This window comes from Bradyrhizobium sp. 930_D9_N1_4 (assembly GCF_052076015.1).
Classification (GTDB): domain Bacteria; phylum Pseudomonadota; class Alphaproteobacteria; order Rhizobiales; family Xanthobacteraceae; genus Bradyrhizobium.
Map to the genome: position 1 here is coordinate 1,051,654 of NZ_CP197236.1, position 115,343 is coordinate 1,166,996.

A 115,343-nucleotide genomic window follows, 5' to 3' on the forward strand; every position below is an offset into this window, starting at 1 on the left:
ACCTCCGCGAGAAGGTCTACAAGGCTTTTACGGCGCGCGGGGACAACGGAAATTCCAACGACAACAACGGCACCATCGTCGATATCCTGAAGCTGCGCGAAGAGAGCGCCAAGCTGCTGGGCTATCCGACCTTCGCCGCCTACCGGCTCGAAGATTCCATGGCCAAAACGCCGGACGCGGTGCGTGGCCTGCTCGAGCGGGTCTGGAAGCCGGCTCGCGCGCGGGCGCTCGCCGATCGCGACGAGATGCAGGCGCTGATCACGGAAGAGGGCGGCAATTTCAAGCTTGCCCCCTGGGACTGGCGTTTCTATGCCGAGAAGCTCCGCCTCCAGCGCGCCAATTTCGACGATTCCGCGATCAAGCCGTATCTCACGCTCGATCACATGATCGCCGCCGCCTTCGACTGCGCCACGCGCCTGTTCGGCATCACCTTCGCCGAGCGCAAGGACGTGCCGGCCTGGCACCCCGACGTCCGGGTCTGGGAGGTGAAGGGGCCGGACGGCAAGCACAAGGCGCTGTTCTACGGCGACTACTATGCCCGGCCGTCGAAGCGCTCCGGCGCCTGGATGACGTCACTGCGCGACCAGCAGAAGCTCGACGGCGAGATCGCGCCGCTCGTCATCAATGTCTGCAACTTTGCCAAGGGCGCCAATGGCGAGCCCTCACTGCTCTCGCCCGACGATGCCCGCACACTGTTCCACGAGTTCGGCCACGGCCTGCACGGCATGCTTTCCAACGTGACCTATCCGTCGCTGTCGGGCACCTCCGTGTTCACCGACTTCGTCGAGCTGCCGTCGCAGCTCTACGAGCACTGGCAGGAGCGGCCCGAGGTGCTGCAGCAGTTCGCCCGCCACTACCAGACCGGCGAGCCGCTGCCTGATGACCTGTTGCAAAGGTTCCTCGCCGCGCGAAAATTCAACCAGGGCTTTGCCACGGTCGAGTTCGTGTCCTCGGCCCTGGTCGATCTCGAATTCCACACCCAGCCGGCTTCGGCCGCGCAGGATGTCCGCGCGTTCGAGAAGAAGGAACTGGAAAAGATCGGCATGCCCGAGGAGATCTCGCTGCGTCACCGGCCCACCCAGTTCGGCCACATTTTCTCCGGCGATCACTATGCCGCGGGCTATTACAGCTACATGTGGTCGGAGGTGATGGACGCCGACGCCTTCGGCGCGTTCGAGGAAGCCGGCGACATCTTCGATCCCGCGGTGGCAAAACGCCTGCACGACGACATCTACTCGTCGGGCGGATCGGTCGATCCGGAGGCCGCCTACGAGGCCTTCCGCGGCCGCCCGCCCGAGCCCGACGCGCTGCTGCGCCGCCGCGGTCTGCTCGATGGCGCCAAGGCGGCCTGATGGGCATGCGCGCCCTGTTCGGACTGCTGCTCGCCGCCGGATTTACGCTTGCGGCGGGCGCGGCGCGTGCGCATCCGCATGTCTGGATCACCGCGACCAGCGAGCTGCTCTATGCGGCGGATGGCACCATCACCGGGGTGCGCCACGCCTGGACCTTCGACGACATGTTCTCGACCTATGCCGTGCAGGGGCTTGAGAGCAAGACCAAGGGCGCCTTTACCCGCGAGGAGCTCGTGCCGCTGGCGCAGACGAATGTCGAATCGCTGAAGGAATACGCCTACTTCACCTTCGCGCGAGCGGACGGCAAGAAGGAGCGTTTTAACGAGCCCGTCGACTACTTCCTCGACTACAAGGATACGGTGCTGACCCTGCACTTCACCTTGCCGTTGAAGACCCCGGTCAAGCCCAGGCAACTGGTGCTCGAAGTGTTCGATCGCTCCTACTTCATCGACTTCCAGATGGCCAAGGACAATCCGGTCAAGCTGGTCGGCGCGCCCGCCGGCTGCCAGATCAAGCTCGATCGGCCGAGCGACGGCTCCGCCACCGCCCAGAAGCTCAATGAGCAGACTTTCCTGAACGGCGAGAATTCGAATTTCGGCATGATGTTCGCCAACAAGATCACGGTGGATTGCCCTTGAAGCCGCAACTCTCTCCTCTCACGCGCGGGCTGCTGGCCTGCGCTGCGGTCGTCCTGGTCATCGGCGCGGTCGACGCCGCGCTTCACGATCTCCTCGCGCAAAACCCGTTCGGCGCCCCGCGCCCCGCGCAGGCGGTTGAGCCCGAGGCCGGCGGGATCATCGGCTGGCTGCTGGCCAAGCAGTCGGAATTCTATCGGCAGATGTCATCGACCATCCGCGCCGCCAAGACCGACGGCTCGGCGGTGTGGACGTTGCTCTTCATCTCGTTTGCCTACGGCATCTTCCACGCCGCGGGGCCCGGCCACGGCAAGGCAGTGATCGCCTCCTATCTCGTCGCCAACCGCGAGACCGCGCGGCGCGGCATCGCGCTGTCGTTCGCCTCGGCGCTGATGCAGTCGCTGGTCGCGATCCTGATCGTCGGCATCTCGGCCTGGGTGCTGAATGCCACGGCGAAGACCATGTGCAAGGCGGAGGGCGCGATCGAGATCGCGAGCTATGGCCTGATCGCGCTGTTCGGCCTGCGGCTGGTCTGGGTCAAGGGCCGCACCTTCATCCGCGCGCTCCAGGCGGCCCAGCCGGTGCCGGCCATCGCGGGCGTGCCGCACGACCATCATGATCATGGCCATCACCATCATCATGATGCGCATGAGCACGACGGTCACGATCATCATCACCACGGTCATGACCACGCGCACGCGCATCATCCCCACGGGCACGATCACGTCCACGACGAGCATTGCGGCCATTCCCACGGTCCCAGCCCGAGCGAGCTCGCCGGCCCCGGCGGCTGGCGGCGCGGGTTCGCTGCGATCCTGACCGTCGGCATCCGCCCCTGCTCGGGCGCGATCCTGGTGCTGGTGTTCGCGCTGGCCCAGGGCCTGTTCTGGGCCGGCATCGCCGCGACCTTCCTGATGGGCCTCGGCACCGCGATCACGGTCGCGGCCATCGCTGTGATCGCCGTCTCCGCCAAGGACGTCGCCGCCCGCCTCAGCGCCGGCCGCGACGGCGGCGGCGCGCTGTTCATGCGCGGCATCGAATTCGGCGCAGCCGCCCTCGTGCTGCTGTTCGGCGCGGGGCTGTTGTTCGGCTACATCGCGGCCGAGCGGACGACGTGTTTTTGAGGGGCATCAGCGCTTCGTGGCGCTGGTTGGGTACGACCGTCGTACATCTTGCTCCGTCATTGCGAGCGTAGCGAAGCAATCCAGAATTTGTCGGCAGCGGCAGCCTGGATTGCTTCGTCGCTTCGCTCCTCGCAATGACGAGACTGAAATATCTTGGTCGGGGGATTCCATGTCGCGCGAAAACTTCTGGTTCTTTCATCCGTTCCGGGTGCGCTATTCCGAGATCGATGGCCAGGGCGTCGTCTTCAACGCGCACTACCTCACCTATTTCGACACGGCCATCACCGAGTATTTCCGCGCGCTGGGCTTTGACCAATATGCGGATGCGCAGGCGAGCGGTATCGACTTCCACGTCGTCAAATCTGTCATCGAGTACAAGGCGCCTGTCAGGTTCGACTGGGAGCTCGACGTCGGCGCGCGCGTGGCGCGGATCGGCAATTCGAGCCTCGTCTTCGAACTCGCCATTTTTCTGAAAGGCGGCACGGATGCGCTGGTGACCGGCGAGATCGTGTGGGTCTACACCAACCAGCAGACCCATCGTCCGGTCACGATCCCGGCATCGATACGGGAACTGATCGCGACGCGGGAGCGTCATCTTCCGGCGTGAGGCCGCCTCACACCGGCAGAAACTGCTTCAGCGCCGGCATGAAGAAGATCCCGAGATTGATCGCGAAGCCGATGCTGAACAGGATCGAGCGCAGCGTCGGGCGGTTGCCGAGATAGGTCAGCACATAGGCGATCCGCACGATCAGGAACAGCACGGCGAGCTCGTCGATCAGCCGCTGCGGCGCATCCCGGAATTCGGCAAGAAGCACGGCGAAGGCGAAGAACGGAAAGGTCTCGATGCCGTTCTGGTGGGCGCCGAGCGCACGTTGTGCGAGAGCGTCCTCGAAAAAGGCGGGGTCGCGCGGCCGGGAATTGTCGAACGTGCGAAACCTGATCCATTTGACCGCGACGATCGTAGATAGATAAAGCAGCAACGCTCCAAATACGCAGCATTCCGCGAGTGTCATCAGCCCCTCCCCGCTTGGGTGCGACCCTAGCGAAATCCGCCTCATCTTGACAAGTTCTGAGCAACGCGCGACCCAACGGTACCATGACGATTGTAGCTCCCATCGCGACCGCGAAGCCAACCGTGCAGTCCAGCCCGAAGCGGGTCGGCGTGCTCCTGGTCAATCTCGGCACGCCCGATACGGCCGACGCGCCCGGCGTGCGGGTCTACCTCAAGGAGTTCCTGTCGGACGCCCGCGTCATCGAGGACCAGGGCCTGATCTGGAAGCTGGTGCTGAACGGGATCATCCTGCGCAGCCGTCCCCGCACCAAGGCGCTCGACTACCGAAAGATCTGGAACACCGAGAAGAACGAGTCGCCGCTGAAGACCATCACGCGATCGCAGAGCGACAAGCTCGCCGCCGCGCTGTCGGACCGCGACCATGTCGTGGTGGACTGGGCGATGCGCTACGGCAATCCCTCGATCAGATCCGGCATCGATGCGCTGATCGCGAAGGGGTGCGACCGCATCCTCACCGTCCCGCTCTATCCGCAATATTCCGCCCCGACCTCGGCGACCGTCTGCGACGAAGTGTTCCGCGTGCTCGCCCGCCTGCGCCACCAGCCGACGCTGCGCGTGACGCCGCCTTATTACGAGGACGAGACCTATATCGAGGCGCTCGCCGTCTCGATCGAGACGCATCTGGCGAGCCTGCCGTTCAAGCCGGAGCTGATCGTCGCCTCTTTCCACGGCATGCCGAAATCCTATGTCGACAAGGGCGATCCCTATCAGGAGCAGTGCGTCGCGACCACCGAGGCGCTCCGCCGCCGGCTCGGCATGGACGACACAAAGCTGCTGCTGACCTTCCAGTCGCGCTTCGGCAATGACGAGTGGCTGCAGCCCTACACCGACAAGACCATGGAGCGGCTGGCGAAGGAGGGCGTGCGCCGCATCGCGGTGGTGACGCCGGGCTTTTCCGCCGACTGCCTAGAGACGCTGGAAGAGATCGCGCAGGAGAATGCCGAGATCTTCAAGCACAATGGCGGCGAGCAGTTTTCCGCGATCCCCTGTCTCAACGACAGCGATCCCGGCATGGACGTGATCCGGACGCTGGTGCTGCGCGAGCTTCAGGGCTGGATTTGATGGCGTCTCCCATGAACCGCCGCGAGATATTGGCGCTTCTTGGGATGATCGCCGCGTGGCCGGCTTCCGCATGGGCGCAGCAGCCGAATGCAACGCGCCGGCTCGGCGTGCTCTCGGTGACGGCGGCTGACGACGAGATCGGGCAGGTTCGCAGCAGAATCCTCGCCGAAGCTCTTGCCGCCCATGGCTGGAAGGAGCACGGCAATCTCAAGGTCGATTGGCGCAGCGGCGCCGGCGATCGCGACCGCATCGCGCGGCTCGCCGACGAGTTGATCGCGCGCAAGCCCGATATCCTGCTCGCGGTCGGTACGCCGTCAGTGGAAGAGCTGCGCCGGCGCACCACGACGATCCCGATCGTATTCGCCGTCGTCACCGATCCCGTCAGCCAGGGCTTTGTCGAAAATCTCGCGCATCCCGGCGGCAACGTCACCGGCTTCACCGATTATGACGGCCCGCTCGCCGGCAAATGGCTGGAGATGCTGACGCAGGTCACGCCGAACGTGTCCCGCGTCGTCGTCGTCTACAATCCCGCCACCGCACCGTTCGCGCCCCTGATGCTGCGCACGGTCGAGGATGCCGCGCGGACGCTTCATGTGACGGTCGAGGCTGCGCCGGTTCATGACACGGCGTCGATTGCCGCGCTGGCGTCGCGGAAAGATTGCGGCCTGCTGATCCTGCCGGACTTCTTCACCATGGCCAATCGCACGCATCTGCTGGCTGCGATCGGCGAAGCGCGCGTGCCGGCGGTGTTCTGGAGCCGCACCTTCGTCGACGAGGGCGGGCTGATGTCCTACAGCACCGACAGCGCCGAGCAGGTCCGTCGCGCCGCCTCCTATATCGATCGCATCCTGAAGGGAGCCCAGGCGGCCGACCTGCCGGTCCAGAACCCCACCAAGTTCGAGCTCACGATCAACCTGAAGACGGCGAGGGCGATCGGGCTGACGATATCGCCCTCGCTGCTTGCGATCGCCAACTCCGTGGTTGAATAATATCGCCGGCGCTACCCTCCTTCTGGAGAAGGTCGCAATGGTCTGACATAATGGTGACGGGGAGTCTGTCGCCATTGGTAATCGCGGCAGGCAGCATCAAGCGGCGGGTTTCTGTCAATGCGTGGATGGGTATTTGTCGTTGTCGCGGCCTGCGCGCTCGCGGGCTGCAACACGACCGGGGACCTTGCGTCGACCATGTATCCGGAAGCGGTGCGGGCCGGCGGTGCCGTCAAGAGCGATACGGCCATCCTGCTTGTCGGCAACGGCGGTAGCGAGACGATCAACTATCTTCAGTTTGTCCACAGCGGCTTTCCCGCAATCAATGCGCGCGGGATCAGCCTCGCTCCGGACGGCTTTGTTGCGATCCCGGTCGCTGTCGGAACGACAGGGCTCGAGCTGCAGAACTATACGACGACGGGCCGTCCGGGCACCTATCTCCCGAACGGCGTGTCGATGGGATTTGTGCCAGTGCATACGCCTAGGATCGATATTCCTTCCCTGGATTGTATTACGTGGCGACCGTCTTCCCGGGACAGCAACGCAATTTCGAGGCGAGGCCGACGGCCGTTCAACTGGCGAAGCTGCGAAAGGAGCGGCCCGAGCTCGCCGGGCTGAAGGCGGTGAATTTTGCATGGTCCAACTAGGACACTGTCGTCGCTAGGTTGCGGCCGTGCCGTTTCAAGGCCATCCCGCAAATACATAATCGTGAGCGTTCCCTCTCCGTGCGTCTTGTGCAGAATCGCACCCGTACCGACGTTGAGTCGTGACCGCTGAACCCTTGAGGTCACGAACCCGACCAATGACAGCGCGGGAAGGGCTTTTTTCCCGGCCTTTTCCCGCCTTGGAGGACATATGAGCGGTTTCGACATTTTCGCGATTGTTCTGGTCTTGCTCGTCATCGTCACGCTGGTCGCCGGCGTGAAGACGGTGCCGCAGGGCTATGACTGGACCATCGAGCGCTTCGGCAAATACACCCAGACGCTGAGCCCCGGGCTCAACCTAATCGTGCCCTATTTCGATCGCGTCGGGCGCAAGATCAACATGATGGAGCAGGTGATCGACATTCCCGAGCAGGAGGTCATCACCAAGGACAACGCCACCGTGACGGTGGATGGCGTCGCCTTCTATCAGGTGTTCGATGCCGCGAAAGCGAGCTACGAGGTCTCCAACCTGACGCAGGCCGTGACCGTTCTGACCATGACCAATATCCGCTCGGTGATGGGCTCGATGGATCTCGACCAGGTGCTGTCGCATCGCGACGAGATCAACGAGCGCCTCTTGCGCGTCGTCGATGCCGCGGTCTCGCCCTGGGGCCTCAAGGTCAATCGCATCGAGATCAAGGACATCGTGCCGCCGGCCGATCTCGTCGAAGCCATGGGCCGGCAGATGAAGGCCGAGCGCGTCAAGCGCGCCGACATTCTCGCCGCCGAGGGCCAGCGCCAGTCGGAAATCCTGCGCGCCGAGGGCGCCAAGCAGGGACAGATCCTGCAGGCCGAAGGCCGCAAGGAAGCCGCGTTCCGCGACGCCGAGGCCCGCGAACGATCCGCGGAGGCCGAGGCCAGGGCGACGCTTGTGGTGTCGGAAGCCATCGCCAAGGGCGACGTTTCCGCGTTGAACTATTTCATCGCCGACAAGTATATCAAGGCGTTCGGGCAGCTGGCCGACTCACCGAACCAGAAGATCATCATGCTTCCGGTCGAAGCGATGAGCATGCTGGGCTCGCTCGCGGGCATCGGCGAGATCGCCAAGGCAACGTTCGGTGAAAGCGCGGCGTCCGCCGCTGCTGCCGCCCGTCGCGGCGGCTCGGTGCCGACGACCGGCAGCACGCCGCCGGCGGTGCCGCCGCGGCAGGGTTAGTATCAGCGCGTGCCCTTCCGATAAGGGCATGCGGCAATTTTTAGAGGTCGTGTCATGACCGACATGTTCGTATCGCTCGGCACCTGGAACTGGCTGATCTTCGGCTTCATCCTGATGGCGCTGGAGGTGCTGGCGCCGGGCATCTTCCTGTTCTGGCTCGGGCTCGCCGCGCTGCTGGTCGGCCTGATCTCGTTCACTGTCGCGATCTCCTGGCAGATCCAGCTGGTGATGTTCGCGGTGTTCGCCGCTGCCGCCGTGCCGGTGTGGCGGCGCCTCGCCCGGCCGAAGCTCGATGCCAGCGCCAGCCCCTTCCTCAACAAGCGCACTGAGGCGCTGCTCGGGCGCGAGTTCACGCTCGAGAAGCCGATCATCGACGGCAGCGGCACCGTCCGCATCGGCGACACGGTGTGGCGCGTCGCGGGGCCGGATACGCCGGCGGGAACAAAGGTGAAGGTGGTGCAGGTCGACGGTGCGAACCTGACGGTGGCGGCGGCGTAGCTGGCGCCTTTGGCCCGCCGTCATTGCGAGCGCAGCGAAGCAATCCAGACTCTTTCCGCGGCGGCAGTCTGGATTGCTTCGCTGCGCTCGCAATGACGAGTTCGTTGAGACGGTGTCGCCACACTCAGGCGCCGCGCTTGCTGCTCCACTTCTCCGCAAACCGGTGCAGCGGCATGACCATCTCGCACAAGTCCCGCCCCAGCGGCGTCAGCCCGTAACCTCCGCCGTCGCCCAACTCGACGAACCCTGCCTCGCGCAACTCCGTCAGCCGTGCTTGTAGCACCGTCGGTGAGGCCTCGTCGCAGGCCGTGCGTAAGGCGCGGGAGGTGAGGGGCGCATCGCGCAATTCCCACAGGATCCTCAGGCTCCAGCGCCGGCCCAGCAGATCGAGCAGTGCCATGATCGGCCGTCCCGTCCGCGATCCCCGGACGTTCGCTGGTGCTGCCTGCCTTGCCATCGCCGCCTCTTGCGTCTTGCTACGGATAATGTAGCATATTGCTACGATTAATGTAGCAATGGAAGTCGCCGATGTCCCAGGCCACACCGCGCATCGCCCCGCTCGAGGCGCCTTATCCCCCGGAGATACAGCAGCAATTTGACCGCATCATGCGCGGCGCGCCGCCATTGGTGCTGTTCCGTGTGATGGCGGGCCACGCCCGCGCCTGGGACAAGTTTCGTGCCGGCGGGCTGCTCGATCCGGGCCCGCTGTCGCTCCGCCAGCGCGAGATCGTCATCGACCGCACCTGTGCGCTGAATGAATGTGAATATGAATGGGGCGTGCATGTCGCGGTCTTTGCCGGGCCGGCAAAACTCACCGAGGACGAAGTGCGCGCCACCGTGCAGGGCGATGCAACATCTACATGCTGGTCGCCAGCCGAGCAGGCGCTGATCGCGGCCGTGGACGCGCTGCACATCCGCGCGACGTTTGACGACGCCGAATTCGCCGCGCTCTCGGCACATTACGATGAAGCGCAGGTCCTGGAGATCATGCTGCTGTGCGGCTTCTATCGTACGGTGTCGTATCTGGCGAACGGGCTGCGGTTGCCGCTGGAGGAGAAGGCAGCGCGGTTTCCGGCGCCGGTCTAACCGCCCGTCATTGCGAGCGCAGCGAAGCAATCCAGAGTCTTTCCGCGGAGGCAGTCTGGATTGCTTCGCTGCGCTCGCAATGACGGCGCTGAGAGCGCGCGCACGCCTTACGCCACGCCCGCCCGCAGCAGATCGTGCAGATGCACGATACCCACCACCTTGTCCGCTTCCGTCACCACCAGCGTCGTGATCTTGCGCGTGTTCAGCACCTCGATCATCTCGGTCGCCATCATCGAGGGTGGCACGGTCTTGGGCTGCCTGGTCATGACGTCGTCGACCGACACCGTCAGCAGATCGGGCCGCTGCATGTGGCGGCGCAGATCGCCGTCGGTGATGATGCCCGCGACCCCGCCGGCATCGTCGACGATGCAGACGCAGCCCAGCCCCTTGGCCGACATCTCCATCACCGCGTCAGACATTTTTGTGCCGAGCGGCTTGAGCGGGATCTCCGCGCCGGTGCGCATGTAGTCGCGGACGAATTTCAGCATCGCGCCCAGCTTGCCGCCGGGGTGGAAATGCGCGAATTCCAGCGCGGTGAAGCCGCGTCCCTCCAGCAGCGCGATCGCGATGGCATCGCCGATCGCGACCTGCATGATCGTCGACGTCGTCGGCGCCAGATTATGCGGGCAAGCCTCGCGCGCCTTCGGCAGTTCGAGCACGATGTCGGCAGCCTGTCCCAGCGAGGACGACGCGTTCGACGTCACCGCGATCATGGGAATCGCAAACCGCGCCGAGTAATTCACCAGCGTCTTCATCTCCGGCTGCTCGCCGGACCAGGACAGCGCCATGATGACGTCGTCGGTGGTGATCATGCCGAGGTCGCCATGGGCGGCTTCCGCGGTGTGGACGAAAAAGGCCGGCGTGCCGGTCGAAGCCAGGGTCGCCGCGATCTTGCGCGCCATGTGGCCGGACTTGCCGAGCCCGGTGACGATGACGCGGCCCTTGGCATTGCGGATCAGGTCGACCGCTTTGGCAAACGTCGCGCCCAGCGGGCCGCGCAGCGCGGCGGCGAGCGCGTTGATGCCGCCGCTCTCCGTCTCCAGCGTGCGGAGCGCGGATTCGATGCTGTCGGAAATGGGGCCGGATGATGGGGTCATCAGCGGTTTCGAGCTCGGCATGGTCTGGTCCAGGGAAGGGTGGGCGATCGCCCGTTGGCGCCTGCTTAGCACGCCCGGGCGGGCGAGGCGACGAGACCCCAAAAGCCCTCAACCGGTCATTAACCATAATTGTTTTAACTCCATTAACGATGGTTCCCGCCGTTCGGCGAGGGTCGTCGTGAAAGTGTTTGATTTCGTTGGAGTTATTCCATCGTGGGGTCGTCTCCAGGCACCAGCCGGAGCAAACGCGCGCATTTCCTGCGTGCCGCTTTGCCATGCTTCGTGCTGACGGCCCTCCAAAGCGCGCCCGCGGCCGCCCAGAGCCTCACACCCAACCTGTTCGATCCCAACCGCGGCGGCTTCGCCTCGCCCGAGACGCTGCCGACGCGCCGCACGGCCGGCGTCCCCCAGGCGCCGTCGGATGCGATCCCGGCGCTGCCAGATCCCGGCGCCGATCCGCGCAAGCGGCAGCAGCAGCAACCTGCGAACGCGCGCCCCGGCCAGAGCCCGCAAAATCAGGTCCCGACCTATGGCCTGCCCGCCGCCAACGGCGCGAGCAGCTCCGGCTACGACTCGCTGAACCGCAAGCGCCAGCAGCCAAAGCTCTATCCGGGGCAGCCGAAGCCGAAGCGTCCCGCCGGTCCCGGCTCGCGGGCACCGACCACAACACCGCCGCCGTCCACGCTCGGCCTGCCAAAGATCGCGCCGCCGCCGTCCGCCTCCGCGAACAAGGCGCCGGTGCCGGCGGCGATGGCGGGCACGGTGCCTGGCCAGCCGCTGCGCCGCCGCCTCAAGGCCGATGACGACGCGTTCGGCGCGGTCGGTGACTACGCCGGCAGTTTCCTGATCAAGGGCGGGCTCGAGCTCTCGACCGGCTACGACACCAACCCTGCGCGCCTCAACAAGCCGGTCGGCTCGCCGGTCTTCGTCGTTGCGCCCGATCTCCTCGTGCAGTCCGACTGGGAACGCCACGCGCTGGTCGCCGATCTGCGCGGCTCGTTCTCGGGCTACACCAACAACATGCCGGCGACGATCGACGGTTTTGCCTCGCCGTCGCCGGTCGAGATCAACCGCCCCGATTTTACCGGCCATGTCGACGGCCGCCTCGACGTCGACCGCGATCTCAAGCTGACCTCGCAGCTCCGCCTGCGGCTCGCCACCGACAATCCCGGCAGTCCGAACGTGCAGACCGGTTTGCAGAAATATCCGGTCTACGCCGCCTACGGCACCACCGTCGGCTTCGACCAGACCTTCAACCGCTTCCAGGTCGCGGCCGGCGCCACCCTCGATCGCACCGCCTACACGGATTCAAAACTCACCGATGGTTCGACCTTCGGCAATGGCGACCGCGACTTCAACCAGTATGGCGGGGTCGGGCGCTTCTCGTACGATCTCAAGCCGGGCCTGAAGCCGTTCGTCGAGATCCAGGGCGACACCCGCATCCACGACCAGGCCGCCGACCGCAACGGCTACTTCCGCGATTCAAACGGCGGCTACGCCAAGATCGGCTCGTCCTTCGAGTTCTCGCGCATCCTCACCGGCGAAATCTCGGTCGGCTATTCCGCGCGCAACTACACCGACCCGCGGCTGAGCCAGCTCGCGGGCTTCCTCACCTCGGGCTCGCTGGTCTGGAATGCGAGCGGCCTCACCACGGTGAAGTTCTTCACCGACACGCAGATCGCCGAGACCACCATTCCCGGCTCGTCCGGCGTGCTGGTGCGCACTTACTCCGCCGAAGTCGACCACGATTTCCGCCGCTGGCTCACGGCCGTCGGCAAGTTCACCTACGGCACGCTCGACTACCAGGGCCAGAACCGCAACGACAAGACCTACTCGTTCGAGAGCAATTTGATCTACAAGCTCAACCGCAACATCTGGGTCAAGGGCACGCTGCGGCACGACATTCTGGATTCGAATGTCGCGGGGTCGAGCTCGCAGGGGACGGTGGTGATGCTGGGGGTGAGGCTGCAGAATTAGGGACTGTAGCTGCGCCTTGATGCGCTGTCCTTGCCACACACTCCGCTGTCATGCCCCGCGAAGGCGGGGCATCCAGTACGCCGCGGCTTCGCGGTCAATAACAACTGTCTCGGAATACTGGATCGCCCGGTCAAGCCGGGCGATGACGCCGTTTCTTGAACTGGCAGCGGAGCTAGCCGCGGCTACCGCGGTAGATCCGTCTTCCCCATCAGGAACGTATCGATCGACCTTGCGCACAGCCGACCCTCGCGGATGGCCCACACCACCAGCGACTGGCCACGGCGCATGTCGCCTGCCGTGAACACGTTCGGGCGCGAGGTCTGGTAGTCCAGCGTGTTGGCCTTGACGTTGCCGCGGGGGTCGAGCTCGACCGAGAGCAGCTTGAGCAGGCCCTCGTGCACGGGGTGCACGAAGCCCATCGCGAGCAGGACGAGCTCGGCGTCGAGCTCGAACTCGCTGCCGGCGATCGGCTTGAACTTGTCGTCGACGCGCACGCAGTGCAGCTTCTTGACCTGGCCGTTCTCGCCCGTGAACTTTTGCGTCAGTACCGCGAATTCGCGGACCGCGCCTTCGGCCTGGCTGGAGGACGTGCGCATCTTCAGCGGCCAGTTCGGCCACGTCAGGCCCTTGTTCTCGTGCTCGGGCGGGGCCGGCATGATCTCGAGCTGGGTCACCGACAGCGCGCCCTGGCGCAGCGAGGTGCCGATGCAATCGCTTCCGGTGTCGCCACCGCCGATGACGACGACATGCTTGCCGCCGGCCAGAATCTCCTGGACGCCGTTGAGCGGCTCGCTGGAGACGCGGCGATTTTGTTGCGGCAGGAAATCCATCGCGTAGTGGATGCCCTGGAGATCGCGGCCGGGGATCGGCAGATCGCGCGGGGCTTCCGCGCCGCCGGTCAGGGCCACCGCATCGTACTCGTTGAGCATCTCGCGCGGATCGACATTGCCGTCGACGCCGACATGGCTGTTGTAGTGGAAGGTGACGCCTTCGCCTTCCATCTGGGTGACGCGGCGGTCGATGACGCCCTTCTCCATCTTGAAATCGGGGATGCCGTAGCGGAGCAGGCCGCCGGCTTTCGCGAATTTCTCGAACAGGTGCACGTCGTGGCCGGCGCGCGCGAGCTGCTGCGCGCAGGCCATGCCGGCCGGACCCGAGCCGACCACTGCGACCTTCTTGCCGGTCTTGACGCTGGCGACCTCAGGCTTCAGCCAGCCATTGTCCCAGGCGCGGTCGACGATCGCGCATTCGATGGTCTTGATGGTGACCGGGTTGTCGTCGATGTTGAGCGTGCAGGAGGCTTCACACGGCGCCGGACAAATGCGGCCCGTGAACTCCGGGAAATTGTTGGTCGAGTGCAGGTTGCGCGAGGCTTCTTCCCAATTGCCCTGATAGACGAGGTCGTTCCAGTCGGGGATCTGGTTGTTGACGGGGCAGCCGGGCGTGCCCGGCGCGACCGAGCCGGTGCCGTGGCAATAGGGAATGCCGCAATTCATGCAGCGCGCGGCCTGGTCGCGCGTTTCCTTCTCGGTCAAGGGAACGACGAACTCGTTGTAATGCTTCACGCGCTCGGCGACCGGGGTGTACTTGCGGTCGTGCCGTTCGATTTCGAGAAAACCCGTGATCTTGCCCATTAAACCCGAAGTCCCTGCCGCTTAAATTCGTCTGTTGTTTCCCCACCGTCATTGCGAGGAGCGAAGCGACGAAGCAATCCAGACTGCCTCAATGGAAAGATGCTGGATTGCTTCGCTGCGCTCGCAATGACGGGCGCTGATACTCTTACGCCCCGATCGCGATTTTCGGCTCGGCGTCCGCGTTGGCCGCCATTTCGCGCAGCGCGCGCCGGTACTCGACCGGCATCACCTTGCGGAATTTGGGCAGCCAGTCCTTCCAGTTGGCGAGGATCTCGGCGGCGCGCCTGGAGCCGGTCGCTTTCGCATGGCGGGTGATCAGGACATGCAGGCGCTCGACGTCGGAGTCGAGCAGGTCCTTGAACACGTCGACCCGGCCGTGTGCTTCGAGGTCGCCGGTGTGGTGATAGGTGCCGGCGTTGATCAGCTCTTCCGACAGCACCGGCTCGAGCTCGACCATCGCCATGTTGCACAATTTGTCGAAGCCGCCGGTCTCGTCGAGCACGTAGGCAATGCCGCCGGACATGCCGGCCGCGAAATTGCGCCCGGTCTTGCCGAGCACGACCACGATGCCGCCGGTCATATATTCGCAGCAATGATCGCCGGCGCCTTCGACGACCGCCACCGCGCCGGAGTTGCGCACGGCGAAACGTTCGCCGGCGACGCCGCGGAAGTAGCACTCGCCCTGGATGGCGCCGTACATCACGGTGTTGCCGACGATGATGCTTTCTTCCGGCACGATGCCGCTGTTGGCCGGCGGCTTGACGATGATCTTGCCGCCCGAGAGGCCCTTGCCGACATAGTCGTTGCCTTCACCCTCGAGCTCGAAGGTGACGCCGTTCGCAAGCCACGCGCCGAAGGCCTGGCCGGCGGTGCCCTTGAGGCTGACGTGGATGGTGTCCTGCGGCAGGCCGGCATGGCCGTAAATCTTGGCGACCGCGCCCGACAGCATCGCGCCGGCGGAGCGGTTGGTGCTGTTGATGGTCGCCTCGATCTTCACCGGCGCGCCGCGGTCGAGCGCGGGCTGCGCCTTCTCGATCAGCGTGCGGTCGAGCACGGCTTCCAGATGATGGTTCTGGCGCTCGGAGTGATAGATCTTCTGGCCCTTCTCTTCCTTCTGCTTGACGAACAGCTTCGAGAAGTCGAGGCCCTTGGCCTTCCAGTGCGCGACCAGCTTGGTCTGGTCGAGCAGCTGAACCTGGCCGACCATCTCGTTGAAGGTGCGGAAGCCGAGCGAGGCCATGATCTCGCGGACTTCCTCGGCGACGAAGAAGAAGTAGTTGATGACGTGCTCGGGCTGGCCGGTGAAGCGCTTGCGCAGCACGGGGTCCTGGGTCGCAACGCCGACCGGGCAGGTGTTGAGATGGCACTTGCGCATCATGATGCAGCCGGCCGCGATCAAGGGAGCTGTGGCGAAGCCGAACTCGTCGGCGCCTAGCAGCGCGCCGATCACGACGTCACGTCCGGTGCGGAAGCCGCCGTCGACCTGGACCACGATGCGGCTGCGCAGCCGCTCGCGCACCAGTGTCTGGTGGGTTTCGGCGAGCCCGATCTCCCATGGCGATCCCGCATGCTTGATCGAGGTCAGCGGCGAAGCGCCGGTGCCGCCCTCGAAGCCCGCGATGGTGACATGGTCGGCGCGCGCCTTGGCAACGCCCGCGGCGACCGTGCCGACGCCGATCTCGGAGACGAGCTTGACCGAGACGTCGCCCGTCGGGTTGACGTTCTTGAGGTCGTAGATGAGCTGCGCCAGATCCTCGATCGAGTAGATGTCGTGGTGCGGCGGCGGCGAGATCAGGCCGACGCCCGGGGTCGAGTGACGCACCTTGGCGATGGTCGCATCGACCTTGTGGCCGGGCAGCTGGCCGCCTTCGCCGGGCTTGGCACCCTGCGCCATCTTGATCTGCATCATGTCGGAGTTGACGAGATATTCCGTGGTGACGCCGAAGCGGCCCGAGGCGACCTGCTTGATCGCGGAGCGCATGCTGTCGCCGTTCGGCAGCGGCTTGAAGCGATCGGCTTCCTCGCCGCCTTCGCCGGTGTTCGACTTGCCGCCGATACGGTTCATGGCGATCGCGAGCGTGGTGTGCGCCTCGCGCGAGATCGAGCCGAACGACATGGCACCCGTGGCGAAGCGCTTGACCAGGTCCTTGGCCGGCTCGACCTGGTCGAGCGGCACGGGCTTGCGCTTCTCTTCGTCGGCGTTCTTGATCCGAAACAGGCCGCGCAGCGTCAGCAGACGCTCCGACTGCTCGTTGAGGATCTTTGCGAAGGCGCGATAGCGATCCAGCGAATTGCCGCGGGCGGCGTGCTGGAGCAGACCGACCGATTCCGCGGTCCATGCATGGTCCTCACCGCGGCTGCGATAGGCATATTCTCCGCCGACGTCGAGCGAGGTCTTGTAGACCAGCGCGTCGCCGAACGCGTCGGCGTGGCGGCGGACGGCCTCTTCCGCGATCTCGGCGAGACCGACGCCCTCGACGCGGGTGTGCGTGCCGGCGAAGAATTTTCCGACGAAGTCCGCCTTGAGGCCGATGGCATCGAAGATCTGGGCGCCGCAATAGGACTGGTAGGTCGAGATGCCCATCTTGGACATGACCTTCAAAAGGCCCTTGCCGATCGACTTGATGTAGCGCTTGACGATCTCGTAATCGTCGAGCGAGCCGGGCAGGCGGTCCTTCATCGCGATGATGGTTTCGAACGCCAGATAAGGATTGATCGCTTCCGCGCCGTAGCCGGCAAGGCAGGCGAAGTGATGCACTTCGCGCGGTTCGCCGGATTCGACGACGAGGCCGACCGAGGTGCGCAGACCCGTGCGGATCAGGTGATGATGCACGGATGCGCAAGCCAGCAGTGACGGGATCGGCACGCGGTCGCTGCCGACCATGCGGTCGGACAGGATGATGATGTTGACGCCCTCGCGCACCGCGCTTTCGGCGCGCGCGCAGAGCTCGTCGAGCACCTGGTCCATACCGGCAGCACCGAGACCGGCGTGGAAGGTGGTGTCCAGCGTGCGCGACTTGAAGTGCGACTCCGCGACTTCCGAGATCGAGCGGATCTTTTCGAGGTCCGCGTCGGTCAGGATCGGCTGGCGCGCTTCGAGACGCTTGGTGGTGGCAAGGCCCTGCAGGTCGAACAGGTTCGGCCGCGGCCCGATGATGGAGACGAGGCTCATCACCAGCTCCTCGCGGATCGGGTCGATCGGCGGGTTGGTGACCTGCGCGAAGTTCTGCTTGAAGTAGGTGAAAAGCGGCTTGGCCTTGTCCGACAGCGCCGAGATCGGCGTGTCGTTGCCCATCGAGCCGGCCGCCTCCTCGCCGATGGACGCCATCGGCGTCATCAGGATGGTGATGTCTTCCTGGCTGTAGCCGAACGCCTGCTGGCGATCCAGAAGCGACAGGTTGGAGCGCACGCCTGTCGTCGGCACCTTCGGCAGCTCTTCCAGCACGATCTGGGTCCGCTCCAGCCACTCCTTGTAGGGATGGCTGCGGGCGAGTTCGGCCTTGATCTCGTCGTCCGGGATCAGGCGGCCCTGCTCGAGGTCGACCAGCAGCATCTTGCCGGGCTGCAAGCGCCACTTGGTGATGATCTGGTCCTCGGGGATCGTCAGCACGCCCATCTCGGACGCCATCACGATGCGGTCGTCCTTGGTCACGAGATAGCGCGCCGGCCGCAGGCCGTTGCGGTCGAGCGTGGCGCCGATCTGGCGGCCGTCGGTGAAGGCGATCGCGGCCGGGCCGTCCCACGGCTCCATCAGGGCGGCGTGATATTCGTAGAAGGCGCGGCGCTTCTCATCCATCAACGGATTGCCGGCCCACGCCTCCGGAATCATCATCATGACGGCGTGCGGCAGCGAATAGCCGCCCTGCACCAGGAATTCGAGTGCGTTGTCGAAGCAGGCGGTGTCCGACTGGCCTTCGTAGGAGATCGGCCAGAGCCGGTTGATGTCCTTGCCGTAGAGCTCGGAGCTGACCGAGGCCTGGCGCGCCGCCATCCAGTTGGTGTTGCCGCGCAGCGTGTTGATCTCGCCGTTATGCGCGATCATGCGATAGGGATGCGCCAGCGACCATGCCGGGAAGGTGTTGGTCGAGAAACGCTGGTGCACGAGCGCGAGCGCGCTCTCGAAGTCGGCCTCGTGCAGATCGGGATAGTACTTGCCGAGCTGGTCGGCGAGGAACATGCCCTTGTAGATCACGGTGCGGCAGGACATCGAGCAGGGGTAATAGCCCGCAAGGCCGCGATCGCGGCGCTGGTAGATCGCCTGCGAGATCGACTTGCGCAGGATGTAGAGCCGGCGCTCGAAATCGTCCTCGGTCTTGGCGGTGCCGTTGCGGCCGATGAACACCTGCATGCAGGCGGGCTCGGTCGGTTTCACGGTGACGCCGAGCGAGGAATTGTCGGTCGGCACGTCGCGCCAGCCGAGCAGGGTCAGGCCCTCTTCCTTGATCTGGTCGGCGATGATGCTCTTGATGACGTTGCGCCAGGCGGTGTCGCGCGGCATGAACAGCGCGCCGATGGCGTATTCGCCGGGCGCCGGCAGCTCAAACTTGTTCTCCTTGGCCTTGCGGCTGAAGAAGGCGTGCGGGATCTGCACCAGGATGCCGGCGCCGTCACCGGCGCGCGGGTCGGCGCCGACGGCGCCGCGATGCTCGAGGTTGCAGAGGATGTTGAGCGCGTCGGCGACGATCTCGTGGGACTTCTTGCCCTTGATGTTGGCGATGAAGCCGACGCCGCAGGAGTCCTTCTCCAGGCTCGGATCGTAGAGGCCAACGGCCGGCGGGCGCGAATTGTGTTCCTGAATCGGATCAGTCGTTTTCGAGGCGACCGTCGCCGACAGCTCTTCTGCCACGATGTTTCCGCGCTCGAATTGCGACCCGTTCATGTCCTCGTCCTCTCCATGCGGCAAGCTGCCTCACCGCTCTCTTCGGCACACTTTGGGCGTTCCGCGGCACCCGCCTCTGGGTCACCGCTCGTCCGTTGCGAGCCGCATTTTCTTAAATTCAGGCCAAGGCGTTCTTCGTCCCCGAGAACGGCTTTGCCTGTTGCCTTCCTGGCGCTCGAAAGCACCGACTTTCGTTGCAATCCGTATGCCGGAACTGCAACCAAAATTAAGACAGTCTTCCTGTCCTAAACGTCACCTTGCCAAATTTTTGTCTATCACACAAGCGCGTGGAAGTCCCGATTCCCGATATGTCAATCAATCGCTTTCCGAAAGTTGCGCGGCCCCGGTTTTGAAGCAAACGCGCCCTGATCCGGCCCTTCGGACGCCGAAATCCCGAATGAAGCTTCGGATCAACCCTTCGAAGGGCGCGCCACGCCGCAAGAAGCGAAAGAGCGCGAGGCATTCGGGGGCCTGACAGGAGCGTGTCGACCATGAAGTTTTTCACAGGATGTGTGGCTGCGGCCACGCTGGCGCTGACTGTAGGCGCTGCCGAGGCGCAAGTTCCGGCCAGCGGTATCGCTGGCGGGGTCATGGCGGTATCGGATTTCGACGGCCCCTACGCGCCGCCGGACGCCGCGCCGCCGCCACCGCCGCGTTACGGCCAGGGTTACGGCCAAGGCTACGGTTACGGCCAAGGTTACGGCTATGCGGAACGCGAGCCGGCTGCGGTGCTGCTGCCGTCGACCGAGGTTTACGCGGTGTTGCGCGAAAACGGCTTCTCCCCGCTCGGCATCCCCCGCCTGCGCGGCAGTGTCTACACCATCGCGGTGATCGACCGCCGCGGCGACGACGGCCGTCTCGTGATCGATGCCCGCGACGGCAAAATCCTGCGCTTCATGCCGAATGCGGATGCCTACGGCATGGCGCCGGGCTACGAGTCGCCCGCGGTTGCACCTTACCGCCCGCAAAGCGCGCTGCCGCCGCCGACCATGGTCCGCAACGGCCCGCCGCGTCCGCCGGCTCCGATCCCGCATGTCGCCAGCCGGACCGTACCGCTGCCCAGGGCTGCGCCGCAGCGCGCCGAGACGCCGGTCGCAGCAGTGAAGCCGGCCGAGCCTGCGCAGGCGCAAGCACCGCAGGCTCCTGCGCAGCAGACCGCTGCCGTGCAGGCCAAGCCTGCCGAGACTGCCGCGCCAACGGTCGGGCAGGCCAAACCGGCTCCGACCATCCTGCCGACGCAGGACATGCCGGCGGCGCAGGGGCTGGACTAGCGCTGCGGGTTAGATGCGAAGGCGCTAGCCACACCCACGCTGTCGTCCCTGCGAACGCAGGGACCCATACCGCGTGATCTATCGGTGGGGATGAGACGAAATCCGAACTCCCAGTCTTCGCCAAACCGCTCCCCGGGGTTATGGGTCCCCGCGTTCGCGGGGACGACAGCGGGGCAAAACAAGAAGGCGCCTGAATCTCAGGCGCCTTCTGCATTTCAGCAATCAAACCTCAGCTGCGCGGATAACCCGCAGCTTCCAGGATCAGATTCGCGACCTCCTTCGGATGCGACACCAGCGAGAGGTGGCCGGCGTCGAGCTCGATCGTGGTCGCGTTCATGCGCTTGGCGAGAAAGCGTTCGAAATCGGGATTGATGGTGCCGTCGTTCTTCGACACCGCGTACCAGCTCGGCTTCGAATGCCAGGCCGCTTCCGTGGTGCGGCCAGCGAAGATCGAGGCCGCCGTCGGCCATTGCACGGCGTAGAGCGCCTTGGCCTGCTCCGGCTTCACGCCATTGGCGAAATACTTCAGGAAGGCGTCTTCCGAGAGCCTGGTGTAGCCGTCGTGCTCGACGATGCCGGCGCGCACCGGGCCGGCCGGAAACTGCTTCGACAGCGCGACGAAATCCTCGTTCGCGTCAGGCGCGCGTGCGGCGACATAGACGAGGCCGGTGACCTTCGGATCGGTGCCGACCTGGCTGATCACGGTGCCGCCCCAGGAATGCGCGACCAGCACGGTCGGTCCGTCCTGCTCGGCCAGCGCGCGTTTGGTCGCATCGACGGAGTCGGCAAGCGACGACAGCGGATTCTGCACGGCCGTCACGTTGAGGCCTGCGGCCTGGAGGATCGGGATCACTTCGGACCAGCTCGAGCCGTCGGCCCAGGCGCCGTGCACCAGCACGACGTTCTTTGCTTTCACCGTCTGCGGTGTCTGCGCGTGGGCGAGACTGAGAGAGGCCGCCAGCAGGCTCGCGGCGACGAAAAGGCTGCGCCAGAAAGTCATGATCGTTCTCCGTCTTGTTGTGTGTTCGATGTCCAAAGGACGGTGCGCGGGGCGGCGTCGTTACGCGTGGTCACTTACCTGTGACGAGCGACCTGGTCGGGCGCGTACGAGACGCGCAGGCGAGCTTACGCAGTATGCGGGGGCAACGTAGAGCTTGAGGCCCCAACCGTATTTCGAGTTCAACCGAAAACCAGCCGATTGCTCACGGGCTTTTCGCGAGCGAACGATTCAAAACGCAAAAAAACGCCCCGGGGCACCGGGGCGTTTTCGCGAACCTGGAAGTGCGTACGTGCTTAGGCGGCGACAGAGCTCTCGATCACCTGCGCCTTCGGGGCGCTGGTGTTGATCGCGATCTGGCGCGGCTTCTTCGCTTCGGGAATCTCGCGGACGAGGTCGACGTGAAGCAGCCCGTTCTCGAGCGAGGCGTTCTTCACCTGCACGAAATCGGCGAGCTGGAAGGCGCGCTCGAAGGCACGCGCGGCGATGCCGCGATAGAGCACTTCGGACTTCGCGTTCTCGTTGGCGACTTTCTCGCCCTTGATCGTCAGCGTGTTTTCCTTCGCGACGATGGAGAGCTCGTCCTTGGCGAAGCCCGAGACCGCAACGGTGATGCGGTAGTCGTTCTCGCCGGTGCGCTCGATGTTGTAGGGGGGATAACCGGGGCTGCCGTCCGAGCTCGTCTGGTCGAGCAGGTTGAAGAGACGGTCGAAGCCGACGGTGGAACGATAGAACGGGGTCAGATCGTAGGTGCGCATGGTCAAGTCCTCCATTGAGCGACTGTTGAGGTAACCCGCCCGCCAATCGGGCCGGGCTTTCGTCTGTGTGCAGCCTCATGTTCCGGTTCCGAAACACTGGTAGCGGCCTGCACCATGGTGATATGGGTTCAAGGGAACGGCGTTCAAGAGGGCGGCAACAGGCGCCTTTTCGGCGCTTTAGCCCCCTGATTTGCAGTCCTTCCCGCCCATGACGCTGGTCTCGATCCCGTCCAATCCCGTTCCCGAAGACGTCGTCAGCGGCACCATCAAGACTCCCGATGGCGCCGAGCTGCGCTTTGCGCGCTGGGCGCCGCCGGCGAACCGCAAGGGCACGGTCTGCGTCTTCACCGGACGCAGCGAGCAGATCGAGAAATACTTCGAGACCGTGCGCGATCTGCGCGACCGCGGCTTTGCGGTGGCGATGATCGACTGGCGCGGGCAGGGCCATTCCTCGCGCCGCCTGCGCGATCCGCGCAAGGGCTATGTGCGCGACTTCGCCGATTTCGAGATCGACGTCGAGACCTTCGTGCAGCAGGTGGTGCTGCCGGATTGTCCGCCGCCGTTCTTCGCGCTCGCGCACTCCATGGGCGGCACGGTGATGCTGCGCCTCGCGCATGCGGGCAAGCGCTGGTTCGACCGCATGGTGCTGTCGGCGCCGATGATCGACCTGCCCGGCCGCACCACCTCGTTCCCGGCCAGGGCGCTTCTGAAGACGATGCGCCTGATGGGGATGGGCGGCCGCTATGTCCCCGGCGGCACCGACCAGATCACCGGCCTCAATCCGTTCATCAACAATCCCCTGACCAGCGATCCCGTGCGCTATGCGCGCAATGCCGCGATCCTGGAGGAGGATCCGACATTGGGGCTCGCGTCACCGACGGTGGCCTGGGCCGACAGCGCCTTCCGCGCCATGAACACCTTCAAGGGGATGCACTATCCCTCCGAAATCCGCCAGCCGATCCTGATGCTGGCGGCCTCCAACGATGCCGTGGTCTCGACCGCGGCGATCGAGGAGTTCGCCTACCATTTGCGCGCCGGCTCGCATCTCGTGATCGCCGGCGCCAAGCACGAGATCCTCCAGGAGCAGGATCGTTACCGCTCCCAGTTCTGGGCGGCGTTCGATGCCTTCGTGCCGGGTACGCCGCTGTTCAAGTGAGGTGCATCCTCCGTCATTGCGAGGAGCTCTTGCGACGAAGCAATCCAGACTGTTTCCGTTGAGAAAGTCTGGATTGCTTCGCTGCGCTCGCAATGACGGCGAGGATGACGGACCTCACAGCGTCTTCAGATACTCGATCAAATCGTAGCGCTCTTGCTCTTTGAGCACGCGGCCGATGGTGCCGTCCTTGCCGGGACCTGGCGTGCCGTCGAGCGAGTGGCCGAGATTGCTGTTGCCATACAGATCGGTGCCATCAGATGATCGCGTCGAGAAGCGCGTCTGTCCGGTCTTGCAGCTCTCGCCGTCGGAGACCGCGAAGCCGACCTGCTTCGGATCGTAGTCGCGACCGCCACCCAGGCAGAACGATTTGGGGCGCTCGGCCGCGGGACTCAGCATCCAGTAGAGCGAGGGTACCGATCCGTTGTGCAGGTAAGGCGCGGTGGCCCAGACGCCGTTGAGCGGGCGTGCGCGGTACCAGGGCCCCGGCTCATTCTTCTCGGCCGGCTGCGGACCGGCGTTAGGGCAGTTCTTGCGCTTGCCCCACCATGCATCCTGAACCTTCGGGTCGATGTTCGCATCGTCCATCGCCTTGCGGCTGACGATGTCGACGAGCACCATCAGCCCGACCGAGTACGGCATGTCGGTCGAGGAGATCTCCGGCAGATTGCAGCCCCACCAGGCATTGAGGTTCTGCGTGGGATCGAGCTTGAGAAAGCCCGGCACCTGAACCGTCCGCGTCGCCAGCACGCCCGCCTGGGCGGGATCGGTCCCCATGCCTTTGACGCTCTTCTGGACCTCGTTCAGGAACTTGTCGTTGCCGATGGTCTCCCAGCGTGGCGATGACCAGATGCTCTGGGCAGGAAATTCGTCGTCGAACTTCTTGTCGTTGACCGGACCGAGATGGCATTCGGCGCAGATCTCCGCATAGAGCTTGCGGCCGCGTTTGACACGCTCGTCATCGATCTTCCACGCGGCATCGCCAAAGATGTCCGACGGCCATTTCGGCGATGTCAGTCCGGACATTTGCTTCTTCGGATGCGGGGGCGACCCCTTGAGGAGATCCTCGATCCAGTTCAGATTCTTGATGTCCATCGACGAGCGGAACAGCGTGTCCTTGGGTGTCGTGTCGGACAAGTTGAGCAGCGCGGTCACGCCCAACGCTTCGCCGGCGTTGCGGATCAGCGGCTGTTCGATCGATGCGTCATACTGCGCGTATTTGAGCCAGGGCACGGTCCAGATCGGCGGGAAGCTGACCGGTGCGTCCTGGGCATGCAGGTTCTTTTCGAAGCCGCTAAGGCCGCTGAGCGTCATGTCCTGGGCGAAGACCTGATTGCCGATACGGTTGAGCGCGTCGAGGCGGCCGTATCCTTCCTCCGTGTTCTCCTGTTTTTCTTCCTGCTTCGTTTTCGGGTTGAGCCTCGTCTTGCCGGCGATGGTTTTCGCGTAGGTCTTTTCCCAGTCGACCAGGAATGTGCTGATCGCATTGAGCTTCTGCTTCAGCGCGTCGCGGTCTGCATCGCTGGCGGAGGGGCCGAGCACGCGGTCGGCGAAGCGCGTGAAGCGACCGGGCACGAGCAGCGTGTAGGCGATCGACAGGCCGGTCGTGACCTCGAGCTTCCTGAGGTCGGTCATCGCGGGGCCGCCGTCGAAGCGGATATCGATGCCCTTGTAATGGATCTGGCCGGTGTGGCAGGCGGCGCATGTCAGGCCGATCCGGTCCTCGCCGATCTGGCCGGTCGCGGGATCGGGGACGCCGGTCATGCGAGCAAAGCCGACGGGCAGGCCGCCGACGTTTTCAGCCTGGGCTCCCCAGTTGACCGGCGGATCCCAAAGCCGCGCCGGTACCGGCTTGGTCTTGTCGTAGACATTGGCGTAGCCGAACTGGCGCAGCGTGGTGTCGTCGGTGTTGATGGTCTGCGGGCTGGGGATGAAGCCGAACCGCTGGAGATGGTCGCTGTCATGCAGCATTCCGGGCTTTGCGAAGAAATGAAGCCGCGGCTGCTCGAGCGCCATGAACCAGCGATAGGGCACCGGGAAGGTCGCTGTGCCCTGGCTGGCGTGATGAAACCAGTGCCGGTCCTCGAGCGCCCAGTTCTGTTCGAGCCAGTATGCCGCCCGGGGTTCGACGAGCTTCGGCAATGGCGGCGCCACCAGGTCGCCGAGGATGCCGGGCAGCATCGGCTGGAATTGATCGGGAAAGCGCAGTGCCACGATGCCAAAGACGAGAAGCGCGGCGGCAAGTCCGCCGACCGCACGCAATAGCAGCGAAGGCGGGGTGACCGGCTGGGCGACGACCCGCTGGGTGATCCGATCAGGAAATTTGCGCTCGTTGAACAATGTCCTCACCTCGGCCACGCTGAGATAGCGGTCGTCGCCCTGACCCTTGCCCATGATCTTGAGCAGGACCGGCCATTCGAACTTCATCAGGATCCGGTAGTACCAGCGCGCCTGATTGCCGGCGCGCTTGAGATTGTCCTTCATGAAGGTCTGGATCTGCGAGGCGTTGAGCCCAACCTCGCTGCCGCCATCGGGATCGGCATATGTGTTGCCGAAACTGGCGAGCCGCGCGATCTCGTCCTCGTTGACCTTGCCGTCGACACCGAGGATGCGGGAGCCGGCACCGAGCTTGTCGAGCGGGCCGCCACGCAGCCTGTTGAGCTGCGCGCCCCAGAAGATGCTTTGCAGGATGTGACAGGCGCCATTGGCGATCAGCGCGACACCGCGGACCTGGATGCGGGCCGAGGTCTTCTTCAGCCCCGTTTCGCCGCTCGCATTCGCGATCGTTTGCGACAATGTGCGCAGCGGCACGGTGCCGCCGTCGACGAAACCTTCACCGACGAGGCCACGCAGGAAGGGGCAGGGATTGTCCGGCGAGACCTGGATCGAGGGATCGAACGGGGGCTTCGAAGCGGGGTCATTCATGGCCCAAATCCTGAAAACAGCGAATCGCGAAATGAAGGCGCCGATCAAGCGCGAAAAAGTCCTAACAAACCGGCATCAGGCTATACTACTTCAGCGTGTAGCGAAGTGTGGCGGAATTCACTGTCGTGTCAATAAGAGCCGGCGTGAGGGTGTCAAAGGACCGTTGAGAGGCCGTCGCCCGGCCGTCAGGATTCGGCGGCGCGTTTGACGTCGCTCTGGACCAGGGTCAGCTTGCCGAGCGGCACGCCCGCATTCAGCAGCCCTTCGCGATAATGGGCGAGGTCCTCGGGCCGCTTCCAGTGGAAATTGCGCAAGTGACGATCGACATTCAGGGCCGGGTAGTTGCCCATCAGCACGCGTGCGGCCTCCGCAGCCTCATCGTGCCGGCCCAATTGCGCCAGCGCGGCGGTGCGGATCGCCAGCGCCTGCATGTGGTTCGGGTTGACGTAGAGCTGCTCGCGGGCCCAGGACAGGGTCGCGTCGTATTGTCCCAGCAGATAATGGCTGAAGGCGTTCAGCGCGGCCCATTGGTAGCGGGGGTCGCTGTTGTCGCGTTGCGCGGCCATCGAGAACAGCTCGATCGCCTCGCGGTGCTCGCCGATGACGAAATGGCAGATGCCGAGCACGCCGCGCGCGCCGTTGTCGTAGGGGTTGAGCGCGACCGCGCGCTTGGCGGCGTCCATCGCGGCCTCGTATTGCCCTTCCAGCGCATGGGCCCAGGACAGGATCGAGAACGCAAAGGATGAGCGCGGGTCGAGCCGCACGCTGGTCTCGGCGAGACCCATCGCTTCGGCCCACATCTCGCGGGTGCCCTTGACCCAGCCGAACTGGATGCTCTGGATCTGGATCGTGGCGAGATAGGCGTGCGCGATCGACAGTTTGGGATCGAGCCCGATAGCCTCCCGGAACAGGTCGACGGCGGTGGCGAGGTCTTCCTTGGTCTGCCGGTAGTAGTGCGACAGCCCCTTGAGGAAGCGGTCCCAGGCGGTCACGTCGGTGGAGAGCCGCGCCGGCGCCGAGGCTTCGGCACGGACGATCTCGGTGGCGATGGCGGCGGACAGATTGGTGGTGATCTCGTCCTGCATGGCGAACAAATCGCCGATGTCGCGGTCGTAGCGGCCGGTCCAGAGCTGCTCGCCGGTCTCCGGCGCGATCAGCTCGGCGGTGACGCGGATTTTTGCGCCGGCACGCCGCACCGAGCCCTGGATCAGATAGCTGGCGTCGATCTCGCGCGCGATCAGGCGCGTGCTGGTGTTCTTGCCCTTGAAGGCGAAGGTCGAGTTGCGGCTCAGCACGCGATAGAAGGATTGCAGCGCCAGCGCGTGGATCAGATCCTCGGTGAGGCCGTCGGAAAAATATTCGTCCTGCGCGTCGCTGAGATTGGCGAACGGCAATACGCCGACGATCGCGGTGCGGTATTGTTGCGAGAGGGCGGAGGCCTCTCTCAGCTCGGGCGCGAGCGCCGGCGCGCCCTCGGGCGTCCAGGTCCAGATCCCGATCGGGTCCTTGATGTTCTTGAAGCGGTGGTTGCCGCCATCGACCAGCCCTACGGTCAGGTGCTTGCTCGCTTCGCGATAGGCCTTGGCCGAGATGGCGAAGCCGCCGGGGCTCGCGACGGATTCGAGGCGGACGGCAATGTTGACATCGTCACCGAAAACCTCGTCCTCGTCGGCGATGACGTCGCCCATGTGGATGCCGAGCCGGAACTGCATGGCGCGCTCGGTCGGCAGATGGTGATTGCGCTCCGCCATCAGCGTCTGCATCGCCATCGCAGCCTCGGTGGCGCCGACGATGGAAGGGAACTCCAGCAGGAAGCCGTCGCCGGTGTTTTTGACGACGCGGCCGCCGTGGTTGAGGATGATCGGATGGATCGCGCTGCGATGGGCCTTGAAGGCGGCATGGGTGCCGGCCTCGTCGCTGCCCATCATGCGCGAATAGCCGGCGACATCGGCGCAGACGATGGCGGCCAGACGTCTTTCCATAGTCCGAAGCTCCAAGAGACCTTCCAAGAGACTTTACGAGAGACTTGGAAGGGATCGATGACCGGCCACGGCATGGCGGCCGCCTCGAATCCCGCATTTCAAGAACCCTGCCTTTATAGAGCAGATGCGGCCGAGCGATAGTATGATCCGCATTGCAAATTCGAGGTAAATCCCACGCAATTGCGGCGGTGGACGGGGGCGAGCGAACCGACTAAGCCCTCCGCCTTGAAGACGGGAAGCGGAGCGCGGAGCACTTCACACATGCTGGGCATTCACGAAATCTGGCTCTTCATCCTCTCGGGTGTCTTGCTCAACATCACGCCGGGGCCCGACTCGGTCTATGTGATCGGCCGCAGCATGCAGATGGGCTGGCGGGGCGGCGCCGCGGCGGCGCTTGGCATCAGTTGCGGCTGCTTTTTCCACGTCGCGGGCGCTGCGATCGGCCTTTCGGCCCTGCTGATGGCCTCGTCGACCGCGTTCTCGATCCTGAAGCTGGTCGGCGCGGCCTATCTGGTTTTCACCGGACTTCAGATGCTGTGGTCACGTCCCGTGCTGGCCTCGCGCATCGACGAGCCGGTGCGGAGCTCGCTGCGGCGGGTCTTTCTCCAGGGCGTCTTCACCAACGCGCTCAATCCCAAGGTCGCGCTGTTCTTCCTGGCCTTCCTGCCGCAATTCGTCGCAGCCGATTCCGCGCACAAGCCGCTCGCGTTCCTGACGCTCGGCCTGATCTTCATCTTTACCGGGACATTGTGGTGCCTGGTGCTGGCGGCGTTCGCGGCAAAGGCCGCGCATCGCCTGCGCAAGTCCGAGGGCGCGATCGCCTGGGTCAACCGCGCGCTCGGTGGCCTCTTCATCTATCTCGGCATCCGCGTCGCCATGCTGGAGACGCGGTAGCTCATTCGAACGGATGAGAAGGCAACTGCGTAGGGTGGGCAAAGGCGCAAAGCGCCGTGCCCACCATTCAGGAGTGGTGGGCACGCTGCGCTTTGCCCACCCTACGATCTGCCTTTACGCGAACTCCTTCACCAGCGCGCTGCCGGCGAGATAGACGCCCAGCAAGATCATCGCGATCAGGAACCAGCGGCGGAACGCTTCCGCCGGCATCCGCGCCCGCACCGACTGGCCGATGAACATGCCGGCAAAGGCCATGGCCATGCCCACGGCGCCCGGCACGACATTGGCCGGCGTCATCAATCCGCTCACGGTGAGGTTGAAGGCGAGCGCCAGCGTTGCGGTGGTGAAGAACACGCCGAGCGCCTGCACCAGCTCGTCCTTTTCCATGCCGATCGCCTGCATGAACGGCATCGAAGGGATGACCTGCACGCCGGTCGAGGCCGAGATCACGCCGGTGATCACGCCGACCACGCCGCCGACCCATTTCTCATTCGCAGGCGCGACGTGGAACTTGAACTTGCTGAGCCCGATGATCGCGTAGATCACCAGAAGGACGCCGAGCACGATCGTGCCGTAGCGCGCATGCGGGCCGGTCAGCGCGCCGGCATTGAGCCAGCAGCCGATCACGGTGCCGATCATCAGCGGCCACAGCCGTCTCAGGATGTCGCGCAGATATGGGCCGGCGAAGGTCTGCCAGATGTTGGTGACGATGGCAGGTACGATCACGATCGCGATCGCGCGGCTCGGCGTCATGCTCACGGCGAGCAGGCCCATGGACACGGTCGGCAGGCCGAGTCCGACCACGCCCTTGACGAATCCAGCGACCAGGAAGACGGCGGCGATGAGGAAGAGAAGCGGGTCGATCATGAGCGGCACATTGACCGAAGCTGCGCGCGGGCACAATCTGGAGGTTACGGAGATAGCCTTCGTCCAGTACGAAAGCTGAGGAGACCTGCCATGCGTTTCGACCTCGTTGATCTCCAGCTTTTCATCGCGGTGGCCGACCAGCGCAGTATCACCCGCGGTGCGGAGCGGTCACATCTCGCGCTGGCTTCGGCCAGCGCGCGCATCAAAGGGCTCGAGGATGCGCTCGGCGTCGCCCTGCTCAAGCGCGGACGGCGCGGCGTCGAGTTGACCGCGGCCGGCGAGAGCCTGCTCGATCATGCCAGGGTCGTCATGCACCAGATCGACGCCATGCGCGGCGATCTCGCCGGCTTTGCCAGCGGCGTGCGCGCCAGCGTGCATTTTCTCGTCAACACCTCGGGGCTGTCGGAGCATCTGCCGAAGGCTTTGGCCGGATTTCTGCACGAGCACCGGGACGTCGCCGTCGACATCGAGGAGCGCGAGAGCACCGATATCGCGGCTGCGATCACCGCCGGTGCCGCTGATCTCGGCTTCGCCGCCGAGCACGCGCTGCCCGACCACATCGAGCGCTTCGTCTTCAGTGAGGATCATCTGACATTGGTGACGTCGAAGCGGGGCCCGTTCGCGGGCCGCCGCCAGATCGATTTTCAGGAGACGGGAGCCTGCGATTTCGTCGGGCTGACCAGCGCCACCGCGCTCCAGATGCACATTTCGAAACACGCCGCCCGGCTCGGCATCCGCCCGCACTACCGCGCGCGGATGCGCGATTTCGACGCGATCTGCCAGATGGTCGCCGCCGACGTCGGCATCGCCCTGGTGCCGATATCAGCCGCCCGCCGCTGCGCCAAGCTGATGCCGCTCGCCATGGTTCGCCTGCGCGACGCCTGGGCCAACCGGAAGCTCGTGATCTGCGCGCGGAGTTTCAAGGCACTGCCGCGGCCGGCCAAGATGCTGGTGGAGCATTTGCGGGCCGAGGCTGTGTGAGGGGGAATCCACAAATTCGCCATGCCCGGGCTCGTCCCGGGCATCCACGTTCTTTGTGCCGAATGGGAAGGACGTGGATGGCCGGGACAAGCCCGGCCATGACGGTGTGGCTTACTTCGCCGTCTCGATCCCGGCGTCCTTGATCACCTTCGCCCACTTCTTCGTCTCATCCGCGATGAAGCTGCGAAAATGCTCGGGCTCATCGCCAATCAGCGTCGCGCCTTGCTGGGCGAGCTTCTCCTTCACGCCGGGATCCGCCATCGCCTTCGTTGCCAGGTCATGCAGCGCGGTGACGATCTCCTTCGGGGTGCCCTTCGGCGCCACCATGCCGTACCAGTTCTCGACGCGCAGATCGGGAAAACCCGCTTCCGAAAGCGTCGGCACGTCGGGCGCGGTCGGGGTACGCTCGGCGGAGCCTATCGCGATCGGCCGCAGCGCGCCGGCCTTGACCTGCGGCAGCAGCACGGGGAGATCGAGGAACGTCATCTGCACCTGCTGCCCCAGCAGATCGTTCACCGCGGGCGCGGCGCCGCGATAGGGCACGTGCACGATATCGATCTTGGCGGTCAGCTTGAACAGCTCGCCGGCGAGATGCGGCAGGCTGCCGGGGCCGGAGGAGGCGAAGTTGAGCTTTCCCGGCTGTGCTTTCGCCAGCGCGATCAGCTCACTGACGTTCTTGGCCTCTACGTTGGTGGCGACGACGAGCATTTCCGGCACGGTCGCAACCAGCGTCACCGGCGTGAGGTCGCTCGAGGTGTCGTAGGCGACCCGCTCCATGCTCGGGCTGATCGCGAGCGCGCCGGCTGAGGAGATCGCGATGGTGTAGCCGTCGGGCGGGGCTTTCGAGACCGCGTCGGTGCCGAGCACGCCGCCCTGGCCGCCGCGATTGTCGATCAGCACCGGCTGTCCTGACAGCTCCGACATGCGCTGTCCGATCACCCGGGCGATGATGTCGTTGGGGCCGCCGGCCGGAAACGGCACGATCAGCTTGATCGGCTTGGCCGGATAATTCTGGGCGGAGGCGAGGGTGGGAAACAGAAGCAGGCTTGCGAGGAGGAGCGAGCGGCGGGTTTTCATGCAGGCTCCTTGAAGCATGATCCGGAAAAGTGTGCAGCGGTTTTCCGGCAAGATCATGCGCAAACGAAAAACAGGCTATGCGTTGAGCAGTTTCAGTGCTTCTTCGTGAACCCGGGCGTCGCCGGCGGCAACGATGCGTCCGCCGCCCTGCGCCGGCTTGCCTTCCCAGGTGGTGACGACGCCGCCGGCGCCGGTCACGATCGGGATCAGGGCCGCGATATCGTAAGGCTTCAGCTCGGTCTCGACCACGAGATCGACGTGACCTGCCGCCAGCATGCAATAGGAGTAGCAGTCGCCGCCATAGCGCGACAGGCGCGCGCCCTTCTCGATCCGGCCGAAGATGGCGCGGTCGCGCTCGTTCATCAGCAGCGGGCTGGTCGTGTAGGTCGTCGCCTCCGCCAGCGAGGCGCAGCGGCGGACCTGGAGCCGGCGCTCGCCGGAGGGGCCTTTATAGTTGGCCGAGCCGTTGTCGCCGGAAAAGCGCTCGCCGATGAAGGGCTGGTGCATCATGCCGTACACCGGCGTGCCCTTGTGCAGCAGCGCGATCAGCGTGCCCCAGATCGGAAACCCGCCGATGAAGGATTTGGTGCCGTCGATGGGGTCGAGCACCCAGACGTAGTCGGAGTCCTCGCGCTCATTGCCGAATTCCTCGCCGACGATGCCGTGCTGGGGGAAGCTGGCCTTGATCAGGCGCCGCATCACCGCCTCGGCGGCGCGATCGGCCTCCGTCACGGGGTCGAAATCCTTGGTCTTGCTCTTGTCGTCGATCGACAGCGAGGTGCGGAAGAACGGCAGGATGGTTTCGCCGGACGCGGTGGCGAGCCGTCCGATGAAGGCGGAGAAGTCGATCACCGTCACGGCGTGGTCCTCAAAGCGAAAGTGGAAGCTTGCTCCTGCCTAACCCAATTCGCCGCGCGCGTGCAGCGCCGTCTTGATTTTGCACCCTGGTATTTTGAATGCCGAAGCGGATCTGCCCCGCCGTGGTCACGGGCTGGCCAAATATCGATCATAGAGTTGAAAACTTAGTTCCGAACATGCCTTGTTCGTATGCAAATGACTATCAACCCATTGAATTTCCTTATCAAAGAAACTGAATCTGGGTTTCGCTATAAGCAAATGAGCCATGTCCGTTTTGCATGGGAAACGGCTCAAAAGCTCTTGCACTTTGTGCGTCGCGGCCGCATATTGTTGCGGTGCGGTAGCGCTTCTCGCGTTACTGCTGCCCTCCTTGGGCGTTTCCTCCCTAGACTTGGGCCGCTTCTTCATCAGAAGCGGCCCTTTTTTCTGTCAGCCTCGATCTTCGCTCTGACGCGCGCAGCAACGCGAAGCGAAAACGCGTGCGCGCAAAACGCTCACGACGCGATCGCAGGAAAGAAAAGCTGAAAAGCTTTCGTCTATTCCGCCGCCGCCTGGAACGGGCCGAGATCGCCGAACGGGATGGTAGTCGCCAGCACGTCGGCGAGGACGCCGAAATCGCTCGCCACTTGCGCAAAGCGCGGACTGCGCTCACGCCGCCGCTCGTCCATGTAGATCGCGCGGTTGAGCTCGAGCTGCACGGCGTGCAGCCCGCTTGCCGGATTGCCGTAATGCTCGGTGATGAAGCCGCCGGCATAGGGCTTGTTGCGGCCGATCGAATAGCCGAGCCCCGTCATGGTCTCCTCGACCCTGTCGGGGAGCAGCGGCGTGCAGCTCGTGCCGTAACGGTCGCCGATCACGATGTCGGGCCGGCGCGGCTCGTCGCGCGAGACGCCGACCGAGGGCATCGAGTGGCAGTCGACCAGCACCACGGTGCCGAACATCTGGTGCACCTTGTTGATCAGCCGGCGCAGCGCGCGATGATACGGCTTGTAGAGCGTCTCGATCCGCGCCAGCGCGTCGTCGACCAGGATGCGGTCGCGATAGATTTCCTGACCGTCGCCGACGACGCGCGGAATGGTGCCGAGGCCGCCCGCCACCCGCATCGAGCGGGTGTTGGCAAAGCTCGGCAGGCGCCCGGTGAACATGCGCGGGTCGAGCTCATAGGGCTCGCGATTGACGTCGACATAGGAGCGGGGAAAGTTGACCCGCACGGTCGGAAAGCCGCGGTCGCTGAGATGGCCGGTCAGCTCGTCCATGAAGGAATCTTCCGACCGCCGCAGCTGCGGCAGGTCGATCCTGGAGGCGCTGAGGAATTCGTCCGGGTAGGTCGAGCCGGAATGGGGCGAGTTGAAGATGACGGGCGCGCGCCATTGCGCGGGCTCCACGATCTCGAAGGCTGGCGACGCATCGCCGTCAAACCGGGTCATCTTCTCAGGCTTCGTCCCTTAATTCTCAGGCTTCGTCCCGTCACGCCGCAAGATCGGGCGCTGATTCGGCCGGTCGAGCGGCTCTTATGTGTCGTCATTGTCCGGAATCGCAACCATTCTGCCAAGCGAAAAGATGTGATCGGCGCTGGAACATGTCTTAACCCTGCGGGCAGGGAGGCGGGGACGCGCCGATGCGGCTCGATTGATTCGTGCGGCATTCCGGTTCACAAGGGACCGGCAGCGCGAGCCGGCCTGGGGTTAAGATTTTCACCCCAAATTTACCCTCTGTCAGGCTTAGTGACCTCTGCTGATATCCTCTGGGGATCGACGTTTCCTGTCATGCCAAAAATCCTGCTCGCCGAAGACGACAACGACATGCGCCGTTTCCTGGTCAAGGCGCTGGAAAACGCCGGTTTTCAGGTCTCGTCCCATGACAACGGCATGGCCGCCTATCAGCGGCTCCGCGAAGAGCCGTTCGAGATGCTGCTGACCGACATCGTGATGCCGGAGATGGACGGCATCGAGCTCGCCCGCCGGGCCTCGGAACTCGACCCCGACATCAAGATCATGTTCATCACCGGCTTCGCCGCGGTCGCCCTGAATTCGGATTCGGACGCCCCCAAGAACGCCAAGGTGCTGTCCAAACCCGTGCATCTGCGCGAATTGGTCAGCGAAGTGAACAAGATGCTGGCGGCCTAAATCGGCCGCCTTCCGTCCTTGCACCGGCTCCCCTGAGCCGTTATAGGGACCCGACCCGGACGCAAGTGGACTTTTAGGGCGCGTAGCTCAGCGGGAGAGCACTACCTTGACATGGTAGGGGTCACAGGTTCGATCCCTGTCGCGCCCACCATCCTTCGCTCGCTATAAGAAGAGGGGAGGATGGTGCGTTTGCGAGAGGATCTCAATCTCGCAGAACTGGCTGCATAACCTCCCCAACCATACTCCAAGACGCCCTAAGAAATTCAGGGTTGCTCCGGCGGCTCAGAATCGGCGCTGAAGGATTGTCTGAACAGCATTGTGACCTTGTCAGGTTCAATCTTCAGGATGACCGCGACGGAATTCGGAATGCTCGTCGAGCCTGTTATTCTCCAGACACGTGCGAAGCTCCGGAGAACGGTGCCTGCTGAAACCTCATTCTCGAATTCCACGAAGATCGCGAGCGCTTGGCAATAAGCGTCTTCAGCTTCGGCGAAACGCGCCCTCGTCTCGGCCAGCCTACCGAGCTGATGATAAGTATCGCCGAGTTCATACCGCTCGGAAAGCGCCACGTAGGTCTCCAGCGCCTTGTTATAAGCGCTCTCGGCTTCCTCAAGGCGGCCTCGATCCTGCGCGACCACGCCTAATTGATGATAGGTAGCGGCAGCACTGTGGTAATCCTTGTATTCAAGTGAAACCGCGAGCGCCTTCCTATAGGCATCTTCCGCTTTCGAGTAATGGCGTTGACGGTGTGCGACCGCGCCCAGTTGGTGATAGACGAGCGAAAGGCGATATCGATTGGCAAATTCGAGCACGATCGCGAGAGCCTTATTATACCATTCCTCGGCCTCCATGAGGCGGTCCTGTATCAAAGCCAAGCTGCCAAGCTCACTGTATGTGATGACAATTTCCTTCCGGTCGTTAAATTCGAGTCTGATTTCTAGCGCTTTCCTAAATGCGTCTTCCGCATCCGTAAAATTGTGTCGGTCCACCGCCACGCTGCCAAGCATATGATATGTGCTGGCTGTGCCGCTGTGATCGCGAAATTCGATCTGGATCTCTAGTGCCCTCTCGAAGAAGTCCTTGGCCTCAGTAAGACGACGCTGACGGAGCGCCACTGAACCTAGTTGATGAAATATGGCAGCACGACCTTGGCCGACTAGTTGTGGTTCGAAGTCTTTGACTCCATCAAGGATAGCAAGTGCCCTTTCGTAGCTTGTGCGCGCTCGGTCGAATTCACGTAACTCCAGTTGACGTGTCGCGATGCTCTCGATGACGCCGGCAAATTGAATCGCGCTTCGACCGGTGATGGCTTCACTTGGCAGCAGTTCAAGCTTGGCAAGCACCAGTTCAGCCAACTCGCGGCCGCGGGTGTGATCCTGCAAATAGTCCAGATGATTGGAAAGCGCCGTGTAGGGCGTAACGATCGACGCATGTTGGTCCAATGCGTAGCGAAGGGCGATCCCAAGATTCGCATACTCCTGTTCGACGAGTATTGGTGCTAGCCGATACTCTTCGGGTGTCTTGGACACTTGGAGGTCGCACAATACGTTACCGAAGCCATTATAATGCTTGCGGAAGGCTCGTTCGATCGCGTGACGCCGCTCTGTCTGATCTGCCGCGTCGAGACGGCCGGTCAGAAACCAGCTCAACGCTGGCTGCGGATGTAGCAAGAAGGAAGCCCTCGGATTGCGCTGAAGCAGACCAAGACTGAGGGCACGCTCCAGCACCTCGCGCAGCCGCTTTAGAGGCAGTTCGGCCAGAGCTGGCTCTTCAGCAAGCTGATGCTGATAGCCGTCGAGAAAGGCTGTATTGATGACCCCTGTAAACGGCGCAAAGCACGCGAGTAGCGCCTGATCGCCGGGATCGAGATGCCCGTGACTGTAATCAATGCATGCCATCAGGCTCTGCGTTCGGGCCACGATCGGATCAGCGCCGGGAGCCACGTCGATTTTGGCAAGGCCGCTCCGCAGCTCTTCGAGCACCTCAGCCGACGTCTTGGTTGCCAGATGCGGCAGCACGACCTGCAAGGCCAATGGATAACCGGCGAGCAGTGTCATCAATTCCTTGAATGCATTCTCTGCGCGCCTTGGCTGTGCCCCGGCACGCTGCAAAACTGCATCTGCAAGGTCGGATGCGGCTTCGGGATCGAGTCCCTCCAGCTGATAGACATTCTTGGCAAAAGTATCCTTTGCGAGCCACGCTTCCTCCCCGCGCGAGCCCAGCAGAACCAGGGTCTGGCCACCGGCAAGTGTCGCTAGAAAACCGCGGAGTTCGTCGCGCTCCTTCTCAGTCAGGCTGTGAGGAATCGCCAGCGGCGCGGCCATCACGCTTTCGAGATTGTCCAGGATCAGGAGGTGGCGCTTCCCGCGGAACGCTGCAGCAACGGCTTGCTGCTGCGCGGCCTCGCTCATGTTGTCGTATATGCGTGCAATATCCGCCGGCAGCACCTTTGGTGCCGCCTCACGCATGATTTGCGCCCGGGTCCATGCCTTCTCGTCCCACCCAAAATAGAACGTGCGCTCGATCAGTCCCGTCAGCTCCCACCAGTGCGCGAGATGCTTGAACAGCGTGCTCTTGCCGCTGCCGCCCATGCCCTGCACCAGCAGCAAATTGCGCCGGGTCAGGAGCGCGGTCTCGATCCGCAGCACGTCGAGATCGCGGCCGAAGAAGCCGTATTCGGTGACGGGCTCGGGCGAGCGCTCCGCTGCTTCCGTGTACCAGCGGCCGGCTTCCTCGGCCGTGAACTCCCGGAACGCCAGCTTCGGTTCGCGGTTCTGGTAGGTGACCGGCAGCAGCCAGTCCTCCAGCTCGATCGTTTCGTTGTAGGCGGCCTGCCGCCGCTTCTCCGCCGCCAGGATTCGCCGCCCGGCGAGCACCGCCGATCCGAGCGGCCGCCCCGCAAACAGATCGCCGTAGAGCTTTGGAATGAGTTTTTCGGCCGCGCTGACTGTAACCGACCAGGCCATGCCGAGCGCGCTTTGCACGCCGGCTTCGAGCAATCGCGCCGCAAGGCTGCTTTCCTCTGCGCCCACCTGCCGGCCGGATTGGCAGGCGTTCAGGATCGCAATCGGAATCTTGTGCTTGAGCAGCAGCCCGGCCAACTCCTCGGCCTCGCCGAGGCCGGTGGGGTCGTCCTTCTCGGGCTGGAAGCACAGGAAGGCCTTGCTGCCTTCATAGGGCGCGATCTCCTCACGCCCCCAGCGCCCGCGCAAGGTCAGGCTGTCGGTCGGCGCCGGCGCTTGCTGCTGCTCGACAAACTCGTCGTAGGTCAGCAGCCCGCCATGCAGGTCGAAATGGACGGCATGGTAATACCCGGCGCCCCGGTCCTGCGTGGTCGCCTCCAGCCGTTCCACCAGCGCCTGCCATGTCCCCGGACGAACGAAATCGACGTCGACCCGCAACTGAGCCTGCCGGAGCGTGCCGACCAAGGGCCGGGTGATGGTGCGATAGCCGACGTCGCGCGCTTCGCCGGGACGTGCGGTGAGTACCAGGAGATTGAGCGTCGGCGAATTCGCCGGCACCGCCTCAAGCGGCGGAGGCGCGGCGGTCCGGCGGCGCATGATCGGCACGTCGAGCGCAAACGGCCGCGGCAGCTTCGGGTCCTTGACCGCCTCCCAGTGCAGTCCCTGAAACGTCGGCGAGCCGATGACCGCGATCGCGAGCTTGTCCGGATAGGCGCGCTTCTTCAGGTCACCATAGGCTTCGCGCGCATCGGGGCTGCCGAACAACTGCCCGAACAGCGCCTCGCCATAGGCAGTGATGCTTTCACCCGCCTGCCGCGCCCGCACTTGGTCGGCAAAGGGAAACCGCAGATATTCCTCGAAATACCAGTCGAGCTCTTCTCGCTGGTCGTTGTCGAACGGCGAGGTGACGGTGACCTGATAGTCGTATCCGTCGATCCGCAGCACGGCGCCGTCTTGTCGCCCGGCATCCTCGCGGATCTCAATCACTTCCATAAAAATCCCCAGGCGCTCAAAATTCCAAAGGTCGTGCAATATCTCCAGATCAATTACAAATAGATAGTAGTACTGATACACCGCACTCGTCCAGAGAGTGCGGTGTATCGTCCGTCACACTGTCGTGGACCCCGCTCAACTCAGCGGCAGCAGATGGTCCGGGATCGGCACCGGTGCGGCCGGCACGAGCGATGCGACCGAGACGTGCGGCCAGGTCAGGGTGGCGAAATCCAGCATGACTTTCTGCGAGTACTGGATCTGCGTCGTCGCCACCCTGACATGACCGCCCTTGAAGCCCTTGCCGGGCACGAACGGGATCGCGGCGACGAAGCTCGGAACCAGCGGCACCTTGCTCTTCTGGCGCGGTTGCAGGATCACCGGCGGCGATCCCGGCGGCAGCGCCGGCACGTCGATGTCGTAGACCACTGTCTCGATCCAGAATACCGCGTCCATCTGGAAGGCGTTGGCGTTGGCGCTGCCGCCGCCCGGCGGCGGATTGGGCTGCCCCTCGAGGAAGGCGATGTTCGCGGTGCCGCCCGCAAAATTCGGCGCAGTGGGATGAGGTCCGGGCGAGGCAATCGCCGGCAAAGGTCCGCCTGAGAGCGGCGTGCCGGGCTTCGTCGAGGTCTCGATGACGATGGTCTGGGTGATGGTCTGATGCGCGATCTGATTGCGCAGCACCGTGTTGGGATCAGTGATCATGGCCTGGGTCAGCTTGCCGGAGGCCATCAGCGCGGTCAGATCCTGCGGCAGTCTTCGCGTCGTCTTGTTGGCTGCGGTCTGGTTCTGGAATGTGATCTTGGCGCCCGGATTGCCGCCGAGGAACGGCGTGATGTCGATCGCCGCGATGGTCGGCTTGCCGGCGACGGGCGGCAGCGCGGTGCCTTGCGCGGTGATCGTCGTGCCGTGCGGGATCGAGGCCATGCGCGCAACGGTGAACGGCTCGTTCGGAATGTTGGTGGCGGGCACCGCCACCCAGATGCCGGGTTCGAAGTGAATGCCGACGGGCGTCCCGGTGGTGACGTCGTTGATGGTCTGGAGATACGGCACGCCGTTCAGGAACGCGTCCGCCTGCGTTCCCGTGCCGCGATTGGGAATCGAGCCGAGATTGTTCGAGAAGGACAGCGTCTCGTCGGTGAGATTCAGCTCCAGCACGTTGTCGGCCGGATCGGTCGTGTTGACCGGCCCCGGCATCGGCGTCGGCGTCGTCGCGCTTTCGGGCCGGAAGATCGTATTGAACCCCTGTCCCGTGAACGTGCCCGTAAAGGCCGACAGCGGACCGAGAATGGGCGGCAAGGTGATCGGCGGTGCGACAGGGTGGGCGGCCGCCGCCGCTGCCGGCTTTGCGACAGCATCGAACACGTTGTCGACCTGGTGGATGGAGAAATTCGCGGTTTTCGTGAAGGCATTGCTGAGTGATTTGGGCTCGTCCATGGTGATCCCTCGTGATGCTGCAACTGTCGATGCCGGCATTTCCCCGGGCCGGCCGTCCGGGCAGATGAGTCCGTTGCTCTCGGGCGTCGCAATCCCGATCGCATCTCGCGATGTGCCCGGTGCCGGGCATGACGATTCGTTCACGCGCGGTGATGCGCGCGTGCTCATTGAGAATGTCGAGCAGCCTTAAATCGTTGGTCGAGCCAAAGGTTGAACGGACCTGCGTGAACTGATCGTGATTTTCAACTTATGGTTCGGACAAGGCGGACGATCGTGAAATGAGCGGGCCTTGCGAACCGGGCGAAGCATTGCCTCCTTCGGCTGCGTGCTCGAAAATGAGATGATCAAAAATGAAGTGTGCGGCGCCGGTCTACCCGGCTTCGGTTATGCTGTATCATCGTACAACCTTAAGATGGTCGCAAATGTGGTCCATGTCACAAGACCACAAGAGTCGCAGCAACGGGACGCGCGCAAGGGCGCGGTGGAATTGTCGCTGGAATGGGATGCGGATGATGCGGGTGAGCTGTCTTGCAGTCTGTCTTGCCGTCCGTCTTGGCTTGGCCATGTCAGCACTGATCGCCTCGCGCGCCGACGCCGCGATCATCGATTGGCAGGCCGAGCTCCAGCGCTGCCGTGCGCTGCGCGAGAGCGTGGCGCCGCTGCTTCAGGCCGGCGAGGGAATCTCCGCCGTCGGCCGCTCCAACAGATCGGTCCGCCGCTGCATCTGGATCCAGCGCATGGCGGTGCGCAGGAAGATCCCCGGCGCGGAGGCGTGGTAATTGGCGGGTCAGCCGCATCGCTGCTCCACACTCCGTCATTGCGAGCCACCCGGTCCCGCCTCCGGCGGGCCGGATGACAGGCTCCGCGAAGCAATCCAGAATCTTTCCGCGGTGACAGTCTGGATTGCTTCGCTGCGCTCGCAATGACGACGCGGAGGTAGCGACCTATTTAGGTCCATCTCCCGCGCAGCAAGTCCTTCAACCCGGTCGGATAGAGGCTCGGTCCGCCCGCGATGTCGAGATCGGCGAGGTCGAACCAGCGCGCCACGATCTCTTCGCCGTTGTTCTCGCGGAAGTCGATGCGGTCCTGGCCGCTGAACGCGCCCTGCGGAAACGCGACCTCCGCGATGAACATCACCTCGTGTCCGGTCGCGCCCTCGTGCACGAAGATGTTCTCCATCACCAGCGGCTCGCCGGTGATGGTGATGTCGATGCCGAGCTCTTCGTTGAATTCGCGCATCAAGGCTTGCCGCCAGTTCTCGCGGAATTCGATCTCGCCGCCGAGCGGACGCACGCCCTTGAGTCGCCCGGCATCGTCGCGGACCTCGGCCGCGAGCAGCCGCCCGTCCCGCCAATGCAGGCCGATCGCGACGACGCGGATATGAGGGTGAGGTCGCCACGTGGTCATGGAGGTCGTTATCGCGCTGGCCGCCGCTGCGCAATGCAGGGCGAGAGCTTCGCAGCCTTGATCCGCGACTCCTCGCCTGCCATTGTCCGGCCGCCCACCACGGCAATGAGAAAAGAAGACAGGTGATCGAGATGAGCAGTGTGAACAAGCCCGGCGGCAACTACCTGCCGGTGATCATCCATGGCGGAATTGCGTATGTCAGCGGCCAGCTGCCGCGTCGTGGCGAAGACCTGCTGTATGCGGGCAAGGTCGGCGCAAATGTCGATGTCGCGGCGGCGCAGGAGGCGGCCAGCCTCTGCGCCGATCTCTGCATCGCGGCCATCAACCACGCAACGGGCGGAGACGACAGGATCGTCCAGGTCCTGCAGCTCGTGGGGTACGTCGCCTCGGCGCCTGGGTTTACCCAGCAGTCGCAAGTCATGAACGGTGCCTCCGACCGGCTGGTCGAACGCCTCGGCGATCGCGGTCGTCACACGCGGACGTCCGTCGGCGTCGCCGAACTGCCGCGGGGCGCTCCGGTCGAGCTGAGCATGATTGCCGCTGTCCGGGTGTAGGTGGCGGCTTTATGTGACGAGATATTTGGCGATCGCGGCCTCATCCCACGCGATGCCGTTGCCGGGCTCATCGCCCGGCAGCGCAAAGCCGTCCTTGATTTTCAGCCGCGTCGAGAGCACGGCGTCGGCCCAGTCGACATATTCCAGCCAGTGCGCGGTCGGTGTCACGCAAAGCAGATGAGCGCTGACCTCCGAGAACAGATGCGTCGACATCTCGATGCCGGCCGCGTGCGCCAGCGCGGCCGCGCGGAGCCAGCCGGTGACGCCGCCGATCCGTTGAACATCAGGCATCACGTAGTCGCAGGACTCGGCCGATAGCGCGGTCTGCATCGAGAAGGCGCTGTCGAAATTCTCGCCGATCTGGACCGGCGTGCGCAGCGCGTCCGCGATGCGGGCGTTGCCGGCATAGTCGTCGTGGCGGATCGGCTCCTCGATCCAGGTCAGGCCCTCGTCGTCGAGCATCTCGCCGCGGCGAATGGCTTCCGTCACCGTCAGCGCCTGGTTGTAGTCGCACATCAAAGTCACATCGTCGCCGACGGCCTTGCGCACCGCGCGCACGACGGCCAGATCCTCCCGCGCATCGGGGCGGCCGACGCGGATCTTCGCGGCGTGGAAGCCCTCGGCCAGCAATCTGTGCGCCTCCTCCACCGCGGCGCCCGCCGGCATGATGCCGAGCCCTTTCGAATTGTACGCCCGCACCGGCTTCGGTGCGCCGCCGAGCAGGCGGGCAAGCGGAAGGCCTTTGCTCTTGGCCAGCGCATCCCAGGCCGCCATGTCGATGCCGGATTGCGCCAGCCGCTGCAGGCCGGCGAGCCCAAGCAGCGTAAAACGCTGGGTCAGCTTGCGCTCGATCTCGAACGGCAGCAGTTCGTCGCTTGTGAGCAGCTCCGACATTTCGGTGACCATCGCAGTCAGCGGCTTCAACGCAGAAGGCGTGATCGAGAACAGATAGGCATGTCCGACCGCGCCCTGGTCGGTCTCGCAGTCGATCAGCACCAGCGGTGCTTTTGCCACCGCCCCGGTCGAGGTTTTCAGCGGCAAATTCATCGGCACGATCACGGGCCGCGCGTTGAAGCGCCTGATGCGGATGGTGTCAGTCATTCGGAGGATCTCCCGGCGGGGTGAATGCAGGTTAATATCGATCTTAAACATTCGTCATGAAACGAAAAGCGGTTTGCCGCGACCACCATTAAAATGGGGTTGCGCGGGTCTGCGTTTATCGGCTCAGTGCCGCCGCTTGCCGCGAATCCCGGGAGTTCGCGACGAGATCGCACACAACGGAGCCACAGAGTGAAACAAGAGATCTCCGAAGAACAGCGCAAGAGCGGCCTCCTGACCGGTGCCGTGATCGCGTTCCTGCTGCTCGCTCTGCCCCTCGCGGTGTGGCTGGACCTGACCGAGCTCAGCAAAACCGCGTTGCGCCGGCAGGCGATTGATCTCAATTCGGTAATCACGAGTGTGCGCAGCTATTACGCCTCCAACGTGGTCGGGCGCATCCTCGCCAACCCTGGTGGCACGACCAGGGTCGTGCACAATTACGAGTCGGTTCCCGGCGCGATCCCGATCCCTGCGACGCTGTCGCTCGAGCTTGGCCGCGTGATCGGCGCGCAGCAGGAGAACATCACCTACCGCTTCGTCTCGGATTTCCCGTTCCAGAACCGCGCCGCACACCAGCTCGACAAGTTCGAGAAGGACGCGCTCGATGCGCTTCGCCGGGATCCCGAGCAGAAGATTCTGGACACCGAGACCTCGCTGTTTTCCGACAAGGTTCGGCTGGTCGCGCCCGTTACGATGGGGCCCGCCTGCGTGAGTTGCCACAACAGCCACCCCGAAAGCCCGAAGAAGGACTGGAAGGTCGGGGATGTCCGCGGCATCCAGGAGGTGATCATCGCCCAGCCGATCGCCGCCAACATCTTCTCCTTCAAGTTTCTCCTGGCCTATTTTCTGATCGCTGCCGGCAGCGGGCTGTCGTTCCTGTCGCTGCAGCGCCGTCAGGCGCGCCGCATCAAGGGCATGAACAAGGAACTCGAATCCGCCAACGACTTCCTGGCTGCACTCTCTATGAAGATCTCGCGCTACATCCCGCCGCAGGTCTACAAGAGCATCTTCTCCGGTCAGAAGGACGTCACCATCCACACCGAGCGCAAGAAGCTCACCATCTTCTTCTCCGACATCCAGAACTTCACCGCGACCGCGGAGCGGCTCCAGCCGGAGCAATTGACCCAGCTCCTCAATGAATATTTCACCGAGATGTCGGCGATCGCGCATGAGTATGGCGGCACCATCGACAAGTTCATCGGCGACGCCATGCTGATCTTCTTCGGCGATCCCGAGACCAAGGGCGACCGCACCGATGCGCAGGCCTGTCTCCAGATGGCCTGGCGGATGCAGCAGCGTCTTGCCGAGCTCAATGCGAAATGGCGGGCCTCCGGCATCGAGCAGCCGTTCCGCTCGCGCATGGGCATCAATTCCGGCTATTGCAATGTCGGCAATTTCGGCAGCAGCGACCGCATGGACTACACCATCATCGGTGCGGAAGCGAACCTCGCCGCGCGCCTGCAATCGATCGCCGAGCCCGGCGGCATCGTGCTGAGCTACGAGACGTTTGCGCTCGTCAGCGATATTGTCCGCGCGCACGCGCTGCCGGCGATCACGATGAAGGGCATCAGCCGCGAAATCATTCCGTATTCGGTCGACGCGCTGAACGACGCGGCGGCCGAGCGAAGCGGCGTCATCACCGAGCGCGCACCGGGGCTGGAGCTCTATCTCGATCCCGCGGTGGTGAAGTCCGGCGATGCGGCAAGGGTGCGCGCGATGCTGGAGAGTGCGTTGGCCTCGTTGAAGCCGGCGTGAGGGGCTTTCTTACCCTCCCCTGGAGGGGGAGGGTCGATCGCGCACAGCGCGAGCGGGGTGGGGTGATCTCTCAATGCGGGCAGTGTCTCAGCGCGGAGGGACTGTCACCCCACCCCGTCTCAGGTCTCGCTTGGCCCAACACAGGAGAGCACCCAGCCAAGGCCCGTAGTGCCTGCTGAAGTCGCCGTTGTGCCGCACGACCTCGATTAGATTTTCACTCCTATCGACCTGGTCAGACACCGCTGACCTCCTGTTCTCGCCGAACGCTTCACTCATTTCTAATGCCGCAAAGCCGAGGTAATACCCGCCACCCCCCACGCACAACCGCTGATTACCATTGTGAATATCTTCCATTCAGGCCGAATTTCGTGGAAAATGGTTTATTGCGGGCAAACCATTTCGAGGCGACGCCAATGCGTAAGCTCTTTGCGACGTTCCTGATCTGCTTAGCTGTGTCAGGCACTGCAGCTGATGCTCAGGCACCGGCGGCTTGGAACTTGGTCAAACAAGCGCCCAGCATTAAAGGAATAATCCGACCATCGGCGGCTTTAGTGCATGAGATCGTTACAGCGAGCAGGTTTTCGACGGCATTGCTGAGCCACCAGCCCCCCGTCACCCAATCCCTCTTGAAAGGAACTGATCCGCGCACGGTATTGCAAATGTTCGCCGCCAATAGCCCTGCCCTCACAGCATCTATAGCCGGACGAGCCGTAGCCCCAGCCCTTCCGACCCTTCCGGCAGCCAGTAAGGAAGCATTGGTCACAGTCTCTCTGCTGGATGGAAAGATCAAAATCGGGAAGCTGGGAAGGATCGGCCCCGTTGAGCTAAAGGTTGGAGAAGTCGAGGTCTACAAACTCGTCGCATATGGCGCCGTTGCTGCTGTCGCTTACTGCAATCTCATCCATTGTCAGGTGCCCACGGATGCAGAACTCAACGTGAAAGAGGTGGAGGCCGGGGACGACGAGCCCACTCCGGCCAAGGCCGAACCGCCCTCCATTTCGACCAGGAAATGAAAGCGCTCCGGCGGCGCCTCGCCAAGGTCCACTTCTTCACCAAAAAAATATTGGGTTGCTCCTATGACCTCTCCAGCCCTCCCCGCAAGCGGGGGAGGGAGTGCACCTCCTCCGTCGATACAGTGCAGCGCCGAGCACCCGCACAAGCCGGTAACGTGCTCGGTGAGTCACCTCACCTTGCCGCCCCCTCCGTGAACGCCGTCTCGATCACATCCCCAAACGGCTGCCACGACCGCCCGTCGAACTGCACCAGCCGCATCTGCCTGATTGGCAGATAGCTGTTCGGCGAGGTATTCATCCTGATATTCGGCAACGCAACGGAGGGCTGATAGCTCTTCATCGACGCCGCCTGCCGCATGATGTTGTCGCGCGAGAAATCGTTGCCGCATTGCTTCAGCACCTGCGTCAGCGCTTCGGCTGCGGCATAGCCGTAGAGAGCGGCGCTGTTGTTGGTGCTTTCGACGTGATGATACTTGTCCATGAAGCCGAACCAGTCCTTCATGGCGGGATCGTCCTTCCATGCGGGATCGCTCGGGTCTTTCAGGAATGCCGCCGAGATCACGCCGGCCGAATTCTCCAGGCCCGCCGGCGCCATCGCATTGGCGATCGAGGCGGAGGCGTCGTTGACGATGAAGACCGGGCGCCATTTCAGCGACGACGCCAGCTTGATCACCTTGGCGGCCGTCGAGGGCACGCCGAGAAACACGAAGATGTCGGCACCAGCGCGCTTGAGGATCGAGACGTGTCCGTCGAGGTGCTCGTCGTTGATGTCGAAGGCGATGTCGACGAGGACCAGACGGTTCATATCGCCGAGGCCTTCCTGGATGCCCTTGTAGAGCATGCGTCCAAACTGGTCGTTCTGCCAGAGCACCACGATCTTCTTCCGGGGGTAATAGGCCTGGATGTAATTGGCGTAGATGCGTCCCTCCGCGCGGTACGACGGCTGCCAGCCCATGGTCCATGGAAACGCCTTGGCCTGGCTCAGCTCCTCGTCGCCGGAGGCGACGAACAGCTGCGGGATTTTCTTCTCGTTCAGATACCAGCGCGTGGCGATATTGCCCGGCGTGCCGAACGAGCCGAACATCAGATGCACGTCGTCCTTCTCGACCAGGTTGCGCGTCAGCTCCAGCGCGGTCGTGGGATCGGAATTGTCGTCGCGCGTGATGAAGCGGATCTTGCGGCCGTTGATGCCGCCGCGCGCGTTGACCATGTCGAAATAAGCGGCCTCCGCCTGGCCGATCGCGCCGAACTCCGACAGCGGTCCCGAATACGGCATGACATTGCCGATGCGGATTTCCTTGTCGCTCGCCGGTTGGTCTGTGCGTTGCTCCGACATCGCCCCCAGCGAGGCGAGCGCGGCGATCAAGACGAACAGCAGTCTGCCGGTGACGCGCATGCTCGATACCTTGTCGTTGGCCCCCAACGAGGTCGGCTCAGTCCGCACCAAGGCGAGTTGATCTAGGTCAAGCGTTTGGCGATCGTGTGGCTGGGCGGAGCTTCTTATTGGCCGGATCGAAACGGCAAGCGTACTGACGTGCCGTGCATCTACCCCCGTCGCCCTCCGAGGGTGGCCGAAGAAGCGGCCACCTCAGGGTGATGGGGATAGATGGCTGTCGCGTCGCCGCAACCCCGCTACGGCAGCCCCCGCGCCTCGAGCTGCTTCGCCAGCAGCAGTGTCGGCTCCGCTAGACTATCGCCGGAACCATCGAGCCCGAATGCCGCCGCGATACCGTCGCGACTGCGCAGCAATGTGGCGCGCGGACAATGGCCGGCGCCGCAGAGGGTCTTCTTCAGGGTCTCGCCCTGTTTCACGATTCCAGCGGAATCGTCCGCGGCCCAGGCCAGCACGATCGGCACGTCGACGTTGAGGATGCCGGGAAAGACCGATCGCTTGTCGTATTGGGTGGCATCGAGGCCGAGATAGGCCTTCTCGTTGTCGCTGGCGTCTTTGCCCGCACGGTAGATTCCCGAGACCAGAATCACGGCGGCGACATCGGCGCGGTCGGTCTGAAGCTCGGGATGCGCCAGCAAGGTGGCGACGTGGAAGGCGCCGGCGCCGTAGCCGACCGCGACGATCTCGCGGGCGTCGCCGTTGAACAGGTCGATATTGCCGTGAACCCAGGACAGCGCCGCCGCCACGTCGGTCGCGCCCATCGGCCAGGTCGCCGAGGGCGCCAGGCGATAGCTGACGCGCACGCCGATCATGCCGTTGCGCGCGGCAAAGCACATCGCCTGGTCCTGGATCTCGCGGGACAGGTCCGGCGCGCCGCGGTCGCCGGTAAAGGTGTCGCCGGCCACGAACAGCAGCACGGGCCGGGGCGTGTCCGCCTTGGTCTCGTTGCTGGTGGCGACGTCGAGCACGTTGGCTTCGCTGTCGCCATAGCGCAGCCCCCGCGCGAACGAGACCTGCTCGCACAGCCGCGCGGTGCCGCCGGCCGTTGTGTCATTGTCGGTGAGGCCCACGCGGACAAGATCGGTCGGCGTCGTCAGCCGCGCCGGCAACAGGCCGTGTGCGGATGCTGCCGTTACGCTCAGAAGGAGGAAAAATGCGAGATAATTCTTCATGTTGGTGCCGGCCCTGCGCCCCCGATATGGGCTCGCGCGTTTGGCCTGTCTTTTCAATTCGCCTTATTAGTTAGGTCGTCTGAGGCGATTTCACGGCACCCGGTTTCTTCCCCCATGCGCGGCTCAATTCCCCGGCTGGAACGTGCAGTCCGCCCCGCTGCCGTCCTTCCGGCGGATCGCATTGGGGTCGATCGTGCAGCTCAGTCTGCTCAGGCTCTCGAAGTTCGATCCCGCCGCGCCGTCAGGTGGAATGCCGGCGAGCGCTTCGGTCGCGAAAATTTCATTGGCCGTCGAGCCGTTCACGGTCCGGGTCTTCGTGCCGAAGGTCACCTCGCAATTGCGCACGGTGATGTCGACATTGCCGGTGCGGCAGACGATGCGATCGGCGGTCACGACGATCGGCCTCTTGTAGGGAATGTTGCTGTTGGCGGCGAACAGCATCGCGACCGCCTTTTTCTCGGCGCCGGACAGGATCGGCGACAGCGGCGCGATCACGCCCGCGAGTGCGATGGCCGTCGAGCCCGAGACCTTTCCGGGCGCGGCGCCGGAGGCACCGGCAATGTTGGCACCGCCGGCAAGAACGAGAGCTGAGACGATGCAGGCCCCAATCCTGGATCGTGACCATGTCGTGAATGTCATTCGCGTCGCTCCTCTCCGATCATGGCTTCGATGCCGCAAGGCGACCCGAGCCTATGACAGAATTGCCGGTCCTGGCAGCGCCATGCGCTTGAGGCTGCCGGCCCATGGCCTTGAAGATCGCAGCCGCCGCCGTCTGGCCGGACTGGAGCGCGCCTTCCATGTAGCCGAAATAGGCGAAACAGGTGTGCTCGCCGGCAAAGAACAGGCGGTCCTCAAACCCCTTGGCCAGCAGCGGCCCGGCGCGGCAGACCTCCCCGGGAGCGGGACAGGAATAGCCGGCGGCGGTCCATTCGTCGCGCGGCCAGGCCATGAACTCGGGCGCGCCGGCCAGATGCGCGACATAACCCTTGTAGACGCTGCCGATCTGCTGCGCATAAAACGCGTCGACCTGCGTCTGGTTGCCGGGCTGATAGTGCTTGAGCGCGTCCGCCGCGACGTCGCCGCCGGCAAACAGGCTGAGCTCGACCGGACGCTCCGGCGGGGCGATCTGGTTGTCGGTGCCTTCCCAGGTGACGCCGAACCGGTTCGAGATGGCCGTCGGGGCGAGGCCCTCGCCGATCCAGAACCGCTTCTTGAGCGGGCTGAGATATTTCACCGCCGTCCCCATCGAGACGTAATAGTCGTGCGGCAAATGGGGTGTGATTGCGATCCTGGCATGGGGCGAGTCCGGCCACAGGCTCGGGGGTATCGCGAGCACGGCATAATCGGCGGTGAAGGGGGAGCGTGTGCCAAATTCGAGGGTCACGCCTTCGTCCTCGATGCGGATGGCGCGTACCGGCGTCGAGAGGTGGGTGTGGGCGCCCTTGTCTCCGATGTCCTTCGCAAGACGAATGGCCAGTTCCTGATTGCCTTCCGAGCAGCGCAGGGTTTCGGTCTGGGTGAAGAAGGCATCGATCTGGTTCTTCATCCGTCCGCCGGCGACGACGGCGAGGTTGGCGAGAAGGCTCTGCTGGGTGGTCGGCTGGCCGGCGTCGTTGGAGAACTGCTCCTCGAGCGCGTGCCTGGTGAGTTCGGAGCAGTCGAGGCTGGCGATCCACTCTGCAATCGTCCTGGCGTCGAGTTTCCTTGCGCCCTTGGCGCGCCAGGGCTTGTACGGGTCGACCCTGCCGGCCCAACGGCTGAACTTGTCGAAGGCGTCGTCCATCTCGCGATAGACCCGCTTCATCTGGCCTTCGGTCAGCTTGCGGCCGTCGAGAAACAGCGGCATGTCGAGCTCGAGCGCGTCGAAATTGGTGTCAGAGGTGATGACGGACAGGCCGAGCTCGAACTGCCTGGCGTATCGCAGCCAGAGCGGATGGTTGTAGCCGATCAGCTCACCGCCGGCCTCGACGATCCCGCTCGGCTTTCGCTTGCTGAAAACCCGGCCGCCGAAGCGGTCGCGCGCCTCGAACAGTGTCACCTCGCAATGCGCGACGAGCTCGGATGCCGCCATCAGGCCGGCGAAGCCGCCGCCGATGATCGCGACCTTCGGGCGCCGCACCGCCAGCGCGCGGAGCGCGGTGGGTGAGCGGACCGAGGGCGGGGCGGGTTGAAGGGCGAGCTTGTCCTTGACCCGGCGCTGGCGTTCCGCCCCCGAAATCCTGGGCCCGTAACGCCGGTGCAGCCGCGCAAACAGCGAACGCATCGCGTGCTTCCCCTGAAAATGTCTTCTGCCTCGCGGCGTCGTGGCCGCCCGGCTCGCAAATGCAGCAATGCCGCCGGAAATCGGCGGATGGTGGGAAGATTAACGTGCAATCTCAGGAGGAGTCGAGGGCAACGCCACGGCCGGCGTGCGGCCGTGTGCGTTGCGAGAGAACTGCGAGAGAGGTAGCGCCGTCCTCAGGCGGCCTTCTTCGTCGTTGTCTTCTTAGTTTTCTTGGCGACCTTCTTGGCCTTTTTCTTCTTCGCGGCCTTCTGCGCGGCGAGATAAGCCTCCACCTTCCTGGAGGAATGGCCGGCGGCGGCCACGGCGGCCTTCAGCCTGGCGGGAGTGATCTTGAATTTCTTCGACCAGTAGCGGACCTCATAGGCCTCGCTGAGCGCAATCCGGCTCTTGTCGGAGGCGCGGTGCTTCTGGAGCTTGATGTACGCCTCGACCTTTTTGGCGGAGTGGCCGACCTTCTTGACGGCGTATTTCAGCTTGGCCGGCGTCACCTTGAACTTCTTCGACCAGTAGGCGACTTCGTATGTCTCGGTGAGGGCGATCAGCGCCCGATCCGCGCTGCCCCGCTTTGCCTTGTTGTCGGCCATGCTGTCCTCCTGCCTGGATTGCGTGCGCCAATCTAGCATGCAACCGGATTCGGAAGGCAAGACGCCGGCCGCGCACGCATTGCGCAAAGCGGCCGTTTTGCACCGGTCGTTCAAGCATTTGCGTGGCGCGACCGCGCCTCAGGCCGGATTGGGCCGCCTACTGTGCATGGAGTTGTTTTCGCAGTTTTTGTTTGCTCGCGTTTCCGTGACGGAACCTTTTGCCGGCCGATGCGACTTATCCATGACACGGGGAAACACGTGCGAGGCAGTCATGGCACACAAGCATACCGCCGATCCCACCGAGATCATGCGGGCGACCGGTCATCCCGAACTTGAATATGCCGCCGGCTGGACCATTGCGGGTCTTGTCACCATCGGCACCATCGTCGCCGCCTGGGTGTTCGCGATCTAGGCCGCAGGGAATTGCAGCTCGAAGGCGACGCCGTCGCCGGTCGGCCTGAGCCTGATCGAGCCGCCATGGCTCGCCATTACCGCGCGCGCGATCGCCAGCCCCATCCCGGTGCCGCCCTGGTCGCGGCGGGTGGTGAAGAAGGCATCGAAGATCCTGTCACGGTTCGGGGCCGAGATCGATTCACCGTCATTGCTCACTGTCAGCAGCAGGGTCGTCCCCTCATCCACCGCCTTCAGCCGGATCGACTTCGCCTTGTGCCGCATCGCGTTGTCGGCGAGGTGCGACAGCACAATCAGCGCCTTTTCGCCGGACATGCCGATCATCCGGTCGAGGCTGCCGCTGGCCTCGATGGAGCTTTGCGGAAACCGGCTCCTGAGGTCGGCGATGACGGGCGCCAGCTCCGTGCGCTCGTTCTGCGGCAGGCTTTCGGCGCGCGCGAGCTCGCGCAGCCGCTGCGCCATCGCTTCCAGTCGCTGGGTGTCGGACAGGATGTTGGCGATGAACGTGTTCTGCTCGGCCGGCGTGAGGCCCTCGGCCTTGCCCTGGAAGGAATCCTGCAACAACTCGGCCGCGCCCTTGATCGAGGTCAGCGGCGATTTCAGCTCGTGGGTGAGGTGGGCCGAGAACGTCGCGATATAGTCGGAGCGCCGCGCCAGTTGCTCCGCCATGCCGAGGAAGCTGTGCGAGAGCTGGGCGAACTCGCGGGTGCCGTAATGCCGCAGCGGCTGAAATGCCTCGCGGTCGCCGCGGCCGATCCGCGCGGCGCGATCGATCAGCTCCCGCATCGGCAGCGTGATGGTGCGCGAGAAGACGAGGCCGATCGCGATCGTGCCAAGGATCACCGCCAGTCCTGCCAGGACGAACTTGGCCCGCTCCTGGTAGAGGTGGTCAAAAATGTTGCTCGGCGTCCGCGTGGTGTAGATCACCCCTGCGACGCGGTTGTTGACGATGACGGGCATCGCCGAGAACACGTGCACGCCGAGGCCGCGGCTGAAGGAATAGATCGGCGGCGGCGGCTTGTCCGGCACGCGGTTGCGCAAGGTGGCGCGGTATTGCCCATGCAGTGCGTCCGCGACCTCCTCGATATGCGCGAGCGATTGCCCGACCTCCTGCCGCCCGGCGATCACCACGCCCTGCGGATCGAGGATGCGAAAGCCCGCCAGCGTCACCTTCTGGGTCTCGCGGATGATCGGCGTCAGCCTTGCGCCGATCTCGACAAAAGCGGGCTGTGGCGGCTGCGACGCGGCGAGCGCATCCGGCCGCCGCCGCAGCAGGTCGTTGGCGGTGAGATCGAGCGCGGGACGGATCGGGGTGACCTGGTCGCCGGGATCGGGCAGCACGTTGGGCGGTACCTCGGCGCCGAGCGTGAGGCCGCTGTCGAGCCTTGAGGTAACCTCCTGCGCATAGATCGTCGCCAGCACGCGGCTCTGCGCGATCAGCTCGGCCTGGGTCTGGCGGATCAGCTGGTTGTCGTAGAGGCGGAAGAAGAACAGGCCGACCAGCGGCAGCACGCCGACGGTCGCGAGCACCGTGAAGATCACCAGCGTGAGTGATGGCCGCCATTTGTCCGGCGCCGCGCTCATGCTTCTCGCTCGCAGCGGCCGAGCTTGAAGCCGACGCCGTGGATGGTCTCGATCACGTTCTCGCAATTCAGCACGGCCAGCTTGGCGCGGATGTTACGGATGTGGCTGTCGATGGTGCGGTCGGAGACCTGGATGTTGAGCTGATACGCCGCCCGCATCAGCTGCTCGCGGTTGAACACCGAGGTTGGCCGGGTCAGGAACGCGCGCAGGATGCCGAACTCGATCGCGGTCAGCTTGAGCTGTGTGCCTGCAAAGGTCGCGACATGCTGCTCGGGATCGATCAGCAGGCCGCCTTGCGACAGCGCGGCGGGACTTGCCTTGGCCTCGCCATGGCGCGGGCTGAGGCGGCGCAGGATGACGTTGACCCGCGCCACCAGCTCGCGCGGGCTGAACGGCTTGGTCACGTAGTCGTCGCCTCCGATCTCGAGGCCGAGGATGCGGTCGATCTCCTCGTCGCGCGCCGATAGGAACAGGATCGGCACGTCAGAGCTCTTGCGGATCTCGCGGCAGACGTCGAGGCCGTCGAACTCGGGCATGCCGATGTCGAGCACGATCAGATCGGGCTTGTCGGCGGCAAAGCGGGCGAGCGCCTCCTTGCCGTCACGGGCGTCGATCACGTCCATGCCGGCCTTCTTCAGCGCGACGCGGACGACCTCGCGGATATGGCTCTCGTCGTCGACGATGAGAATGCGATGCGCCAAGAAATTCTCCGCTTCATCCTGCCGATTGGCTGGGTTGGCTGGTGGATTGCGCGTCGAGCTTCCGTTGCAGTCGCCAGCTTCGAAAGCCCAAGGCTCGCCAAGCCATATCCAGCCGTTGTGTTTCTACAAGCCGATCACGCGCCCCGGCAAGACCAACTATGTATACCATGTCGGGACGAAGCGAGATCAACTGCTCGATCGCCGGCAACGCCTGTGGTCCAAGTTGCGTAAGATAATTGATATCGATCGATAGGCCTTTGCCCGAACCTTCACGGCTGTGGGCGACATTATAGTCGGCAATGAACGCGTCGAAGTTCACGAGCGAGCAGCCATACAGCACGATCGTCAGTGCGATCAGATTGGCGCCGACGAGCCAGCGGTTGGAGCGGTCGAGCGCAATGCGGGCCATGATCAGGATCAGCCCGAGCGCCACCAGCCCCATCCAAATGAAGGCCGCGATCCGCCAATAGGTCAGCATGTAGATGTCGACATAGAGATCGAGGCGGAGGATGGAGGAGGCGACGAGCAGGACATTCTGCCCGACCCAGAGATAGACCAGCGGCCGGATCACGCTGGACTTCTCCGCCGGTCCACCCGGACGCATCGCCACCAGCACGAAGGCGGCGGCGAGCAGCGCGGTCGCGATCAGCGGATAGGCGCCGCGATGGGCGTAGGCGGCATAAGTCATGGTGGTTGGCAGTGCGACGTGGCCCCACAGATAGATGCCGTCGAGAATCGATTGTGCCGCGAACAGCAGATTGAACAGGATCAGTGAGCGCAAGATCGTCGAGGGGCCGAGAAACTCCGCCGAGACCTGGGACGGGAGCGGCGGCGGGGCGGGCACATCGGCGACGGGGGTGATGACAATGGTCTTGCGCCGCCAGCGCACATGGATGAACGGCCAGACCAGCGCTAGCATTGTGGCCCAGAACAGCACACGCGGAATGCTGATATATTCGAACACAAGTTTTGGATTGAGCAGGGAGACCCACTGCTCGATCACCGGATTGGCCGCCGCGAATAGTGCGACGAAGACGGTGCTCAGCACGGCAGGCATCAGCCAGAGCGCGATGCCCCGGGTGAACCCCGACATGTTGAAGACCTGGAGCGCATCGAGGAAGAACCTGAAGGGGCCGAGCAGGAGGAGGTTACGCAGCGCGCGGGCGCGCTCGGCAAGTTCGGTCGTCTCCGGATTGGTCGTGAGCAGGAGTGCAATCGCCAGCGATGCGAGAAGGATCAGAAAGGACAGCGCGTTGAGCTCCTCGACGGCCGGCACGAGACCGGCGCCGAGAATGGACGCGCCGATCATGGTGCGCCGCAGGTCCAGGGTCGCATGATTGAAGAACACCGAGACGCAGGCGATAGCGATCGCGAACAGTGTCAGCGACAGCCCGATCCGCTGGCCGTAGAACAGCCAGTCGGCGAGCGCGGCCAGCACCAGCGCAAGGCCGACCTTGGCCGGAATCGAGGAATGCCTGATCGGATGGATTTCGGCTGCGATCGTCGAAGTCAGGCTCGTCATGTCCTGAAGACCTTTCGTGATGGGTGGCATCACGAAGTCTGAACGGCTCTTGTGCAGAAGCCGGGACCGTCGTCTGCACGGTTTCAGGAGTCTTTTGCAGTTTTCGTGCAGCTACGCTTTTGCCCCTCGCGCAGCTTCAGTCGCGCTGATAGGTGCGATGCGTTCATCATTTTGGGCGTGACGCATCATGCAACTCCTTCATCGCATCGGTCTCATCCTGCTCTGGCTTGCCGCGCCGCTCGTCGCATTCGCGGCCGCGAACAAGAACGATCCCTATCTGCTGGTGCTGCGTGGCACCGGAAACATCGTGCTTGTCGTCGCAAGCATCGTGATCGTCATGGTTCTGCTGCGCCGGGGACGTTGGCGCACGATTGCGGGCAAGCTGCTCGTCGTGCTCTGGTGCCTGCCGCCGGCCCTGATGTCGGCCGCGCATCTGAAGTTCGAGCTGCGCAAGCACGATGTGCTTGCCGCGAGCGCGGCCGAAGCGCGCCAGCTCGGCCCCCACTTCATGGTCGGCTATTCCTCCTTCCCTGAGGTCGCGCGCCTCGCCGAGCAAGGCTTGATCGGTGGCGTCTATGTCACCCGCCACAACATCCGGGGACGGACGGTCGAGACGCTGCGGGGCGAGATCGCGGCGCTTCAGGACAAGCGGCGCGCCGCAGGCTTGCCGCCGCTCGTCGTCGCCGCGGACCAGGAGGGCGGCATCGTCGGGCATCTCGCGCCGCCACTAACCAAAGTGCCGGCGCTCGCGACCCTCACCGGGCTTGCACCCGACGAGCAGCAGGCCAAGGCGGAAGAGTTCGGCCGCATCCATGGCCGCGAGCTTTCAGGGTTGGGCGTCAACCTCAACCTCGCGCCGGTGCTCGATCTCAAGCCGCCGGCGCGGCGCAACCGCCTCGATTTCCACACGCTGATCGGCCAGCGTGCGATCGCGACCGATCCCGCCGTCGTCAGCGCGATCGCGAGCGCTTATGTCCGCGGGCTGGAAGAGTCAGGCGTCGGCGCCACGCTGAAGCATTTCCCCGGCATCGGCCGCGTGCGCACCGACACCCATCATTTCAGCGCCAATCTCGATACGCCGGTCAGGGAGCTGGAGGTGACCGACTGGCTCCCGTTCCGCGAAGTGCTGTCGCATTCGCGCAGTGCCTTGATGGTCGGCCATGTCACGCTGACGGCTGTCGATCCCGATCGCGCCGCGTCGCATTCGAAGCGCGTCGTCGATGGCGTCATCCGCCAGAAGTGGGGTTACCAGGGCATGGTGATGACCGACGATTTCGTGATGGGCGCGATCTACCAGAACGACGTCTGCAGGGCCGTGGTCGAGGCCATCAACGCCGGCGTCGATATGCTGCTGGTCGCCTATGACGGCGCGCAGTTCTACCGCGTCTTCGCCTGCGCGCTGGACGGATCGCGGCAGGGCAAGCTCGACGCCGCGATGCTGCGCGCGAGCGAGGCGCGGCTGGCGCGCGGCTTTCCGACCGCGCAGGCGAGGGCGGCTTCACCTGCGGTTCGTGTCGTCAGGAGGGACTAGCCCTTCGCAAACTGGCGGTAATCAGGCTCGCGGTGAAACCAGAATTCGTAGCCGGTGATGGCCTTCTGCATCGCGACATCGTGGATCGGCTGGTTAAGTGGCACGACGGGAACGTCGCGCATGCACAACGCGATGAAATCCTTCACGCATCTGTCGTACTCGGCCGCATCCGCGGTGAAGCGCGCCTTGTCGATCAGCGCGTCCATCTCCTTGTTCTGGTAGGACGAGATGTTGAAGATCGAATTGTTGCCGTGGAAATTCCAGTAGAAGTAATATTCGGGATAGTCGAGCCAGCCAGAGAAGCGGTTGAGCGCGAGCGGCAGCTCCTTCCTATTCAGCGTCGTGCGCCAATTCGCCCCGGGGATCTTTTCGATCGCCGCCTTGATGCCGATCCTGGCGAGACTTTCCTGAATCAGGATGGCCGTCGGCTCGCCGACGGTGGCGGTGCCGGTGTCGAGTGATAGCGTGGTATCGAGGCCGGATTCGAACCCCGCCTCCTTCATCAACGCCCTGGCCTTGTCGAGATCGGTGACATAGGGAGAGGGCTGCGGCCAGACCGGCTTTGAGACCTCCGCCGCACCGCCGTACATCGGAACGGCGCGCCCGAAGAACGCGTTGCTCTGGATCTGCTCATACGGCATCGCCCAGGCGATCGCCTGTCGCAGTTTCACATTGTCGAACGGCGGCTTTGCCGTGTTCAGCGCGATGGACCAGAGCGCGTTGGGGATCGGCACGCCCGACACCTTGACCTTGCCCTCCCTGATGATCTGTTCGAAATCGCGCGGCGCAAAGCCGCTGGAGATATCCGCATCGCCCCGCTCCAGCATGGCGCGGCGCGTGCCTGCTGAAGGCACATCGCGCGCGATAATGCGCTTCAGTTTGGGCAGCGGCCCGCTCTTCCAGTCATCAAACCGTGCGAAAACGGTTTCGCTGCCCGGCTTCCAGCTCTCGATCCTGTAGGCGCCGCCGCCGGCCTCGTTGGTTCGGAGCCACGCCAGCGCCCACGGGTCTTCCGCCGTCGCGTTCTTTTTCGCGAGCTCGGAGTTGATGATGAAGGGCACGACGACCGCGACATTGAACAGCAGCATCTTGTCCTTGCGGACATAGTCGATGCGGAAAGTGTGGTCGTCGACCACGACGAACTGCTCGGGCTTTTCCAGCGATCCCGCCGACATCTGGAAGGTCGGAAATCCCCCGACCTTCACCGCGCGATCGAATGACCATTTGACGTCCCTGGCGGTCACAGGCGCGCCGTCGTGGAATTTTGCGTCCTTGCGAAGCTTGAAGGTGCAGGACATGCCGTCGGCCGCAACCTCCCAGCTCTCGGCGAGCTCGGGCGCGAGCTTCTCGCGGTCGTAAGAGACCGTGCCGTCCGGCAGGGTCCTGGATGCGTAACTCAAAAGGCGATCGTAACAATTCCAGGACAGCCCGTTCACGGTCTGGTTGGAGCCGACGCCCTGCATGTCGAGCGAGTTCGGGCCCAGCTCCTGCACCACCAACAGCGTCTCGGCGCGCCCTTGCGCGCCGGCGAAACGTGGGGTGAGCGCTGTCGCTGCTGCGCTGCCAAGACCGCCAAGCACGACGCTGCGGCGGCTCACATAGAAGGGAGAAACGCTCATGAAGTGCCTCCTGTCCCGGGATTCATCCGGTACAGGAGGCAAGGTGCATGCCACAGTACAAGTGTTTACGCCGGCGCGCCGTCGGCTATTCGGCCTGCTCCAGCGCCGCAGGCATCTTGGCCACCGACATCAGCGACCGCGCGACCTGATTGAGCAGGAGGTCGGCATTCTCTTCCTCCGCGAGGGATTTGGAGAGCAGGGCGACGACTGCGCTGTGGCGCAGCTGTTGCGCGAGGTTGCGCGCGGTGGTGTAGCCGGACATCTCGTAATGTTCGACGCGTTGAGCCGCGCTGATGAGCGCGAGGTCGGCGGCCGCATCCTCCTTCTTTTCGCCCTCCTTCATGACGTCCTGGCCTTCCTCGATAAGGCCCATCATGCCCTTGCAAGGTTTTGCCCGCGCAGTCTCACCGAGCAGCTCGAAACATTCGTTGAGGCGTTCGATCTGGCTCTCGGTCTCGGCCAGATGCTGCTCGAACAGTTCCCGCAACTGGTCGAAGCGCGCGGCCTGAGCCATTTTCGGAAGAGCCTTGGTCAACTGTTTCTCGGCATGGAGGATGTCGCGCAGCTCATGGTGCAGGAGATCGGTCAGGCCGCTTTGATCGTCAGGCGACGAGCTTTCGGTGACGATGGGCGTGGCCGCGCCGGGATCCGAGGACTGCAGCGCGGGAGAATCCGTGAACACCCAGTCTTCTCCCTCGTTCCACGGGCCGCGGGTGTCGATTTCGCCGTGGTCGCCGCTGCCGGTGGAATCGTTGAAGTACTGGTTCACGAGGCCGGGCGTCGGAGCGAGCCTGCCGATGCTGAAAGCCGGCTTCGAGAGGCTTTCGAGCGCGCGCGCGAAAGCCTTCATATGCGTGATCTCCCGCGTCATCAGGAATTGCAGCGCGTCCTTGCTGCCGGCGTCGTCGCAGAAATTGATCAGCCGTTCGTAGACGATCTTGGCCCGCGCCTCGGCGGCGATGTTGCTGCGGAGATCGACGTCGAGCTCGCCGGTGATCTTGAGATAGTCGGCAGTCCAGGGATTGCCTTGCGAGTTGAACAGATTGACCCCGCCGCCGCCGGCAATCGCGATGAGCGGATCGGCTTCCGCCGCCTGACGGTCGTTCTTCGACGGCGCAAGATGCAACCGCGCGAGGCAGCCGACGACCTCGAGATGGCTGAGCTCTTCGGTGCCGATATCCATCAGCAGATCCTTGCGGTCGGGATCCTCGCAATTCAGCCCCTGAATTGAATATTGCATCGCAGCCGCGAGTTCCCCGTTGGCGCCGCCGAACTGCTCGAGCAGCATATTGCCGAAGCGCGGATCGGGTTCGTCGACGCGCACGGTGAACATCAGTTTCTTGACGTGGTGATACATGAGAGGACTCGCGGTCTGGAAGGATAAGATACGCGACAACGAGGCCTCAGAATGTTCGTTCCTAAGTGATGTCCGGGGTTCAAGCTGTGGTTGCCGCTGGACCGCCGGAGAGCGCGACAGGCCGGTGCGGTGAGCGCTTCAGGGCGTCACCGCTCGGCGATTGACCGCGCGCGGGGCGGTCAGCTCTTTCCACGTCGAGTTCGCGACATGCACCGGCGAGAATGCCGGACGCTCGACGTAGTGACCGTCGCCGGCCTCGGCGCGTAGATCGCCATCCTTCCACAAGATGCGGCCGCGCAACAGCGTCACGGCTGCGCCGCCGGTACAGGCGAAGCCCTCGAACACATTGTAGTCGATCCGGCTCATCTGCCGCTTGGCGCTGATGGTCTTGCTCGCCTTGGGATCCCACACCACGACATCGGCGTCCGAGCCGACGGCGACCGCGCCCTTGCGCGGATAGATGTTGAGGATGCGGGCGATGTTCGCCGAGGTCACTGCGACGAATTCCTCCTTCGTCAGCCGCCCGGTGGCGACGCCCGCGGTCCACAATAGAGCGAGGCGATCTTCGAGGCCGCCGGTGCCGTTCGGGATCTTTCGGAAATCGCCGAGCCCGAACCGCTTCTGCTCCGTGGTGAAGGCGCAATGGTCGGTCGCGACCACCTGGAGCGAGCCGGCTTGCAGGCCGGCCCAGAGACTGTCCTGATGGGATCTGTCACGGAACGGCGGCGACATCACCCGCTGCGCGGAATGATCCCAGTCCTTGTTCTGGTATTCGCTCTGGTCGAGCAGCAGATGCTGGATCAGCGGCTCGCCATAGACGCGCTTTCCCGCTGCGCGCGCCCGCGCGATCGCCTCATGCGCCTCGCGGCAACTGGTGTGCACGATGTAAACCGGCGTGCCCGTCATGTCCGCAATCACGATGGCGCGGTTGGTGGCTTCGCCTTCGACCTCGGGCGGCCGCGAATAGGCGTGACCTTCGGGGCCGGTGACGCCGCGTGCGATCAGCGCTTCCTGCATCAGGGCGACAACGTCGCCATTCTCCGCGTGAACGACAGGCATGGCGCCGAGATGGGCGCAGCGCGCGAAGGAATTATAGAGCTCGTCGTCGTTCACCATCAGCGCGCCCTTGTAGGCCATGAAGTGCTTGAAAGTGTTGATGCCGTAGGTTTTGACCACGGTCTCCATCTCGTCGTGGATCTGCTTCGACCATGACGTCACCGCCATGTGGAAGCCGTAGTCGGCAGCCGCCTTCTCGGATTTGTGCCGCCACTCCTGATAGGCCGCGAGCATCGACTGGCCGGGATCGGGCAGGCAGAAATCCACCACCATTGTGGTGCCGCCGGTCAGCGCCGCCTTGGTTCCCGATTCGAAATCGTCCGCGGTCACGGTGCCCATGAACGGCATGTCGAGATGGGTATGCGGATCGATGCCGCCCGGAATGACATAGGCGCCGCCGGCGTCGAGGATCTCGCTCCCCGTCGGCGCATCGAGCGATGCTCCGATCGCGACGATGGTCTCGCCGTCGATCAGGACGTCCGCGCGGCGCGAATGATCGTGATTGACGAGGGTGCCGCCGCGGATGAGGAGGGACATGGGAGGCTCCGGAGAAAGAAGACCTCACGGAGGCTAAGCGTGCCGCCCGCGATGCGACAGGCGAAATTTTAGTCAGGCGATGCGGCTAGCTCGCGCGCGCGACCAGTCCGTCGATCATTGCGCGCACGAGGTCCGCGATTTCCTTGCGCAGCGCCGGCAGCGGCACGGCGACCAGCTTCTGCTCGAGGCCGAGCGCCACCATGCCATGCACGGCCGAGAACAGGCTGCGCGCGGTGATGCCGAGCTCGTCCGGGCTGCGGTTTGGAAGCAGCGCGGCCAGCGGCTGGTCGATGTGCCGGAACAACTGCAACTGGTCGTCGATCGACCAGTCGGGGAGGGCCTTGTCGGCCTCCACGCGGTGCTCGAACAGCGCGCGCCAGAGCTGAAGGTTTTCCGCGGCGAAATCGCAATAGGCAATCGCAATTCGGACCAACGTGTCTTGCGGCGAAGGTTCACCGAGGCCCTCCGCTGGGCTGAGGGCTTCGTCGAGCCGCCGCAGCGTGCGCGAGCCCACGCGCAGGATCAGCTCGTCCACGTCGGCGACGAGATTGTAGACCGCGCCATTGGCGCAGCGGATCTCGCGGGCGAGATCGCGGGTTTTCAGCCCGGCCAATCCCCGTTCCGCGATCATCCGCTCCGCCGCCGCAATCAGGTCGGATCGCAATTTCTCTCGACGATACAAGGTGTTAGCCATTTTTAACCAAATTCGTGAGCGTCGCTCAAATAATTATTGAACGATGTTCAATATTTCTGCTACTAACCATCTGTGAGCAACGCTCATAACAGGGAGATTCAGATGTTCAAGACCGTCGTGACACTTTTCCGCGGCAGCGTGGCCGCCGCGGGCGAAGAACTGGAAGACCGGACCGCCCTGCTGATCCTCGACCAGCAGATGCGCGATGCGGCCGCCGCCGTCGAGCGCAGCAAGCGGACTCTGGCGCTGGCCATCGCCCAGGACCAGCAGGAAGGCCGCAAGTTAGAGGCGACCGTCGCCCGCATCGCCGATCTCGAGACCCGCGCGGTTGCGGCGCTCGACGGTGGCCGCGAGGATCTCGCCAAGGACGCCGCCGAAGCCATCGCGGGCCTGGAGGCCGATCGCGATGCGGCGATGACGGCACGCGCGCTGTTTGCGACCGAGATCACCAGGCTGAAGCGCCACGTGGCAAATGCGCAGGCCCGCATCACCGAGCTCGATCGCGGCCGCCGTATCGCCCGCGCCTCGGAAGCGGTCCGCTCGCTTCGCCGCAGCGGCATCGAGGCAGCGCGTCCCTACGAATCCACGCTGCCGGAAGCGGAGAGCACCTTGAGGCGCCTGCGCGACCGGCAGCTGGAAGTCCAGGCCGCTGACGACGCACTTGTCGAGCTCGATGCGGCCAGCGGCCCGCTCGCCACCGCCGAGAAACTCGCCGAGCAGGGCTTTGGCCCCCGGCTCAAGACGACTGCGGACGACGTGCTGGCGCGGTTGAAGTCCAGGCGCGGACCTTCGGCCTGATCTCAAACCTCGTCTCTCAAACCCGATCATCATTCGAACAAGCAGGAGACCATCATGAACCAGAACGGCCAGCCCCACAGCAGTGCCTGGGTGACCTTCACTTACGCCTCTTTCGCCGCCTCCGCTTTCCTCATCGCCATCGGCATCTTCTTCCTGCCGATCGACCTCTGGATGAAGGGCTATCTCACGATGGGCATCGTGATGCTGATCCAGACCTGCATCACCCTGACCAAGACGGTGCGCGACAACCACGAGAGCAGCCGGATGGTGAACCGCATCGAGGATGCCAAGGCGGAGCGGCTGCTGATGGAAGTGTCCAAGGCGGCGTGAGAAGGCAGAGCCAATACGCAAGAAAGCGGTGGAGCAATTCGCTCCGCCGCTTCCGCACCGAGGGCGCGGCGGTGTGTTCCACCAAACCTCGTATTGCGCCTGCGAAATGCAACCGAGCCATGACGGATCGCGCGGCTGCGCTCCCTTGCGCGTCGGCGCGGGCAGGGGCACTCTGCGCAAGCGGTGCACGAAGAACGCCGCCAAAAAACAAGATCTCGGCGAGGAAGCTCCATGGCGGCGACGCGGATCGACTGCGACATCCATCCGGCGGTTGGTGGCACGCGCACGACGCTGCTTCCCTATCTCAGCGATCACTGGAAAGAGCAGGTTTTGAGCCGCGCCATCGACGGGCTCGATCTCACCTCCTATCCGCCGAGCATGCCGCTGTCGGGCCGGGCCGACTGGCGGCCGGCCAACGGCGCAAAACCCGGCTCCGATCTTGCGATGGTGCAGAAGGGCGCGTTCGAGCAACTCGGTGCCAGCCACGCGATCCTTAACGTGCTTTACGGCGCGCAGGCCGTGTTCGACGCCTACATGGCGGCCGACTTCTGCAAGGCGATCAACGACTGGATCGCGGCTGAATGGCTGTCGCGTGATCCTCGTCTGCGGGCCTCCATCGTGGTGCCGATGCAGGATCCGGATCTGGCGATCGAGGAGATCGAGCGCCGCGCCGGCGACAATCGCTTCGTGTCGATCCTGGTGCTGGCGCAAGGCGAGACGCTGTTGGGACGGCGGCATTTCTGGCCGGTCTACCGGCTGGCGGAGAAATACAAGCTGCCGCTCGCGATCCATGCCGGCACGCAATATCGGCAGGCGCCGAGTTCGGCCGGCTGGCCGTCGCACCGTTACGAATATTACTTCGTCGAGGCGCAGGCGTTTCAGGCGCAGATATTGAGCCTGATCTACGAGGGCGTGTTCGGCAAGTTTCCGGACCTCAAGGTCGTGCTGATGGAATCGGGCGTGAGCTGGCTGCCGGCCTTCATGTGGCGCGCCAACAAGACCTGGCGCGGCGTGCGCGTCGAGGTGCCCTGGGTCGAACGCGAGCCGGCCGCGATCATCCGCGACAATTTTCGCGTCACCATGCAGCCGTTCGATGCGCCGGGCGATGCCAAAAGCGTCGAGGAGATCATCGACCAGATCGGCTCAGACAAGATGTTCCTGTTCGCGTCCGACTATCCGCATTGGCAGTTCGACGGCGACGATCCGATCCCGCCGCATTTGCCGAAGAGCATCATCGACAAGATGTGCGTCGACAATCCGCTGGAAACGTTTCCGCGGTTGTCGATCAACTAGCGCATGATCCGGAAAAGTGGGCACCGGTTTTCCGATAAGATCATGCGCAAACAAAGAGTCTGGAGGATCGCATGAGTGAAGTCATCGACCGGCCATTTCTTGACGATGAGAAACCCGCAGCGGCCCGGCTGCGCATCGTCGATTGCGACGTGCATCCGAGCCTGCGCTCGACGGACGATCTCAACGAGTTCCTGCCGAAGCGCTGGCAGCAGCATTTGAAGGAGTACGGCAGCCATCTGCGGACGCCCTATCTTTTCACGACACCTTATCCGCGCTCCTCGCCGCTGATCGCGCGGCGCGACGCCTGGCCGCCCACTGGCGGCGTGCCGGGCTCTGATCTCGCCTTCATGCAGAAGCAGCATCTCGATCCGCTCGACGTCGAGTTCGGAATCCTGCAAGTGCTCGATCTCTTCATCTTCTCGCAGCAGAATCTCGACTTCGGCGCAGCGATCCAGCGCGCCATCAACGACTGGCAGCTGGCATTCTGGTCGCATCGCGATCCGCGCCTGAAGGCCTCGATCCTGGTCGGGCAGGACGGCGTTGAACTCGCGATTGCCGAGATCGATCGCTGCGCCAAAATCGGCGAATACATCCAGATCAACGTCTCGCCGCGCGCCAACGAGCCGCTTGGCCGTCGCCGTTACTGGCCGATCTACGAGCGTGCACAAGAGCTGGATTTGCCGCTCGGCATCCATGTCGGCGGCTATGGCGGGCACGCGCCGACCGGCGGCGGCTGGCCGTCTTATTATGTCGAGGAGCACCAGTCGAATGCGCACACCATCGCGGCGCAGCTCGCCAGCCTCGTCATCGAGGGCGTGCCGGAGCGTTTTCCAAAACTGAAGATCGTCTTCATCGAGGGCGGCTTCGGCTGGATCCCGTCGGCGGTGTGGCGCATGGACCAGCATTTCGAGCGCTTCCGCAGCGAGGTGCCGCATCTCAAGCGCAAGCCGTCCGAATACGTTCGCGAGAACTTCTGGTTCACGACGCAGCCGATCGACGAGCCCGACGAGGCGCGGCACCTGCGCTCGCTGATCGAATGGGTCGGCATCGACCGCCTGCTGTTCTCGTCGGACTATCCGCATTGGGACTTCGACGATCCGCGCTTCGCCTTCAAGACGCCGCTGACCGAGGCCGAGCGCAAGAAGATCTTCAGCACCAATGCCCGTGCGGTCTACAAGTTCTGAGCAGAGGCTTTCTGAGGACATATGGCCCGTCACATCGTTGCGTCCACCTCGGAGATCCCGCCCGGCGGCAACAAGGTTGTCGATATCGCCGGCCGTGACATCGTCGTGTTCCATGTCAATGGCGAGTTCTTCGCGCTTCTGAACCGCTGCCCGCACGAAGGCGCGCCGTTGGAGAAGGCCGCCTGCGTGGCGCGGCTGACCTCGCCCGAACCTGGTATTTATGAGCGTTCCCGCGTCGGCGAGATGCTGCGCTGTCCCTGGCATGGCTGGGAATTCGACATGCGCAACGGCCAGTCCTGGTTCGATCCGAAACGGGTCAAGATCCGGTCATATCCGGTCGCGGTCGAGCGCGGCGACGAGCTCCAGAAGGGCCCCTATGTTGCCGAGACGTTTCCGGTGCATGTCGAGGACAGTTACGTGATTGTCGAGGTCTGAGCCGCCGTTTCGGATTGTGATTTTGACGCAGGTGCGATAAGCCTCGCGCGCATTTATGGCGGAGACGAGCCTTGTCCAAACAATCCCTGCGCGAGGAGGCCGAGCGCCTGATCCGCGAATCGATGGAAAAGAAGTCCCTCGTCGTCAAGCAGGGCGATACCCGCATCGAGGCGGTCTGCGGCAAGTGCGGCGCCCCGAACCGGGTGCAGGCCCCGAAGGGCCAGACCCGCGTCAAGTTCGCCTGCAAGAATTGCGGGCACCAGCAAGAGACGCTGTAGGGCGTTTGCGTGAACTTGCAGCGCCGCGCAAACTTCTAACCCCTCATTCTGAGGAGCCCGCCGAAGGCGGGCGTCTCGAAGGATCGAGGCCCCAGTCGGGCCTTCATGGTTCGAGACGCGCGTTCCGCGCTCCTCACCATGAGGGTCTGATACTTAATCCCCCTCCACAAACCTCTTGAACGCATCGGCATGATCCGGATGCCACCGCGACAGCGGCGGGCGGTTCTCGACGATGTCCCCTGCCGCCCACAGCATGCGCTTCTCGTCGAGCGCGCGCGGTACGTCATTGTCCGGACACAGGATATAGAAGTCGCCGGCCTCCAGCCGTGTCAGCATGAAATCGACCGTCTGCTCCGCCGTCCAGGCCCCGGCCGGCTTTTCGGTCCGGCCCTTCGCGGTCAGTCCGGTGAAGACGAAGCCGGGGATCAGCAAGTGCGCGCTGATCTGGCAATCTGTCGTATTGCGCAGCTCGTGCTGGAGCGCTTCCGTAAACGCCTTCACGCCGGCCTTGGAGACATTGTAGGCGGGATCGCCGGGCGGCGTGGTGATGCCCTGCTTCGAGCCGGTGTTGATGATCAGGCCAACTTTGCCGCGTCCGATCATATTGGGCGCGAAGATGCGCGAGCCGTTGATGATGCCCCACATGTTGACGGCGATGATCCGCTGCCAGTTGTCGGGCTCGCCGAACAGCGTGCTACCGGGCTGGATGCCGGCATTATTCATCAGGATGTCGGTGCCGCCAAAGCGCTCGCGCACCGCGCGCTCCAGTTCCGCCACGCTCTCGGCCTTGCTGACATCGACAGCGAAGGTCATCACATGTGTGGCAGATGTCGCGGATGACAGTTTTGTTGCGGCCTCGGCCAGCCGCGCCTGATCCACGTCAGCGATACACACCTTCATGCCTGCGTGCGCGAAGGCCATGGCGGCGGCAAGTCCGATGCCGGATGCGCCACCCGTGATCACGGCAACATTGTCTTTGACGATGGCGGAATGCGGCATGGTCGGTCTCCGGGGAGGGGCTCGGTCGAGCTATAACATGGCACGCGCGCGACCCTGCACAAGTCGGCATGGGAGGTCTTCGTTCCGCGCCGCCTTTACGCCCATCGGCGACCGCTGTATTCTCTCCGACCTAACGATCCCGCCCAGATCGAACCAATCAATCACCTATCAGGGAGTGCAGCCATGGCTGTGTCGCAGGCTATTCCGATCACGCGCCATCCGTTCGCCAACGGGTCCTACAAGCAGATGCTGATCGACGGGAAGTGGGTTGACGCCGCTTCCGGCAAGCGCTTCGAGACCCACAATCCCGCCACCGGCGAATTGCTCGCAACCGTCGCCGAGGGCGACAAGGAAGACATCGACCGTGCGGTTGCCGCCGCCCGCCGCGCCTTCGAAGGCCCCTGGAGCAAGGTCAAGCCGTTCGAGCGGCAGAACCTGCTGCTGAAGCTTGCCGACCTCGTCGAGAAAAATTTCGACGAATTGTCGCAGCTCGACACGCTCGACATGGGCGCGCCGCTGAGCCGCACCCGCGCCTATCGCCTGCGTGCCGTCGGCATGCTGCGCTATTACGCCGGCCAGACCACGGCGATCCATGGCGAGACCATCGAGAACTCGCTGCCTGGCGAGATCTTCTCCTACACGCTGAAGGAGCCGGTCGGCGTCGTCGGCGCCATCATTCCCTGGAACGGTCCGCTGACCGCGACGCTCTGGAAGATCGGTCCTGCGATCGCGACCGGCTGCACCGTCGTGCTCAAGCCAGCGGAAGAGGCGCCGCTGACCTCACTGCGCATCGCAGAACTCGCGATGGAAGCGGGCGTGCCGCCCGGCGTCGTCAATGTCGTGCCCGGCTATGGCGAGACCGCGGGCGCCGCGCTCGCCTCGCATCATGACGTCGACAAGGTCGCCTTCACCGGCTCGCACGTCACGGGACAGTCGATCATCCGCGCGTCGGCCGGCAACCTCAAGCGCGTCTCGCTCGAGCTCGGCGGCAAGTCACCGGACATCGTGTTTGCGGATGCCGATCTCGACGCTGCCGTCCCCGGCGCCGCGATGGCGGTGTTCGCCAATTCCGGCCAGATCTGCAGCGCCGGCACGCGCCTGTTCGTCGAGCAGTCGATCTACGAAGAGTTCGTCGGCCGCGTCGCCGAGTTCGGCAAGAAGCTCCAGGTCGGCAACGGCCTCGATCCCAACACCCAGATCGGCCCGCTCGTGTCCGAGGAACAACTCAAGCGCGTCACCGGCTATCTCGACATCGGCCAGAAGGAAGGCGCGAAGGCGCTCGTCGGCGGCGGTCGCGTCACCGAAGGTGCGCTGTCAAAGGGCTTCTTCGTCTCGCCGACCGTGTTCGCCGGCGTGCAGGACAACATGCGCATCGCGCAGGAGGAGATCTTCGGTCCCGTCATCTCCGCGATCGCGTTCAAGGACATGGACGAGTTGGTCAAGCGCGCCAACAACACCACGTTCGGCCTCGGCTCCGGCCTGTGGACGCGCGACGTCAGCAAGGCGCATGCGGTTGCGAAGCGTCTGCGCGCCGGTTCGGTGTGGGTGAATTGCTACCAGGCGATGGACCCGGCCGTGCCGTTCGGCGGCTACAAGATGAGCGGCTACGGCCGTGAATCCGGCAAGCAGCATGTCGAGGAATATCTCAACGTGAAGGCCGTGTGGATCAAGACGGCCTGACGCGCCATCGCGTCCGGACTTCAGCGATCGATCTTGCATGCGGCGACGACAGCCTGCTTGCAACGACCTGACGTTGTTGCCCGGACGCTACAGGCGGTTTTGAAAGCAATCGTCGCCCGCGATTTCGCAAAGCTCGTTATCCCATTTCGAACGGCGGCCGGTTAGTTCTGGTCAACACAATCTTCGGCTGGGATATCGAAAATGCTTCGCTTCGCTTCGATCATGTTGTTGGCCTTGGGCGTGGTCCTGGGCGTGGCCTCGGCGCAGTCCGCGCTCGCAGCCGATGTGGCCGCACGCGCGCCGCTCTACAAGGCGCCGCAATTGCCGGTGGCTTACGACTGGTCGGGCTTTTACGCCGGCATGAATGTCGGGTACGGCTGGAGCGATGATGCGATCAAGCTCGCGCCGCACGATCCGGTTTTCACCGCGGGCGTGATCGACGTGGCGCTGGCGGGCGGCCTTGTCCCGCCGTCCTTGGCAACAAACCCGCGCGGCGTGCTGGGCGGCGTGCAGGCCGGCTACAATGTGCAGTCCGGCTCCCTGGTGTGGGGCGTCGAAGCCGATATCGCGGCTGCCGGCATCAAGGGCAGCTCGACGGTCACCCGAAGCCTGCCGGTCTTCCCGACCCTCACAACGACGCAGGAGCAGAAGGTCGACTGGTTGGGGACCGTGCGCGGTCGGATCGGTGCCACCGTGACCCCGGACTTGATGCTCTACGCGACCGGCGGTCTTGCCTATGGACATGTCCAAGCGTCGACGTCGATCGTGGATCCCACGCTCGCAGCCGGTGCGCCCTGCCTCAACGTGATCTGTGGCGCCGGGACGTCGGAAAGCTGGCGCGTGGGCTGGGCCGTCGGCGCCGGCGGCGAGTACCGCTTCGCGTCGAACTGGAGCGTCAAGCTCGAATATCTCTATTATGATCTCGGCAGCGAGAAATACACCTTCTTCAATCCGCTATTCCCGTTCACGCCGGGCCCGGCGCGCGGCTTTGACGCAACCGCGGATTTTTCCGGCCACATTGCGCGGGTCGGCCTGAACTACAAGTTCAACTCCGGCTCGGTCGTCGCCAGGTACTGATCGGCGGCTGTCGCCGGACGACAGGCGGATGGCCAACTGCCCGGCGGGGGCATTTCGTCGCGCGGACAATATCACCGCGCCGGTGCCGGGCGTCCGTATTCCTGTGGCCAGCCATCCATCGATGCGGCTTCCGGGTTGAAGCTCTTTCTCATATGATCCCCATCCTCTCATCGATCATTCCGGGGATCACATGAAATTCGAGGCGTTGTTCAAACCGTTGCAGGTCGGTCCGTACAAGCTTGCGCATCGCGTCGCCCTGGCGCCGCTGACGCGCATGCGCGCCGAGCGCGAGAGCTTTTCTCCGCGGCCGCTCAACGCCGAATATTACGGCCAGCGCGCGACAAGGGGCGGCCTGCTGATCGCCGAAGCCTCGCCCGTGGTCTCGCACGGCCGCGGCAATCCGGCGACACCGGGCATTTATTCCGAGGCGCAGATCGCCGGTTGGCGCAAGGTGACGGATGCCGTGCACGCCAAGGGCGGCATCATCTTCCTTCAGCTCTGGCATGTCGGCCGCGTCTCGCATTCGTCCTATCACGGCGGTCAGCCGCCGGTGTCGGCCTCGGCGATCCCCATCAAGGCCGAGGGCATGAAGGCGATGACCGCCGACGGGAAAATCTCGGACTACGAGACGCCGCGCGCGCTGGAGACCGACGAGGTCAAGGGCGTGGTCGAGGCCTTCCGGCAAGGTGCGAAGAACGCGCTCGCCGCGGGCTTCGACGGCGTCGAGATCCACGGCGCCAATGGCTATCTGCTCGAGCAATTCCTGCAATCGCGCAGCAACCAGCGCACCGATCAATATGGCGGCGGAATCGAGAACCGCGCGCGGCTGCTGCTCGAAGTGACGCAGGCCGCGATCGACGTCTGGGGGGCGAACCGCGTCGGCGTCCGGCTGTCGCCGCACGGCATTGCGAACGATTCCGGCGAGCCCGATCCGATGCCGCTCTATACGCACGTCGTGAAGGCCATCGACAAGCTCGGCCTTGCCTATCTGCACTTCATCGAGCCGCGCTCCAGCGGCTCTGGGCGAGCCGAGGTCAACTGGCAGAACGTGCCGTCGGCGATGTTGCTGTTCCGGCCGCTCTACAGCGGCGTGCTGATGACCGCCGGCGGTTTCACCGGCGAGACCGCGAATGCGGCGATCGCGGATGGCCACGCCGACATCATCGCCTTCGGCCGCATCTTCATCTCCAACCCCGATCTGCCCCGGCGGTTGGAGCAGGACTACCCGATCACCCCGTACAACCGCGCCACGTTCTATGGCGGGGAAGAGAAGGGATATACGGATTATCCGGTGTATGACGAACTGACGCCGGCGTAGGCACGTTTCGTAGCCCGGATGGAGCGCAGCGAAATCCGGGTTTCTTGCCCAGCGTCGAGATTCCCGGATTACGCTTCGCTCCATCCGGGCTACGGAGTTATTGTGGGGCTCCGACCGCACCACTAACTCCGTCATTGCGAGCGTAGCGAAGCAATCCAGGCTGTCTCCGCGGAAAGATTCTGGATTGTTTCGCTGCGCTCGCAATGACGACGGGGAAACATCATGGCCAAAGCCGCAGCCGCCGCAGGACTAGCCACCGGCCAGTGCCTCTGCGGCAAAATCACCTTCGAGATCGACATCCCCGCGCGCTGGGCCTGGCACGATCACTCCGCAGCCAGCCGCCGCGCCCATGGCGCGGCCTACGCGACCTATGTCGGCAGCTGGAAGAAGCGCTTTCGCATCACCTCAGGCAAAACCGCGCTCGCCCGCTACGAGGACAAGGCGGCCAGGACCGCGCGCAGCTTCTGCTCGCATTGCGGCACGCCGATCGCCTACGAGCGCCCGCGCGGCCCGCATATGGTCAACATTCCCCGCGCGCTGTTCAAAGAGCGTACCGGCCGCCAGCCGCTCTATCACATCGCCATCGAAGAGCTGCAGGAATGGACCTATACCGGCGAGCCATTGGTGCCGTTGAAGGGATTTCCCGGCGTCGTCTGGCAACGCTCGAAAAATAAGAAACGCGCGGGCGGCGAGGACCCGTTCGAGCTGGGGCGGGAGGAGATGTAGCGCGTCGCGCACCCCGCTCTTGTGCCCCGGACGCGGTGCGGCGCGAAGTGCCGCACCGCTGAGCCGGGGCCCATGCAGCAGCGAGCTCGCCGCGAATCTAGGTCCCGGCTCTGCGCCGCACCGCTGCGCGCTGCGTCGCGTCCGGGACACGAGACCGTCACGCGCAACGCAGCCATGACCGCGCTCCATTGCGCGCATCCCGCAATTTCGGCCATCATACCTCCGTCCTTGCGGCAACGTCCGCTCCCTGGAGGAAACATGAAGAACAAGATCACCGGCCGCTCCGCCTTTCTCGCGCTGCTCAAGGACGAGGGCATCACGCACCTGTTCGGCAACCCCGGCACCACCGAGCTGCCGATCATGCATGCGCTGAAGGACCATCCTGACCTCACCTATGTGATGGCGATGCAGGAGAGCCTGGTGGTCGCGATCGCCGACGGCTACAGCCGCGCTTCCGGGAAGCTCGTTGCCTGCAACGTTCATGTCGCACCCGGCCTCGGCAACGCGATGGGCTCGCTCTACAATGCCCAGTTCACGGGCACGCCGATGATCCTCACTGCGGGCCAGCAGGAGCAGGGCCACGGCCTGATGGAGCCGGTGCTCTACGGTCCCCTGGTGCGTATGGCCGAGCCGCTGGTGAAATGGGCGGTCGAGGTGACGCGGCTGGAGGATCTGCCGCGCATCGTGCGCCGGGCGGCAAAGGTCGCGATGACACCGCCGACCGGGCCGGTGTTCATCTCGCTGCCCGGCGACATCCTCAACAGTGAGGCCGGCATTGACCTTGGCCGCTCTACCCGCATCGACGCGCGCGTAAAACCGTCGGACGAAGCACTGAAGGCGTTTGCCGCGCGCCTGCTCAAGGCCGAGCGTCCCGTCATCGTCACCATGGACGAGGTGGTCAAGAGCGACGCGCTGAAGGAGGCGGCCGAACTCGCTGACCTGCTCGGCGCTGCCGCCTATCAATCCTCGACGCCCTATGGCTCGCACTTCCTCTCGGAGAGCCCGAGCTTCGTCGGCACGCTGGCGCGCGTGCAGAAGGTCGCGCGCGACACGCTGGCGCCTTATGATTTGCTGATCGCACTCGGCGGCGATCCCTTGCGGATGTCGGTCTATAGCGAGGTCGATGCGCTGCCGGACGGTCTCGGTATCGTGCAGGTCGGTCTTGTCGACTGGGAGATCGCCAAGAATTACGGCGCCGAGATCGCGCTGAAAGCGGATCTGAAGGAAACGCTGCGCGCGCTGATCCCGGTGCTGAAGGAGATGGGCGGCGCGACACTCGCGAGCCGCGCAAAGCAGCGTCTCGCAGAGCTTGCGCCGCAGAACTGGACGGCGCGGCGCGCTGCATTGGTCGAGCAGATCGGCAAGAGCGCCGGGCGCAGCCCCATCGATCCGGATTTTCTGGTGCTGCAGATGGTCGAGGCCATGCCCGACAACGCCATCCTCGTCGACGAAGGCCTCACCTCCAGCCGCCAGATCACGGCGTTGCGTCCGCACCGCGACCGCTTCGGCTATCACGGCCTCGCCTCCGGCGGCATCGGCTGGGGCCTGCCGGCGTCAGTCGGCGCCAGCATCGCCAATCCGGATCGGCCTGTCGTCTGCTTCTCCGGCGACGGCAGCGCGATGTATTCGATCCAGTCGCTGTGGACGGCAGCGCATCACAAGCTGCCGCTCAACGTCGTCATCGCCAACAACGGCGGCTACCGCATCATCAAGCAGCGCCTGCTCGCCTTTCATGGCGATGATAATTACGTCGGGATGGATTTCGTCGATCCGCCCGTGGATTTTGCCGGCGTCGCCAAGGCGCTCGGGTGCGAGGCGATCAAGATCAGCGACCCCCGCGAGCTGAAAGCGACGCTGGCCTCGGCGTTCAGCCGGCCGGGGACGAAGTTGATTGAGGTGATGGTGGATGGGAAGGTGTAGCTCCGCCGTCATTGCGAGGAGCGTAGCGACGAAGCAATCCAGACTGCTTCCGCAGAGGGACTCTGGATTGCTTCGCTGCGCTCGCAATGACGAGGAGGACGGCTCTACCCCTTCTTCCCCACCCGATACCCCGCCGCCGGATGCGGTGCGTCGAGCCGCGCGCGTCCGTCGCCGAACAGCTTCTCCCGCAGCGTACCCTCCGCGTATTCCGGCTTGTACCGTCCGCGCCTCGTCAGCTCCGGCACCAGCATGTCGGCGATGTCCTCGAAATCGCCTGGCGAGATCGCGAACGCGACGTTGAGGCCGTCGACGTCGGTCTTCTCGAACCAGTCCTCGATCTTGTCGGCGACGCTTTCTGGCGTACCGACCACGACCGGGCCGGCGCCGCCGATGCCGACATGCTCGATGACGTCGCGCACGGTCCAGACCCGATCGGGATCGCCGCGCGTGACGTTGTCGAGCGCGCTGCGGCCGGCATCGTTCTGGACGTGGCGCACCTGCTGGTCGAGCTCGTAGCCGGAGAAGTCGATGCCGGTCCATCCCGACATCAGCGCCAGCGCGCCCTCGGGGCTGATATGCGACCGGTAGTCGGCATATTTCGCCGCCGCCTCGGCTTCGGTGTTGCCGAGGATGATCGTCATCATGTTGAACATGAGGATCTCCGAGGGATTGCGGCCGATCGCGGCAGCCTCCTGGCGGATCGCGGACACCCGCGGCGCGATGATCTTGGCCGACGGCCCCGACATGAACACGCATTCGGCGTGCTTCGCCGCGAACTGCCGCCCGCGCGGCGAGGTGCCGGCCTGGTACAGCACGGGCGTCCGCTGCGGCGACGGCTCGCTGAGATGGATGGTGTTGTTGATGCGGTAGTTCGCGCTCTCGTGGTTGACACGATGAACCTTGCTGGGATCGGTGAAGATGCCGCGAGTGCGATCGCGCACCACGGCGTCGTCCTCCCAGCTGCCCTCCCAGAGCTTGTACACGACGTCCATATATTCGTCGGCGATGTCGTAGCGGTCGTCGTGTCCGGTCTGCTTGTCCTTGCCGGCGCCGCGCGCGGCGCTGTCGAGATAGCCGGTGACGACGTTCCAGCCGATCCGTCCCTCGGTCAGGTGATCGAGCGTCGACATCCGCCGCGCGAACGGGTAGGGCGGTTCGAACGAGAGGTTGCTGGTGACGCCGAAGCCGAGATGCTTGGTCACGGCCGCCATCGCCGAGAGCAGCAGCAGCGGTTCGTTCGACGGCGTCTGCGCCGCGTTGCGCAAGGCCGCGTCAGGGCTATTGCCATAGACGTCGTAGACGCCGAGCACGTCGGCCAGGAACAGCCCGTCGAAACGGCCGCGTTCCAGCGTTTTGGCGAGATCGATCCAGTAGGGCAGGCGGTTATATTCGGCGGTGCGGTCGCGCGGATGGGTCCACAGTCCCGGTGACTGGTGCGCGACGCAATTCATCGCAAAGGCGTTGAGCCTGATCTGCTTGGCCATGATGGTCCCCCGGCGCCCTGTACCGGGCGCTCTTCGAATGATAGACGTGCGCCCCAACTTGGCGAAGTTCTTGCATATAACGCGACCTTGGCAAGGCCAAAAACAGCGGCGCTCCCGCTCTTGGCAAGCCAATCTCAAGAGAGCAAGAACGAAATCCCAAGAGTATCGAAGTCCCCGCCACTTTCGAAGGGCACCCTGTCTCGGGTAGGCTCCTTCGTCGCAAAGCCACGAAAAGCAAGTCATGACCAGAGCCGACGCCATCGCCCGCGCCCGTGAGGATTTCACATCCGGCGCGTTCCTCGCTGAACTCGACCGCCGCGTGGCTTTCAAGACCGAAAGCCAGAATCCGTCGCGCGGTGCGGAGCTGCGCGGTTATCTGGAACAGGAGATGGTGCCTTCCTTCGCTGCGCTCGACTTTACCAGCCGCATCGTCGAATCCCCGAGCGGCAAGGCGCCGTTCCTGTTTGCCGAGCATCACGAGAGTGCATCAGCGCCGACCGTGTTGATTTATGGCCACGGTGACGTCGTCGACGGCATGGAGGGCGAGTGGCGCGATGGTCGCGATCCCTGGCGCACGACGGCTGCGGGCACACGCCTCTATGGCCGCGGCACCGCCGACAACAAGGGTCAGCACAGCATCAACATGGCCGCGCTGCGCGCGGTGCGCGACGCCCGCGGCGGCAAGCTCGGCTTCAACGCAAAATTCATCGTCGAGATGGGCGAGGAGATCGGCTCGCCCGATCTGGGCAAGGTCTGCGATGCCCATCGCGACGCATTGAAGGCCGATTTGTTCATGGCCTCCGACGGGCCGCGTCTGTCGGCCGACCGTCCGACGCTGTTCCTGGGATGCCGCGGCGGCATCCGCATTCATCTCGATGTCAATCTGCGCGATGGCGGCAACCATTCCGGCAATTGGGGCGGCGTCCTCTCCAACCCCGCGACCATTCTGGTCAACGCGATCTCCACGCTGGTCGACGGCCACGGCCGGCTCCTTCTCGATGCGTTGAAGCCGCCGCGCCTCACCAACCAGATCCGCAGCTATCTCGCCGACGTGCAGGTGGTGCCGACCGAGGACGAGCCACAGCTCGCGGAGAACTGGGGCGAGGAAGGTCTTTCGGCCGCCGAGCGGCTCTATGCCTGGAACACGCTCGAAGTCCTGGCGATGTCCTCGGGCAATATCGAGAAGCCGGCCAACGCCATCCCTGGCAACGCCAATGCGGTGCTGCAACTGCGCTTTGTGGTCGGCACCAAGGTCGATGGTCTTGTCGAGGCCATCCGCGCGCATCTGGTCCAGAAGGGCTTTCCGATGGTTGAGGTCAAGGCCGCGCAGAGCTTTGCCGCGTCGCGCACCGATTTCGACAGCCCCTGGATCAAATGGGCGGCGGATTCGGTGACAGAGACCACTGGCAAGCCGCCGGCGGTGCTGCCGAATTTCGGCGGCTCGCTGCCGAACGACGTGTTTTCCGAGATCCTGGGCCTGCCGACGATCTGGGTCCCGCACTCCTATCCCGGCTGCTCCCAGCATGCGCCCAATGAGCACATCCTGCTGCCATTGACCGAAGAGGCCTTGACGGTGATGGCCGGGCTGTTCTGGGATCTCGGGGAATTGCCCAAGCCGCTGACCTGAGCCCATTAACCTGAGCCGCAAGCCAGCCGAAAGTCACATTCTAATCCGGCCCAATCTGTGCTTGCATCCGGGCCGCATCATCCTGAAAGGGGACCAAAAAAGTGAAACATTTCCGTAGTATCGGCCTCGCGCTTGCCGCGACCTTCGCCGTCAGCCAGGCAGGGGCCCAGGAGCTAACCGGTACGCTGAAGAACATCAAGGACACCGGCGCCATCACGCTCGGCTTCCGTGACTCCTCGATCCCGTTCTCCTATCTCGACGACAACCAGAAGCCCGTCGGATACGCGATGGACATCTGCTACAAGATCGTCGACGCGGTGAAGAAGGAGCTCAAGCTCGACAAGCTCGAGGTCAAGCTCAACCCGGTGACGTCGGCGACGCGCATTCCGCTGATGGCCAACGGCACGATCGATCTCGAATGCGGTTCGACCACCAACAACGCCGACCGGCAGAAGCAGGTCGCCTTCGCGCCCACGCACTTCCTGACCGCCAGCCGCTACGTGTTCAAGAAGTCGAGCGGCCTGAAGTCGATCGACGACCTCAAGGGCAAGACGGTGGTCTCCACCGCCGGCACCACCAACATCAAGCAGCTCACCGAAGCCAACGTCGCGAAAAGCCTCGGCGCCAATATCATTCCGGCCAAGGACCATGCCGAGTCCTTCCTGATGGTCGAAACCGACCGCGCCGTCGCGTTCGTGATGGACGACATTCTGCTGGCGAGCCTCGTCGCCGGCTCGAAGTCGCCGGACGACTACGTCATCTCCAAGGATGCGTTCTCCAAGCCCGAGCCCTACGGCATCATGCTGCGCAAGGACGACGCGCCCTTCAAGAAGGTGGTCGATGCCGCAGTTGGCGCGGTCTACACCTCCGGCGAGGGCCAGAAGATCTATGAGAAGTGGTTCACGCAGAAGATCCCGCCGAAGGGCCTGAACCTCAACACCCCGATCTCGGCCGAGCTGAAGAACCAGTTCGCAAAGCCTTCGGACTCGCCGAACCCGGACGACTACAAGTAAGATATAACCTCGATCTTTCGATCGGAATCATGTCCGGCCACTCTTGACACCAGAGTGGCCGGACATTTGCATAGGCGCCCAAGACCTATTCGAGCCAAATTGAATTGGCGCGTTCGCGCGGGGGACACGTGAACTACCACTGGAACTGGGGAATTTTCTTCGAGCCGAACCCGATGGGAACAGGCACCTATCTCGACATGCTGTTGTCGGGACTGGTGCTGACCCTCAAGACGGGCGCGCTCGCCTGGATCATCGCGCTGATCTTCGGCTCGCTGATCGGCGTCATGAGGACGCTGCCGTCCAGGGGCGCCTACTGGTTCGGCTTCTGCTGGGTCGAGTTCTTCCGCAACATGCCGCTGCTGGTGCAGCTGTTCCTGTGGTTCTTCGTGCTGCCGGAATTACTGCCGAAGGCCGCGGGGCTGTGGCTGAAGCAATTGCCGAACGCGCCGTTCTGGACGGCCGCGATCGGCGTCGGCTTCTTCATGTCGGCGCGCGTCGCGGTGCAATTGCAGGCCGGCATCGGCTCGCTGCCGCGTGGGCAGAAGATGGCGGCGACCGCGCTGGGCCTGACCACCGTGCAGGGCTATCGCTACGTGCTGCTGCCGATGGCGTTCCGCATCATCCTGCCGCCGCTGACGTCGGAGTTCCTCAACACCATCAAGAATACGGCGGTCGCCATCACCATCGGTCTGCTCGAGCTGACAGGACAGGCGCGATCGATGCAGGAATTCTCGTTCCAGGTGTTCGAGGCCTTCACCGCCGCGACCCTTCTCTATCTCCTCGTCAACGCCGTCGTGGTGACTGCGATGCGATTCCTCGAGCGCTGGGTCGCGATCCCCGGCTACATCACGGGGAAATAGCGCGATGTTCGGTAATCTCGATTTCGACGTCATCCGCCGCGCGCTGCCCTATCTTTTCTTTGAGGGCATGACGTTCACACTGACGCTGACGGCGCTCGCGGCATTCGGCGGCCTGGTGTTCGGCACCGCGCTCGCGCTGATGCGGCTCTCCGGCTACAAACTGCTCGGGCGCGTCGCCGGCATTTATGTCGACTTCATGCGCTCGCTGCCGCTGGTGCTGGTCATCTTCTGGTTCTACTTCCTGGTGCCCTATATCGGGCAGTGGGTGACCGGCGCCTCGCGGCCGATCAGCGTCGGCGCCTTCGCCTCCTCGCTCATCACCTTCATCATGTTCGAGGCGGCGTACTTCTCCGAGATCATGCGCGCCGGCATCCAGTCGATCTCGCGTGGCCAGCCGGCCGCGGCCAACGCACTCGGCCTGACCTACGCGCAGACCATGCGATATGTCGTGCTGCCGCAGGCGTTCCGCAACATGTTGCCGGTCCTGATCACGCAGACCATCGTGCTGTTCCAGGACACTTCGCTGGTCTACGTCCTCTCGATCACCGACTTCCTCGGCGCTGCGAGCAAGGTCGCGCAACGCGACGGCCGGCTGGTCGAGATGTATTTGTTTGCGGCCGTCGTCTACTTCACCATTTCCTGCATCGCGTCCTTTGGCGTTCGCCGCCTCCAGGCGCGCATCGCCATCATTCGATAGAGCGTACCGGTCATGATCGAAATCAGCCACGTCAACAAATGGTACAGCCCGACCTTTCAGGTGCTGACCGACTGCACCACCAATGTCACCAAGGGCGAGGTCGTCGTCGTCTGCGGCCCGTCGGGCTCGGGCAAGTCGACACTGATCAAATGCGTCAACGCGCTGGAGCCGTTCCAGGAGGGCGACATCAGCGTCGACGGCACCAAGATCAACGATCCCAAGACCAATCTGCCGAAGCTGCGTTCGCGCGTCGGCATGGTATTCCAGCACTTCGAGCTGTTCCCCCACCTCAAGATCATCGACAATCTCTGCCTCGCCCAGCAGAAGGTGCTCGGCCGTTCCCATGACAAGGCGGTAGCAAAGGGCATGCAGCTGCTGGAGCGCGTCGGCCTGAAGGAGCATGCGCAGAAATTTCCCGCGCAGCTCTCCGGCGGCCAGCAGCAGCGCGTCGCCATCGCGCGTGCGCTCGCCATGGACCCGATCGTGATGCTGTTCGACGAGCCGACCTCGGCGCTCGATCCTGAAATGGTGAGCGAGGTGCTCGACGTCATGGTCGACCTCGCCCGCGAAGGCATGACCATGATGGTCGTGACCCACGAGATGGGTTTTGCCCGCAAGGTCGCCAACCGCGTGATCTTCATGGACCGCGGCGAGATCGTCGAGGACGCGGCCAAGGAAGATTTCTTCGGCAAGCCTCGCAGCGACCGCGCGCAGAAGTTCCTGTCGAAGATTTTGTCGCATTAGCTCGGTCGTCATTCCGGGACGCGCTTCTTGGCGCGGGCCCGGAATCCATAACTACCATCGGGAGTATGAATCCCGGGCTCGCGCTCCGCGCGCCCCGGGATGACGAAGAGCAGGGTTTATCGGGCCCGCCAAATCTCCTATACCGGTGGCTAAATCCCATCCCTCAGGAGACCTGCCTTGGACCCGATCGCCTACGTCAACGGCTCATTCGTCCCTCTCTCGGAAGCCAAAATCTCCGTGCTCGATCGCGGCTTCCTGTTCGCCGACGGCATCTACGAGGTCTCGGCGGTGCTGGGTGGCAAGCTGGTCGACAATGCCTCGCATCTGGCGCGGCTGGAGCGTTCGGTCGGCGAGATCAAGTTGAAATTGCCCGAGACGGTCGAGCGCATCACCGAGCTCCAGAAGGAGCTGATCGCGCGCAACAAGATCGAGAGCGGCCTGGTCTATCTCCAGGTCACGCGCGGCGCCGACAAGGGCCGCGACTTCCCGTTCCCCAAGGGCGACGTCAAATCGAGCCTCGTGATGTTCACCTCCGAGAAGGACATCATCAACACCCCGGTCGCAAAGACCGGCATCAACGTGATCACGGTGCCTGACATCCGCTGGGAGCGCCGCGACATCAAGAGCGTGGCGTTGCTGGCCCAGGTGCTGGCGAAGCAGGCCGCGGCGGAAGCCGGCGCCGGCGAGGCCTGGATGCTGCAAGACGGCTACGTCACCGAAGGCGGCTCGTCCACTGCGTTCATCCTGACCAAGGACGACGTCATCGTCACCCGGCAAAATTCCAACGTGATCCTTCCGGGCTGCACCCGCAAGGCCGTGATCGCGCTTGCGGAGGAACGCCAGCTCCGCGTCGAGGAGCGCTCCTTCACGGTCGCGGAAGCGCTCGCCGCCAAGGAAGCCTTCATCACGTCGGCCTCGTCTTTCGTGCAGCCGGTGGTCGCACTCGACGGCAAGGCGATCGGCGACGGCAAGCCCGGCCCGGTGGCGACGCGGCTTCGCGAGATCTACGTGGAGTTTGCGAAGGCGACGGCGGTTTAGGACGCACCCACCGCTGTCATCGCCCGCGAAGGCGGGCGATCCAGTACGCCGCGGCGATAGTGGTTTCAATCGAGAGGCCACGGAGTACTGGATGCCCCGGTCAAGCCGGGGCATGACAGCTGAAAGTGTCGAGGCGGTTTGGCCTCTATGCGCCAGCGTTTCACGCCGCCGACGCCTTCACCTTCACCGGATGCACCGCGCGGAACGCGATCGCCATCCTGTTCCAGGCATTGATGGTGCCGATCAGCATGGTCAGGTTCACCGTCTCCGCCTCGGAGAACTGCGCGCGGACCTGCTCGTACACTTCGTCTGGCACGTGCGTTTCGGCGATCAGCGTCACCGATTCCGTCCAGGCCAACGCGGCGCGCTCGCGGTCGGTGTAGAGCGGGGATTCGCGCCAGGCATTGAGCAGATAAATGCGCTGCTCGGTCTCGCCGCGCTTACGGGCGTCCTCGGTGTGCATGTTGATGCAGAAGGCGCAGCCGTTGATCTGCGAGGCCCGGATCATGACGAGCTCGATCAGTGATTTCTCCAGTCCCGTCGACTGGATATTCTCTCCCAGCGCCATCAGCGCCTTCATCGTGTCGGGGGCGGCCTGGTAGAAATTCATGCGGGGTTTCATGGTGGTTCTCCTTGCTTGCTGGGGTTAGTGGGCACCACCTGCCGAGGTCTGGCCGGGCTTTTTCAGGAAGAAGACGGCAGCGAGCGCCACGATCAGCGTCATGCCGAGCAGATAGAACGTGTCGCTGAAGGCGAGGATATAGGCCTGCTTCTGCACGATATGGCCGATCGCGACATAGGCGCGATGCGCGGCGTCCGCGCGGTCGAGCACGCCGTGATTGACGAAATATTGGGTGAGCTGCTCCAGCCGCGTCCGCGTCGCCTGCTCGAACACAGACACCGACTGCATCAGCACGTTGGAGTGATACTGTTCGCGCTTGGTCAGGAGCGTCTGCAGCAGTGCGATGCCGACGGCGCCGCCGAGATTGCGCATCATGTTGAACAGGCCGGAGGCCGAGCCCGCGTTCTCCGCCTCGATGCCTGCCGTGGCGACCGCCGAGAGCGGCGCCATCACCAGCGCCTGGCCGATGGCGCGGACGACATTGGGCCACAGCAGCTGGTCGGCGGCGTAGTCGCTGGTCATATAGATATTCATGAAATTGGATGCCGCGAACAGCACGAAGCCGACCCCGATGATGACTCGCGCATCGAACTTCTGCATCAGGCGCGGCACCAGCGGGATCAGCAGAAGCTGCGGCAGTCCGGTCCAGGCCAGTACCATGCCGATCTGCTCGGCATTGTAGCCCTGGATGCGCGACAGATATTGCGGGAGGATGAACACCGAGCCGTACAGCGCGATGCCGAGCAGGAAGTTGGCGAGCATGCCGAAGCCGAAATTGCGGCGTACCAACAGGCGCAAATTTAACAGCGGCTTCTTCACCGTGAGCTCGATGATCAGGAAGACGATCAGCGCGACGGCGGCGATCACGGAGAGCTTGACGATGAAGGGCGAGCCGAACCAGTCGTCCTTGTTGCCTTCCTCCAGCACGGTCTGGAGCGCGGACAGGCCGATCGCCATGGTGATGATGCCGGCCCAGTCGCCTTCACGGAGCAGCGACAGCTTCATCGGCTTGGCGTCGAGCGCATACCAGAGCATTCCGACCATGACCGCGCCGGGGACAAGGTTGACGTAGAAGATGTACTGCCAGCCGAAGTTCTCGGTGAGATAGCCGCCGATGGTCGGGCCGATTGCCGGCGCAAACGTCGCCGACAGGGCGAACAGGGCAAGTCCAACCGGCTGCTTGGCGCGCGGCAGCAGCGTGATGATCAGCGTGAAGGCCATCGGGATCAGCACGCCGCCGGTAAAACCCTGCACCGCGCGCAGCACGATCATCTGCGGCAGGTTCTGCGCCAATGCGCAGGCGGCAGAGAGCACCAGGAACAGGATCGCGTTGGTGAGCAGATAGATCCGGATCGAGAACACCTGCGCCAGCCAGCCGGACAGCGGGATCACCACGATCTCCGCGATCAAATAGGAGGTCGAGATCCAGCCGCCGTCGTCGATGCCGGCGCCAATCGCGCCCTGGATGTCGGCGAGCGAGGCGTTGACGATCTGGATGTTCAGCACCGCCATGAAGGCGCCGAGCGTCGCGCCGATCACCGCGATCCAGGTTTTCGCGGAGATCGCCGGCGTGGCGGGCGCAGCGGGAGCGGGGAGGCTGGCGGCGGTGGTGAAGGTCGGTTGGAGCGTGCTCATGGAAGCCTCGTCTCGGTTACGGAGACAGGATGCGTCGGGCGGATGATTTCGATAATCGAGGACGTCGCGGAAGGATCATCCGGCAAGACTTGATAATCCCGCCCTTGATAATCCTGCCCTTGATAATCCCGCGTCCTCAGCCGCCGTTCGGGCGGGACGCGTTGTCGGCGAGACGTCTTGCGGTCGCGCGCTCGGCCAGCACAGTGGCCTTGGTGTCGACGGTCGGCACCGCCGACATGCCGGGCCGCAGCAGGCCGGTGAGATTGTTGTGATCGAGCACGATCTTCACCGGCACGCGCTGCACGATCTTGGTGAAATTGCCTGTCGCATTGTCGGGCGGCAGCAGCGCGAACTCAAGTCCGCTGGCCGGCGACAGGCTGTCGACATGGCCGTGCAGGGTCTGGTTGCGAAAACTGTCGACGTGCAGCTCGACCGGCTGACCGGGACGCACATGGGTGAGCTGCGTCTCCTTGAAATTCGCGACGACATAGACGGCGTCGAGCGGCACCACAGCCATCAATTGCGTGCCCGCTTGCACATACTGTCCGACGCGCAATGAACGGGCGCCGACCGTGCCGTCAACGGGTGCCGTGATCTCGGTGTAGGACAGGTTCAATGCGGCCTGGTCTGCGACCGCGCGGGCGCGGTCGAGTTGCGCCGTGGCCTGGGCCCGCTGGGTGGTGAGCACGTCGATCTTGCGCTGCGCGGCCACGAGGCCCGACTTCGCATGTTGCAGCTGCGCGTTGCTGGCGCGGAGCGCCGCATCGGTCTGCTGTGCACGCTGGATCGTGCCGGAGCCCGACTTCATGAGGTCGTCGTAGCGGGCGCGTTCTTCCTGTGCGAATTTCAGATTGGCGTCTGCCGCAGCGACATCGGCCGTGCTCTGCTCGATGATGGGCTGTTGCAACTCGAGCTGGGCGTCGATGTTGCGCACCGAGGCCTCGCCGGCGGCAACGTCGGCGCGGGCCTGGCCGAGCGCGGCCTTGAAGTCACGGTCGTCGATCTTCGCCAGCGTCTGGCCGGCCTTCACCTTCTCGTTGTCGCCGACAAGCACCTTGGCGATGTAGCCCGAGACCTTCGGCGCGATGATGGTGGAGTCCGCCTTCACGTAGGCGTCGTCGGTGGATTCGAGGTAGCGGCCGATGGTCCAGTAATCGTGGCCGTAATAGCCAACGGCTGCCGTGCCCGCGAGCAGCGCGAAAACCAGCGCCGCGCGCCGGACTGTGGTCCGGCCCAGGATGCCCGAAGGCGATTTGGAGGAATCACGAGTAACTTCAGTGGCTTGCTCGAAATTCTCGGTGCGGGGCATCACGGACATGGCAGTCTCCTATCGGCTTGGTGAGACTATCGGTCTTTTCAGTTCGGGCGATAATTGGCGAAATGCCGGAAGGATTATCCATCTACGATGGATAGTTGGAGGCATCGCCCTGATTGTGATGGTCTACCGGATCCGACCTGCAACTGCCCCCGAGCGATTGCCGCCTCTGTCGCGCGATTGCGGCTAACGCGGGAGTCCTGTTCGCGAAGCCGTGAGCGAGGTTATGATCTGATCAATAATCAGGGCGAATTCCTTGCGATTATCGATCGAAAGCGGATAATCAGGCGGCCATGGACCGATTGACCAGCCTTGAAGTGTTCAGCCGGGTGGTCGAAAACGGCGGCTTCTCCGCAGCAGCCCGCAAGCTCAACATGTCGACCACCATGGTGAGCAACCACGTCCAGGCGCTGGAAGACCGCCTCGGGGTGCGGCTGCTTCAGCGCACGACGCGCAAGGTCAACCTCACCGAGATCGGCAAGGCCTATTACGACCGCTGTATCCAGATCCTCGCTGATATCGAGCAGGCCGACGATATCGCCGGCGCGCTGCAATCGACGCCGCGCGGCACGCTGCGCATCCACACCGCCACCCACATGGTGCCGTTCGTCGCGCCCGTGATGGCCGAATTCCTCGCCACCTATCCGGAGGTGAAGGTCGATCTGCGCATGGGTGAGACCAATGTCGATTTGATCGAGGAAGGCTTCGATCTTGCGTTGCGCATGATCGCGCCACCGGACTCCAGCCTGATCGTGAGGAGCCTGGCGACCTGGCGGCACGTGCTGTGCTGCTCGCACGGCTATATCGAGGCGCATGGGCGCGTCGAGAAGCTCGAACAGCTCGCCGAGCACAATTGCGTGCGCCACCTCAACTATCCCTTCGACGAGTGGCGCTTCTTCGATCGCAAGGGCACGCCGGCCGCGGTGCGCGTCTCGGGCAATCTCGTCACCAACAGCGGTGAGGCCCTGCGCGCGGCCGCGCTCCAGGGCGCTGGCATCAGCCTTGCGGCCGGCTTCCTGGTGGCTGATGATCTCGATGCGGGCCGGCTGGTGCGCCTGTTGCCGGAGTATCGCCCCGTCGAGATGTCGATGAACGCGGTCTATCCGCACAAGCATCATCTGTCGGCGAAGGTGAGGACCTTCATCGACATGCTCGTGCACCACAGCGCCGAGCAGCAGAAGCTGATCAATCCGTATTCGTGAGGGGCGCGGCGACGGCAGTGCCGTAGGGTGGGTTAGCCCTGCGGACTGCGCGAAGCGCAGGCCGCTTGGCGTAACCCACCAGCTTCCCCTTCCGCAGAAGCAGACGAGGTGGATTACGCCTTCGGCTAATCCACCCTACGATTCCGTCAACGCGGCGGCGGCAATCGCCCGAACACGGCATCAAGCGCCATGCCGATCGCGAGCAAGCGGCGATCGCTGCCGGCCGGGCCGTCCAGCTCAAGCCCGATCGGCAGCTTGCTTGTCGCACCGAGCGCGATCGGGATCTGAATCCCGGGAATGCCGGCATTGCTGCCGGGGTCGGTGTTCTGGATGAACAGGCCGAAATTCTCCAGCGTGCTGGAGTCCGGATTGGAGGGAATCGCCACGCGCGGCGTGGTCGGGAAGGCGACGGCGTCGAGCTTGTTGCCGGCAAATGTGTTGCTGTAGAGCGCCTGAAGCGCCGGCCGTGCGGTTGCGATCGCGGCGTCGTAGATTGGCTTGGCGTCAACCATTGTGCCATCGGGGGCGGGCAGTTTGCGCGGGATCACCATGCCTTCATAGATGTCTTTCACGTCGGCGCTGGAGATCTTCTCTGCCAGGGCCTCGATGCTGAGACCAGTACCGGTGTGCTCGAGATATGCGGCGATGTCGTCATGGGCCTCGTACAGCGCGACGGGAAAGCTGACCTGGCCGTTGAGCTCGGCCAGTTGCGGCATCTCGATCTCGACGATTGTGACGCCTTGCGCCTTCACCTTTGCGATTGCCGCCCGGAACGCGGCGTCGGTGTCGGCGTCGAGATTGATCAGCATCGCCTTCACGATGCCGATGCGAACCTGCTTCAGATCCGCCGGCGCAACCTCGTCTCCACCCGCGATGACACGGTCGAGCAGCGCGACATCCGCCATGGTCGCGGCCATCGCCCCCGCGGTGTCGCGGGTGTGCGAGATCGGCGCGATGCCGTCTTGCGGATAGCGCCCGATCGTCGGGCGCAGCGAGGCACATCCGTTCAGCGCGGCGGGCACCCGGACCGATCCGCCGGTGTCGGTGCCGAGCCCGCCCGCCACGATCCGCGCGCCGAGCGCGGCGCCCGTTCCGGACGAAGAACCGCCCGCGATCAGCGTGCGGTCATAGGCGTTTCGCACGCCGAACTCCGCACCGGTCTTGAACGCGGTGGTGTAGCCGGAAATGCCGAAGGCGAGTTCGTGCATGCTGGTCTTGCCGATGATGACCGCGCCTGCGGCGCGCAGCTTCGCGACGACAGGTGCGTCGGCCTTCGGCACGTAGTCCTTCAGCGCCGGCGTGCCGGCGCTACAGGGCAGTCCGGCCACTTCGATATTGTCCTTGATCACGATGGGTACGCCGCCGAGCGGCTTTGTCTTGTCGCCCGTCGCGTCGAATGCGGCGGCCGCCTTCAGGGCGCCGGCCTCGTCCAGGGTGACGAAGGCATTGAGGTCGGCATTGGCCTTGGCGCGGCTCAGGGCTTCCGTCGTGAGTGCGGTGCTCGTCACCTTGCCCGCGCGCAGGTCGGCTGCAGCCTGGGTCAGGGTCAACTGGTCGAAATCCATGATGCGTCACCTGATTACAGGAGCGCCAGAGGGCGCGCCTCAGGTTCAGAGGCTGAAGCCTGACTGCCGCCGCGTCAACCGGTGGCGCGCTGCATTTGCGTTACCGATGTCGCCAAATTCGTGAGGAGCCGCTCAACCTCGGGCTTCACCTTGGCGATCGCGGCGTCCTTCACCGGTCCATAGCCACGGATCTCCATCGGCGCTGTTGCGATGGCAATGAGGTCGGGCAGACGCGCTGTGTCGAGCTGACTGAGCATCCGTTCGATCAAGCCTTCGTACCAGGTGATCAGCTCCCGCTCAGTGCGCCGCTCATTCGTGTAGCCGAACGGATCGAACGGCGTTCCGCGCAATCCCTTCAACCGCGCCAGGATCGCGAGCGGCATCTGGATCCACTGGCCGAAGGCGCGCTTGCGCGGCCGGCCGCGCGCGTCGCGTTCGGACGGCAGGAAGGGCGGCGCGAGGTGATACTGGACGCTGAACCCGTCCTCGAACTCGCGCTTCAGCTCGTCGAGAAAACCGCTCTGCATGTGCAGGCGCGCCACCTCGTACTCGTCCTTGTAGGCCATCAGCTTGAACAGGGCGCGCGCGACGGCCTCGGTCAGCGCCTCACTGTTCAACGCGGCTTCGGTTCTGCGAACGTTGTCGATCATCGCCCGGTAGCGTGCCGCATAGGCGCCGTTCTGATAGGCCGTGAGGAAATCGGCGCGGCGGGCGATGAGCTGGTCCAGCGTCTCGGCCTTGGGCGCATCGTCCGTCTTCGGCAAGAACTCCGGATCGGCAGCGGCGATGCGGCCCCAGGCAAAAGCCTGCTTGTTGCGCTCGACCGCGACGCCGTTGAGCTCGATCGCGCGCAGCAGCGCCTGCAGATTGATCGGCACCAGACCGCGCTGCCAGGCGAAGCCGAGCATGATGATGTTGGCATAGACGGCATCGCCGAGCAGGCGCTCAGCCAGCGCGTTGGCGTTGATGGTGTCGAGATTGTCATGGCCGATGACGCGGCCGATCGCGCGCAGGCGGGCGGGGGAGGCGAGATCGGCGTCACGGAAGCGAACCACGTCGCCGGTCGGCATCTCCGCGGTATTGACCGCGACCCGGGTGCCGCGGCGATAGGTGCCTGACGCCTTTGGCGAGGAGCTGACCACGAGGTCGCAGCCGATCAGTGCGTCGGCGGCGCCCTGGTCGATGCGGACCTGATGCAGTGCGTCGGGAGACCCGGCGAGGCGGATGAAGCTCAGCACGGGTCCGAATTTCTGCGCAAAGCCGGTAAAGTCCAGCACTGAAACGCCGCGGCGTTCCAGATGCGCGGCCATGCCGATCAGTGCACCGACCGTGATCACGCCGGTGCCGCCGACGCCGGTGACCAGCAGATCGTAGGGACGATCGAGCGTTGCGGGGGCGGGCAGGGGAAGCGTGGCGGCGCGACCCACCGCGTCGATCTGGCTCGCGCTCTTCTTCCGCCGCGTCGCGCCCTCGACGGTGACAAAACTCGGGCAAAAACCATTGAGGCAGGAGAAATCCTTGTTGCAGGACGAGAGGTTGATCTGGCGCTTGCGGCCGAACGGCGTCTCCTTCGGCTCGACGCTGAGACAGTTGGACTCGATCGAGCAATCACCGCAGCCTTCGCAGACGAGGTCGTTGATATAGGCAAAGCGCTTTGGATCGGCCATTGAGCCGCGCTTGCGCCGTCGCCGCTTCTCGGTGGCGCAGGTCTGCTGGTAGATCAGGACCGAGACGCCGGAGACCTCGCGCAGCTCGCGCTGCACGGCGTCCATCTGCTCGCGCGGATGGATGGTCACGCCATCGGGAAAATCCTTCGGCGCAAACTGTGCGGGATCGTCCGACACCAGCGCGATGCGCGAAACGCCTTCGGCGCGGACGCTGTGGGCGATGGCATGCACGCTGACGGGGCCATCGACCGGTTGCCCGCCGGTCATGGCGACGGCGTCGTTGAACAGGACCTTGTAGGTGATGTTGGCTTCGGCGGCGATCGCCTGCCGGATCGCCATCGAACCCGAATGGTAGTAGGTGCCTTCGCCGAGATTCTGGAAGATGTGCTTGTGGCCGGTGAATCGCGACGAAGCCGCCCAGTTCACGCCTTCGCCACCCATCTGGATCAGCGAGGAGGTCTCGCGGTCCATCCAGCTCGCCATGAAATGGCAGCCGATACCGGCCAGTGCTTTTGAGCCCTCCGGCACTTTCGTCGATGTGTTGTGCGGACATCCCGAGCAGAAATAGGGCGTACGCGTCGCACCGCTCACGTTGATCGTGCGCTCGGCCTCCGGCAGCAGCGTGGCCGCACGGGCGACGAGATTGAGGCCCGGAAACATCGGGTCGAGCCGCCGTGCCAGCACGGACGCCAGCGCGCGCGGCGACAATTCGCCGATCCAGGAGATCAGTCGTGCACCCGTCTCGTCATGCTTGCCGACCATGCGTTCGGGCTTGCTGCCGGGATAGTCGTAGAAATACTCCTTGAACTGGCTTTCGATGATGCCGCGCTTCTCTTCGACCACGAGAATCTCGCGCTTGCCCTTCACGAAGTCCATAGCGTCGTGCAGCGCCAGCGGCCAGACCATGCCGACCTTGTAGACATCGATGCCGATGCTGCGGCAGGCGGCTTCGTCGAGGCCCATCAGCCGCAGCGCCTCCATCAGGTCGAGATGCGCCTTGCCCGTGGTGACGATGCCGTAAGTCGCATTGGGGATGTCGTAGATGTGGCGGTCGATCGGATTGGCCTTGGCGAAGGCATAGACCGCGTGCTTCTTCGCTTCCAGCCGTTCCTCGATCTGCGGACCCGGCAAATCAGGCCAGCGATAGTGCAGTCCATCAGGCGGCGGCGTGAAGTCGGGCGTGTGGAAGATCCGCGGCGCACGCAGCGCGACGGAGGCGCCTGATTCCACGATCTCCGAGACCGCCTTGAAGCCGACCCACATGCCGGAGAACCGGCTCAGCGCGTAGCCATATTCGCCGAATTCGAGATATTCGCTGACGCTGGCCGGATGCAGCGTCGGCATGAACCAGCTCATGAAAGCGACGTCGGACTGGTGCGGCATCGAGGAGGAGACGCAGCCATGGTCGTCGCCGGCGATCACCAGCACGCCGCCATGCGGCGAGGAGCCATAGGCGTTGCCGTGCTTGAGCGCATCGCCGGAGCGATCGACACCGGGGCCCTTGCCGTACCAGAGCCCGAACACGCCATCGACCTCGCGATCTCCTTGCGTCTCGACCTGCTGCGAGCCGAGCACCGCGGTCGCCGCGAGGTCCTCGTTCACGGCGGGGAGGAATTCGATGCGGTCCTGCTTCAAGCGTTGCTGGATGCGCCAGAGCTCGAGATCGATGCCGCCGAGCGGCGAGCCTCGATAGCCCGAGATGAAGCCCGCGGTGTTGAGCCCCGCGGCACGGTCGCGCCTGACCTGATCGAGCACGATGCGGACGATGGCCTGCGTGCCCGTGAGGAAGACGCGGCCTTCTTTCCGGTCGTAGCGGTCGGAGAGCTCGTAGCTGTCGAGTGACGGAATGGCGTCCATGGCGGACCTCGCGCGGCATCCCTGCCGAATGGAGCAAGGGTAGGCCCTGCCGGTTGGTAGGTCTTACCTATCTTTCCTGGACTGACGCCTATTCTGGACGAATTATCCAGGATAAGCTCAAAATCGGTAAACTAATCCAATTTGGTGTGTTTCATGATTGAGGATCAGGACGCGCGGATTCTCGCGCACCTTCAGAAAGACGGCCGCGCCACCAATCAGCAGCTTGCCGAGGAGGTCAACATGTCCACCTCGGCCTGCTGGCGCCGGGTGCGCGCGCTGGAGGAGAGCGGCGCCATCCGGGGCTATGCGGCGCTGGTCGCGCGCGAGCAGGCGGGCTTCGCCATGTCCGCCATCCTCCACGTCTCGCTGGAGCGGCACGATGCAAAGTTCGTTGACGAGTTCGTCGCACGGGTGACCACGCGGCGCGAGGTGCTGGAGTGTTTTGCGACGACGGGCGATGCCGATTACCATCTGCGCGTCGTCGTGCAGGACATGGCGGCCTACAATCGCTTCCTCGACGAGTTCATGTTCCGCATTCCCGGCATCCGGTACGTGAGAAGCAACGTGGTGCTGAAGGAGATCAAGACGGGCGTGGCACTGCCGTTTTGAGCGGCATGCAGTGTGTTTCGTAGGATGGGTAGAGCGATAGCGAAACCCATCAAGCTCCTTCCGAGGCGAATGCAGATGATGGGTTTCGCTACGCTCTACCCATCCTTGTATTAGCGCGCTGGGTTAGACTGGCCCCGTTCCGTGAGGAATGGCCCAGCTCGGGCGGCCACCCGAGCTGGGCCGCCGATCGATCGGATCGATACCCATCGAAGCCTTGAGGGCTGTCGTCGTAGCAGGATCGCGGTCGGCACTTCATCGGGACCCGCATGGTTGAACGAACTTTAGGTTCGCATCACAAGGGAGGGTCGAGGAAGATGGCCAAGCGTACCACAATCTGTGCCGGGATCGATACCGGCAAACGGAAGCTCGACGTGGCTCTCGACGGCGGCTCGGAGCAGCTGCAGGTGGAGAACACGACGGAAGGTCATAAGACGCTGTCGGAATGGCTTAGACAACACAAGGTCAAGCGGGTTGGGATTGAGGCGAGCGGCGGCTATGAGCAGCCGATCGTCGCCGAGCTGCGGCGCAAGCGGTTTGTCGTCGTGGTGTTCCAGCCGGCGCAGGTGCGTGCCTATGCCAAATACCGCGGGCAGCGCGCCAAGAACGACCGCATCGATGCCGCCCTGATCGCCGCTTGCACCGCTGCGGCCGAAAAGATCCATCCTGCACCCGATCCGAGATTATCGCCATTTGCCGAGCATCTGACGCTGATCGATCAGATCGGAGAGGATATCGCGCGTCTCAAGAACCGGCTCGAGAGTTGCCGTGATGCACGGATCCAAAGGCTCTGGAAGGAAGAGATCGCCAGCCTGGCCAAACGCCAACGCGTCGAGTTCAAGGCTCTGGTGGCAGCGATCCGCGAGCATTGCGATCTCGCGGCCCGGCTCGATCTGATCTACAGCGTCGGCGGCAGCGGGCTGCCGACTGCGGTCGCCGTCCTGGTACGGATGCCCGAGATCGGCCAGCTCACTCGCGAGCAAGCCGCCGCCCTTGCGGGCCTTGCGCCTTATGACGACGACAGCGGCGCACACATCGGCGCTCGTCACATCGATGGTGGACGCAAACGCTTGCGCCACGCGCTCTATGCTGCGGCGCTGGCGGCGTCTTTCCGCTGGAATCCGCAGCTCATGGACCTTTACCAACGATTGATCGCCGCCGGCAAAGGCCACAAGCGTGCGCTGATCGCCTGCGCCAGGAAGTTGCTCGTGTTCATCAACGCCGTGGTGGCCCGAGGCACTCCTTGGCAAGCTGATGCGCTGCCCGCGGCTCCTGCGGCCTGACGCGTTTCTTTGTTCGATCGGGGCGCCGTTTCTTCGTCCCGACCTGCCATCCCAAGGACGCCGCGCACAGCGGCCGTCAGGGATGGCCGTCGCTCAAATGTCACCCCATCCTCCGCTCACGACAGGCCACGCCTTGACGGCTGCGAGCACGGCGTCAGTCTCAACGGCGATCGGGCGATCTAATGGTTGCTACGGCACCTTCATCACCGCTGCTCCCGCACAAACCTGTTCCGCAACGTGCCCACACCGGTGATGTCGATCTCCACGACATCGCCGTGCTTGATATCGGGCGACGCACCATCCGTGCCCATCCAGATCACGTCGCCGGGCCATAGCGTGAAGTATTTCGTCAGCTCGACCAGGAACGGCACCACGCCGAAGATCATGTCGGCGGTCGCGAAGCGGTTGGTCTCCTTGCCGTTGACCCGGACGACCGTCTGCATCTTCGCAAGATCGGCCTCGGTCTCGATCCACGGGCCCATCGGCTTGAACGTGTCGGCGTTCTTCGAGCGCCACAGGCTGCGGTCGGCCTTCTGCCAGCTGCGTTCGCTGACGTCGTTGCCGATGGTGTAGCCGAACACGCAGTCCATCGCGTTTTGTTTGGTGAGGTGCTTCACCTTCTTGCCGATGACGACGACGAGCTCGCCCTCGTAGTGAATCTTGTCCGTCGCAAAGGACGGGATCACGACCTCCTCGTCATGCGCGATCAATGCGTTTTGCGCACGGTATCCGATTTCGGGGCGGTCAGGGACGGCCGGCACCTCGCCGCGCTTGTCGGCGGCCTCTTTCAGATGCTTGAGGTAATTCAAGCCAACGCAATAGAACGTGCGCGGAATCAACGGCAGCTCGATCTTGACCTCACCCAGCGGATGCGTGCGCGCGGTGCGCTGCCATTCGCCGAAGGGATCGCCGTTGACCGCGACGACCTGGTCGCCCTCGACGATTCCCCAGGACGTCTTGTCCGAAGCCGTAAATTTCAGCCAGCGCATAGCGTGTCCTCGTCGTTATTCAGCGGCGTCGCGCGGCTGCACCTTCCAGGCACCGGCGGTAGGCCGCTTGAGCCCAAGATTTTCTCGCAGCGTCTTGCCGCGGTACTCCTTCTGAAACAAGCCGCGCCGCTGCAACTCCGGTACGACATGTTGCACGAAGTCCGCGTAGGAGCCGGGCACATAGGTCGCGGCGATGACAAAGCCATCGCAGCCGCGCTCGACGAACATTTCCTCGAGCTTGTCCGCGATCTCCCTGGGGCCGCCGACCATGGCGTCATGAACCTGGCCGCGGCCGGAGAAGGTGACGAAGTCGCGCGCGCTCGGATTGCTCTTTCCGGAGTTCTTCAGCACGCCGTCGCGGATGCCCAGAATGCCTTGCATGCTCTTCAGATCGTCCGTCGTCAGCGGCTCGTCCAGATCCTTGGAGGCAAAATCGTAGTTGAGCGCTTCGGCGAGCAGCGACAGGGCGTCGATCTCGAGCGGCAGCTCGTTGATCAGCGCCATCCTGTCTTCGGCCTCGGCCTTGGTCGCGGCGCAGACCGGCGTCGTCAGATTGCAGAGGCGCATCTGATCGGGATCGCGGCCGGCCTTGGCCGCCTCGTTGCGCACGGCGGCATAGCCCTCCTTGGCGCCCTGAAGATTACGCGCGGCGGTGAAGATCACCTCGCCCCAATGACCGGCAAAGCGCTGGCCGCGGCCGGACGCGCCGGCCTGGATGATGACGGGGTGGCCCTGGTCGGAGCGCGGCACGGTGAAGGGACCGCGGGACTTGAACGCCGCGCCCTTGTGATCGAGCCGCTTCACCTTGGAAGGGTCTGCAAAGCGGCCGCTCTTCTTGTCCATGATGAGCGCGCCGTCTTCCCAGGTGTCCCAATGGCCGAGCACGACCTCCATGAACTCGTCGGCCTTGTCGTAGCGGGAGTCGTGTTCGGGATGGGAATCCCGCCCCATGTTGAGCGCCTCGCCGTCATTGAGCGAGGTCACGACGTTCCATCCCGCGCGCCCGCCGGACATCAGGTCGAGGGTCGCAAAACGGCGCGCGACGTCGAAGGGTTCGTAATAGGTGGTCGAGCAGGTCGCCCCCAAGCCGAGCTTGTCGGTGACGAGGCCCATCGTGGTCAGCACGATCAGCGGGTCCATCTTCACGCAGCGGATGCCGTATTCGACGGTGTGGGCATGGTCGTTGCCGTAGCGGTCGGGCATCGCCAGGCGATCGTCGAAGAAGGCCATATGGAATTTGCCGGCTTCGAGGATCCTGGCGATCTCCTGGTAGTAGTCCGCCGACATCGAATCATCGCGCGAGTCCGGGTGTCGCCAGGAGCTCGGCAGGTTCGTGCAGTTCTGCGCCTGAAGGAAGCCGACAAGGACCATCTGCCGATTCATGCTGCTGTCTCCAAAATTCCGTCAGGCCAGACCGAGCACGGTGTCGAGCCGGTACTCGCGCGCCAGCGCGCGCAGCTTCTCCCAGGTCGCATCCTCGATCTCGATGCCGTCGCGCAGGCGCTGCTGCTCGCGCACCCCCTCGATCTCGCCGGGATAGTAGACGCCCTTGCTGCCTTCGGAGGGCGGTGTTGATTTCAGGTACTGCGCAAACTCCGCGACTTCACGCTTGAACTCCATCAGCGGGCGGAACGCGGCAACGTTGAACACCGCCATGAAGCAACCGTCATTATGCCGTCCTGTCGGTTCGACGCCGAATCCCAAACCGGTGAGCAGGCCGCAGAGCACCTCCACCATGGCGGCGAGACCGCTGCCCTTGTAGCCCTCGGTGCCGCCGAGCGGCAGCAGCGCGCCGCCCTTGCGATATTGCGTGGGATCGGTGGTGTGCCGTCCCTCGGCGTCGATGATCCAACCGGTCGGGATCTCCTCGCCGCGGGCGACCGCGAGCTGGATCTTGCCGGCCGCCACTGCCGAAGTCGCCATGTCCAGGTAGAACGGCGCGTCGAGATCGGACGGCACCGCGATCGAGATCGGGTTGGTGCCGAGCCGCGCTTCCTTGCCGCCGAATGGCGCCACGTGCTTCGGCGAGCGGCCGGAGTCCGCCGTCGCAATCCCGATCATGCCTTCGCGCATCGCCATCAGCGGATAGGCGGCGAGGCGGCCGACATGGCTTTGCCGGAACACGGTGCACGCGGCGACGTTCGCCGTCTTCGCCTTCTCGATCGTCAGCGCCATCGCCTTGGCGTTGACGTGAAAGCCGAAGCCCCACTGGCCGTCGATCACGGTCGTGGTCGGTGATTCCTGGACGATGGACCATTTGGCGCCGGGAACGATGTGGCCGGCCTTGACGCGATCGATATAGGTGGGAACCGCGATGACGCCGTGGGAATCATGGCCGGCGAGATTGGCGTTGACGCAGCCGATTGCGACGGCGTCGGCTTCCTCCTCGGACGCTCCGGCCGCACGGAGCAGCGCGGCGCTGATGCGCGTGAGGCGGTCGGCCTTGACGATGGGCATGGCGCTCCCTCGATCCTCGCCCTTGGTCGGCGATTGTTGGGAGCCATCGTCTCAAAGCGCGGGAGCGATATCAATCTCCCGCAAACCAACACAGGGCTGCAAATTCGTAAAGCGAACGGGCCTTTGGTCGAAGATTCCTCCCGCGCGGCGGTATTCCCGACAGTTTGGCGCCGGTTATTCGCTGCTCGTTCACTTTGATCGAGGGTTTGCAGCGCGCAATAACGACCACTTAGGCGATGGCCGTTCATAAAGCACCCGGGAGAATTTGGCAGAAATGCCGGGGAGTTAAGATCGTGCAGACGACCCTCGCGCGCACCTTTGCAGCGTTGAGCGCCATCAACGAAGCGATCCTCTACGCGAAATCGCCGGACGAGCTGTACCAGAAGGTCTGCGACGCCGGCTTCGCGAGTGGGGACTTCATGGCCGTCGCCGTGTTCCTCGTGGAGCCGGACAGCTGTCGGCTGCGCTTTGCCGCCGGTTGCGGTGATGACGTGGCTCGGCTGCGTGCGATCGAGATCACGACGGAATCAGGCACACCCGAAGGAACGGGTGTCGGCGGCGAGGCGTTTCGCAGCCAGAAGCTCTGCATCAGCAATGACTACTTGAACGACGCCCGCTCGCTGGCGTGGCGCGAGGGCGCGGCGAGGGCGCATATCGGTGCGGCGGCGGCGATGCCGCTGCTCTGCAACGGCAGGAGCGTCGGCGTGCTGTTCGTGACCCGCAGCGAGGCCGGCTCGCTGAGCGAGCAGATGGTGTCGCTGTTCGAGCGCATGTCCGACAACATCTCTTACGCTCTGGACAATTTCGCGCGCGAGACCGCGCGGCAGACCAGCGATCGGGCGACGCGGCGGCTCAACCGCATGTTCGGCGCGCTCAGCGCGACCAACGAAGCCATTTTGCGCGCGAAGACCGAGCAGGAATTGTATCAGCTCGTGTGCGACGCCTCCGTGCACGGCGGAAAGTCGCTGGCGACCTTCGTTCTGCTGAAGGAGCCGGACTCGCATTGGCTGAAGCCCGTTGCCGGCACCGGCGAGAATCTGGAGATCGTGGCCCGGACTCACTATTCCGTCGACCCCGAGAACCCCTACGGCAGCGGCATTTCCGGCGAAGTGTTCCGGACCCAGAAGCCTTATGTCGAACGCGATCTCGCGCGTCGCACCCAGGGAACGCCGTGGGAGCAGGCCAATATCAACACGGGCGTTGCCGCCTGTATCGCGGCTCCCCTGATCCGGCACGGCCAGAGCATCGGCGTGATCCTGTCCTTCCTCAGTCAGTCCTGGGCGAAGGACGACGAGATCGTGGCCCTCATGCTGCGCATCGCGGAGAACGTCTGCTTCGCCATCGACAATTTCGACCGCGAGGCGGAGAAGGCCCGGATCGCCGAGGAAGAAGATCGCCTGGCGCGCATGTACGCGGCGCTGAGCGCGACCAACGAGGCGATCCTGCGTGCGCGTTCGCGGGCCGAGCTGTTCGACCTCGTTTGCGAGGCGACGGCGAAGGGCGCCAAATTCACCTCCGCCAACATCGCGCTCGTTGACCACGACGCCGAGTTGCTTCGCGTCGTCGCCTGCTACGGACCGAACGCGGACACCGTCCGCACTTTCAAGTTCTCGACGTCGGATCAGGTTCCCGAGGGCCGCGGTCTGACAGGGACGGCGTTCCGCACGCGCCGGCCGGCCGTCAGCAATGACGTGCTGGCGGACGATCGTATCAAGCCCTGGCAGGCCAGCGCCCTTCGCAACGGGATCGCTTCGTCCGCAGCGCTGCCGCTGTTCAACGGCGATCATGTCGAAGGGGTGTTCCTGTTCAATTCCCCGGAACGGGATACGTTCACGCCGGAATTCGTCGAGCTGCTGCAACGGCTCCAGGCCAACGTCGCTTTTGCGCTCGAGAGTTTCGAGCGTGCCGACGAGAAGGCGAGGGCGGAGATGCAGCGCAACCGTCTTCAGGGCATGCTGGAGGCGCTGAGCGCGACCAACGAAGCGATCATGCGCGTGAAGACCCGCGCCGAATTGTTCGAAGCCGTGTGCGAGGCAGCCGTGCTCGGCGGCACGTTCACGTCCGCCACCATCGCGATGGTCGATCCGACCGGGCGTCATCTCGACATCGCCGCCACCAAGGGCGAATGCCGCAGCGACGTCGAGAACTGGCGATTTGCGACGTCCGCAGATGAAGTTGAAGGGCGGGGCCTCGCCGGCACTGCGTTTCGCACCAGGGCGCCTTGCGTCGCGAACGAACTGCTCAGCGACATTCGTGCGACGCACTGGCGCCGGGTCGCGCGCGAGCAAGGCACGAAATCGGGCGGCTGCTTTCCCCTGCTGAAGAACGGTACCGACGCCGTCGGCGTCCTGCTGTTTCTCTCGCCCGACGAAGGCACCTTCACGCCCGACCTCATCCAGCTGCTGGGGCGTCTCGCCGAGAACGTTTCCTTTGCGCTCGACAATTTCGATCGGGCCGAGGAGCGAGCGCGGACCGAGGCGCAGAAGGAGCGCCTGACCCGCATGTTCGCGGCGCTCAGCGCCACCAATGAAGCCATCGTGCGCGCCAAGTCGCGTGCCGAGCTGTTCGAGCTGGTGTGCCAGGCCGCGTCCACCGGCGGCAAGTTCACCTCGACGACGATTGCGTTGGCCAAGGCCGACAGCGATCAGCTCGCGATCGTCGCGTCCGCAGGGCCGTCAGCCGAAACCACGCGAAACGTTCGCCTCTCCGTCGACGCCGACCGGCCTGAGGGCCGCGGCATGAGCGGCACAGCGTTCCGTACCCGGCAACCCTGTATCAGCAACGATTACGTCAACGACAGCCGGGTCACCGCCTTCCATGCCGTGTTGCAAGGCGACGGTGCGCGCTCCGGCGCGGCGTTCCCGCTGATCGCGCACGATACGCCCGTCGGCGTCATGATCTACATGTCGATCGAGCAGGAGACCTTCACCACCGAATTCGTCGAGCTGTTGCAGCGTCTCGCCGACAACGTCTCCTTTGCCATGGAGAATTTCGACCGCGCCGACGAGAAGAACGAGGCGGATGCGCGGATCGAGTATCTCGCATCGCATGACAGCCTGACCGATCTGCCCAACCGCGAGACTTTCAACGCGCTGCTCCATCAGGCGATCGACGACGCTCATCGCCGCGATCACCGCTTCGCCGTGCTGTTCATCGATCTCGACCGCTTCAAGGTCATCAACGATTCGCTCGGTCATGAGGCCGGCGATCTGCTCCTGCTGGAAGTGGCGAACCGGTTGCGCAGCGCGCTGCGGGCAAGCGACGTGGTCGCCCGCCTCGGCGGCGACGAGTTCGTGGTGATCCTGGACCAGTGCGGCGAGATCGACGAGGTCCAGCGCATCGCGACCGGGCTGCTCTCGGCGCTCGCCGAGCCGATGGAGCTGGCCGGCCACGAATGCCACACCACCGCCTCGATCGGCATCGCGATGTATCCGGCCAATGGCTCCGACGCGCAGACGCTGACCAAGAACGCCGACATGGCGATGTATCTCGCCAAGGAAGACGGCAAGAACGGCTATCGCTTCTTCTCCAAGGAAGTGACGACGCAGTCGATCGAGCGGCTGTCGCTGGAGAGCGCGCTGCGCCGGGCGCTTGAGCGCGAGCAGTTCTCGCTGAACTACCAGCCCAAGGTGGACATGGAGACCGGCCAGATCACCGGCGTGGAAGCGCTGTTGCGCTGGACGCACCCCGATCTCGGCAGCATCTCGCCGGCGCAGTTCATTCCGCTCGCGGAAGAAACCGGGCTGATCGTTCCGATCGGCCGCTGGGTGGTGAAGGAGGCCTGTGCGCAGGCCATGGCCTGGCAGCGCCGCGGCCTGTTGCCGGTGTCGATGGCGGTCAACCTGTCGCCGCGGCAATTCGTCGACGAGCATCTGTTGCAGGACGTCGACGAGGCGCTGGCGGCCTCCGGCATGTCGCCGGTGCTGCTCCAGCTCGAAGTCACCGAAAGCATGATGATGCGCAATGTCGGCCGCGCGCTGAAGGTGCTCGACGCCATCCAGAGCCGCGGCATTCGCCTCGCCATCGACGATTTCGGCACCGGTTATTCGTCGATGTCGCTGATGAAGCATTTCCCGATCGACACCATCAAGATCGACCGCTCCTTCGTGCGCGACCTGCCGCAGGATTCGGAAGACCAGGCGATCGCTCAGGCGATCATCAGCATGGGCAAGGCGCTCGGCATGACCGTGGTCGCCGAAGGCGTCGAGAACGCCGAGCAGGAGGCGTTCCTGCGCACCCATGGCTGCGACGAGATGCAGGGCTTCCTGATCGCCAAGCCGTTGCCGGCGCGCGAGATGGCCGAGCTGCTGCGGCCGATGGTGCTGCCGGTCTCGCCGCCGCTCCAGCCGGAGCCGGATCACGCCGCCACTGACGCTGCGGCGTTACGGCTGAAAAGCGCTGTCGTCTGACGGCTGCGGTTGCAGCTCGTCGGCGTCGTCTTCCTTGATTTCCGCCTTGCGCGGAAAATCATCCGGCCAGGTCTGCGAGGTTTGCTCGGCGAACAGCTCGAGGACGGCATGCGCACCTTCGGCAAAGCTCGAGCCGTCGCCGAGGCCCAGCTCACAACACCACGCGTGTCGCATCGGTTCGTTCGCGTCGAACACCGCCATCGCCGGTCCCCACCACCAGGCCGGTGCCGGCGAGCGTTCGTCCTCGGGCACGGCGTGCCAGAGGACGAGCTCGTCCATCACGCGCTCGAATTGCAGGCTTGCGGCCTGATGCATTCGCTCCGTGCTCCCTTGGGCCGCGCCTGAAAGCAGGCCGATGCGCGGACTCGATGGTGGCCTTTGCTGTGAAGAATCGGTCGCGCTATTGGCTGAGCTACGCAGGCCGCTTCCATTGGCGGCCATAAGAGCAACATGCGGCGGTCGGGACATGCGCCGCCGCCGGCTGTGACAATCTCTTTAGCCGCTCGGAGGCCCGAACGGCAAGGCGTAATATGGGTGTCTAGCGCGGCTTCAGCGGATGCGCGGTCTGGTGCCAGGCCCAGGCGGTCCGGATCACCGAGGCGAGGTCGGAGTGACGCGGCACGAAGTTCAGCACCTTTCGCGCGGCGGAGGCATCGGCGACAAGATAGGTCGGATCGCCGGCGCGGCGCGGCTTCATGGTGTGCGGCACCTCGCGTCCGGTCTCTTGCCTGATGGCGTTCAGGATTTCGCGCACGGAGAAGCCCGAGCCGGTGCCGAGATTGAAGCTGCCGCCGGCATGTCCCGTTTCCAGCAGCTTGAGTGCCGCGACATGTGCCGCGGCGAGATCGGTGACATGGATGTAGTCGCGGATCGCGGTGCCGTCGGGCGTATTGTAATCGTCGCCGAACACCGCGAAGTCCACATGGCCCTGGAGCGCCATCATGGCGCGCGGAATGAGGTGGGTTTCGTTGTCGCGCAACTCGCCGATGCCGCCGGCCGGGTCGGCGCCGCTGGCATTGAAATAGCGCAGGCAGAACGCGCCGAAGCCATAGGCTGAGCGATAATCGGCAAGCATGCGCTCGATCATATATTTCGACGCGCCGTAGGGATTGATCGGCGCGCACGGAAAGTCTTCCGGCAGCTCCTTGGAATCGGCGTTGCCGTAGACCGCGCCGGTCGAGGAGAACACGATGCGCGTGCAGCCAGCATTCCGCATCGCCTGCAACAGCGACAGCGTGCCCTGGACGTTGTTGATGTAGTATTTCTGCGGGTCGGTCATGGACTCGCCGACGAGGCTTGCCGCCGCGAAATGCATCACCGCGGTGACCTTGTGGTCGGCAAAGGCGCGCGCCAGCGCCGCGCCGTCGAGCAAATCGCCGGCCACAAGCGGGCCGGACACGAAGCTGCGATGACCTGTCGAGAGATTGTCATAAACGACGGGCTGATAGCCGGCGGCGGTCAGGGCGCGGCAGGCATGCGAGCCAATATAGCCCGCGCCTCCTGTGACGAGGACGGTCGGTCGGTCGGTCATGTCGTCTTCTACTCTTCTCTTGATCTCAGCGACGGGGGCGGTTGCGGCTGAAGAGAAGATAGAGTGCGCGGGGGTTAGTGGTCAAATAGCGCCAGAACAGGCGGCGCGGCTCGAGCCAGGTGCGCCAGGCCCACTCCAGCCCGACCTTCTGCATCCACTGCGGCGCGCGGGACCGGCTGCCCGATAAAAAATTGAACAACCCGCCTGATGTCTTGATAACGCCAACATTGGTCATCAACGGCGTGTATTCCTCGACGAATGCCTGCTCATTGGGCACGCCGAGTGCGACCCAGAGGTAATCAGGCGCGAGCGCGTTGATCTCCTCGACTTTCGCGCGCAGGGCGTCACCGCGCAGATAGCCGTGGCTGTAGCCGACGATCTTGAGATCCGGATACATCTTCCGGACGTTCTCGACCGCAGCGGCGTTCTCTGCCTCGCTGGCGCCGAACATGTAGAAACTGCGGCCGAGCGCTTCGGCCTTGCGCGCGACGACGTGGAACAGGTCCGTCGTGGCGACGCGCTCGGGCAGCGGAAACCAGGATTGCAGTCTTGAGGCGGCTACGAGCGGCTGGCCATCCGCATTGATGAGGTCGGCGCCGCGAAACAGGCGTTCGGTCTCCGGCTCGGTCGAGCAGCGCGCCAGCACTTCACCGTTCGCCGAAGTCAGGTGCAGTGGACGGCCGATGCGATGACGCGGATCCGTGGCCTCGATCATGAAATCGGCGGTGGCTTCCAGATCGAGTGCGGCCATGCGAAGGCCACCGATGGTGATCCGCGGCACGTCGGCGGTTGCGGCCCGCCCGTCCAGATTCATGCGGCGCTCAAGCATATTGTCTGCCTCGCTGGCGCGCCTGGGTTGCCGGGGTGAGTTCGTCGAGCACGACGCCGGTGAGCTTGCGCTCGGCGCGGCCGAGCGTGTTCAGGATTTCTTCGAGGCCGTCGTTGATGTCGAGGCTGGTCGGCAGCACCGCCACCAGTGCGTCGGCATCGTCGAGCAGCTTGCGGCTGCCGGCGTCGAGCGGCGTCACCGGGCCGTCGAGGATCACGAGATCATAACCGCCGGCGGCGCGCGCCTGCTCGATCGCCTTGCGGATGGCGTCGGTGGCCTTGCCGGCATCGCTTTCGGCGGCCGGCAGCACCGAGATGCCGTTGACCGTCTTGATCTCGCGCGCGGCCTTGCTGCCGATCGACAGCCAGCCGAGCTTGCTCGGCTCGGTCTTGCCGGGACGGCCGATCTTGTTCGAGAACGGGTGCGCCTGATAATCGGCATCGATCATCAGCACGCGCGCGCCGTCGCGCGCCGCTGCGAGCGCGAAATTCAGTGCGGTCACGCTGCGTCCGATGGTCTCCCCGGCGCCGACCAGCGCGATGACCGGCATTGCCTTGCCGCCCGCGCGCCGGGACACCGTGACGCGCATGTCTCGCCAGGCGTTGAGCAGCGTCGTCAGCGGGAAGCCGGGACGCAGCGTCGGCCAGCCCAAGCGCGTGAGATCGACGCCGCCGCCGGTGGCGAGAATGGCGCCGAGCGTGTGGATGACGTCGGCCTCCTGAAGCCGCGCGATCAGGGGCTTTCCGATCAATGCATTGTCGTCCATCTCGGGCTGCAGCGAGGGCGCGGAAATTTCCGGCAGCGCCTGTGCAAACTCCGGAGCGCGTGGAGCCTGCGCGGGTGGAGCAATCTCCGGAGCCCGCGGTGGCTCCGGCGCGCGCGAAGCCTGTGGTGCCTGCGCGCGTTCACGGCGGGCCGGCGTCGGTGCCGCCGGTGCGGTAGCCCCGGCGAGCAGGAATTCGGCCGCGACGAACCAGCTTGCCGCGGCGAGCGCGCCGAACACGAAGCCGATCATCGCGAACATGCTCATCGCCGGCGGGAACGAGCGCCGCTGCGGCACGGTGGCTTCGCCGATGACGCGGGCCGCCGAGGTGTTCAGGGTCTCCTGCTCCTGCGTCTCGCGCGAGCGCTTGAGGAACGACTGATAGACGTCGCGGCTGGCGTCGGCCTCGCGCTCGAGCTCGCGCAGGCGCACGGCGGCCTGGCTGAGCTGGACGCTCTGCCGCTTCTGCGCTTCCAGTGCCCGGTTGAGCGAGGCTTCGAAGTCGCGGGCGCGGGTCAGATCGTTCTTGGCGGACTGGGCGAAGCGGTCGATCTCTTCGTTGATGGTGCGCTTGAGGTCCTCGACCTGCTTCTCGGTCTGGCGCAGCGCCGGATGGCGCGGACCGAGCTCGCCGGCCTGCTCCGCGTATTTCTTGCGGGCGTCGGCATATTGTGCGCGCAAATTCGCGATGGTCGGCGATTGCAGCGCTTCCGAATTCGCGCCGGCATCGGCCGCCGTGCGGCGGCTCGCCTCGATCTGGTCGAGACGTGCCTGTGCGTCCATCGTCGCCGCGCGGGCCGCGGAGAGCCGCTGGTTGCTGGCGGAGAGCTGCTGGTCGCTGATCAGCGCGTCCTGGGTGCCGACGAAATTATTCTGGGCCTTGTAGGTGGCAAGCGTGGTCTCGGCGGCGCGCAGCCGCTCGCGCAGCTCCTTCAGGCGGCCAGAGAGATCGTTGGTGGCGCGGCGCGCGGCCGAGGCCTGCGAGTTACGGGATTCGGCGAGATAGGCGCTGGTCAGCGTGTTGGCGAGCATCGCCGCCTTCGCCGGATCGGTCGACCAGACCTCGATGTCGACGATGAAGCTCTTCTCGGTCTTGCGGATGGTGATGTGCCGGTTCAGCGCGTCGAGCGCCGCGAGCTGCACTTCCTTCTTCTCCGCGGCGGAGGGCGCGGGCGGCCGAACGCCGATCAGGCCGAGCAGCGACGACATCAGGCTCCTGGCGTCGCCGCCGCCGCCGAACTCGGGGTCCTTGTCGAGGCCGGCCTGCTGGATCACCTGGAGCAGCACGCTGTTGGACGTGATCAGGCGCGCCTGGCTCTCCACCACCATGGCCATGCCGGAGACGTCCTGGGCGCGCGGCGTGAGCTCGCGGTCGACGAGCTGAAGCTCGCGCGGGTCGACATAGAGCTGGGCGGTGGCGGTGTAGCGGGGCGTTACGCTCTTGCCGACTGCGACGGCAAGCGTCGCACCGAGGAGCGCGGCCGCGGCAATCGCGATCTTCCGGCGCCAGAGCAGATTGACGAGCTCCAGCACGTTGAAGCCGGCCTGAGGCCTCTGCTGCTGGGTCTCCGGTCCGGCCCGATCTATCGGCTGGTTATAGTCAAGCATGATCCCCAGCTTTCATTCCAACTGCCGCAGGCTGAGGGGTTACTCTTCGCTCTACGCCACGCACCCGCGATATAGGTGCCCAATCAACGCAACAGGGAAAATTAACCATACTCAGTGAGGGACTATTCACCGAAATGGCAAACAAAGCGTTTAAGCGGGGGCCACTCTTCGACACGTCACGGTGACGCTGGAGTCCTTCAGAGATTAACGGTTCGTTACCGCGCGTCACGTCGCGGCGAAGCTTCGCTTCTCCGGCGCTGCGCTGCGCGGGCATGGCCGTCAGCTTTTCCGCAGGATGACGTGATAGTCGCCGCGGCGGACGTCGGTGCCGCGCGGCAGCACGGCGTTGAGCATCGAGGCGCCGGCATCGACCAGGGTCGCGAACAGCGGCTTGCGCCGGCGCATCTCGGGATAGCGCGGGCTCTCGACCTCGCGACGGTAGATCATCTCGAGGCCATTGGCGGCCGCGAACGCTGCGAGCCGGGGCAGCGTCACCAGCGGATGGAAGAAGGTCGGGAACGGCGGCTCGCCGGGCAGGCCGGCATCCTTGATGCCGCGGATGTTGCGGTAGAACCAGACGTGAAACCAGTGCGGCGAATATTTGGTGACGACACCGGACAGCGAGCGCGGATTGGGCGCACCGATCAGGATCATGCCGCCAGGCTTGAGCGCGTCGCGAAAATTGAGGAGCGCGGCGTCGACATGGGGCAGGTGCTCGATCACGTTGTAGCAGATCACGAGATCGAAGGTCTCGCGCCCGAAGCTGTAAGTCTGCACGTCGCCGAGGATGGCCTCATCCGCATAGGTGTTGTTGCGGACCTGGTCCTCGTCGATGTCGACGACGGTGACGGTGCTGCGGCTCAGCAATTCCGGAGGCAGGACGCTGCACGAGCCGCCGCCGGCTTCATAGGTCGCGAGCTGGCCCTGCGGCAGCTCGCGGCGCAACACATCGTGGACGGCGAGCAGGCTGTCACGGGCCTCGCCGGGGACGAGGTCGTGCAGCGCCTGGACGGGTGCAGCAGTGGGGATGTTGATCGCCGTGGCTGTCGCGAAATCGATCGTGGCTGGCTTGTTCATTTTTTCTGACCGCGCTTGTTCGACTTAAATTTACAGGAAAAATCCCGCCATCCCGAAGAGCAATCTGATGCCGCGCCGCTCCACCGGTCGCGGTGCTTACGGTCGGGTTAATGCGGACCGTCGTTAACTACGGCATTGTCCATGTTGGACTGCTGCCGGCGCAATGGACTGCGAATTGCACTATCACGCATGCTGGGTTTTGCAGGAGAAACACGCGAAAGCGGTTAAGTGGATGAATCGCGGGAAGATCGCCGCTGAAGCGCCGGTACGCGCTTCTCGCGGGTTGTTCATTTTGGGACGTGTCTGTCCCGCGGCAATGTGCCGTCGCAGGACAAACACGATTCCTGCGTGATCGATGCAGGGCTTTTTCAATAAATCTCGGACATCTAGAAGGCTATGACGCTCATCCCGACAGACCTTTCCGCCAGCCGGATCTCGGATGCCGTGCACGATCCCAACCGGGAGATGGTGGCGAGCTCCCGGATCATCGACCTGTCGGTCGGTATCGTCGTCTGCATTCCCTGCTTCCGCCGGCCCCAGCATCTGCGGCTGACACTGGACTCGCTCGTCAGCCAACGCACCCCGCGCTCCTTTGCCGTCGTCATGGTCGAGAACGATGCGACGGGGCGCGAGAGTGCGCCGGTGGCCGCGGAGTACCTTGCCGACGGCCGGCTCCAGGGCGTTTGCCTGATCGAGACGCGTCAGGGCAATTGCCAGGCGATCAACGCCGCGTTCGAGACGGCGCAGGCGCTGTTTCCCGCCGCGACCCGTTTCCTGATGATCGATGACGACGAGATCGCCTCGCCCGACTGGCTTGAGCTGATGGTCCGCACCGAGGAGGCGACCGGCGCTGATGTGGTCGGTGGGCCGGTGCTGCCGGTCTTCGACGACGACAGCAAACCCTGGCTTGCACGTCACCCCGCCTTCTGTCCCGCCTATGATTACAGCGGCGCCGTGCCGCAAATCTATGGCTGCGGCAATTGCCTGATCACGCGCGCCGCATTCGAGCGGTTCGACAAGCCCGCCTTCGACTTGCGCTTCAATTTCCTCGGCGGCGGCGACTGTGATTTCTTCGTGCGGTGCCGCGACGCCGGCATGGTCTTTCATTGGACGGCAGAGGCTATCATCACCGAGACCGTACCGCAGAATCGCACCAGCTCCAGTTGGATCGCCAAGCGCGGCCTGCGGATCGGCGCGATCAATTATCGAGTGCAATACAAGGCTGCGCAGAGCTCGGGCGCGCGGGCGCGGGTGTTCGCGCAGATGCTCGGACGGTTGCCGCTGTCGCTGGTTCGCTCCGCCCGCCTGCTGACGACATCGAAGGCCGTCGTCGCGATGCATCCGGCGCTGGTCGCGCTCGGCTCCATGCTGGCAGCGTTCGGCTTCGCGCCGAAGCCCTATGAGGCCTCGAAGATCGTATCGTGACGCTGTAGCGAAGAGTTAGATGCCGAAGCGGGCGAGGGCTGTTCTGGCCATTGCGCGCGGCAACGCCTTGAGCGAGCGCCGGCCAACCATCCCGAGATAGCCGAAAGCATCGCGATATCTGCCGACGCGGACTGCCTGCATCGCAGAATAGGTGATCAGATGAAGCTCGGCCGCCAGGCGCAGTTCTGCCGTGGTGCCCTCAGGCAGTCGCGCCATGATCAGGCCATCGTCGAACACACGGGCGATCGCGGGGAAGAAGTCCTGCGGCGTCCGTACTGCAGCGTTCATCGTGTTGGTCGTGTGCAGGCGATAGTCGAGCAGGAGCTCCGGCGCGAACTCGAACTCGCCGATCGCCGCAAGACGGCACCAGCAATGCCAGTCCTCGCAATATCTGAGCGCGGTGTCGAAGCCGCCGATGGCGCGGAAGGCCTCCGCACGCGCGAGGGCGACGCCGCCATTGACGATGAAATTGCCTCTTGCGAGCCGGGACAGCACGTCGCCTGACGGCTTGCGGCGTCCTTTCAGCAGGCCGCGGCGGCCGATCTGCTGTCCTTTGCTGTCGATCGTGTTGTAGTCGCCGTAGACGAGCACCGCGCGCGGAGCGCCGCGTGCCGCTGCGAGCAGCGCCGCCACTGCGCCGGGGCGCAGGCGGTCGTCGGCGTCGAGGAAGAGCAGCCATTCCCCGTTCGCATATCGCGCGCCGAGATTGCGCGCGGCCGATACGCCGGCGGAGTCGTTGCTCATCAGGCGCAACCGCGGATCGCGAATGCCCCGGACGATGGCGGTGGTGTCGTCGGTGGAGCCGTCGTCCACGACGATCACTTCGCCCACCTCGCCCTGCGCCAGTGCGCTGGCGAGGGTTTCGCCGACATAGGCTGCGACGTTCTTGGCGGGAATGACGACGGACACCGATGTGGTCGAGCTCGCCGGCTGCGGCTGGCGCAACGCCGGGACGATGCGCGTGGTGGCCGGTAGATCGAGAATTTCTTCGGCGGTGATCTGAGCCACGGCTCGCCTTTAAGAGTCTGTTAACCAGGGCGCATTTGCAAATGGATGATGCGATTGATCGCAGCATGGGCCCGCTTGCGAATGATACCCGCATTACAGCCGAATCGTTGCCGGGAAGGTCTGCGTGCGCTTGGTTTCGTCAATTAGCGTTAAGCCGCTGGCATTAAGCCTGTCGCAAAGTTGGATGAGTGCGACAGCCGGTCTCATGCGAGAATGCGGACCTGATTGTCGCGGATGGATCCGGTGCCCGCAAAGACGTTCGAACACGACCCAGACGCGATGGTCCTCAACCTCTTCTACGAGGACAAGGACGATCGCTGGTTCCCAGGCGACCGGCATCTGCGGCGCATGGCGCGCCGCATGCTGCTCGGCGAACCGCGCATGAGCGGACAGCTGCGCGTGTTCCTCAATCTCTGTGCAGGACTCGACCGGCTCGGCATCCGCTACCGCGTCAACGATTACGGCCATATCGCGCAGCATCCCGACGAGCTTGCCTGCATCATCGGCCGCACCTTCCTGCTCGACAAGTTCGCGTGGAAGAACCCGATCCTGCTTGGAGTAGCCGCCCACAATCATCCGCTCGACGATCCCGATCTGTTCAAGCGCCTGCCGGTGAAGAAGGTCGTGGTGCCCGGCCCATGGTATGTCGACATGTACCGGCCGTACTGGCCGGACACGGAGGCCTGGCCGATCGGCATCGACACGGATCTGTGGGCGCCGTCGCCTTCGTCGCAAAAGACTGTCGATGTCCTCATCTATGACAAGGTCCATTGGGACCGCGAGCGCTATGCGCCGGAACTGATCGAGCCGGTCCGCGAGCGCCTGCGCAAGGAAGGCCGCTCGTTCACGGAGCTGCGTTACGGCAGCTACAAGGAGGAGGACTATCAGGCTGCGCTGGCGCGTTCGCGCGCGATGATCTTCCTGTGTCAGAACGAGAGCCAGGGCATCGCCTACCAGCAGGCCTTGTCTTGCGACGTGCCGGTGTTCGCGTGGGATCCCGGCGGACCGTGGCGTGACCCCGACTATTATCCACACCGCGTCCAGTTCGCGCCGGTGTCGTCGGTGCCGTACTGGGACGAGCGTTGCGGCGCCAAATTCCTCGACGTCGCTGGGTTCGAGGCAGGCTGGGACAGTTTCTGGGCCGGATGCGCCACCGGCGCGTTCGATCCGCGTGGCTTCGTGCTCGACAACCTCACGCTGGAGCAGCGCGCGCTGCAATATTACGAGATCGCGCGCAGCATCGTGCGGCCGCAGGCGGCGTCACAGGCCTCGGACGTGCTGGTTGACGGATGCTTAACAGGGACAGGCTAAGAGTTCGAATTCCCCCGGCTTCACCATTTGTCTCGAGCCATGGATCGCAGCGCCACTGACATCACCGACGTCGAGGCCCGATCGCTCGCTCACGTGCTGCGTGACGGGCTTGCGGGACTCAATGCCGTGCGGGCCGCGCGCTGCCTCGTTGCCGTTGCGGCGCTGCTGCTGGTGCTGATCACGCTCGATCCGTTTCCCGACCTGCGCAACGAGGATGTCACCACCGTCGTCGGCGGGCGCATGGCGCTCACTTACATCTCCTGGGGCCTCCTGGCCGCGATCGCGATGCTGTTCGCCGCCGCGACCGACGCGCCGGCGCTGAAGAGCCTGGTGACACCGCTGCATCTGTGTCTCGTCGGCTGGCTTGTCATCAACATCGTCTTCTCCGAGAGTCGTGGCGTCTCGATCCAGCGCTTCGTGCTTGCGGCCAGCGTGACGTCGCTTGCCGTGCTGTTGCCGTTGCTGCCGCCGACGCAGCGCAGCTTCAATCTGTGCCTTGGCAGCGCCGCGCTCGTGCTGCTGGTGCTGTGCTATCTCGGCGTCTTCCTCGCGCCCGAATATTCAATGCACACTGCGCTCGACCTCACCGAGCCGCAATTGGCCGGCGATTGGCGCGGCAGCTTCGGACACAAGAACGTCGCCTCGCCCGTGATGACCATCCTGGTCTATGTCGGCATTTATCTCTGCGGTGTCGGCTCGTTCGTGATGGGTCCGGCAATCGCTGCGCTGGCCGGCATCTTCCTGATCTTCACCGGCGGCAAGACCTCGTCGGTGCTGTGCCTTGCGATCTACGCGCTCGCATCGCTGGTCTATGTGACACGAAGCCTGTGGCTGAAGCGGCTGATCTGCTTCGTGCCGCTGATCGTGATGAATTTGCTGACGGTCGGCAGTGTCCTGAGCCCGGCGCTCGGGGCGATGACGCGGATGCTTCCGCTCGATCCCACTTTCACAGGTCGGTCCGCGATCTGGGAGTTCGCGCTCGCAGCCGTCGCCGAGAAACCGGTCATCGGTCACGGCTACGCGGCGTTCTGGGACGACGTGACGGCGCGGCAGACCGCCCAGGGCTCCGAATGGGCGACGAGCGCCGCGCACAGCCACAACAGCTATCTCGATCTCGCGGTCACCATCGGTCTGCCGGGGCTGTTGCTGGTGATTCTGGTCTTCGTGCTCGCGCCGCTCGGCAATTTCCAGTCAGCCCAGACTCACAACCGCAGCAGCGCATTGGCAAAGCTGTTCCTGACCGTGTGGCTGTTCGGACTCTATTACGGGGCCACCGAGACCTTCCTGCTCGAACGGCAGAATCCGATTTGGTTCATGTTCGCGCTTGCCGTCGCCGGCCTGCATTTTCTTGCCAGGTTCCAATGCGTCGCGCCGACGGAACCCAATCCGGAATTCAAGCGCTGACAGCTTGTCGCAGCCGGCAGCGATGGTGGCACCACCTTAACGATAAGCTGCGACGTCACTTGTGGCCTGCGACAAAACATAATCTATCTGGAAACATTCAGTAATCGTATGTCCCGCGGATGACGTTCCTCAGCGTCCAGCAACCAAATGGCCTTGTATCCAGCACGTCGGGAATCGTGATCGATTTCGTGCGTGACTGGCGGCGGGCCGCATCGCGCCTGAATGCGGGACTTCGGACCGCGTTCCAGCATGGCCATTGGCTCGGCGCCTGGTACGCGGCGTTCCACGATGTTGCGCCGCTGATTGCCGTGATCTCCGATGCCGCGACCGGCAAGGACATCGCGGTGGTGCCGCTGATCAGCCACAACAGGCGCGGCATCCGCATCGTCGAGTTCGCCGACCTCGGCGTCTCCGACAACAACGCGCCGATCCTGGCGCTCGATGCCGATCTGGACGCGGATGCCATCAACAAGGCGCTGGTCGACGCGCTGCGCGCGCTGCCCGACCGCTTCGATCTGCTGCGCCTGAAGAAGATGCCGGCCCATGTCGGCGGCAGGCCGAACCCGCTGGTGTCGCTGGGCCGGATCGGATCCTGCTCGCTCAACGGCAATCTGGTGCTGACCGGCGACCATTACGAAGACTATCAGGCCTCGATCAAGCGCATGCAGATGCCGCGTTGCTGGCGGGTGTTCACGCGTCATGAGGGCGCGCGGTTCGAGATCGCCACCGATGTCGCGCGGGCGCACGAATTGCTCGACGTGATGGATGTCCAGCAGCAGGCGCGGATGCACAAGCTTGGCTCGCGCTTCGTCCTCAACGACGCGACCCATGCGCAGTTCTATCGCGAGGTCACCCGCCAGGGTATCGCGGAAGGCTATGCCGTCATCTCGGCATTGGTTTGCGACGAAGGCGTTGTCGCAACCACGCTTGGCGTCAGATCTGGCGCGACCTATTTCCTGCTGCGGATCAGCCACGCCGGCGATTCATGGTCGAGCTGCTCGCCGGGATTGCTCGTCACCGAGCGCACCATGGCGGCGTTGCATGCGCAGGGCGTGCGCCGCTTCGACCTCAGCATCGGTAACCAGGACTACAAGCGCCGCTTCGGCGCCGACAAGGTCGCGCTCACCGATGTCAGCATCGCGCTGTCCTGGCGCGGTGCGCCCTATGCATGGCGCGATCATGCCGCGCAGAACCTGCGCCGCTATCCCAGGCTTGCGGCCGTCGCCACCCCGGCGCTGCGCAAGATGCGCTGATTGGTCATCTCGCAAGGCCTGCACTGAAGGCATCCAGCAACGCCCGCCCTTGCGGCCAGTCACCGATCCCGCTCGACGCATTGATGTGGCCGCGTGCGCCCAGCACGATCAGGCCGGACTGCCAGGCGCGTGCGCGCTGCCGCGTAACGTCGATCTCGCCATAGGGATCGTCCGTGCTGGCGATGACGAGCGACGGGAATCGCAGCGCGCGATCGGGGACCGGCTTGAACGCAGCCGCTTCCGCCGGAAAATCGGCGCCATCGGGATCGGGCACTGCGACCAGAAACGCGCCGGCGATCGCGGACGGATAGCGGGCGGCCCAGTGCGCCACCAGCAGGCAGGCGAGGCTGTGTGCGACCAGCACCGGCGGCTTCGTGCAACGCCCGACCTCCTGCTCCAGTGCCTGCTCCCAATCGTCGAGGTCGGGCCGATCCCAGCTCGCCGGCTGAAATCGCCTGAAGCGCTCGTCGCGGCGCTCCCAGAGCGTCTGCCAATGGGCGTCGCCGGAGCCGCCGAGGCCGGGCAAGGTGATGATGTCGTGCATGATCGTCCCGTGATATCTGAGATGGACGCGCAGTGTGGCCGGTCCCGCTGCTGCGTGACATGGCAGATCATCGGCCAAATCGATCATCTGCCGATGATCTCAAGGTGGAATGGAGAGTTTTGTTGGATCGCTTCGGGAGCATTGATGCCAAGGATCTGAAAATCCTGGAGGCGCTGCAGGCCAATGCGCGCGTGCCGCTGTCCGAGCTTGGCCGTTCGGTCGGGCTGTCGCAGCCGGCGGTCTCCGAGCGCGTCAAGCGGCTCGAGGAATCCGGGATCATCGAGGGCTACGGCGCCCGGATCAATCCGCGCGCGCTCGGTCTCGGCCTGATGGCACTGGTGCGCCTGCGCACCACGCACGAGCACATCAAGACCTGCCTGAAACGGTTCGCCGAGATTCCCCACATCATCGAGGTCCATCGCGTCACCGGCGATGATTGCTTCGTGCTCAAGGTGCTCGTTCCGGCGCCGGAAGACCTCGAGACGATCGTGGACCGCATCGCCGGCTTCGGCGCCGTTACGACCTCGCTGGTGCTGCGGAGCGAACCGCTGCGTCCGATCGGGCGCGATCTCGTGAGGAAGAAGAACGAGCGGAGTTGAGGGCGGCATTCCCGAACGAGAATGTCGCCCCCGCCTCGCATCAGTGATGCAGCTCAGCCATGAAGTTTCC

The 115,343-nt window shown here is 64.3% G+C and carries 95 protein-coding genes and 1 tRNA gene (2 of these 96 only partly in view); 49 read left to right on the forward strand and 47 right to left on the reverse strand.

What is annotated here, in order from left to right; genetic code table 11:
* From AB7532_RS04910 to AB7532_RS04925, 4 genes are all read left to right on the forward strand, one after another.
* Positions 1–1,352 carry the 3' portion of a M3 family metallopeptidase gene (locus AB7532_RS04910; RefSeq protein ID WP_441233699.1) on the forward strand. It extends 730 nt beyond the left edge of the window, so only the last 1,352 of its 2,082 coding nucleotides appear in the window; its start codon lies off the left edge, out of view; the stop codon is at positions 1,350–1,352.
* Entirely contained in the window at positions 1,352–1,990 is a 639-nt protein-coding gene (locus tag AB7532_RS04915) for a DUF1007 family protein (RefSeq protein ID WP_441233700.1), read from the forward strand. The genes AB7532_RS04910 and AB7532_RS04915 overlap by 1 nt, the downstream gene beginning before the upstream one ends.
* Positions 1,987–3,111 carry a nickel/cobalt transporter gene (locus tag AB7532_RS04920; protein ID WP_441233701.1) on the forward strand — a complete coding sequence of 375 codons (1,125 nt, stop codon included), beginning with the start codon at positions 1,987–1,989 and terminating at the stop codon, positions 3,109–3,111. Before AB7532_RS04915 ends, AB7532_RS04920 begins: the two co-directional genes overlap by 4 nt.
* Before the next feature lie 169 nt (positions 3,112–3,280).
* Positions 3,281–3,718 carry an acyl-CoA thioesterase gene (locus AB7532_RS04925; RefSeq protein ID WP_441233702.1) on the forward strand — a complete coding sequence of 146 codons (438 nt, stop codon included), beginning with the start codon at positions 3,281–3,283 and terminating at the stop codon, positions 3,716–3,718.
* A 7-nt stretch (positions 3,719–3,725) separates the two neighbouring features.
* Here the strand turns inward: AB7532_RS04925 and AB7532_RS04930 are convergent, their stop codons facing one another.
* Entirely contained in the window at positions 3,726–4,124 is a 399-nt protein-coding gene (locus tag AB7532_RS04930) for an MAPEG family protein (RefSeq protein ID WP_441233703.1), read from the reverse strand.
* An 83-nt stretch (positions 4,125–4,207) separates the two neighbouring features.
* Here AB7532_RS04930 and hemH point away from each other — a divergent pair, with 83 nt between their 5' ends.
* From hemH to AB7532_RS04955, 5 genes are all read left to right on the forward strand, one after another.
* Positions 4,208–5,245, forward strand: a complete 1,038-nt coding sequence (gene hemH, locus AB7532_RS04935; protein ID WP_441233704.1) for a ferrochelatase — start codon at positions 4,208–4,210, stop codon at positions 5,243–5,245.
* A gap of 11 nt (positions 5,246–5,256) precedes the next feature.
* Positions 5,257–6,234, forward strand: a complete 978-nt coding sequence (locus AB7532_RS04940; RefSeq protein WP_441239190.1) for an ABC transporter substrate-binding protein — start codon at positions 5,257–5,259, stop codon at positions 6,232–6,234.
* 117 nt (positions 6,235–6,351) lie between these two features.
* The gene (locus tag AB7532_RS04945) at positions 6,352–6,849 is read left to right on the forward strand and encodes a hypothetical protein (RefSeq protein ID WP_441233705.1); all 498 of its coding nucleotides are present in this window, start codon (positions 6,352–6,354) and stop codon (positions 6,847–6,849) included.
* A 237-nt stretch (positions 6,850–7,086) separates the two neighbouring features.
* Positions 7,087–8,091 (forward strand): SPFH domain-containing protein, encoded by a 1,005-nt coding sequence (locus AB7532_RS04950; protein ID WP_441233706.1) that lies wholly within the window; start codon positions 7,087–7,089, stop codon positions 8,089–8,091.
* Positions 8,092–8,145: 54 nt separating this feature from the next.
* Entirely contained in the window at positions 8,146–8,589 is a 444-nt protein-coding gene (locus tag AB7532_RS04955; RefSeq protein WP_254123457.1) for an NfeD family protein, read from the forward strand.
* A gap of 124 nt (positions 8,590–8,713) precedes the next feature.
* On the opposite strand, the gene AB7532_RS04960 is transcribed toward AB7532_RS04955, so the two are convergent.
* Positions 8,714–9,046: a winged helix-turn-helix transcriptional regulator gene (locus tag AB7532_RS04960; RefSeq protein WP_441233707.1), complete on the reverse strand. Its 333-nt coding sequence runs from the start codon at positions 9,044–9,046 to the stop codon at positions 8,714–8,716.
* 71 nt (positions 9,047–9,117) lie between these two features.
* Here AB7532_RS04960 and AB7532_RS04965 point away from each other — a divergent pair, with 71 nt between their 5' ends.
* Positions 9,118–9,675: a carboxymuconolactone decarboxylase family protein gene (locus tag AB7532_RS04965; RefSeq protein ID WP_441233708.1), complete on the forward strand. Its 558-nt coding sequence runs from the start codon at positions 9,118–9,120 to the stop codon at positions 9,673–9,675.
* 107 nt (positions 9,676–9,782) lie between these two features.
* Here AB7532_RS04965 and AB7532_RS04970 read toward each other — a convergent pair whose 3' ends face one another.
* Positions 9,783–10,793 (reverse strand): KpsF/GutQ family sugar-phosphate isomerase, encoded by a 1,011-nt coding sequence (locus tag AB7532_RS04970; RefSeq protein ID WP_441233709.1) that lies wholly within the window; start codon positions 10,791–10,793, stop codon positions 9,783–9,785.
* 192 nt (positions 10,794–10,985) lie between these two features.
* On the opposite strand from AB7532_RS04970, the gene AB7532_RS04975 reads away from it, so the two are divergent.
* Complete coding sequence (locus tag AB7532_RS04975; RefSeq protein ID WP_441233710.1) at positions 10,986–12,749, forward strand: outer membrane beta-barrel protein; 1,764 nt, start codon at positions 10,986–10,988, stop codon at positions 12,747–12,749.
* 182 nt (positions 12,750–12,931) lie between these two features.
* Here AB7532_RS04975 and AB7532_RS04980 read toward each other — a convergent pair whose 3' ends face one another.
* Both AB7532_RS04980 and gltB read right to left on the reverse strand, forming a co-directional pair.
* A complete protein-coding gene (locus AB7532_RS04980) occupies positions 12,932–14,383 on the reverse strand; it encodes a glutamate synthase subunit beta (protein WP_441233711.1) in 1,452 nt (483 codons plus the stop codon).
* A gap of 145 nt (positions 14,384–14,528) precedes the next feature.
* Positions 14,529–19,262: a glutamate synthase large subunit gene (gltB, locus tag AB7532_RS04985; protein WP_441233712.1), complete on the reverse strand. Its 4,734-nt coding sequence runs from the start codon at positions 19,260–19,262 to the stop codon at positions 14,529–14,531.
* Positions 19,263–19,753: 491 nt separating this feature from the next.
* Between gltB and AB7532_RS04990 the strand changes: the two genes are divergently transcribed.
* Positions 19,754–20,533, forward strand: a complete 780-nt coding sequence (locus AB7532_RS04990) for a hypothetical protein (protein WP_441233713.1) — start codon at positions 19,754–19,756, stop codon at positions 20,531–20,533.
* A 229-nt stretch (positions 20,534–20,762) separates the two neighbouring features.
* Here AB7532_RS04990 and AB7532_RS04995 read toward each other — a convergent pair whose 3' ends face one another.
* Positions 20,763–21,533 carry an alpha/beta fold hydrolase gene (locus AB7532_RS04995; protein WP_441233714.1) on the reverse strand — a complete coding sequence of 257 codons (771 nt, stop codon included), beginning with the start codon at positions 21,531–21,533 and terminating at the stop codon, positions 20,763–20,765.
* Positions 21,534–21,826: 293 nt separating this feature from the next.
* The gene (locus AB7532_RS05000) at positions 21,827–22,288 is read right to left on the reverse strand and encodes an Hsp20 family protein (protein ID WP_441233715.1); all 462 of its coding nucleotides are present in this window, start codon (positions 22,286–22,288) and stop codon (positions 21,827–21,829) included.
* A gap of 208 nt (positions 22,289–22,496) precedes the next feature.
* On the opposite strand from AB7532_RS05000, the gene AB7532_RS05005 reads away from it, so the two are divergent.
* Positions 22,497–23,444 carry an alpha/beta fold hydrolase gene (locus AB7532_RS05005; protein ID WP_441233716.1) on the forward strand — a complete coding sequence of 316 codons (948 nt, stop codon included), beginning with the start codon at positions 22,497–22,499 and terminating at the stop codon, positions 23,442–23,444.
* A gap of 114 nt (positions 23,445–23,558) precedes the next feature.
* Here the strand turns inward: AB7532_RS05005 and AB7532_RS05010 are convergent, their stop codons facing one another.
* Both AB7532_RS05010 and AB7532_RS05015 read right to left on the reverse strand, forming a co-directional pair.
* Positions 23,559–26,366, reverse strand: coding sequence for a di-heme-cytochrome C peroxidase (locus tag AB7532_RS05010; RefSeq protein ID WP_441233717.1), 2,808 nt, complete (start codon positions 26,364–26,366; stop codon positions 23,559–23,561).
* A gap of 185 nt (positions 26,367–26,551) precedes the next feature.
* A complete protein-coding gene (locus AB7532_RS05015) occupies positions 26,552–28,348 on the reverse strand; it encodes an adenylate/guanylate cyclase domain-containing protein (protein ID WP_441233718.1) in 1,797 nt (598 codons plus the stop codon).
* Positions 28,349–28,609: 261 nt separating this feature from the next.
* Between AB7532_RS05015 and AB7532_RS05020 the strand changes: the two genes are divergently transcribed.
* Positions 28,610–29,242 carry a LysE family translocator gene (locus AB7532_RS05020; protein ID WP_441233719.1) on the forward strand — a complete coding sequence of 211 codons (633 nt, stop codon included), beginning with the start codon at positions 28,610–28,612 and terminating at the stop codon, positions 29,240–29,242.
* Between the two features lie 114 nt (positions 29,243–29,356).
* On the opposite strand, the gene AB7532_RS05025 is transcribed toward AB7532_RS05020, so the two are convergent.
* Positions 29,357–30,109, reverse strand: coding sequence for a sulfite exporter TauE/SafE family protein (locus tag AB7532_RS05025; protein WP_441233720.1), 753 nt, complete (start codon positions 30,107–30,109; stop codon positions 29,357–29,359).
* A 90-nt stretch (positions 30,110–30,199) separates the two neighbouring features.
* On the opposite strand from AB7532_RS05025, the gene AB7532_RS05030 reads away from it, so the two are divergent.
* Positions 30,200–31,090, forward strand: coding sequence for a LysR substrate-binding domain-containing protein (locus tag AB7532_RS05030; RefSeq protein ID WP_441233721.1), 891 nt, complete (start codon positions 30,200–30,202; stop codon positions 31,088–31,090).
* A 111-nt stretch (positions 31,091–31,201) separates the two neighbouring features.
* Here the strand turns inward: AB7532_RS05030 and AB7532_RS05035 are convergent, their stop codons facing one another.
* The 3 genes from AB7532_RS05035 to AB7532_RS05045 all read right to left on the reverse strand — a co-directional run bounded on the left by AB7532_RS05035 (position 31,202) and on the right by AB7532_RS05045 (position 34,452).
* Entirely contained in the window at positions 31,202–32,167 is a 966-nt protein-coding gene (locus AB7532_RS05035; protein ID WP_441233722.1) for a Bug family tripartite tricarboxylate transporter substrate binding protein, read from the reverse strand.
* A 75-nt stretch (positions 32,168–32,242) separates the two neighbouring features.
* A complete protein-coding gene (gene hisN / locus AB7532_RS05040; RefSeq protein ID WP_441233723.1) occupies positions 32,243–33,025 on the reverse strand; it encodes a histidinol-phosphatase in 783 nt (260 codons plus the stop codon).
* Between the two features lie 536 nt (positions 33,026–33,561).
* Positions 33,562–34,452, reverse strand: a complete 891-nt coding sequence (locus tag AB7532_RS05045; RefSeq protein ID WP_441233724.1) for an N-formylglutamate amidohydrolase — start codon at positions 34,450–34,452, stop codon at positions 33,562–33,564.
* Positions 34,453–34,791: 339 nt separating this feature from the next.
* Here AB7532_RS05045 and cpdR point away from each other — a divergent pair, with 339 nt between their 5' ends.
* Together cpdR and AB7532_RS05055 are read left to right on the forward strand one after the other, a co-directional pair.
* Positions 34,792–35,151: a cell cycle two-component system response regulator CpdR gene (gene cpdR, locus AB7532_RS05050; RefSeq protein ID WP_007597092.1), complete on the forward strand. Its 360-nt coding sequence runs from the start codon at positions 34,792–34,794 to the stop codon at positions 35,149–35,151.
* Positions 35,152–35,227: 76 nt separating this feature from the next.
* Positions 35,228–35,302: transfer RNA gene (locus AB7532_RS05055), tRNA-Val, on the forward strand.
* A gap of 112 nt (positions 35,303–35,414) precedes the next feature.
* On the opposite strand, the gene AB7532_RS05060 is transcribed toward AB7532_RS05055, so the two are convergent.
* Both AB7532_RS05060 and AB7532_RS05065 read right to left on the reverse strand, forming a co-directional pair.
* On the reverse strand, positions 35,415–39,188 hold the full coding sequence (locus tag AB7532_RS05060) for a tetratricopeptide repeat protein (RefSeq protein WP_441233725.1): 3,774 nt from the start codon (positions 39,186–39,188) through the stop codon (positions 35,415–35,417).
* A 54-nt stretch (positions 39,189–39,242) separates the two neighbouring features.
* Positions 39,243–40,541 (reverse strand): heme-binding protein, encoded by a 1,299-nt coding sequence (locus tag AB7532_RS05065; RefSeq protein ID WP_441233726.1) that lies wholly within the window; start codon positions 40,539–40,541, stop codon positions 39,243–39,245.
* A gap of 563 nt (positions 40,542–41,104) precedes the next feature.
* On the opposite strand from AB7532_RS05065, the gene AB7532_RS05070 reads away from it, so the two are divergent.
* Entirely contained in the window at positions 41,105–41,320 is a 216-nt protein-coding gene (locus tag AB7532_RS05070; protein ID WP_441233727.1) for a hypothetical protein, read from the forward strand.
* A gap of 169 nt (positions 41,321–41,489) precedes the next feature.
* Here the strand turns inward: AB7532_RS05070 and AB7532_RS05075 are convergent, their stop codons facing one another.
* On the reverse strand, positions 41,490–41,948 hold the full coding sequence (locus AB7532_RS05075) for an NUDIX hydrolase (protein ID WP_441233728.1): 459 nt from the start codon (positions 41,946–41,948) through the stop codon (positions 41,490–41,492).
* Positions 41,949–42,079: 131 nt separating this feature from the next.
* Between AB7532_RS05075 and AB7532_RS05080 the strand changes: the two genes are divergently transcribed.
* Positions 42,080–42,502: a RidA family protein gene (locus tag AB7532_RS05080; RefSeq protein WP_441233729.1), complete on the forward strand. Its 423-nt coding sequence runs from the start codon at positions 42,080–42,082 to the stop codon at positions 42,500–42,502.
* Positions 42,503–42,511: 9 nt separating this feature from the next.
* Here the strand turns inward: AB7532_RS05080 and AB7532_RS05085 are convergent, their stop codons facing one another.
* Positions 42,512–43,603 carry an enolase C-terminal domain-like protein gene (locus AB7532_RS05085; protein WP_441233730.1) on the reverse strand — a complete coding sequence of 364 codons (1,092 nt, stop codon included), beginning with the start codon at positions 43,601–43,603 and terminating at the stop codon, positions 42,512–42,514.
* 189 nt (positions 43,604–43,792) lie between these two features.
* On the opposite strand from AB7532_RS05085, the gene AB7532_RS05090 reads away from it, so the two are divergent.
* Together AB7532_RS05090 and AB7532_RS05095 are read left to right on the forward strand one after the other, a co-directional pair.
* The gene (locus tag AB7532_RS05090) at positions 43,793–45,355 is read left to right on the forward strand and encodes an adenylate/guanylate cyclase domain-containing protein (RefSeq protein WP_441233731.1); all 1,563 of its coding nucleotides are present in this window, start codon (positions 43,793–43,795) and stop codon (positions 45,353–45,355) included.
* Positions 45,356–45,768: 413 nt separating this feature from the next.
* Complete coding sequence (locus AB7532_RS05095; RefSeq protein WP_441233732.1) at positions 45,769–46,368, forward strand: hypothetical protein; 600 nt, start codon at positions 45,769–45,771, stop codon at positions 46,366–46,368.
* Between the two features lie 172 nt (positions 46,369–46,540).
* On the opposite strand, the gene AB7532_RS05100 is transcribed toward AB7532_RS05095, so the two are convergent.
* The 5 genes from AB7532_RS05100 to AB7532_RS05120 all read right to left on the reverse strand — a co-directional run bounded on the left by AB7532_RS05100 (position 46,541) and on the right by AB7532_RS05120 (position 51,801).
* The gene (locus AB7532_RS05100) at positions 46,541–47,764 is read right to left on the reverse strand and encodes an ABC transporter substrate-binding protein (protein ID WP_441233733.1); all 1,224 of its coding nucleotides are present in this window, start codon (positions 47,762–47,764) and stop codon (positions 46,541–46,543) included.
* Between the two features lie 236 nt (positions 47,765–48,000).
* Entirely contained in the window at positions 48,001–48,933 is a 933-nt protein-coding gene (locus AB7532_RS05105; RefSeq protein ID WP_441233734.1) for an alpha/beta hydrolase, read from the reverse strand.
* Positions 48,934–49,056: 123 nt separating this feature from the next.
* Complete coding sequence (locus AB7532_RS05110) at positions 49,057–49,572, reverse strand: hypothetical protein (RefSeq protein WP_441233735.1); 516 nt, start codon at positions 49,570–49,572, stop codon at positions 49,057–49,059.
* Between the two features lie 19 nt (positions 49,573–49,591).
* Entirely contained in the window at positions 49,592–51,196 is a 1,605-nt protein-coding gene (locus AB7532_RS05115; protein ID WP_441233736.1) for a flavin monoamine oxidase family protein, read from the reverse strand.
* 194 nt (positions 51,197–51,390) lie between these two features.
* Positions 51,391–51,801 (reverse strand): DUF3606 domain-containing protein, encoded by a 411-nt coding sequence (locus AB7532_RS05120; protein WP_441233737.1) that lies wholly within the window; start codon positions 51,799–51,801, stop codon positions 51,391–51,393.
* Positions 51,802–52,072: 271 nt separating this feature from the next.
* On the opposite strand from AB7532_RS05120, the gene AB7532_RS05125 reads away from it, so the two are divergent.
* Complete coding sequence (locus AB7532_RS05125; protein ID WP_008133926.1) at positions 52,073–52,213, forward strand: hypothetical protein; 141 nt, start codon at positions 52,073–52,075, stop codon at positions 52,211–52,213.
* Here AB7532_RS05125 and AB7532_RS05130 read toward each other — a convergent pair.
* The 3 genes from AB7532_RS05130 to AB7532_RS05140 are packed head-to-tail and all read right to left on the reverse strand — an operon-like array spanning position 52,210 to position 56,019.
* On the reverse strand, positions 52,210–53,796 hold the full coding sequence (locus AB7532_RS05130) for an ATP-binding protein (RefSeq protein WP_441233738.1): 1,587 nt from the start codon (positions 53,794–53,796) through the stop codon (positions 52,210–52,212). The two genes, AB7532_RS05125 and AB7532_RS05130, sit on opposite strands and share 4 nt — an antisense overlap.
* The gene (locus tag AB7532_RS05135) at positions 53,793–54,497 is read right to left on the reverse strand and encodes a response regulator (protein WP_441233739.1); all 705 of its coding nucleotides are present in this window, start codon (positions 54,495–54,497) and stop codon (positions 53,793–53,795) included. The genes AB7532_RS05130 and AB7532_RS05135 overlap by 4 nt, the downstream gene beginning before the upstream one ends.
* Positions 54,498–54,510: 13 nt before the next feature.
* On the reverse strand, positions 54,511–56,019 hold the full coding sequence (locus tag AB7532_RS05140) for a DUF4153 domain-containing protein (RefSeq protein WP_441233740.1): 1,509 nt from the start codon (positions 56,017–56,019) through the stop codon (positions 54,511–54,513).
* A gap of 187 nt (positions 56,020–56,206) precedes the next feature.
* Here AB7532_RS05140 and AB7532_RS05145 point away from each other — a divergent pair, with 187 nt between their 5' ends.
* Complete coding sequence (locus tag AB7532_RS05145) at positions 56,207–57,550, forward strand: glycoside hydrolase family 3 N-terminal domain-containing protein (protein ID WP_441233741.1); 1,344 nt, start codon at positions 56,207–56,209, stop codon at positions 57,548–57,550.
* Here AB7532_RS05145 and AB7532_RS05150 read toward each other — a convergent pair.
* The 4 genes from AB7532_RS05150 to AB7532_RS05165 all read right to left on the reverse strand — a co-directional run bounded on the left by AB7532_RS05150 (position 57,547) and on the right by AB7532_RS05165 (position 62,813).
* Positions 57,547–59,169, reverse strand: coding sequence for an ABC transporter substrate-binding protein (locus AB7532_RS05150; protein ID WP_441233742.1), 1,623 nt, complete (start codon positions 59,167–59,169; stop codon positions 57,547–57,549). The genes AB7532_RS05145 and AB7532_RS05150 overlap by 4 nt on opposite strands.
* Positions 59,170–59,254: 85 nt before the next feature.
* On the reverse strand, positions 59,255–60,526 hold the full coding sequence (locus AB7532_RS05155) for a DUF892 family protein (RefSeq protein ID WP_441233743.1): 1,272 nt from the start codon (positions 60,524–60,526) through the stop codon (positions 59,255–59,257).
* A gap of 138 nt (positions 60,527–60,664) precedes the next feature.
* Positions 60,665–62,119 carry a dihydropyrimidinase gene (gene hydA, locus AB7532_RS05160; RefSeq protein WP_441233744.1) on the reverse strand — a complete coding sequence of 485 codons (1,455 nt, stop codon included), beginning with the start codon at positions 62,117–62,119 and terminating at the stop codon, positions 60,665–60,667.
* Positions 62,120–62,204: 85 nt separating this feature from the next.
* Positions 62,205–62,813, reverse strand: coding sequence for a TetR/AcrR family transcriptional regulator (locus AB7532_RS05165; protein WP_441233745.1), 609 nt, complete (start codon positions 62,811–62,813; stop codon positions 62,205–62,207).
* Between the two features lie 102 nt (positions 62,814–62,915).
* Here AB7532_RS05165 and AB7532_RS05170 point away from each other — a divergent pair, with 102 nt between their 5' ends.
* From AB7532_RS05170 to AB7532_RS05195, 6 genes are all read left to right on the forward strand, one after another.
* A complete protein-coding gene (locus AB7532_RS05170) occupies positions 62,916–63,611 on the forward strand; it encodes a PspA/IM30 family protein (protein ID WP_441233746.1) in 696 nt (231 codons plus the stop codon).
* Between the two features lie 54 nt (positions 63,612–63,665).
* On the forward strand, positions 63,666–63,941 hold the full coding sequence (locus tag AB7532_RS05175) for a YiaA/YiaB family inner membrane protein (RefSeq protein WP_211396796.1): 276 nt from the start codon (positions 63,666–63,668) through the stop codon (positions 63,939–63,941).
* A gap of 231 nt (positions 63,942–64,172) precedes the next feature.
* Positions 64,173–65,234 carry an amidohydrolase family protein gene (locus AB7532_RS05180; RefSeq protein ID WP_441233747.1) on the forward strand — a complete coding sequence of 354 codons (1,062 nt, stop codon included), beginning with the start codon at positions 64,173–64,175 and terminating at the stop codon, positions 65,232–65,234.
* A gap of 71 nt (positions 65,235–65,305) precedes the next feature.
* Complete coding sequence (locus AB7532_RS05185) at positions 65,306–66,418, forward strand: amidohydrolase family protein (protein WP_441233748.1); 1,113 nt, start codon at positions 65,306–65,308, stop codon at positions 66,416–66,418.
* Between the two features lie 21 nt (positions 66,419–66,439).
* Positions 66,440–66,853 (forward strand): Rieske (2Fe-2S) protein, encoded by a 414-nt coding sequence (locus tag AB7532_RS05190; RefSeq protein WP_441233749.1) that lies wholly within the window; start codon positions 66,440–66,442, stop codon positions 66,851–66,853.
* A 71-nt stretch (positions 66,854–66,924) separates the two neighbouring features.
* Positions 66,925–67,131, forward strand: a complete 207-nt coding sequence (locus tag AB7532_RS05195; RefSeq protein WP_212252775.1) for a hypothetical protein — start codon at positions 66,925–66,927, stop codon at positions 67,129–67,131.
* 153 nt (positions 67,132–67,284) lie between these two features.
* On the opposite strand, the gene AB7532_RS05200 is transcribed toward AB7532_RS05195, so the two are convergent.
* The gene (locus AB7532_RS05200; protein ID WP_441233750.1) at positions 67,285–68,130 is read right to left on the reverse strand and encodes an SDR family NAD(P)-dependent oxidoreductase; all 846 of its coding nucleotides are present in this window, start codon (positions 68,128–68,130) and stop codon (positions 67,285–67,287) included.
* A 183-nt stretch (positions 68,131–68,313) separates the two neighbouring features.
* On the opposite strand from AB7532_RS05200, the gene AB7532_RS05205 reads away from it, so the two are divergent.
* The 5 genes from AB7532_RS05205 to AB7532_RS05225 all read left to right on the forward strand — a co-directional run bounded on the left by AB7532_RS05205 (position 68,314) and on the right by AB7532_RS05225 (position 74,851).
* Positions 68,314–69,810: an aldehyde dehydrogenase family protein gene (locus AB7532_RS05205; RefSeq protein WP_441233751.1), complete on the forward strand. Its 1,497-nt coding sequence runs from the start codon at positions 68,314–68,316 to the stop codon at positions 69,808–69,810.
* A 201-nt stretch (positions 69,811–70,011) separates the two neighbouring features.
* Positions 70,012–70,887, forward strand: a complete 876-nt coding sequence (locus tag AB7532_RS05210) for an outer membrane protein (protein ID WP_441233752.1) — start codon at positions 70,012–70,014, stop codon at positions 70,885–70,887.
* 190 nt (positions 70,888–71,077) lie between these two features.
* A complete protein-coding gene (locus tag AB7532_RS05215) occupies positions 71,078–72,205 on the forward strand; it encodes an alkene reductase (protein ID WP_441233753.1) in 1,128 nt (375 codons plus the stop codon).
* A gap of 222 nt (positions 72,206–72,427) precedes the next feature.
* On the forward strand, positions 72,428–72,931 hold the full coding sequence (locus AB7532_RS05220) for a GFA family protein (protein WP_441233754.1): 504 nt from the start codon (positions 72,428–72,430) through the stop codon (positions 72,929–72,931).
* A gap of 258 nt (positions 72,932–73,189) precedes the next feature.
* Entirely contained in the window at positions 73,190–74,851 is a 1,662-nt protein-coding gene (locus AB7532_RS05225; RefSeq protein WP_441233755.1) for a thiamine pyrophosphate-binding protein, read from the forward strand.
* 104 nt (positions 74,852–74,955) lie between these two features.
* Here the strand turns inward: AB7532_RS05225 and AB7532_RS05230 are convergent, their stop codons facing one another.
* Positions 74,956–76,335: an LLM class flavin-dependent oxidoreductase gene (locus tag AB7532_RS05230; RefSeq protein ID WP_441233756.1), complete on the reverse strand. Its 1,380-nt coding sequence runs from the start codon at positions 76,333–76,335 to the stop codon at positions 74,956–74,958.
* Between the two features lie 241 nt (positions 76,336–76,576).
* On the opposite strand from AB7532_RS05230, the gene AB7532_RS05235 reads away from it, so the two are divergent.
* The 6 genes from AB7532_RS05235 (at position 76,577) to AB7532_RS05260 (ending at position 82,314) form a co-directional block, all read left to right on the forward strand.
* On the forward strand, positions 76,577–77,962 hold the full coding sequence (locus tag AB7532_RS05235; RefSeq protein ID WP_441233757.1) for a M20 family metallopeptidase: 1,386 nt from the start codon (positions 76,577–76,579) through the stop codon (positions 77,960–77,962).
* Positions 77,963–78,063: 101 nt separating this feature from the next.
* Positions 78,064–78,975 carry an amino acid ABC transporter substrate-binding protein gene (locus tag AB7532_RS05240; protein WP_441233758.1) on the forward strand — a complete coding sequence of 304 codons (912 nt, stop codon included), beginning with the start codon at positions 78,064–78,066 and terminating at the stop codon, positions 78,973–78,975.
* A 128-nt stretch (positions 78,976–79,103) separates the two neighbouring features.
* Positions 79,104–79,835 carry an amino acid ABC transporter permease gene (locus AB7532_RS05245; RefSeq protein WP_441233759.1) on the forward strand — a complete coding sequence of 244 codons (732 nt, stop codon included), beginning with the start codon at positions 79,104–79,106 and terminating at the stop codon, positions 79,833–79,835.
* Positions 79,836–79,839: 4 nt separating this feature from the next.
* A complete protein-coding gene (locus AB7532_RS05250; RefSeq protein WP_441233760.1) occupies positions 79,840–80,532 on the forward strand; it encodes an amino acid ABC transporter permease in 693 nt (230 codons plus the stop codon).
* 12 nt (positions 80,533–80,544) lie between these two features.
* Positions 80,545–81,276: an amino acid ABC transporter ATP-binding protein gene (locus AB7532_RS05255; protein ID WP_441233761.1), complete on the forward strand. Its 732-nt coding sequence runs from the start codon at positions 80,545–80,547 to the stop codon at positions 81,274–81,276.
* A gap of 177 nt (positions 81,277–81,453) precedes the next feature.
* The gene (locus tag AB7532_RS05260; protein ID WP_441233762.1) at positions 81,454–82,314 is read left to right on the forward strand and encodes a D-amino-acid transaminase; all 861 of its coding nucleotides are present in this window, start codon (positions 81,454–81,456) and stop codon (positions 82,312–82,314) included.
* 160 nt (positions 82,315–82,474) lie between these two features.
* Here AB7532_RS05260 and AB7532_RS05265 read toward each other — a convergent pair whose 3' ends face one another.
* The 3 genes from AB7532_RS05265 to AB7532_RS05275 form a co-directional block, all read right to left on the reverse strand.
* Positions 82,475–82,936 carry a carboxymuconolactone decarboxylase family protein gene (locus AB7532_RS05265; RefSeq protein ID WP_441233763.1) on the reverse strand — a complete coding sequence of 154 codons (462 nt, stop codon included), beginning with the start codon at positions 82,934–82,936 and terminating at the stop codon, positions 82,475–82,477.
* Positions 82,937–82,960: 24 nt separating this feature from the next.
* A complete protein-coding gene (locus AB7532_RS05270; protein WP_441233764.1) occupies positions 82,961–84,571 on the reverse strand; it encodes an MDR family MFS transporter in 1,611 nt (536 codons plus the stop codon).
* A gap of 136 nt (positions 84,572–84,707) precedes the next feature.
* On the reverse strand, positions 84,708–85,889 hold the full coding sequence (locus AB7532_RS05275) for an HlyD family secretion protein (RefSeq protein ID WP_441233765.1): 1,182 nt from the start codon (positions 85,887–85,889) through the stop codon (positions 84,708–84,710).
* Positions 85,890–86,179: 290 nt separating this feature from the next.
* On the opposite strand from AB7532_RS05275, the gene AB7532_RS05280 reads away from it, so the two are divergent.
* Positions 86,180–87,088 (forward strand): LysR family transcriptional regulator, encoded by a 909-nt coding sequence (locus tag AB7532_RS05280; RefSeq protein ID WP_441233766.1) that lies wholly within the window; start codon positions 86,180–86,182, stop codon positions 87,086–87,088.
* A gap of 146 nt (positions 87,089–87,234) precedes the next feature.
* Here AB7532_RS05280 and iaaH read toward each other — a convergent pair whose 3' ends face one another.
* Both iaaH and AB7532_RS05290 read right to left on the reverse strand, forming a co-directional pair.
* On the reverse strand, positions 87,235–88,653 hold the full coding sequence (iaaH, locus tag AB7532_RS05285; RefSeq protein WP_441233767.1) for an indoleacetamide hydrolase: 1,419 nt from the start codon (positions 88,651–88,653) through the stop codon (positions 87,235–87,237).
* 74 nt (positions 88,654–88,727) lie between these two features.
* The gene (locus tag AB7532_RS05290; protein WP_441233768.1) at positions 88,728–92,177 is read right to left on the reverse strand and encodes an indolepyruvate ferredoxin oxidoreductase family protein; all 3,450 of its coding nucleotides are present in this window, start codon (positions 92,175–92,177) and stop codon (positions 88,728–88,730) included.
* Between the two features lie 153 nt (positions 92,178–92,330).
* Here AB7532_RS05290 and AB7532_RS05295 point away from each other — a divergent pair, with 153 nt between their 5' ends.
* Both AB7532_RS05295 and AB7532_RS05300 read left to right on the forward strand, forming a co-directional pair.
* A complete protein-coding gene (locus tag AB7532_RS05295; RefSeq protein WP_441233769.1) occupies positions 92,331–92,786 on the forward strand; it encodes an Lrp/AsnC family transcriptional regulator in 456 nt (151 codons plus the stop codon).
* A 314-nt stretch (positions 92,787–93,100) separates the two neighbouring features.
* On the forward strand, positions 93,101–94,066 hold the full coding sequence (locus tag AB7532_RS05300; RefSeq protein ID WP_441233770.1) for an IS110 family transposase: 966 nt from the start codon (positions 93,101–93,103) through the stop codon (positions 94,064–94,066).
* A gap of 203 nt (positions 94,067–94,269) precedes the next feature.
* On the opposite strand, the gene AB7532_RS05305 is transcribed toward AB7532_RS05300, so the two are convergent.
* Genes AB7532_RS05305 through AB7532_RS05315 form a run of 3 tightly spaced genes read right to left on the reverse strand, consistent with a single transcriptional unit; the run spans position 94,270 to position 97,512 of the window.
* A complete protein-coding gene (locus AB7532_RS05305) occupies positions 94,270–95,055 on the reverse strand; it encodes a fumarylacetoacetate hydrolase family protein (protein ID WP_441233771.1) in 786 nt (261 codons plus the stop codon).
* 15 nt (positions 95,056–95,070) lie between these two features.
* Positions 95,071–96,438 (reverse strand): LLM class flavin-dependent oxidoreductase, encoded by a 1,368-nt coding sequence (locus tag AB7532_RS05310; RefSeq protein ID WP_441233772.1) that lies wholly within the window; start codon positions 96,436–96,438, stop codon positions 95,071–95,073.
* A 21-nt stretch (positions 96,439–96,459) separates the two neighbouring features.
* Positions 96,460–97,512, reverse strand: a complete 1,053-nt coding sequence (locus tag AB7532_RS05315) for an Ldh family oxidoreductase (protein ID WP_441233773.1) — start codon at positions 97,510–97,512, stop codon at positions 96,460–96,462.
* 293 nt (positions 97,513–97,805) lie between these two features.
* On the opposite strand from AB7532_RS05315, the gene AB7532_RS05320 reads away from it, so the two are divergent.
* Entirely contained in the window at positions 97,806–101,921 is a 4,116-nt protein-coding gene (locus tag AB7532_RS05320; RefSeq protein WP_441233774.1) for a sensor domain-containing phosphodiesterase, read from the forward strand.
* Here the strand turns inward: AB7532_RS05320 and AB7532_RS05325 are convergent.
* The 5 genes from AB7532_RS05325 to AB7532_RS05345 all read right to left on the reverse strand — a co-directional run bounded on the left by AB7532_RS05325 (position 101,895) and on the right by AB7532_RS05345 (position 107,729).
* Positions 101,895–102,236: a hypothetical protein gene (locus AB7532_RS05325; protein ID WP_441233775.1), complete on the reverse strand. Its 342-nt coding sequence runs from the start codon at positions 102,234–102,236 to the stop codon at positions 101,895–101,897. The genes AB7532_RS05320 and AB7532_RS05325 overlap by 27 nt on opposite strands.
* 223 nt (positions 102,237–102,459) lie before the next feature.
* Positions 102,460–103,452 carry a UDP-glucose 4-epimerase GalE gene (galE, locus tag AB7532_RS05330; RefSeq protein WP_441233776.1) on the reverse strand — a complete coding sequence of 331 codons (993 nt, stop codon included), beginning with the start codon at positions 103,450–103,452 and terminating at the stop codon, positions 102,460–102,462.
* Positions 103,453–103,477: 25 nt separating this feature from the next.
* Positions 103,478–104,281: a WecB/TagA/CpsF family glycosyltransferase gene (locus AB7532_RS05335; RefSeq protein ID WP_441233777.1), complete on the reverse strand. Its 804-nt coding sequence runs from the start codon at positions 104,279–104,281 to the stop codon at positions 103,478–103,480.
* Positions 104,274–106,652 (reverse strand): exopolysaccharide transport family protein, encoded by a 2,379-nt coding sequence (locus AB7532_RS05340; RefSeq protein WP_441233778.1) that lies wholly within the window; start codon positions 106,650–106,652, stop codon positions 104,274–104,276. Before AB7532_RS05340 ends, AB7532_RS05335 begins: the two co-directional genes overlap by 8 nt.
* Before the next feature lie 279 nt (positions 106,653–106,931).
* A complete protein-coding gene (locus AB7532_RS05345) occupies positions 106,932–107,729 on the reverse strand; it encodes a methyltransferase (RefSeq protein WP_441233779.1) in 798 nt (265 codons plus the stop codon).
* A 396-nt stretch (positions 107,730–108,125) separates the two neighbouring features.
* On the opposite strand from AB7532_RS05345, the gene AB7532_RS05350 reads away from it, so the two are divergent.
* A complete protein-coding gene (locus AB7532_RS05350) occupies positions 108,126–109,154 on the forward strand; it encodes a glycosyltransferase family 2 protein (protein ID WP_441233780.1) in 1,029 nt (342 codons plus the stop codon).
* A 15-nt stretch (positions 109,155–109,169) separates the two neighbouring features.
* On the opposite strand, the gene AB7532_RS05355 is transcribed toward AB7532_RS05350, so the two are convergent.
* Entirely contained in the window at positions 109,170–110,162 is a 993-nt protein-coding gene (locus AB7532_RS05355) for a glycosyltransferase (RefSeq protein WP_441233781.1), read from the reverse strand.
* 243 nt (positions 110,163–110,405) lie between these two features.
* Between AB7532_RS05355 and AB7532_RS05360 the strand changes: the two genes are divergently transcribed.
* The 3 genes from AB7532_RS05360 (at position 110,406) to AB7532_RS05370 (ending at position 114,130) form a co-directional block, all read left to right on the forward strand.
* Positions 110,406–111,473, forward strand: coding sequence for a glycosyltransferase (locus tag AB7532_RS05360; protein WP_441233782.1), 1,068 nt, complete (start codon positions 110,406–110,408; stop codon positions 111,471–111,473).
* A 39-nt stretch (positions 111,474–111,512) separates the two neighbouring features.
* Positions 111,513–112,877, forward strand: coding sequence for an O-antigen ligase family protein (locus AB7532_RS05365; protein WP_441233783.1), 1,365 nt, complete (start codon positions 111,513–111,515; stop codon positions 112,875–112,877).
* Positions 112,878–112,996: 119 nt separating this feature from the next.
* Complete coding sequence (locus AB7532_RS05370; protein WP_441233784.1) at positions 112,997–114,130, forward strand: GNAT family N-acetyltransferase; 1,134 nt, start codon at positions 112,997–112,999, stop codon at positions 114,128–114,130.
* A 4-nt stretch (positions 114,131–114,134) separates the two neighbouring features.
* On the opposite strand, the gene AB7532_RS05375 is transcribed toward AB7532_RS05370, so the two are convergent.
* A complete protein-coding gene (locus AB7532_RS05375; RefSeq protein WP_441233785.1) occupies positions 114,135–114,674 on the reverse strand; it encodes an RBBP9/YdeN family alpha/beta hydrolase in 540 nt (179 codons plus the stop codon).
* A 122-nt stretch (positions 114,675–114,796) separates the two neighbouring features.
* Here AB7532_RS05375 and AB7532_RS05380 point away from each other — a divergent pair, with 122 nt between their 5' ends.
* A complete protein-coding gene (locus AB7532_RS05380; protein ID WP_441233786.1) occupies positions 114,797–115,273 on the forward strand; it encodes an Lrp/AsnC family transcriptional regulator in 477 nt (158 codons plus the stop codon).
* A 53-nt stretch (positions 115,274–115,326) separates the two neighbouring features.
* Here the strand turns inward: AB7532_RS05380 and wrbA are convergent, their stop codons facing one another.
* Positions 115,327–115,343 carry the 3' portion of an NAD(P)H:quinone oxidoreductase gene (gene wrbA, locus AB7532_RS05385; protein WP_441233787.1) on the reverse strand. 583 nt of this gene lie beyond the right edge of the window, so the window shows 17 of its 600 coding nt (coding positions 584–600); the start codon falls outside the window, past its right edge; the stop codon is at positions 115,327–115,329.

Coding starts and splice junctions, on each gene's coding strand:
- AB7532_RS04990 (WP_441233713.1), top strand. CDS start 19,754: ATGAAGTTTTTCACAGGATGTGTGGCTGCGGCCACGCTGGCGCTGACT.
- AB7532_RS04925 (WP_441233702.1), top strand. CDS start 3,281: ATGTCGCGCGAAAACTTCTGGTTCTTTCATCCGTTCCGGGTGCGCTAT.
- AB7532_RS04955 (WP_254123457.1), top strand. CDS start 8,146: ATGACCGACATGTTCGTATCGCTCGGCACCTGGAACTGGCTGATCTTC.
- AB7532_RS04960 (WP_441233707.1), bottom strand. CDS start 9,046: ATGGCAAGGCAGGCAGCACCAGCGAACGTCCGGGGATCGCGGACGGGA.
- AB7532_RS05215 (WP_441233753.1), top strand. CDS start 71,078: ATGAAATTCGAGGCGTTGTTCAAACCGTTGCAGGTCGGTCCGTACAAG.
- AB7532_RS05165 (WP_441233745.1), bottom strand. CDS start 62,813: ATGGCTAACACCTTGTATCGTCGAGAGAAATTGCGATCCGACCTGATT.
- AB7532_RS05080 (WP_441233729.1), top strand. CDS start 42,080: ATGAGCAGTGTGAACAAGCCCGGCGGCAACTACCTGCCGGTGATCATC.
- AB7532_RS05230 (WP_441233756.1), bottom strand. CDS start 76,335: ATGGCCAAGCAGATCAGGCTCAACGCCTTTGCGATGAATTGCGTCGCG.
- AB7532_RS05045 (WP_441233724.1), bottom strand. CDS start 34,452: ATGACCCGGTTTGACGGCGATGCGTCGCCAGCCTTCGAGATCGTGGAG.
- AB7532_RS05030 (WP_441233721.1), top strand. CDS start 30,200: ATGCGTTTCGACCTCGTTGATCTCCAGCTTTTCATCGCGGTGGCCGAC.
- AB7532_RS05220 (WP_441233754.1), top strand. CDS start 72,428: ATGGCCAAAGCCGCAGCCGCCGCAGGACTAGCCACCGGCCAGTGCCTC.
- AB7532_RS05370 (WP_441233784.1), top strand. CDS start 112,997: ATGACGTTCCTCAGCGTCCAGCAACCAAATGGCCTTGTATCCAGCACG.
- hydA (WP_441233744.1), bottom strand. CDS start 62,119: ATGTCCCTCCTCATCCGCGGCGGCACCCTCGTCAATCACGATCATTCG.
- AB7532_RS05115 (WP_441233736.1), bottom strand. CDS start 51,196: ATGCGTTCGCTGTTTGCGCGGCTGCACCGGCGTTACGGGCCCAGGATT.
- AB7532_RS05015 (WP_441233718.1), bottom strand. CDS start 28,348: ATGGAAAGACGTCTGGCCGCCATCGTCTGCGCCGATGTCGCCGGCTAT.
- hemH (WP_441233704.1), top strand. CDS start 4,208: ATGACGATTGTAGCTCCCATCGCGACCGCGAAGCCAACCGTGCAGTCC.
- AB7532_RS04940 (WP_441239190.1), top strand. CDS start 5,257: ATGAACCGCCGCGAGATATTGGCGCTTCTTGGGATGATCGCCGCGTGG.
- AB7532_RS05070 (WP_441233727.1), top strand. CDS start 41,105: ATGTCAGCACTGATCGCCTCGCGCGCCGACGCCGCGATCATCGATTGG.
- AB7532_RS05205 (WP_441233751.1), top strand. CDS start 68,314: ATGGCTGTGTCGCAGGCTATTCCGATCACGCGCCATCCGTTCGCCAAC.
- AB7532_RS05020 (WP_441233719.1), top strand. CDS start 28,610: ATGCTGGGCATTCACGAAATCTGGCTCTTCATCCTCTCGGGTGTCTTG.
- AB7532_RS04970 (WP_441233709.1), bottom strand. CDS start 10,793: ATGCCGAGCTCGAAACCGCTGATGACCCCATCATCCGGCCCCATTTCC.
- AB7532_RS05280 (WP_441233766.1), top strand. CDS start 86,180: ATGGACCGATTGACCAGCCTTGAAGTGTTCAGCCGGGTGGTCGAAAAC.
- AB7532_RS05130 (WP_441233738.1), bottom strand. CDS start 53,796: ATGAGCGCGGCGCCGGACAAATGGCGGCCATCACTCACGCTGGTGATC.
- AB7532_RS05155 (WP_441233743.1), bottom strand. CDS start 60,526: ATGTATCACCACGTCAAGAAACTGATGTTCACCGTGCGCGTCGACGAA.
- galE (WP_441233776.1), bottom strand. CDS start 103,452: ATGACCGACCGACCGACCGTCCTCGTCACAGGAGGCGCGGGCTATATT.
- AB7532_RS05175 (WP_211396796.1), top strand. CDS start 63,666: ATGAACCAGAACGGCCAGCCCCACAGCAGTGCCTGGGTGACCTTCACT.
- AB7532_RS05265 (WP_441233763.1), bottom strand. CDS start 82,936: ATGAAACCCCGCATGAATTTCTACCAGGCCGCCCCCGACACGATGAAG.
- AB7532_RS05325 (WP_441233775.1), bottom strand. CDS start 102,236: ATGCATCAGGCCGCAAGCCTGCAATTCGAGCGCGTGATGGACGAGCTC.
- AB7532_RS05105 (WP_441233734.1), bottom strand. CDS start 48,933: ATGAAGAATTATCTCGCATTTTTCCTCCTTCTGAGCGTAACGGCAGCA.
- AB7532_RS05035 (WP_441233722.1), bottom strand. CDS start 32,167: ATGAAAACCCGCCGCTCGCTCCTCCTCGCAAGCCTGCTTCTGTTTCCC.
- AB7532_RS04995 (WP_441233714.1), bottom strand. CDS start 21,533: ATGACTTTCTGGCGCAGCCTTTTCGTCGCCGCGAGCCTGCTGGCGGCC.
- AB7532_RS05185 (WP_441233748.1), top strand. CDS start 65,306: ATGAGTGAAGTCATCGACCGGCCATTTCTTGACGATGAGAAACCCGCA.
- AB7532_RS05310 (WP_441233772.1), bottom strand. CDS start 96,438: ATGAATCGGCAGATGGTCCTTGTCGGCTTCCTTCAGGCGCAGAACTGC.
- AB7532_RS05120 (WP_441233737.1), bottom strand. CDS start 51,801: ATGGCCGACAACAAGGCAAAGCGGGGCAGCGCGGATCGGGCGCTGATC.
- AB7532_RS05335 (WP_441233777.1), bottom strand. CDS start 104,281: ATGCTTGAGCGCCGCATGAATCTGGACGGGCGGGCCGCAACCGCCGAC.
- AB7532_RS05345 (WP_441233779.1), bottom strand. CDS start 107,729: ATGAACAAGCCAGCCACGATCGATTTCGCGACAGCCACGGCGATCAAC.
- AB7532_RS05145 (WP_441233741.1), top strand. CDS start 56,207: ATGCAACTCCTTCATCGCATCGGTCTCATCCTGCTCTGGCTTGCCGCG.
- AB7532_RS04930 (WP_441233703.1), bottom strand. CDS start 4,124: ATGACACTCGCGGAATGCTGCGTATTTGGAGCGTTGCTGCTTTATCTA.
- AB7532_RS05125 (WP_008133926.1), top strand. CDS start 52,073: ATGGCACACAAGCATACCGCCGATCCCACCGAGATCATGCGGGCGACC.
- cpdR (WP_007597092.1), top strand. CDS start 34,792: ATGCCAAAAATCCTGCTCGCCGAAGACGACAACGACATGCGCCGTTTC.
- AB7532_RS05140 (WP_441233740.1), bottom strand. CDS start 56,019: ATGACGAGCCTGACTTCGACGATCGCAGCCGAAATCCATCCGATCAGG.
- AB7532_RS05315 (WP_441233773.1), bottom strand. CDS start 97,512: ATGCCCATCGTCAAGGCCGACCGCCTCACGCGCATCAGCGCCGCGCTG.
- AB7532_RS05290 (WP_441233768.1), bottom strand. CDS start 92,177: ATGGACGCCATTCCGTCACTCGACAGCTACGAGCTCTCCGACCGCTAC.
- AB7532_RS05210 (WP_441233752.1), top strand. CDS start 70,012: ATGCTTCGCTTCGCTTCGATCATGTTGTTGGCCTTGGGCGTGGTCCTG.
- AB7532_RS05190 (WP_441233749.1), top strand. CDS start 66,440: ATGGCCCGTCACATCGTTGCGTCCACCTCGGAGATCCCGCCCGGCGGC.
- AB7532_RS05150 (WP_441233742.1), bottom strand. CDS start 59,169: ATGAGCGTTTCTCCCTTCTATGTGAGCCGCCGCAGCGTCGTGCTTGGC.
- AB7532_RS05375 (WP_441233785.1), bottom strand. CDS start 114,674: ATGCACGACATCATCACCTTGCCCGGCCTCGGCGGCTCCGGCGACGCC.
- AB7532_RS05170 (WP_441233746.1), top strand. CDS start 62,916: ATGTTCAAGACCGTCGTGACACTTTTCCGCGGCAGCGTGGCCGCCGCG.
- AB7532_RS05305 (WP_441233771.1), bottom strand. CDS start 95,055: ATGCGCTGGCTGAAATTTACGGCTTCGGACAAGACGTCCTGGGGAATC.
- AB7532_RS05100 (WP_441233733.1), bottom strand. CDS start 47,764: ATGCGCGTCACCGGCAGACTGCTGTTCGTCTTGATCGCCGCGCTCGCC.
- AB7532_RS04950 (WP_441233706.1), top strand. CDS start 7,087: ATGAGCGGTTTCGACATTTTCGCGATTGTTCTGGTCTTGCTCGTCATC.
- AB7532_RS05180 (WP_441233747.1), top strand. CDS start 64,173: ATGGCGGCGACGCGGATCGACTGCGACATCCATCCGGCGGTTGGTGGC.
- AB7532_RS05000 (WP_441233715.1), bottom strand. CDS start 22,288: ATGCGCACCTACGATCTGACCCCGTTCTATCGTTCCACCGTCGGCTTC.
- AB7532_RS05340 (WP_441233778.1), bottom strand. CDS start 106,652: ATGCTTGACTATAACCAGCCGATAGATCGGGCCGGACCGGAGACCCAG.
- AB7532_RS05085 (WP_441233730.1), bottom strand. CDS start 43,603: ATGACTGACACCATCCGCATCAGGCGCTTCAACGCGCGGCCCGTGATC.
- iaaH (WP_441233767.1), bottom strand. CDS start 88,653: ATGGATTTCGACCAGTTGACCCTGACCCAGGCTGCAGCCGACCTGCGC.
- AB7532_RS05300 (WP_441233770.1), top strand. CDS start 93,101: ATGGCCAAGCGTACCACAATCTGTGCCGGGATCGATACCGGCAAACGG.
- gltB (WP_441233712.1), bottom strand. CDS start 19,262: ATGAACGGGTCGCAATTCGAGCGCGGAAACATCGTGGCAGAAGAGCTG.
- AB7532_RS05025 (WP_441233720.1), bottom strand. CDS start 30,109: ATGATCGACCCGCTTCTCTTCCTCATCGCCGCCGTCTTCCTGGTCGCT.
- AB7532_RS04965 (WP_441233708.1), top strand. CDS start 9,118: ATGTCCCAGGCCACACCGCGCATCGCCCCGCTCGAGGCGCCTTATCCC.
- AB7532_RS05275 (WP_441233765.1), bottom strand. CDS start 85,889: ATGTCCGTGATGCCCCGCACCGAGAATTTCGAGCAAGCCACTGAAGTT.
- AB7532_RS05075 (WP_441233728.1), bottom strand. CDS start 41,948: ATGACCACGTGGCGACCTCACCCTCATATCCGCGTCGTCGCGATCGGC.
- AB7532_RS05235 (WP_441233757.1), top strand. CDS start 76,577: ATGACCAGAGCCGACGCCATCGCCCGCGCCCGTGAGGATTTCACATCC.
- AB7532_RS05365 (WP_441233783.1), top strand. CDS start 111,513: ATGGATCGCAGCGCCACTGACATCACCGACGTCGAGGCCCGATCGCTC.
- AB7532_RS05270 (WP_441233764.1), bottom strand. CDS start 84,571: ATGAGCACGCTCCAACCGACCTTCACCACCGCCGCCAGCCTCCCCGCT.
- AB7532_RS04980 (WP_441233711.1), bottom strand. CDS start 14,383: ATGGGCAAGATCACGGGTTTTCTCGAAATCGAACGGCACGACCGCAAG.
- AB7532_RS05295 (WP_441233769.1), top strand. CDS start 92,331: ATGATTGAGGATCAGGACGCGCGGATTCTCGCGCACCTTCAGAAAGAC.
- AB7532_RS05350 (WP_441233780.1), top strand. CDS start 108,126: ATGACGCTCATCCCGACAGACCTTTCCGCCAGCCGGATCTCGGATGCC.
- AB7532_RS04945 (WP_441233705.1), top strand. CDS start 6,352: ATGCGTGGATGGGTATTTGTCGTTGTCGCGGCCTGCGCGCTCGCGGGC.
- AB7532_RS05095 (WP_441233732.1), top strand. CDS start 45,769: ATGCGTAAGCTCTTTGCGACGTTCCTGATCTGCTTAGCTGTGTCAGGC.
- AB7532_RS05110 (WP_441233735.1), bottom strand. CDS start 49,572: ATGACATTCACGACATGGTCACGATCCAGGATTGGGGCCTGCATCGTC.
- AB7532_RS05225 (WP_441233755.1), top strand. CDS start 73,190: ATGAAGAACAAGATCACCGGCCGCTCCGCCTTTCTCGCGCTGCTCAAG.
- AB7532_RS05200 (WP_441233750.1), bottom strand. CDS start 68,130: ATGCCGCATTCCGCCATCGTCAAAGACAATGTTGCCGTGATCACGGGT.
- AB7532_RS04915 (WP_441233700.1), top strand. CDS start 1,352: ATGGGCATGCGCGCCCTGTTCGGACTGCTGCTCGCCGCCGGATTTACG.
- AB7532_RS05255 (WP_441233761.1), top strand. CDS start 80,545: ATGATCGAAATCAGCCACGTCAACAAATGGTACAGCCCGACCTTTCAG.
- AB7532_RS05005 (WP_441233716.1), top strand. CDS start 22,497: ATGACGCTGGTCTCGATCCCGTCCAATCCCGTTCCCGAAGACGTCGTC.
- AB7532_RS05010 (WP_441233717.1), bottom strand. CDS start 26,366: ATGAATGACCCCGCTTCGAAGCCCCCGTTCGATCCCTCGATCCAGGTC.
- AB7532_RS05065 (WP_441233726.1), bottom strand. CDS start 40,541: ATGGACGAGCCCAAATCACTCAGCAATGCCTTCACGAAAACCGCGAAT.
- AB7532_RS05250 (WP_441233760.1), top strand. CDS start 79,840: ATGTTCGGTAATCTCGATTTCGACGTCATCCGCCGCGCGCTGCCCTAT.